The following is a 115343-nucleotide window of genomic DNA, read 5'->3' as shown; positions in this document are numbered from 1 at the left end:
CCTCCCCGCGGGTCGCGGTCCACACGAACCGGCCGTCGGGCGAGACGACGACGCCGGACGGGTAGGCGTCGCCCGCAGGTGCGCCGGGCAGCACGGGGACCTCGGCCAGCGGCTTGAGGGAGCCGCCCTCGGCGTCCCAGCGGCACACGGTCACCGTGGGGGTGAGTTCGTTGACGACGTAGGCGTGCGCGCCGTCGGGGTGGAAGGCCAGGTGGCGGGGGCCGGAGCCGGGTCGCAGGGCGAACTCGCGGTGCAGGGCCAAAGTGCCGTCCGCGAGGGTGCACACCCGTACCGAGTCCGTGCCGAGGTCGACGCTGACGGCCCACCGGCCGCTCGGGTCGGCCTGCACCTGGTGGGCGTGCGGGCCGCGCTGACGCCGGTCGTGCGGGCCGGAGCCGGTGTGCTGGAGCCGTCCGGAGGGCTTGCCCGCGAGCGTGCCGTCCGGGCGCAGGGGTACGGCGGTGACGCTGCCGCAGCCGTAGTTGGCGGTCAGCACATGCCTGGAGTAGAGGCCGAGGTGGGTCGGTCCGCTGCCGTCGACCGGCACGGGTGACCCGGCGAGTACCGGCCGTTCGCCGGCGACGCGGTAGGCGGCGACGGCTCCCTCGGCCGTCTCGCTGACCGCGTAGAGGGTGTCCCCGTCCGGGGCCAGGACCAGGTAGGACGGGTCGGGTACGTCGTTCACGGCGGGGCCGAGGGTGAGGGCGCCGCCGTCCGGCGCGACCTGTGCGGTCACGAGGCCGGGGCCGCCCGCCGCCGTGAACGAGCCGATGAAGGCCCGGCGCCTGCCGGGCCTGACGTCCTCTGCCACCGCTGTCCCCTCTCGGTCCCTCGGTCCAGCCCGTCCTGGGCCGACGGTAGCAGCAGATCACGGCGGTCTAGACCAAGAGGACGGGGCGGTTCTTCGCCACACGGCCCTCGGGCCGGCTCGCGCGCCGCCATGCATGCGGCCCTCGGGCCGGCCGGCGAACCCCCATGACCGGGGCCGGGCCGCCGCGCGCCGCGCCCCCTGTGGGACCAGCTCAGGGCACACCGCGCCGCCTGGGCGACCGGTTCACGCTTCCTCCCGCCGCGGCGCACACGCCGACCAGCCGGCCCCACCTACGGTGCGTCGGTCACCTCTGCCTCACGCCCCCACCAACCGGGACCCCGACGGCGCGCCCAGCGGCTCGGCCAGGTCGGCGAGGGCGCGTTCCAGGCCGTGCAGGTGGGCGAGGGCCGGTTCGGCGGGCGGCTCGGCGGGGCTGCTGACGGGCTCCGGGCGACCGGCGGTGAGCGCCTCGACGGCGGATTCGACACGCCAGCAGGCCGCGGCCAGCCGGGCGTCGTGGGAGGCCTCGGGGTCGGCGGCGACCGCCACCAGGCCACGGACCTCACGGGCGCAGTCGTCGAGGAGCGCGAGGACCCTGCGGGCGCGCCGCTTGCGGGCCGGCCTCGGGTTCAGCGGGTGCACCAGCGGCGCCACGGACAGCCGGACGCGACCGAGGAGCTGCTCCAGTTCGGCGACGCGGGGCGCCGGATCAGCGGTCGTGGAGCCGGCGAGGCGAGCCGCGGCCTCGGCCGTGCAGGCGTGGACGCAGCGCAGGGCGCGCTGGATCCAGGCGTCCGTGATGGCGTGGGTGGTGACCGGCAGGACGAACAGCACGGCGAGCGCGGCGCCGAGCGCGCCCACGCCGGTCTCGGCCAGGCGCAGCGCGAGCAGGCCGGGGCTGAGGACGCCGAGGAGGCCGTAGAGCAGTTCGGCGAGCAGGGTCACCCAGAGCATCATCCAGGTGTAGGAGACGGCGGCCGTGTAGAAGATGCCGAAGACGGCGACCGCGACGAGGACGGCCGTCGGGACCGGCGCGCCGTTCACGGGGACGGCGACGAGGAAGCCCAGGCAGATTCCGATCACCGTGCCGAGGACCCGGCGGAAACCGCGCACCAGCGTCTCGCCGCGTGAGGCGGTGTTGACGAAGATCCACCAGGTGGCGCCGACGGCCCAGTACCAGCGCTGTCCGGACACCAGCTGGCCCAGCACCAGCGCGAAGCCCGCGCCCGCGGTCGCCTGGACGGCCTGCCGCGTGGTCACCCGGGCCAGGCCGCGTGCGGCGGACGGGGCGGGTACGGCGGCCGGGGGCAGCCGGCGCTCGTAGCACCACAGTCCGAAACGCACCACGGCCGCGCTGAGCACGGACAGCAGGACGGCGGCGTACAGCTCGGGCAGCTGCGCCGGGGTGGCGTGCAGGAACTGGGCCACGAAGAACGTCATGAAGGCGAACACGCCGAGGCTGTGCCCGCGCGGTCCCCACCGGCGGACGTACACCCCGGCTCCGACGACGGCCAGGAAGGCCAGGTCCCGTGCGACGGGGATGTCGTGCAGCTCGGCTGCCGCGGCGAGCACCGGCACGCCCACGGCGGGCAGCAGCGCGGTGGTGACCGCCTGTCCGCGCACGGTCGGGTCGGCGACGGTGAACAGGGCGAGCAGCGCGGCGAGGCCACCGGTGACCGCGCCCACGACGGAGTGCCCGGCGACGAAGCAGACGACGACCGCGAGGCCGATGCCGAGGACGGCCCGGGCGGCGAAGCGCAGCCGCGCCCGCCCCGGGTCCGGAGCCACGAACATCCTCTTCAGCACTGCTGCCCTCCCCTGGGGAACACCGGCACAGAAAAGGCGCCGCGGAGACCCGCAGCGCCATCGACGGCTCCATGAGAGCATCACCGAGGTCGCTGGCTCAAGTGTCGCTCGAATCTCTGAGCCATCGGTACAGCCACGGGCGCTCGATCAGTCCCACCGGAATGCCAACGGACCAGGTCGGGCGGCACACGCGGGGGCGCACTCGGTGAGCCATTGGTACAGTCGTCCCTCATGACAGTGGACGAACTCGACACCCGCATCCTGCGGCTGCTCCTGGAGCAGCCGCGTACCAGCGTGCGCGAGTACGCCCGCGTCCTCGGCGTCGCCCGCGGCACGCTCCAGGCCCGGCTGGACCGCATGGAGCGGGAGGGTGTGATCACCGGCACCGGCCCCTCCTTGTCCCCCGCCGCTCTGGACCATCCGGTGCTGGCGTTCGTGCACATCGAGGTCACCCAGGGCCACCTGGACGACGTGGGTGACGCGCTGGCCGCCGTGCCGGAGATCGTGGAGGCCTTCTCGATCACGGGCGGCGGGGATCTGCTCGCCCGGGTGGTGGGCCGGGACAACGCCCACCTCGAGGACGTCATCCAGAAGCTGATCAGCCTGCCGGGCGTGGTGCGCACCCGCACGGAGGTGGCGCTGCGCGAGCGTGTCCCGTACCGGCTGCTGCCACTGGTGGAGTCGCTCGGCCGGGCGGTCCGCACCTGACGTCGGCGCGCTGGACCGCATGCGGTCCACCCGCCCGTCGCACCTTCGCCCCCGCGGCGCTGCCACTGGGGAGCGGTCAGCGGGAGTTCACCGCGCATCCGGCGCACGCCTGACTCCGGCCACGGCCCGGGGGCGCCGGGCAACGCCCACACCCTTCAGTGCCGTCGACTCCCCTCCGTCCCTTCCCTGTCGTCTGGGCGGCTTGCCGACGGCGTCCGGTTCGCCCCGTTCTTCGAAGGCACCGCGGACCCTGCCCGCGCCTGCGTCCGCCGCTTCGAACCCCGGGTGGTCTTCGGCGGCCTCGACTCGGGGGTCGCCGACCCCGCCCGGTCCGACGGCACCGCGTTCCTCGACGCGGTGTGGGCCGGGGCAGGGCCGGGGCACCCTTCCGGAGCAAGGGTGCGCTGCTCGTCCATGCCGGGGACGTCGTGGGCGCGCGGGCGGCGGAGGGACTGCTGGAACGGGCGGACGGCGCGGCGGTGCTGCGGACGGCGCGGAAGGCGTCGCACGCGACCTGAGGCGCGGCCCGAGGGCTGCGGACCGGCCGGTGGGGGCGGTGCACCGGATCTCCCGCCGTGCGGGGGACGCGGTGGATGCATAGCGTGATCTCATGACTACAGACCAGGCCGTCCCCCTCCAGGGCGACCGACGGTGGAAAGCGCTTGCCGTCTGTCTGACCGCGTCCTTCATGTCCTTGCTGGACACGTCGATCGTGAACGTGGCACTCCCCTCGGTGGAGCGCGGGCTCGCCGCCAGCCCGGCCGACCTGTCCTGGGTGGTCTCCGGCTACGCCCTCACCTTCGGTCTGGTCCTGGTCCCGGCGGGTCGGCTCGGCGACATGCGCGGACAACGCCAGACGTTCCTGACCGGCATCGCCCTGTTCACGCTCGCCTCGGCGGCCTGCGGGCTGTCCTCCGGCCCGGCCTGGCTGGTGCTGTTCCGTCTGGTCCAGGGAGCGGCGGCCGGCATGCTCGCGCCGCAGACCACGGCGCTGATCCAGCAGATGTTCCAGGGCGCGGAAAGGGCCCGCGCCTTCGGCATGATGGGCGCCACGATCGGCCTCTCCACGGCGCTCGGCCCGCTGACGGGCGGCCTGCTGATCCACGCGACCGGCGGCGACGGCGCCTGGCGCTCGGTGTTCTACGTCAACCTGCCCATCGGAGTGGCCGTCTTCTGCGCGGCGCTGCGACTGCTGCCCCGCTCCCCCGGCTCACCGGCCAGGCGGGAGTGCTTCGACGTCCCCGGCGTCCTGCTGCTCGGCTCGGGTGTGTCCGCCCTGATGCTGCCCCTGGTGCAGGAACAGCAGTGGCACGGGCGGCTGAAGTGGGCCCTGCTTCCGGCCGGCGCCGCGCTGCTGGCCGCGTTCTGGGCGTGGGAGCGGCGCCAGACGCGACACGACCGGGCTCCCCTGGTCGACCTGCGGCTCTTCGCACTGCGCTCCTTCTCGCTCGGGGCACTGCTGAGCCTCGTGTACTTCGGCGGCTTCACGACGCTGTTCTTCGTCTACACGATCTTCCTGCAGAACGGCCTGGGCTACAGCGCGCTGGCCGCGGGCCTGTCGTCCATGCCGTTCGCGACGGGCACGGCGGTGGGTGCCGCGGTCGGCGGCCGCCTGGTCGTGCGCCTCGGGCGCAAGCTGGTCATCGCCGGGCTGTGCACCGTGACGGTGGGGATTCTCGGCGTCGTCGCGGCCCTGCACGGGGTGCCGGGCCGGGGCGTGGCCTGGGCGGCGGCGCTCCCCCTGCTGCTCGCCGGGATCGGCTCGGGCCTGACCACCTCCCCGAACACCACGCTCACCCTGTCCCTCGTGCCCGTGCGGCGGGCCGGGGCCGCGGGCGGAGTGCTGCAGACCGGGCAGCGCATCGGCTCGGCGGCCGGTGTCGCGGTGGTGGGCTCGGTGTTCTTCGCCCACCTGGCCAATCACGGTGACCCGGTCGCCGCGCTGCAGTACGGCCTGCTCACCTGCGTCGGCATCATCCTGCTGGCCCTCTGCCTGGCCGTCGCCGACCTGCGGGAACGCCAGGCCCGCCCGCAGCCGGAGCAGCCGAGGCAGACGGCGCGGCAGAAGGCCTAGCCGGGGCCGCGACCCTGCGCCTGCGGCACCCGTGGCCTCGTGACCGCGGCTTCATGGGCGGTGGTCCTGGCCATGACCGTGGCGAGGGCGGTAGCCGGGGCCGGGCCGGTGACTGTGGCCGGGAGGTGGCGGTGAGCGGGGCGGTAGCCGTGGCCGGGGCTTGGGGCTAGCCGTACGCGAGGTTCTGGGGGCGTGGGAGCCCGTTGCGAGGCCCGGCCCGGCCACGGCGGGGCCATGGCCGGCTCCGTTCGCCGGCCCGCACACGGCCGCTCTCGGGGCGCTCCCGCCCTCACGACCTGCGGCGCGGCTTGCCCTGCCTGGGTGTCTGCTTGGCTCCCGCCGCCCTGGCGCGTGGGGTGCGGCCCGTGGACTTGGCCGCGGGCTTCTGCCGGGCGGAGCCCGGTTCGGCGCGCTTGCGCTTCTGCTCGGGTGCGGGGGCCGCGGGCTTGCTGCGGCCCCGGGTGCTGTTGACGGTGCGGCCCCGGACGATCCCGATGAAGTCCTCCACCAGGTCGGTGGTGGCCTCCTCCGGCCAGGACAGGGCGATACTCGACTGGGGGGCGTCGGTGACCGGGCGGTAGGTGAGGTCCTTGCGGTGGTGGAGGCGGGCCAGGGACTGCGGTACGACCAGGAGGCCCACGTTCGCGGCCACCAGCTCGATCGCGTCCTCGGTCGTCGCGGGGCGCTCGAAGGCGGGCTCGCCGGGCGGCCGGTCCCAGTCGAAGACGTCGTCCAGGGGGTGGAAGAGCACTTCCTCGGCGAGATCGGCCACGGTCACCTCGTCCGCGGCCGTGATCAGGTGGTCCTTGGGGACGACGACCACCGTGGTCTCGGTGTAGAGGGGGATCGCGCTGAAGAACGTACGGTCCACCGGGAGCCGTACGAGGCCCACGTCGGCCTCGCCCGCGCGCAGCACCCCGGGTGCCTCGGCGGCCGGTACCTGCACGAGGGTGAGCGGGACGTCCGGCAGACGCTCGTTCCAGATCCTCACCCATTTGGCGGGCGTCACTCCGGGAACGTATGCGAGCCGGAACGACGGTGATTCCTCCGAGCCTGTCACCAGGCCAGGTTACCGGCCCTGGCCGCGGCCCACGGCCACCGGCCGTGGTCGGGCCCGGGGCACGCGGCCGATACCCTTGACGTCATGAGTTCGCAGCAGAGCACCCAGACGATGAAGCCCGCGACGGCGGCGAAGAAGCTGGGTGTGTACCTCCCCGCCACCCCCGCCTCGTTCCAGGAGGGCGTCATCTCGCGCGCCGAGCTGAACGAGCTGCAGGCGAACCCGCCGGAGTGGCTGAGCGAGCTGCGGCGCACCGGTCCCCACCCGCGTCCGGTGGTCGCCGCGAAGCTCGGCGTGTCCATCGCCGGCCTCGCCCGCGGCGGGGTCACCGAGCCGCTGACCACCGAGCAGATCGAGGCGCTCAAGCAGGAGCGGCCCGAGTGGCTGGAGAAGGAGCGCGCCACGCAGGCCGAGGTCCGCAAGGAAGGCGCGCGGGTCAAGCAGCTGAAGAAGGAGAAGCAGGAGCGCACCGACGGGCGCGACTGACCTTCCCCGGTTCTTTCCCGGACCCGTTGCCTCAACCTCATACAGAACATACAGAACGGTTTTTCCACAACGCCCTCCGGCCTGCGGAGGGCGTTGTCAGTGGCCTGCCCTACAGTTCCCGTCACTTGATCGAATGCGGTGCGGGGAGGCACGTATGGGGTGGGTGTCGGCAGGCGACTACGAGGTCGCCCTGGACGGCGGGAAGGTGGTGTGCCGCAACGCGTCCGGGCGACGGCTGAAGTCGGTGCCACCGAAGATCGCCGATGATCCCGCCGTCGTGGGCCTCAGGCAGCTCGTCGAGTGGCTGGAGCGGCACGAGCGGCAGTGCCTGGCCGATGCCGAGCGGTGGATGGTCCGCTCCCTGCCCGTGCCGCTCGCCGTCGTCACGCGCGTGTGGCCCGACCCGGCCTGGCAGGCGGCGCTGCGCGACCTCGTCGTGACCGGAGCCGACGGTCAGGTCGCCGGATTCCTGCGGGACGCCGATCCCGAGCGCGGCCTGGGCCTGGTCGACCTCGACGGCGACACCGTCCGCATCGCCCCCGCCCTCGTGCACATCCCGCACCCGGTCCTCCTGGAAGACCTGGAGGAGCTGCGGGAGTTCGCCGTCGAACTGGGCGTCGAGCAGCGCGCGCAGCAGCTCTTCCGCGAGGTCTGGCACCGCCCGGCCGCGCTCGACGCCGAGGCGACCGAGGTGGAGGAGTACGCGGGCGGCTCGTTCAAGGAGCTGCGCTTCCTGCACGGCCGGGCCACCCAGCTCGGCTACCGCGTGCGCGGCGGGTATGCCGTGTGTCCCGTCCTGGAGGACGGCCGGGGCGTCGAGGCCCGCGTGTGGGTCGGCGACTACGACGGCTACATGGAGACCGAGACCGGCCCGCTGGTCTGGTCCGACCCGGCGGGGCGGGTGCTGAGGCTCGGTCAGGTCGGGCCGGTGGCCTGGTCGGAGGGCATGCGCATGGCGGCCGCACTGTACGCGGGGCGGGACATCGAGGACGAGGAGCGCGCGGCATGACGTACGACGAGACCACGGCGGCCGCGCTGCTGGACGCCGGCGCCGTCCTGCCCGCGGGCAGCACCGCGCGGGAGGACGCCGACAGCCTCACCGTCCGCAGCTACACGCACCCCGCACTCGACGACCGGAGGGTGGTCCGGCTGGTGCCGGGCACGCTGGGTGAGGCGGAGGACCTGGCCCTGGAGTTCCTGGGCCTCGCCCGCGAGCCGGAGGCCCCGGTGATCGGGCAGGTGCGCCGGGAGACGCTGGGCTTCCCGGCCTGGGCTCTGGTCAACGACCCGGCGAACGGCCATCACGCGCTCGCCCTGGTGAAGGACGTCGAGCGGCTCGCCCGGCAGGCCAAGTCCCGCCCGGGCACCGCCAAGGAGGGCTTCGAGGCGCTCGGCGAGCGGCTGGGCCGGGCCGTGCCGCACTTCCTGCCGACGTTCTACGAACAGGCCGCGCGGGTCTTCCTGGAGCACGAGAACACCACGTACGCCGCCGCGTTCTTCGGCAAGGCCCGTGAGGCCGAGCGGGTGCACGCGCTCGCGGTGGACGAGGAGCGCCAGCGCGCCGTGTTCCTGGAGTTCGCCTTCGCCGGGGCACTGACCGTGAAGGCGCTCAAGGAGCATGTGCGGGACCTCGCCGGGCGGCTCGAACCGGCCACGGCCTGGGCGCAGTTCCGGCAGCTGACGGTGGAGCGCTGTGCGGCCGGGATGCCGCCGTACGCCTCACTGCCGCAGGACGCGCGCGGGCTGCTCAAGGCGGCGGGCCTGCCCCGGGTCACGGAGGAGTGCGCACTGGTCGCCGACCTCCTCGCCTCCCCCGCCGCGGTCCGCGCGCCCCGGTCCTTCTGGACCGCCTACCGCTCGGTGCTGGTCGTCCTCGCCGAGGAGCGGCCGGAGATCCGGCTCCGGCTGCTGGAGATCATGCCCGCCGGTCTCGGGCGGGACGCGGAGGACGAGGAGTTCTGGCTGGCGCTGCTCGCGGAGACCGGGGCCGACCGGCTGCTCACGGACGCCTCCGCGGCAGCCGAGCACGGCGCCGATCCGGCGGACTGGCTGTCCCGCTGGGCCTCCTTCCGCAAGCACGGCGGCTCCTACTCCCGCCGCTGCCCGGCCACGCTGGCGCTGGCCGCCCGCATGGCTCCGGTACTGCGGGACGCCGGCCGTCCGGTGGACCTGTGCACCGGCCGCTGGCACGCCGGCGCGGATCTGGACCTGCTGGACCTGTGCGCGGCCGAGCGCGTCCCGCTGTCGCTGCCGGACGCCGACGTGCCCGTGTATCTGCCGCTGCCCGAGTGGCTGCTGGACACCCGCGCCGGCCGGCGTGACCTGGCGGCCGTCACGGCCGACCCGCGCCTGCGGCGGTTGCTGCACCAGGCGGTGGACAAGGCCGGCGCACATCGGCGCGCCGGTGAACTGCTGACGTCGTTGGCCGCGCATCCGGTCCTCTCCGGGGTGCTGCGCGAGTGGCTGGACGAGGCCGCCGGCGACTTCACGCGCGCGGCGGGCCTGCCCGGCGCCCGCGCGGCGCTCGACCGGCTGCGTCCCTTCCGGGTGATCGCCTCCGAGGTCGCGCCGGACACGGTGGCCCGGGTGGCCGGCCGCGAGGTCGCGCCGCTGCTCGGGCGTACGGTGCGGGCCGGGATCCTCGACGAGCTGGGCTGGCCCGCCCTCGACGAGGCGCTGGCGCTGCTCGACGGTCGGACCAGGAAGGGCGAGGACGACGCGCTGGCCGTCCACGAGGCCTGGCCGGCGCTGGTCCTGTGCCGCCGGCAGAAGGCGGTGGTGGTCGGCCCGGATCGGATCCTGCTCGACCACGACCTGCGCCTGCCCCATGACCTGGACCGCTGGCAGCGCCCCCGCTTCCGGTACGTGGACGGCGAACTGCTCGTGATGTGGCGGCACGGCAGCAAGCAGTACGGCTACTGGTCGGCCCGGCCCGCCGAGGTGTTCGAGCTGGGCGGCGAGCAGCTGCCCTCCTGGTGGTCCGGCCAGGAGACGATCGTCCCGTCGATCCCGCTGGCGGGCGGCGGCCGGGCCACCGGAGGCCGCACCCTGCACGCCGGTGACACGGACCTGCCACCGTGCCGCGCGATCATCGGTGACGGCACCGCCCTGTGGCGTGAGGGCAGGCAGGGCCGGCAGACGGTGTGGCTGGAGTACGACCCGGTCACCGGGACGCACGGCCGCGCGTCCCTGCCCGCGCTGCTGCGCTCGGCGGTCCGTGAGGACGCCGCGCTGCTGCCCGGCGCGTGCGAGGTCCTGCCGCTGCAACCCGGCCTGGAGGGCAGCCCGTTCGGCACCGACGGCACGGTGCTGGGACGCTGGGTGCGCACGGAGGGCGAGGGTGCGGACGAGCGTCGTACGGCCGGGACACCGGACGGGCGGACGGTGTCGGTGGCAAGGGGCGACGGCGACCGGGCGGTCGTACCCTTCGGTGCCCTGCGACTGCCCGGCGGGGCCGAGCCGGTCGTCGTCCGACTGGGCGGCCACAGCGCCCGGTCGGGCGGGCACATCGGCCTCTTCGCCGGTGACGACACCTCTCCCGCCGGTCTGCTGGGCCGGCTGGCGCCGAACGACCGCGGTGGCGAGTACGCGGCCGGCACCCGGCTGGTGCCCCCGCTGCCCTTCTGGCACGCACTGCGCCCACGCGACGAGCAGGGTTCCGCGGTGCTGCGCGCCCTCGCCGACGAGCAGGCCGCGGAGCTGCTGCGGCTCACCGCACAGGCCCTGGCGATCCGTCAGGAGGCGCTGGCGGATGCGGGGTCGGACGAGACGGCGAAGGCCGCGGTACCGACCGCGGACACCGTCGCCTTGAAGGCGGTCGAGCACGTCCTGCCCGAGCTGACCGACGAGCGGCTGCGCAGGGGCGTCGCCGCCCTGGCCCGGTCGGCGCTGCGCATCACCGAGTCGGCCACCGCCTTCGCGACTCCCCCCGAGGAGGGGCCGCGACAGCCGCGCAACCGGACCGAGGGCATGTTCGCCGACTACAGCCCCGTGCACGGCGACGACCGCACCCTGCACGACGCGCTGTCCGGTGTCGTCGGACTGCACGGCTGGTGGTACGGCGAGCGGTGGAGCGTGCTCCGCCAGATCCGCGCGGTGAACCACGTGCTGTCCGGCAGGCCCGCCGACGGCACGCCGCTGCCCGGCCTGGAGCGACTCGGTGCCCTCACGGACGGCTGGACCAGCGAGGAGCACACCGTCCCGGCGATCGGCATGGTGTGGCCACCCGTCCTGGGCGTCCTGCGGGCGCTGGCGTACCGGGCCGCTTCGCCCGCCCTGAGCGACACCCAGCGGGAACCGCTGCTGTTGCTGGCCGAGGCCCTCGCGGAGGGGCCGCTCGTCGCGGCCGACGGCACGCTGCGGGAGCTGGTGCTGAGCGAACCGCAGGAGGGCAAGCAGGCGCAGCGGGCCGGGCAGGTACTGCGCCGGGCCGGGCGCACGGTGGTGATCGTCGGCCAGCAGGGCGTCGACGTCCAGCGGGAGCGCGTCAAGTGGCTGGCGCTGGACCACGATCCGTCCGGCGGGTTCGGGGCCGTCGCGCACTTCACGCTGGAGCAGGAGACGCGGTACGCCCCGACGATCTCCACCGAGGACCTGGCCGCCGTCATCCGTCTCGTCCGTGACAAGGGCGCCGCGCCCTGGCAGCCCTCGGCGCCCGAGGCGCTGGTGGCGGCGACCGGTGGCGCGCTGGGCCCGCTGCAGTCCACCGTGCTGCTCGCCGGACAGCCGCAGGAACCGGAGGCGGAGGCCCTCGCCGTCATCGGACTGAAGCCCCGGCAGCGGGAGTTCGGTGCCGCGTTGCTGCAGGGGCTGGGCGTGGAACGGCGGGCGGCGCTCATGGGCGCGCTGCTGCCGGACGACCCGGCCGCCCTGTGGACGGCGGGACCGGACCTCCAGGCCGCGGGGCGGGTGTGGGCCGAGCGGTTCGGCTCGCTCGTCCGGCTGCCGGAGGACCTCAGCGCCGAACTCGCCGGGATGCGCGCCGGAGGAACCCAGGACGTGCTCAACCCGTCCCGCACCCCCTGGCTGAGCCGCACCACGGTTCTGCGTCCGGACAAGGACGGCAACCTCGTCGCGGAGGACCCCCAGGCGATGCCCAGCGGCCACACCCTGACGGGGGCCGTCGGCGCGCTCTCCGCACTGGCGTACGTCCTGCCGTACGGCCACCCGCTGCGGGCCGCCCTGCCCGAGGGCCTGGCCGCGGTGCGCCGCCGGATGGCAGATCCGGAGCTGCTGCTCGGCCTGGACGTGGAGTTCACGGAGCAGGGCGGCTGCACGGCGGTGGAGCTGCGGAAGGTGTACGGGCTGCCCGCGACGGGCGGTGCCGACGCCTACGGCACGACCCGGGTCGGCGACGCGCTCGCTCTGCGCCCGGGCTACCGCGACACCGAGACGGTCCTGGTCCGACCGGCCGGCCTCACCGGGCCCGACGACGCGGTGTTCGGGCTGCTGGACGGCCTGGTGGGTCCGCAGCGCGGCCACGGACTGCGTGCGCTGCGCACGCTTCTCGGGGAGGAGCTGGGCCGCGCGGTCACGGCCGGCGCCGAGGGCCGCACGGGGTACGCCCAGGATCCGGCCGTCAGCGTGCCCGCGCTCGTCACCGAGGTGGCCGCCGCACACGGGCTGGGCGAGGACGCCGCCGCCCTCTACCTCCAGCTGCTGGCCCTGCCGGATCCGACGGACCGCAACTGCGCCCGCTGGACCGGCTGGAAACCAGCACGCCTGAAGAAGGCCCGCGCCGAGCTGGCCGCCACGGACCTCGTGGTGGAGGCCAAACGGCCGCGCGCCGGGCGGACGCTGTTCCTGCCGTGCGGCTGGCGCGACCTGAAGTCGCCCGCGCTGCCGGCGGAGACCTGGAAGGAGGGGCTGTACCCGATCGCGGACCACCGGCGCGCGATACCGCTGATCCCGGTGCCGGAGCTGTTCACGCGCGCCTGGGACCGCGTCCGCGCGGGCGACGCCCCGGCGTACGAACAGCTGACCACCCGCGCGAACCGCCGGGGACGGCGCCGATGACGTCCACGGTGCCGGTGTCCGCCCACCCCTCCCCTTCGGCCTCCGGCCGCACGCTCGTCCCGCCCTCCCTCCGTACCACGTCGAAGGATCCCCGCCGATGACCACCGCCCTCGCGCCCGACGCGACCCGTCAGATCGTCCCGCCCGAGGACCGGTACGCCATCGAGCTGGCCTTCCTCGCCGCCCACGACTCCGGTCCACGCCCGCCCGCCTGGCGGCTGACGCCCCGGGCCGTCGTCACGTTCGTCATGGGCAGCGGCGGCCGGGCGCTGCGGCTGCCCGACGACGCGGAGGCGCCGCAGGGGGTGCCGCGCCGGCTGGAGATCACCGGCAAGTTCGTCGGGGACCGCGCGCTGGTCGAGCGGTGTGTGGTGACGCTCGCCGGGGAACGGGGCCTGCTGCTCGTCGGCGAGCCCGGTACCGCCAAGTCCATGCTGTCGGAGCTGCTGTCGGCCGCCGTGTGCGGGACCAGCGGCCTGGTCGTGCAGGGGACGGCGGGGACGACCGAGGACCAGCTCAAGTACGGCTGGAACTACGCCCTGTTGCTCGCGCAGGGGCCCAGCCGGCAGGCGCTCGTTCCGTCGCCTGTGCTCACCGCGATGGCCCGGGGGGCGATCGCCCGGGTCGAGGAGGTCACCCGCTGTCTGCCCGAGGTGCAGGACTCCCTGGTGTCGTTGCTCTCCGAGCGGCGGATCGCCGTGCCCGAACTGGCGGGGAGCGAGGACGCGTTGGCGCACGCGGCGCCGGGGTTCAACCTGATCGCCACCGCCAACCTGCGGGACAAGGGCGTCTCCGAGATGTCGGCGGCGCTCAAGCGTCGTTTCAACTTCGAGACGGTCGGTCCCATTGCGGACCTCGACGCCGAGACGGCACTGGTGCGCGGCCAGGCCCGGGCGTCGGTGGAACGGGCGGGCGCGCCCTTCCAGGTGGACGACGCCGTCCTGGAGGCCCTGGTCACCGTCTTCCGCGATCTGCGGGAAGGCCGGTCGGCGGAGGGCTGGGAGGTGGAGCGGCCGTCCACGGTGATGAGCACGGCCGAGGCGGTGTCCGTGGCGGGCGCGCTGGGGCTGGCCGCGGCGTACTTCCCGGGGGACCGGGACGTCCTCGGGCTGCTGCCCGGCCATGTCCTCGGCGTCGTACGCAAGGACGACCCGGCGGACGCGGCGCGGCTGCGCGGCTACTGGGACGGCCCGGTCCGGCGCCGCGCCGAACAGGGTTCGGCCACCTGGCGCACGCTGTGGGAACAGCGCACGGTCCTGGAGGGCTGACGCTCGTGTCCTCCGTCTCCCCCGCCTCCTCAGTCCCCCCGCTCGACGCGTCGGCCGTGGCCCCCTCCGGTCCCGGCGCGGATCCCGGGATGCCGGCCGGTCCCGAGGCCGCCGTGGCGGCCCTGACCGCGCCGGGAATGCCGTACCTGATCGGGGTACGGCACCACGCGCCCTCCCTCGCCGCGGCCGTGCCCGCGCTGCTGGAAGCGGCCCGGCCTGATGTGCTGCTGGTCGAGCTCCCCGCCGACCTGCAGGACTGGCTGCCCTGGCTCGCCCACGAGGAGACCGAGGCTCCCGTCGCTCTCGCCGCCGCGCCGGGGGACGGCGCCGGGGGACCGGCGTTCTATCCCTTCGCCGACTTCTCACCGGAACTGACGGCCGTGCGGTGGGCCGCGCGCCACGGGGTACCGGTGATCGCGTGCGACCTGCCGCTGGCGTACCGGCAGGCAGGGACGGCAGAGCCGGGTGAGCCCGAGATCCAGGTGCAGGCCCGGGTTCCGGCACGGTCCCGGACCCTGGAGCCGGAGGCGGGCGGGGAGGGCGGGGCGGACGATGTCCCGGCGCCACGAACGGCCGAGCGGCGCGGGGCGGACGGTCCCCCGGAAGTGAGGGCCGGCGGGCACGGCGGTGCTTCTGTCGCGACCGGGCTCACCTCGGTGCTGCGCAACCGCCTCACCGGCCGCCCCGGAGACGATCTGTGGGACCGGCTGGTCGAGGCCGCCGCTCCCGGTTCCCCGCCGGAGGCACTGCGCCGCGCCGCCCTGCTGACGGGATGGGCGCTACGCGAGGAGGCGGTGGCCTCGGGCGGGGTGCCGGAGCTGGACCTGCGGCGGGAGCGGTGGATGCGGGCGTGCCTCGCCGCGGCGACGGCGCACGGCGAGCGTGCCGCCGTGCTCGTCGGCGCCTTCCACGGCCCGGCGTTCCTGGCACCGGCCGACGGCGACGCCCCTCCGCCGGCACGGTCCCCCGCCGACCGGAAGGCGCAGCCCGCCGACTCGACGTGGACGACCTCTCTGATCCCCTACGGCTACGCCCTGCTCGACGAACGCTCCGGCTACCCGGCCGGCATCCGTGACCCGGAGTGGCAGCATCTGGTGCTGGAGGCGGCCGGGGACCCCGCCGCACTGGAGGACGCGTTGACGCGGGCCGCGGTGCGTGTGTGCGCGGAGTTGCGGGCGCTCGGGCATCCGTCCGGGCCCGCCGACGCCCGGGAGATCGTCCGACTGGCCGGTGATCTCGCTCGGCTGCGAGGGCTGCCCGCGGCGGGCCGGGGCGAACTGGTCGAGGCCGTGCAGACGGTACTCGCCCAGGGGGAGCCGTACGGGCGCGGACGGGCCGTGGCCCGGGCGATGGAGAGGGTGCTCGTGGGCACGCGCACCGGCCGCCCGGCCCCGGACGCACCGCGCAGCGGCCTGGCTCCGGCGGTGGAGGCGGAGCTCGCCGAGCTGGGGCTGCCCGGCCCGGCGGACTCGGGCCGGGCAGCCGCCCGTGACCTGCGCCTTGACCCGCTCCGCTCGGAACGGGACCGCCGCCGTGAACTGCTGCTGCGGCGCCTCGCCGTGTGCGGCGTGCCGTACGGCGAACCCCAGGCCGTTCTCGGCACGGGCGGTGCCGACGCGCTCACCTCGCGCTGGGAGGTGCGCTGGACTCCGGCCACCGCGGCCATGCTGACCGCGGCCGGTGTGCGTGGAGTCACGTCGGCACAGGCCGCCGAGGGAGTGCTGCGCGAGGGCCGGCGCAGGGAGCGCGAGGAGGGCGGACCGACAGCGGCGCAGACCCTGCGCGGGCTGGAACAGGCGGCGGAGTGCGGCCTGCCCGGGCTCGCGGACGAGCGGCTGGCCGACGCCGCCGAGGTGCTGCCGGGTTCCGGCACACTGCCCGAACTCCTCGCGGGGCTCGCCCTGTCGGACCGGCTGCGGGCGGGACACATCGCCGGGCTCGGCGGTGACGACGACCGTACGGCGCGGGCGTCGGCCGTCGCGGACCTGCTGACCGCCGCCGCGGTGCGTCAGGTCGACGGGCTCACCGGCTCCGAGGACCCGGCCGACGCGCACGCCCTGCTCGAACTCGCCCACCGGGCCGACGCGCTGGGCGGGATACGGCTCACCGACGCGCTCGCCCGGCTGGCGGCCGGCGGATCTCCGCTGATGCGGGGCGCGGCCGGAGCCGTACGTGTGCTGCTGGGGCAGGAGGAGGCCGGGGCGTTCGGCGACCGGGTCGCCTCCTGGGTGGACGGCGCGTGCGATGCCGGGTCCCGGTCGGCGCTCACGGCGCGGCTGACCGGGCTGCTGAGCACGGCCGGGCCGCTGCTGGAGTCGGCGGCACCCGCGCTGGAACCCCTGCTGAACCGGATCGCGGAACTGCCCGACCGGGACTTCCTGGAGCGGCTTCCGGCGCTGCGCGGCGGTTTCGACACGCTCAGCCCGGCCGCCCGCGACCGGCTGCTGGCCACCGTCGAGCAGCGCCTGGGCGGGGAGCGTCCGGACGACACCGGCAGCGTCGATCCCGCGGCCCTGGCCCTGTGGACCCGTGCCGATCTCACGGCCCGCGAGACGCTGGCCGGACTGGGTCTGCTTCCGCCGCCCCGGCCGGCCGGCGCGATCCCCACGCCGCATGCCGGGGATCTCACAGCCTCCGAAGTCCCCACGCCGGCCTGCCCGGGCGGCCACACGGGCGACGGCCAGCAGCTCGTCCCGGCCGACCGCTGGCGCCTGCTGCTCGGCCGCAGAAGCGATGAACTGTCCCCCGCCGCCCGGCCGTTGGCGACCGCACTGGACGAGTTGTACGGCAGCGGACGCGGTGAGGGCAGCCGAGGGGACCTCCCGGGGCAGGGCGGCTCGGGGCCCGGTGGCGGACGTACGGCGCCGTATCCCGGTGTGCGGGAGTGGTCCGAGGAACTGGCCGCGCTGTTCGGGCCGGGCATCCGCGAGGAGGTGCTGGCCGCGGCTGCCGCGGCCGGCCGCCAGGATGTCCTCGCCGAGCTGGACCCGGCCGCCGTACGGCCCTCCGTCGACCTGTTGCGCTCGGTGCTGCGGCACGCCGGCGGTCTGCCGGAGGCCCGGCTGGCCGCACTGCGTCCGCTGGTCCGGCGCCTGGTGGACGCCCTGACCCGGCAGTTGGCGACCCGGCTGCGCCCCGCGCTGCACGGCACCACCCTGCCGCGCCCCGGCCGGCGCCCCGGCGGTGGCCTCGACCTGGCCCGCACGCTCCGGGCGAACCTGGCCACGGCCCGCCGGATGCCGGACGGCACGGTCCGGGTCGTACCCGAACGGCCGGTGTTCCGCAGCCGGGCCCGGCCGTCGGCCGACTGGCGCCTGATCCTGGTCACCGATGTGTCGGGATCCATGGAGGCGTCCACGATCTGGGCGGCGCTCACGGCCTCGGTGCTGGCCGGGGTGCCCACCCTGTCCACGCACTTCCTGGCCTTCTCCACCGAGGTGATCGACCTGACCGGCCATGTCGAGGACCCGCTGTCCCTCCTGCTGGAGGTCAGGATCGGCGGCGGCACCCATGTCGCCGCGGGACTGCGGCACGCACGCACCCTGGTCACCGTGCCCTCGCGCACGCTCGTCGTGGTCGTCAGCGACTTCGAGGAGGGCTATCCGGTGGGCGGACTGCTCGCCGAGGTCCGCGCCCTGGTGGATGCCGGCTGTCAGGTGCTGGGCTGCGCGAGCCTCGACGACACGGGCCGGCCCCGGTATTCGACCGGTGTGGCGGGACAGTTGGTGTCCGCGGGCATGCCGGTGGCCGCTCTCAGCCCGCTCGAACTCGCCCGCTGGGTAGGGGAGAAGATCGCATGAGCCCGCTCCTTCCCCCGGTCGCCCCGGGTGTGACCGCCGAACTCGTCGCGGCCCTGACGCCCCGGCTGCGCAAGCGGCTCGACGGAGGCATCGCCAAGCTCGCGGACCGGCCGGTCGTCCGCGACGGCGACACCGTGCGCATCGCCGTCGACGACGACACCGATCTGGAGCTGCACGCCCCGGACGGCACGGTGAGCAGCGCGGACGCCATCCGCTGCGGCTGTCTGCTGGCCCCGGACTGCCTGCACCGCGCCGCGGCCGCCTCGGCTGCCCCGGTCGCCGAGGACGCCCCTGCCGAGAAGCAGTCGATCAGTTCGGAGGCACCGGCGGGCGCCGCGCCGGAGGAGGCGGAGCCGGAGGCGGCCGGCGCCGAGCAGCGCACCGCCGCGCTCGCGCTGCGCACCGCCGCGGCCGCCGTGCTGGAAGCGGGTGCGGACGGTGCGGGAGCGGTGCTCCAGGCGGAGCTGTTGCGGGCCGCCCACACGGCGCGGCTCGCGGGCCTGCACCGGGCCGCCGCCTCCGCCGTCTCCGTGGTCACGGCCCTGCGCGCGGCCCGCGCCGCCGACCCGGCCTACCGCCTGGCGGACCTGGTCGCCGGCCTGCGTGACGTCCTGTCCGTGGCCCACCGCGTCCCGCACGCCACCGGCGCCGAACTGGCCGCACTGCGCGGCACCGCACGGCAGCCCTACCACCCGGACGGCTCGCTGCGGCTGTACGGCGTGTTCTGCGAACCCGTGCTCACCGCGAGCGGCTACGCGGGTGCCGTCACCTGGACCGCCGACGCCGAGGGCCGGCTGTACCAGGTGTCCGATGTCGCTCCGGGCGGTGCCGGGCGCGCGGTGGGCGCGGCCGACCGGGCGGTCCGGCTCGGCGACACGGCCCTGACCCACCGGGAGCTGTCCCGTGCGGGCCTCGCGGTGTCGGGGGCCACCGTCTCCCCCACCGGGCGGCTCGGAGCGGGCGCCGGAGTGCGGGCGGTCGGGGCGTCCGGTGCCGGCTGGCGCGAGGAACCGCTGGACCGGCTCTGGAGAGTCCCCGTGGCCGAGCAGCTCACGCGTGCGCTGAACGGCGACCACGGTCTGCTGTTCCTGGAGGTCACTCTGCTCGGCACGGTGGCGGAGGCGGCGGGCGACTGTCTGCTCGCCGGATGCGACGGCGCCGTCCTGCGGCTGACGGCCGCACATGACGATCCCGCGCTTCCGCACCGGGACAACCTGCGTCTGCTGTCCGCCGCCCGGGGAACCGGGCTCCGGGTCGTCGCCCGGCTCACCCCCGCCCCGCATCCCCGCGCCCAGCTCCTCGCGACCGAGCATCCGGCGCGGTCCGGCACCCGGGTCGACGTGGGCCTGGACCGGCTCCAGCGCGCGGACCTGCCCACGGCACCCGCCTCCCCGGTGCGTGCGGCGCCGAGTCCCAAGGAGGCGCCGGTCCATCTGCTGCGCCGCCGCGTCCAGCAGGCGGTCTCGGGCGGCCGGCGCGTGCTGTCCTTCCCCGGCGAGACGACCGCCGACGCCCGGCGGCTGAGCCGGTCCGGGCTGGCGACGGCGGGCGGTCTGCTGGAGGAGCTGCACGCGGCGGCGGCGGAGCGCTCCCGCGACGTGTTCGGCCGCCTGCTGCCGGCGGACCCCGTTCGCTTCACCCACGCCTGGCTGGCGGCGGCCCGTTACACGGAGGAGCTGGACCGCGCGCTCTGCCTCGCGGCCTGGTCGGGGTGACGCCCGGGCCGGCTGCGGGCGCGCTAGGGCTGCGACTTGCCGCCGTGCAGCGCCACGGCCTGTGTCCGGGAACCCAAAAGAATATGAACGGAATACAAAGGCAATAAGCAGAGGCCCCGCCGAAAGGCGGGACCTCTGCCATCTCATACGCTTCGGCGTCAGGCGGGAGTGATGTTCTCCGCCTGCGGGCCCTTCTGGCCCTGCGTGACGTCGAAGTTCACCCTCTGACCTTCCTGGAGCTCACGGAAGCCCTGGCCGGCGATGTTCGAGTAGTGGGCGAAGACGTCCGGGCCTCCGCCGTCCTGCTCGATGAAGCCGAAGCCCTTTTCCGCGTTGAACCACTTGACGGTGCCAGTAGCCATGTCACATCTCCTTGGGGGCGGGGACCCACGCCGTGTGAACCCCTGCGTCGCCACAATGAGCCCCGTCCGGACAAGCACCGGAGATACAGAAATGCCCGGCGAAACACGACCGCCCAGACACTTGAAGTTTTCGGGAACTACAACTGCAACTACCTCAATTTTAGCATGGAACACGCAACCGCCCTGCGCGGAAGGTGAAATTTCGAACTCGTACAAGAGCGCATCACCTGGAGGCCTCAGCGGCAGTCGAGCAGCCCCGCGCTGCGCTTGGCGTCGAGTATCCGGCGCACGCTGCCGTTGACCTTGGCCCGGAACGAAGCGTCCTGCCGCATCCGGGTCTGGATGGCCTGTGCCATCGCGGGTACGGTGCTCGGCCGCACCGTGAGGATCATGTCCCCGCCCGCCGCGATGAAGTTCACGGCCCGCTGGGCAGGACTGAAGGACCGTACCGCGACCGCGTTCCCGAGATCGTCCGAGATGACCACGCCCTTGAAGCCGAGTTGGCCGCGCAGCAAGTGATCGATGACCGTCGGTGAGAAGGCCGCCAGGTGCTTGGGGTCGATCTTGGCGTAGGTGGCCGACGAGATCATCACGAAGGGTGACCCGGCCCTGATTCCGGCCCGGAACGGCGTGAGGCTGGAACTGCCCGCGGTCGTCACCGAGTCGACGACGTCGGCGGTGGTGTCGGTGTTGCCGATCACCTGGCCCAGCCCGGGAAAGTGCTTGAGCGTGGTCATCACGCCCGCCTGTGCGAAGCCGGCGGCGAAGGCGCTGGTGTGGGAGGTCACGGTGTCCGCGGTATGGCCGTACTCCCGCTGGAAGGAACCGATGGGGATGTTGCGGGCACCAAGAGCGGCCGGGACCACGTCGGCGACCGGTGCCAGGTTCAGATTGACCCCGGCCGCCTTGAGCTGCTGGGCCCATCCGGCGGCCTGGGTACGCAGCGTCGCGGTAGGCCAGCTGCCCTGGGTCAGCCCGCTGGGGATGGCCGAGAAGCCGGGTCCGTTGAGCACCTGCACCCGGCCGCCCTCCTGGTCGGTCGCGACCAGGAGACCGACCTGCCGGCCGGCGACCCGGTCCGCTTGGCCTCGGAAACCGTCGACGATTCCTCTGGTCGCCGACGTACCGGCGGTGCTGCGGCCGGTCAGCATGACGGATCCGACATGGTTGGCGCGCAGAGTGCCCAGCTGGGCCGGGTCGGGGTGAGCGGCGGCGATTCCGCCCATGAGGAGCTGTCCGGCCAGTTGAGCAGTGGTCATGCCGGACATGTAGCGGTCGGTGCAGGTGGCGGCGGGCGCCGACGGGGCGGTACTCGCGGCGGCCGGGGCGGCTTCGGTGCTGCCACGGCTCGGCGATGCGCTGGCGGCACCCGGATCTCGTGCGCCATGGCTGGCGGCGAGGGATCTGGAGGAGTCGGCTGTTGCCCCGACCGATGCGCCGCAGCCTGTGACGGCGAGTGCCAGAGTGACCAGCGGGACCCCGGTACGCAGGGCTCTGCAGCGGCGCCTCATGGGCTGCTGCCGGACGCGTATGGACATGCTTCTTCTCCCGGCCTGGACGACCCGGGACTGCCGCGTGCTGCGCAGGCGCCTCCGTCACGGCGAGCCCGGCTTGCTGCGTCCATCACACGGTACGTTATTGAGCATTTGTTCGCCCCTTGGCACATGTGGGGGATCTGTGGCGGACCGGTGCGGCGATACGGCGGCGCGTGGCGGACTGACGGACGTGGCTTCTGGACGGCTTCCCCTGGCGGGGCGTGGGCTGGGTGCGGTGCGAGCTGACTGGCCGTCGTCTTGCGGGAGTTCAGATGCCGCCGACGGCCACGGCGTAGTGGTCCGCGGTGGAGCCGGCGAGCCGCTCCACCCGGTGGTTGGGGATGCCGGCGGACGCCACCACTCAGTTCAGCTGACGGCCGTTGTCCTGGGTGGGCAGTCCGGTGTTGTGGACGTGGGCGCCGGGCGGAAGGGCGAGGCGTCCCGGCTCGTTGTTGAAGTCGGCCCCCACGGTCAAGTCGGCCCCCACGGTCCACGACCGGCCGGACGGCGACGCCGTCCTGGCAGGCGCCAGGCGGTGTCGGGCCTGCTTCCTGCACGGCCACTACCTCGGCGGCCTGGATGTAATTACCGACGGTAATCACCTCATGCCTCTTCCGTACGTCGGGTGGCGCGCTGTCGCGCACCGAGCCCCCGGTGATCCAACTCGACTCGAAATGAAGGGAGTTGGAGGCTCTGGAAGTTGGTCTACCGGATCCTGGAGCGGTGCTTCCAGGCGGCCTGCCGGAGAAGGAACGTGGCCTCGTTCACGCTCTCCCGGCCCTCGTGGGCCGGGTGGCTGCGCGCCCCGCGTCCTGCACCGCCCGCACTCGTAGAGTCCATCGCCCCCCAGGGCGCGCATCATCGAAGGAGGGGACACCGTCGACGAGGAGTGGCGATGAGGCTGTCGTTCCTTGAACCCCTCTACGCGGAGCCGGGCCCGTTCGCCTCCGTGTACCTGGACACCTCCCGAAACGTGGAGCATCCCGATCGGGCGATCGCGCTGCGCTGGCACCGGCTGCGCGAGAGTCTGTCCCGTCAGGGCTCGGACCGGGCGCTTCTGAACGTACTGGAGGAGGTGGTCGGCGCCGACACAGACGTGCCGGGGCCGCACGGTCAGGCCATCTTCGCCGCCCACGGCACGCTCGTCATGGACGGGGAGCTGCCCAGGCCCCCCAAGCAGGACTCCGCGCGCTACAGCACCCTGCCGGACGCGATGCCCCTGGTCACCCAGCACGTTCCGGAGATCCCCTACATGGCCGTGGTCGTCCACTACGGCGGCCTTCCGACCGCCGAGACCCACGGCTGGGTGACTGTGGAGGCGGAGACCGGCACCTGGCCCGCGTCCACCGTCACCCCGGGTGAGCGGCTGCACCGCAGGGTCGCGGTGGCGACCTGGCACCGCGCCTCCCTCCGGCTCGGTCACCAGCTGGACGAACGGGCGCGGCGCGCCCATGCCGACGCCGTCGTCGTGGGCGGGGACGAGTGGGCGTGCAACGTACTGATCCGCCGCCTGCCGCACACCCTGCGGGACAAGGCCGTACGCGTGGGCGGCCGGACCCCCACCGACACCGGACGCGCCCTGCTGGAGCCGCAGCTCGACGGCGTCTTCCGCGACCACATGGCCGCGCACGACCGGGAACTCGTGGACATCTTCATCGGCCGGCGTGCCCTGGACGGACCCGTCACGGACGGGCTGGCCGCCACCGTCGCCGCCCTCCAGCGCGGCCAGGTCGCGGCGCTGCTGCTGAACCGACCGCCAGGGTCTTCGCTGCGGCTCTGGGTGGGCTCCCAGCCCACCCAGCTCGCCGTGACCGAGGCGGAGCTGGTGTCCTTCGGCGTGCGGGCCCCGCGCGAGGAACGCGCCGCCGAGGCCCTCGTCCGGGCCCTCGTAGGCACCGGTGCCGAGCTGGTCGTCGTACCGGAGAGCGAGCTGAGACTGGACGAAGGCGTGGGCGCCCTGCTGAGGTACACCGACCCGGGGACCCCGTCCTGACGCCGACGCACTGTGCCTCCCGGATCACAGGTCGCCCGTGGCGTCCGACCGCCCGGGATCGCGCCGCGCGCGGAACATGCCGACACTGGGCTGGAGCGGCAGCGCGGCGTACGAGGGGCGGACGGGGCACATGGACAGGAGCGGGAGCGGCGCGGAGGAGACGGACGTTTCGATCACGCCGCCCGAGAGCTGGGCGGTGGGCCTGCCGGCGGTGGCCGACCCGCTGTGGTGCTCCCTGGAACAGACGACGGTCCGTCGTACGACGCTGACGCCGCTCGGCCTCGACCAGACCAAGGGCTTCGACGGCCTCGGCTGCGCCTGGCCGGAACCAGCCCCCGCTCACCGGCGGTCCGATGGCCCGTGAAGGAACCCCTGAAGACCTGGTTCGCGCGGCCCAGACCGTGGGCGTGACCGACGCCCGTCTCCTGGAGGCCGTACGCAGCGTCCCCCGAGCGGAATTCGTCCCCGCGGACGAGGCGGCATCCGCGTACCGGGACACGCCCGTTCCGCTCCCCCACGGGCAGGTGACCACCCAGCCCTCGCTGATCGCCATGATGGTCTCCGCTCTCGGCCTCACCGGAGACGAACAGGTCCTTGAGGTCGGGACCGGATACGGCTGGCAGACCGCGCTGCTGGCCCGCCTGGCCGCGTACGTCGTCAGCGTCGAGCGCTGGCCCGACCTGGTCGACGAGGCCCGCCTGCGGCTGGCCGGGCAGGGCGTCGGCAATGCCGAGGTCGTACTCGGCGACGGGACCCTGGGGATGCCGGCCCGTGCCCCGTACGACGCCGTCATCGTCTGCGCGGCCTTCCCGCGAGTGCCCGAGCCGCTCGTGGATCAGCTCCGCGCCGGTGGCCGGCTCGTCCAGCCGATCGGGCAGGGCGGCCGGGAGCGCGTCGAGCTGTACGAGCGGCGGGCCCGCGGCCTGGTGCACCGCAGGACGGTCACCGCGGCCCGGTTCGTCCGGCTGTACGGCGCCCATGGCTACGACCAGCGGTGACGCGCTCAGCGCTGGTAGGTCCCGACCAGGGTGCCGGAGGCCAGCTCCCTGCCCCTCAGGGCACGGTGCACGTCCTCGGCGCTCGGGTGGCCGTGCAGCGGCAGCGGCTCGGACAGGGCGTACACGCGGAAGAAGTAGCGGTGCGGCCCGTGCCCCGGCGGAGGCATCGGCCCTCCCCAGCCCACGCGGCCGAAGCCGTTCGGCCAGGGCAGACCTCCCTGGGGTTTCTGGCCCTCCGCCGCCCCGGTGGTCCCCGGATCGATGCCGGTCACCAGCCAGTGCAGGAAGGTCGCCCCCGGCGCGTCCGGGTCCTCACACAGGAGTACCAACTCGGTGGCCTCGTCGGGGACCCCCGACCAGGTCAAGGGCGGTGAGATGTTCTCGCCCTCCCCGCTGTACCGACGGGGGATCACCGTCTGGTCGTCGAACGCGGTGCTGCTGAGTTCAATTCCGCTCATGCGCGCCGCTCTACCCGCAACGGCGGCTCCGGCACCGGTCCGCACCCCAAAACGCCCGCTCGGCCGAGCCCACCCGGGCCGCCTCCGAAAGCGAGGGGGAAGATGGCGGTGTGCCGACGAGGATCCTGATCGAGGGCCGTCCTGGCGCGGGCAAGACGACCGCCCTGCGTCGGCTCGCGGCGCTGCTGCCCACCCACACGGCCGGCGGCTTCACCACGGAGGAGATCCGGCGATGCGGCGCCCGCGTCGGATTCGCCCTGGAGACCCTGGCGGGCCGACGAGAAGTACTCGCCCATGTCGACCTGCCCGGTCCGCCACGGGTGGGGAAGTACGGCGTCGATGCGGACGTGATGGAACGACTGGCGCTGCCGTCGCTTCGGCCGACAGCGACCGACGAGGCAACAGGGAGGCTGGTGCTCATCGACGAGCTGGGGCGGATGGAACTGGCGTGCACGGCGTTCCGGCACGCGGTCGACGCGCTGTTCGTCGCAGAGGTCGACGTCGTCGCCACGGTCCACACGCACCGCGATCCGTTCACCGACGCCCTCAAGCGGCGCACCGACATCGAGGTCATCCAGCTCACCCCGGCAAACCGGGACGTCCTGCCGGGTGAGCTCGCGGCCCGGCTGCGGCAGCCCCGGACCCATGGAAGGCCGCCCTCTCACGGATGAGAGACCGGCCTCCGGCCTGCTGAAAGCAGAGATCGGATGGGGTGCGGCCGAAGCGGGACGTGCGGGCTGGATTGTTGGCCTCAACCCTGATACATCACCTCGTCATGGCCATGAAGGCAATGGAACTGCACTGCATCAACCGTTGGGAGGCGTCCTTCCTGCGCGAGGAGGTGGGCGGCTATTTCGCCCACGGCATCGAGTGCAGGCCGGGCGCGACGGTACTCGACGTGGGCGCCAACATCGGTGTGTTCTCGGCGGCCGTCTATGAGCGGCTGGACGGGAACGTGCGGATCTACGCGTTCGAGCCGGTGCCGCCACTCCACGCGACGCTCGACCGCAATGCCCGCGAGTTCTTCGACGGACGTCTGACCGCGCTCCCCTACGGCCTGGCGTCCCGTGAGGACGAGCTCGATTTCAGCTATGTTCCGGCCGCCACGATCTTCTCCTCCTCCTCGCGGGATCAGGGGAACATCGAGGCTGAGCGGCGGCGGGTCACCGCGAGCGTCGTCGAGATGATCCGCCAGGGCGGCCTGGGACCGGTCCTGCGCCGCGTACCCGCTCCCCTCCTCACTCTTCTCGTCAGCCGCAAGCTGCGGGTGATGCGGCGGCTCGAGACGCACCGGGTGAAGGTCAGGCCCCTGTCATCAGCGCTCGACGAGCAGGGCATCGACCACATCGACCTGCTCAAGATCGATGTGGAAGGCGCCGAACTCGATGTGCTCAAAGGCATCGAGGAACGGCATTGGCCGCTGGTCCGCCAGGCCGTCGTCGAGGTGGAGCGCTGGCAGCAGAACCACGGCACGGTCTGCGAGATCCTCCGCACGCACGGCTTCACGGTGAGCACGGAGCAGGATTCGGTGCAGCAGGCCGGCGACATCGGCATGGTGTTCGCGCTGCGCTCGGGCTCTTCGCAGGGCCACGGAACCGGCGCCCCGCCCTTCACGCCGGCGATCTGAGTGCCGTAGACCTGCCTACGGCCCTCGTCGACCAGCGTGCGGTCGCGCAGGAAGGCCGGCTCACGCGGGCCGGCCGAGCCTGCCGACACCGCCTGCTGCATCATCCGGCGAGGTCATCGCTGTTCGCGCGGGGGAAGTGCGCGCTTGTCGAACCTCGTGGCCGCATCTGGGTGGACGCGGCCCAGCCGGCCCCTTTCCTCGTTCGTGGAGAAGTCACCCGACCCGCCGGACAGCCCCTAGCCTGCTGCCCAGGGGGTGTTCATGAGCGACCGGGACCTGTCCGAGTACGAACAGATGTGGACCACTGAACGCGATCAGTGGCTGCTTCTCCGGACCGACGCAGGCTACTTGCCGATCCTGAAGGGTGATCCGCCGATGGCCGAGGTCATCTGTGACGACGACCTGGCGGGCCTCGTGGTCGCGAGAATGCTTGCCGAAGGAATCGCAGTTGTAGACGCTCCCGGTAGGGGAGATCCTCACCCGCGAGCAGGGGGCCAAGCGGCGCATCGCGCACATCGTCCACGCCCTCCCCGCGGCACAACGAACCCGCGATGAATTCCACGGCCTTCGCGTACGCGCGGACGAGGACGGGAAGCGCGTGCGCGGGAACCGGCAGACCAGGAGACGGCGGTCATCGACACGGGCAGCGCTCTTCGCGGTGCTCTCGGCCGTCCGAGAGCGAAGTGTCGGACAGCACCCTGCCGCACCGGACAGCGCATCCGTGGACCTGCCTGGCCGAGCACGCGGTACGCCCAGGGCGCGCCCCGTTGTGCGTGCGGTCGACCGACGTACTGTGTGCCGTGACCAACGCAGTCAAAGGGGTGGGGATGCCTGAGTTCCAGGGCGAGTTGGTGCGTGCGCTGCCCGGAACGTTGCGGGGACACTCGGCCCGGCTGGGAGGCAAGACCGCCTACCGCGATGCCCGTCGATCCGTCACCTACCGGGAGCTGGAAGAACGCACGGGCCGGCTGGCCGGGCATCTCGCACGGCTCGGGGTACGGCGCGGGGAACGCGTCGCCCTCGCCCTCGGCAATCGCGTGGAACTGGTGGAGGCATGTCTCGGCGTCCTGCGGGCCGCGGCGGTAGGCGTGATACTCAACACCGGCGCTTCCGATGAGGAGTTGGCGTACTTCCTTGACGACAGCGGCGCGACCGTCGTCCTCACCGAGGAGGAACTGCTGCCGCGGGTCAACCCGCTGGCATCCGCCCGGCCCGGGACGCGCGTGGTCGTCGTCGGCCAGGGGGACGTGCCGCACGATGCGCTCGGGTTCGAGGACCTGGTCGGCACCGATCCGGGCCGTCCGCCCCGCGACGACCTCGGCCTCGACGACCCCGCCTGGATCCTGTACACCTCGGGCACCACCGGGGAGAGCAAGGGCGTCGTCTCCACACAGCGCTCCGCGCTCTGGTCGGTGGCGGCGGCCTACGTGCCGGCATACGGGCTGGCGGAACATGACCGGCTGCTGTGGCCCCTGCCGATGTTCCACTGCTACGCCCACTCGCTGTGCCTGCTCGGGGTGGTGTCGGTCGGTGCCAGCGCCTATCTGCTGGAGCGGGGCGGGAACGTCGCCGAGGCGCTCACCACCGAGCCGTTCACCATGGTGGCCGGGGTCCCCGCCACCTACCGTCTGCTGCTGGACTCGCTGCGGCGGACACCGGCTGCCGTGCCCTCCTCGCTGCGGTTGTGCGTCACGGCGGGCGCACCCTGCCCTCCGGAGCTGAAGGCCGAGGTCGGGGGCGTACTCGCGGCCCCGCTGCTCGACGGCTACGGCTCGACCGAGACCTGCGGCAAGATCGCCGTCAACCGCCTCGACGGGCCCCGCGACGACGACTCCAGCGGTCCTCCGCTGGAGGGGCTCACCGTCCGGCTGGCCGACCCGCGCACCGGTGCCGAGCTCGCCGACGGGGACGAGGGGGAGATCTGGGTCCGCGGTCCCAGCCTGATGACCGGCTACCACAACCGTCCCGACGCCACGGCCGAGGTGTTCACCGACGGCTGGTACCGCACCGGAGACCTCGGCCGTCGCCTGCCGCACGGCTCTCTCCGCGTCACCGGCCGGGTCAAGGAGCTGATCATCCGGGGCGGTCAGAACGTCAACCCGTCCGAGGTGGAGCAGGCGTTGCTCCTCTGCCCGGACATCACCGACGCTGCCGTGGTCGGCAGACCGCACGACGTCCTGGGCGAGGTACCGGTCGCCTTCGTCGTCCCGGGACCCGATGGCATAGACCTGGCGCGGGCGCTCGAGGTCTGCCGGGCGCGGCTGTCCGGTTTCAAGGTGCCGGACGAGGTCTACGAGACCGAGTCCGTACCCCGCACCCCCTCCGGCAAGGTCGTCCGGGCGGCGCTCGCCGAGCAACTGGCGCAGCGGCTCGCGGCGGAGCGGCAGACCGCCTCGGCCGAACTCCGCGCGCGGCTGTCGGCGGTGCCCGACGCCGTCCTCGACCTGGTGCTGGAGCACACGGCGCGGACGGCCGACGTGCCCGCGCAGCAGCTGGACCCCGACCGGCCGTTCACCGCGCTCGGGCTCGCCTCGCTCGGCGGTGTGCTGCTGCGCGACCGGCTGGGCACCGCGGCCGGTCTCGATCTGCCCGCGACGCTCGTGTTCGACCACCCCACACCCGTCGCCGTGGCACGACTCGTGCACGACGCGCTGCGCGGCGAACACCGCGCCGGGGCGACCGGCGCGTCCGACGGCGAAACGGGCACGGAGCCCGGGGAGCCGATCGCCGTCGTGTCCATGGCCTGCAGATATCCGGGCGGTGTGGAGTCCCCGGAGGACCTGTGGTGGTTGCTCGCGGACGGCATCGACGCGACGTCCGACTTCCCCGCGGACCGCGGCTGGGACGTGGCCGGGCTGTACGACCCCGATCCCGATCGCCTCGGCACCTCCGTCACTCGACGGGGCGGCTTCCTGCACCGGGCCGCCGAATTCGACGCCGCGTTCTTCGGCATGTCGCCCCGTGAGGCACTGGCCACCGATCCTCAACAGCGGTTGCTGCTGGAGACCGGCTGGGAGCTCCTGGAGCGGGCGGGCCTCGACCCGTCGGGGCTGCGCGACAGCGACACCGGTGTGTTCGTCGGTGTCATGCACAGCGACTACGCGGGGCGTCTGCTGCACCAGGCGGGGCACGAGCTGGAGGCCCATCTCGCCCTCGGATCGGCGGGCAGCGTGGCCTCCGGCCGGATCGCGTACACCCTCGGCCTGCGCGGGCCGGCCGTGACCGTGGACACGGCGTGCTCGTCCTCCCTGGTGGCGATCCACTCGGCCGCGCGGGCCCTGCGCGACGGCGAGTGTTCGCTGGCCGTCGCCGGCGGGGTGACCGTGATGGCCACGCCCGCGCCCTTCCTGGCGTTCAGCAGGTTGCGCGGACTGGCCCCGGACGGCCGGTGCAAGCCGTTCTCCGCGGCAGCGGACGGCACCGCCTGGGGCGAGGGGGTCGGCCTGGTACTGCTGGAGCGGCTGTCCGACGCACGGCGCAACGGGCATCCCGTGCTGGCCGTGCTGCGCGGTTCGGCTGTAAACTCCGACGGCGCCTCCAACGGTCTGACCGCGCCCAACGGGCCCGCACAGCAACGGGTGATCCGGGCGGCACTCGCCGACGCGGGCCTGTCCCCGGCGGATGTCGACGCCGTCGAGGCGCACGGCACCGGCACCGCGCTCGGGGACCCGATCGAGGCACAGGCGCTGCTGACCGCATACGGTCCGGGCCGGCCCGCCCAACGCCCCCTGTGGCTGGGCTCGTTGAAATCCAACCTCGGTCACACGCAGGCCGCGGCCGGAGTCGGCGGCGTCATCAAGACGGTCCTCGCGATGCGGCACGGCATCCTCCCGCGCACCCTGCACGCGGACGAGCCGTCGCGCCGGGTGGACTGGTCGTCGGGCAGCGTACGGCTGCTGACCCGACAGGAGGAGTGGCGGCCGGAGGCCGGGCGTCCCCGCCGGGCCGCCGTGTCGGCGTTCGGGATCGGCGGAACCAACGCGCACGTGATCCTGGAGGAGCCCGAGCCGACGCGCGCCACCGTCCAGAAGCCCCATGACCGGGCGGCCACACCTCCGCTGCTGCTTTCCGGCGCGAGCCCGGCCGCCTTGCGGGCTCAGGCCGAACGGACCGCCGCCGCCCTGCGCGAACGACCCGGACTCGACCCGCTCGACGTGGCGTTCACCCACGCCACCGCCCGGGCCGCGCTCCCCCACCGGTCCGCGCTCGCCGCCGACGACCGCGCGAGCCTGCTGAGCGCCCTGGACGCCCTGGCCGAGTCAGCCGAGCCGCACGCGGGCGCCGTCGGCCGACTCGCCCTGCTGTTCACCGGCCAGGGCGCCCAGCACACGGGTATGGGCCGCGAGTTGTACGTCGCCTTTCCGGTCTTCGCCGGCGCCTTCGACGCCCTGTGCGAGCGCTTCGACGCCCATCTGGACCGCCCGCTGCGCCCGGTGCTCTGGGAAGCCGACGAGGGCCGCTTGCTGGATCGTACGGACTTCGCCCAGGCCGCGCTGTTCGTCTTCGAAGTGGCCGTGTTCCGGCTGCTGGAGTCCTGGGGCGTGCGGCCGGACTTCCTGGCCGGGCACTCCGTCGGCGAACTGGCCGCGGCTCACGCCGCGGGCATCCTGTCCGAGCAGGACGCCGTGCACCTGGTCGCCGCCCGTGGACGGTTGATGCGGGAGCTGCCCGGGGGCGGCGCAATGGTGGCGCTGGACGCCACCGAGGCAGAGGTGGCACGCAGGCTCACCGACGGGGTGGAGATCGCGGCCGTGAACGGCCCGCGCGCGGTCGTCGTCTCCGGCGCGGAAGAGCCCGTCCTCGCGCTCGCGCAGGAGTTCGCCGCGTGCGGGCGCCGCACCACCCGACTTCGGGTCAGCCACGCCTTCCATTCCGCGCTGATGGAGCCCATGCTCGCCGAATTCGGCCGTGTCGCGGGCGAGTTGACCTACCACACGCCTCGCATACCGGTGCTCTCGGGCCTGACCGGCCGACCGGCGACCACCGATGAGCTGCTCTGCGCCCGGTACTGGGTACGGCACGCCCGGGAATCCGTGCGCTTCGGGGACACCGTGCGGTGGCTGGCGGACGAGGGCCGGGTGACGGCCTTCGCCGAGATCGGTCCGGATACCCGGCTCACGGCCCAGACCATGACGAACCTCGCCGACTCCGGCGACGGCCTCCTGTGCACGGCCATCGTCCGCCGCGCCGCCACCACCGAGCCCGAGCCGCGAACGCTGTTCGCCGCGCTGGGCCGGCTCCATGTGCACGGCCTGCCGGTGGACTGGCGGCGGGTGTACGCGGACAGCGGCGCCCGCCACGTCGCCCTGCCGACCTACCCCTTCCAGCGGCAGCGCTACTGGCTGCCCGGCACCACCACGAACGCCGGCGCCGCTCACGGCCACCCGGTGCTCACCCAGTCGACCACCGTGCCGGGCACGGACCGCCTGCTGTGCGGTGGGCTGCTGTCCGGTGCGGCCCAGCCGTGGCTGCGTGACCATGTCGTCGCCGGGCACACTCTCGTGCCCGGCGCCGCGTTCGCGGACATGGTGCTGCAAGCAGGCGACGCGTGCGGTCTCGACGTACTGGAGGACCTCGCCCTCCTGGCCCCGCTGCCGCTGCCCGCCGCCGACCGGGACCGGATCCAGGTCCAGGTGGTCGTGGGAGAACCGGACGGCACCGGCCGCCGTACCGCTGACGTGTACAGCCGGCCCGAGGACTCCGGCGCACTCGGCGCCTGGACCCACCACGCGACCGGGCGGCTCGGCCCCGCCGCCGAGACCCGGGACCAAGCGGCGGCCGCGCCGGCCGCATGGCCGCCACCGGAATCGTGGCCGCCGCCGGACGCCACGGCCGTCGATCTCACCGGCGCCTACGAGCGGCTGGCCGCCGTCGGCCATGCGTACGGGCCGGCGTTCCGGGCCGTCAAGGCCCTCTGGCGGCGCGGCGAGGAACTGTTCGCCGAGGTCGGCCCGGTGCCGGGGGCGCAGGCCCGGCGCCACGCCATCCATCCGGCGCTGCTCGACGCCGCCCTGCACGCCGCGCTGCTCATCGACCCGCCCGCCGGCCAGGTCCGGATGCCGTTCGCCTGGCGGGGGATGGCGCTGTACGCCGGCGGGGCCACGGAGTTGCGCGTACGGATCAGGACGGCCGGTCCCGACACGGTCGGCGTGGACCTCGCCACACCCTCCGGTGCGCCGGTCGCCCATCTGGAATCGCTGACCACTCGCCCGGTCCCGCACCAGGGTGTCGCACCGGTCGGAGATCTGTACCGGCTGCGCTGGACGGGTCTGCCGGTCCCGGCGCAAGCAACCCGCCTGTCGGTGACGGACCCCGACGACCTGGGCCTGGCCGGGGTGCTCTCAGGGGTGCTCTCAGCGGAGAGTGTGGCGGACACGGGGGCGGCGTCCCGCGCCGAGGACGTACCGGAAGCCGGCGTGGCGGCCCGGGCGGCAGACGTACCGGAAGTCGTCGTGGCCTCCCTGGCCACCGCCGCCCCCGACGGCGACGACCCCGCCGCCGCTGCGCAGGCGCTCGCGCTGCGGGCCCTGGAACTGGCACGGACGCGACTCGCCGGCTCCGGACGGCTGGTGGTGGTGACGCGGGGTGCCGCCGACGAGGCACCGGACCTGCCCGCGGCCACGGTCTGGGGACTGCTGCGGACCGCGCAGGCGGAGTATCCCGGGCGCCTCACCCTCGTGGACGTGGACGGCAGGCCCGAGTCACTGCGGCTCGTGCCCGCTGCCGTGGCCACGGGCGAACCGCAACTGTCCGTCCGGAAGGGCCGTTTCGGCGTCCCGCGGCTGACGGCCGCCGACCCGCCCGCAGCCGGGGCGTCGTTCGGCCGGGGCGCCGTCCTGATCACCGGCGGCACCGGGTCCCTGGGCGCACTGCTGGCCCGGCACCTGGTCGGCCGGCACGGGGTGCGGCGTCTGCTGCTCGCCAGCAGGCGTGGACCGGGGGCGCCCGGTGCGCCGGCGCTGCGGGCCGAACTGGAGCGGACGGGCGCACAGGTGGACCTGGTGGCCTGCGACACCGCCGATCGCACCCGACTGAAGGAGCTGATCGCGGAGTTCGGGTCCGCCCTCACCGCCGTGGTGCACACGGCCGGAGTCCTGGACGACGGCGTGCTGGAGGCGCTGACGCCCGAACGACTGGCCGCCGTCCTGAGGCCGAAGGCCGACGCGGCCTGGCACCTCCACGAGCTGACGAAGGACCTGCCCCTCACGCACTTCGTCCTGTTCTCCTCGGCAGCCGGTCTGCTGGGCAACCCGGGCCAGGCCAACTACGCCGCGGCGAACTCCTTCCTGGACGCGCTCGCCGCGCACCGCGCCGCGCTCGGCCTGCCCGCCCTGTCGCTGCTCTGGGGACCGTGGGCCGACGCGGACGGCATGGCGGCCCGCACCGGCCGGGTCCACGGCGGCGCGATACGCCCGGTCTCCCCCGAACAGGCCCTGGCGTTCTTCGACGCCGCGCTGGCCGGCGCCGAGCCGGTTCTGGCGCCGCTGCCGCTGGACCGTACGCCCGGAGCGCTCGCCGCCGGAACTCCCGTACCACCGCCGCTGCGCGGACTGCTGCGTCCGGGCCGGCCCACGGCGTCGTCCGATCCGGCGGGCGACGACGCCCGGGGCGGAACCGAGGGCGTCTGGCGTGACCGGCTGGCTGGTCTGCCCGTCTCCGAGCGGGTGACGACACTTCAGGAGCTGATCCGCGCCGAGACCGCCGTGGTGCTCGGTCACACGGACGCGAGCGCCGTCGACCGCGGCTTTCTCGAACTGGGCCTCGACTCGCTGATGAGTGTGCTGCTGCGCAACCGGGTGAGCCTGCTGGCCGGGCTGCCGCTGGCGGCCACCGTCGTGTACGACAGGCCGAGCGTGGAGGAGCTCGCCGCCCATGTGTACGGGGAGTTGAGCGATGCCCTCCCCGAAGGGGCGCCGGACGGGCTGGACAGGGACGTGCCCGCAGCGGCACAGCCCATCGGGGGCCCCGCCTCCTCGCCGCTCGTTGCGCCTCCGGCACCGGCTGTGGCGATGCCGGCCACCTCACAGGCTCCGCGCCCGTTCCTCCCGTCCGCCCGGCGCGCGGCGCGGGGGCCCCGCGCCGGTCAGTCCCTGCCGACCCTCTACCGGAAGGTCTGCGAGACGGGCGATGTGGTCTCGGCCATGCACCTGCTGGTGACCGCCTCCCTCGGTGCGCCCTCCTTCGGCGCCGACGACGCCGGCCGGCACGAGCTGCTGCCGCTGCGCCCGGCGACCGGCGCGGGCGGTCCGGCGCTCGTCTGCGTCCCGGGCTTCGCCCCGAACCTGGGGCGGCCCTGGCACGCGGGGCTCGCCGCCTGCTTCGACGGTGAGCGGGACGTGTTCGAGCTGCGGCACCCCGGTGTCGACGACGGGGACGCCGTGGCCAGGGATCTGGAGACACTGGCCGGGCTGCACGCGGCCACGGTGCGGCGTCACCTCGGCGGCCGCCCGTACGTCGTCGTGGGCCACTCCATGGGCGGTACGGTGGCGCACGCGGTCACCGAACGGCTGGCAGCCGACGGCGCTCCGCCGGCCGGGCTCGTTCTGGTGGACACCTACCACATCACGCCGGACCGGGAAGCCGAACCCTGGCTGCTGGCCCTGCCCGCGCGGATGCCTCTGGCCATGGGCGAGCGGTTCGACGGCGTGGTGGACGACCTGGCGCTGCTGTCGCTGGGCGCGTACACCCGGATGTTCCGGGGCTGGCGGCCCCGGCCGACGGGCGTGCCCATCCTGTTCGTGCGGGCCACGCGGCCGTTGCCGGACATGCCGGAGCGGTGGCGATCTGTCTGGCCGGGCGCCCATGACACGGCGGACGTCCCCGGCAGCCATCTGAGCATGCTCGAGGAAGACGCGCGCACGACGGCCGCGGCGGTACGCGACTGGATCGGAGCAGTCGGCTCAACCGCCGGCTGACGCCTGCCGCAACCGTCTCCCACCGCTCGAAGAGCCCGTCGCCCCGCGATCGTCATCCTTGGCGCGGCCGGAGATCGTCCCTGCGGTCGTGGCCGTCTCGGACCTATCCGAGGAACGACAGACGCACCTGCCTGTTGGGATTGTCCCTGTTCGTGTCCACCAACCTCCGTTAAGACAACCCCAGCCTATCCGGATGGCAACGCACGCCGGTCCAGCCGTGGCCGTGACCTCGCGGGGTGACCACCATGGCTGAAGCATCCGCTCGGCATGCGGTGGCGGGCCGTTCCCAGCTCATCACGCCGGCGCTACGGCTTCCTTGCCGACCCGGATCACGAGTCGTAGCGTTCGGTCACCACCATCGCCGTCCCTGCGAGGACCGCTCCCGCGGGCGCCTCAGCCCACTCGGCGAGCAGCAGCGGCTTCTCGTCCACGGACTTCAGCAAGTGAGCGATCTCATCGGCAGTCGGCGCGACCGGAAGGGCGCAGCAGACCCTGGCATGGCCTGTCGCGCTGCTGTGGTTCCCCGGCTCCTCCTCGGGGTCGTCCGGCACCCAACGGCCGACCTCGATCTCCCACGAAGCCTCGTCGTCGCCTGGGCCCGGCGCTTCGATCGTCAGGTAGAAGCCGTCGGAGTCGTACGGCTCCACGAAGAGGCGACAGCTGGGGTCATCGAGTGAAGCCCACACGTCACCTCCCTGGGAGTGCGCAGTGACCAGCACCCGGAGGGCGGCGACCGCCTTCTCCCGTTCCTCCGAGGTGAATCCCGACTCACGTCGGTCGAGCTGCTCGCGCGTCTCGTCGCTCAGCGTGTCCAGCCCGTCGTCGTACTTCACGAAGGGGTGCCCGAACTCCCAGCAGCGCTCGGTCTGCGGATCCGACTCCGAGGAAGTTCCCGAGAAGTCCGCAAGTCCTGCCTGCAACCCGTGCTTCTCTGCCTCCAGTTCGGATCGGATCGCCCTGCTGACTGTGTCGGGGAGAGCTGCCACGGCACTTTCCAGGTCGGCGAGCGCCTGGTGAAGCCGCAGGCAGACGTACTCGTACCACAGGCTGTGGGCACCGCCGAGAAGAGCGGTGCGGGCGGAAGGGTCGGTCAGCGCGGCGAGGTGCGTGCGCGGGTAGTAGCCCACACGCCGTTCCCGGCGGTCGTGGATGCTGACAGGGACGGTGGCGAAGGCGGAAATCCGATTGAGGGCGTCGACGACCGGAACCGCGAGGCGAGGTTCAGCAAGACTCGTCACGGTCTTGGACACGACGCCGTCCGGACCCTCGTAGGTCGCCAGGATCTGAGTCTTTCCACGGGTGGCGTGCTGAGAGTAGATGGTCAAGGAAACGCCTTTCGGCTGTCCGGCACACGACGGCCGGACAGAACAGGTACACAGGAAGCGGGAAGGAGGTGGTGGCGAGGGCGCTTTCCGACGCTCCGTACCTCAAGATGATCGGGGGTGGCCCAGGTGCTGTCCCAGGCTCCATTCCTGCCCGCAGGGTAGACGCATCCCCTGCGCGCCGCAAACAGATACTCTTCCCTTCTCGGCGGCAGGAGGGGTAACTGCTCGCCGTGCCGGCGCCGCGCAACGACTCCTCATCGTCTTCGACGAAGGTGACGACTCCGGGCAGCATCAGCATGACCGGCTGCGAGAGATCGAGGGTCTTGGCCGCGGCGGCCAGGATCGTGTCGACGTCCCGCAGATCGGCGTCCAGGTAGTCGGTGGGGCCCTCGGGCGTGCCGACCAGCAGGGCGCGGGCGTGGACGAGCACGAGCGGGTCGTTGTCCACAAAGACCACCTGGGCGTCAGAGGCGACGCCCGGGCGACTTCGTACGTGTTGTCGGCGCTCGGCAGCCCCGTACCGACGTCCAGGAACTGTCAGATGCCCTCCTGCTCCGCCAGGTAGCGCACCGCCCGCGCGAGAAAGATCCGGCCCACCTTCACGTAATCCCTGAGCCCGGGATGCAGTACCCGGATCTGGTCGTCGGCCTCCCGGTCAACCGGGTAGTTGTCCTTGCCGTCGGTTCCCGTAGCTCCATGACGGGCACCGCACGGGCTGACTGTCCAATAGCGCTACACGTCATGCTGTGTTTCCTCGGCCTCGGTCGTGACGCTGGGCTCGACACTGGGACCGCGGTATTCGGGGTGGGCGCGGTCCATGGCGCCGGCGACATGCAGCGGGAACGGGTGGCGGGTACGCGCATCCCAGGCCAAGGACTGGTGACACAACTGGGCTGCGAGGGCAGCGAGTTGTTCCGGGTCCCGGCCTCCGGCGTGGGGGACGGCGATCTGAGTAGCTGTGAAACTGTGCCAGTCCTTGCGCTGGAGGGCCCAGTCGTCCTTGGGAAGGGTGAAGCGGGTGTAGACGCCGCCGATGCTGCCGGCTTGTCCGAAGCCATCGTAGGTACGGGACGCCTGAGCGATGTACCAGCTGGTGAGGCCGGTGCTGGTCCTGCGCCTGTAGAGGCGATCTTGGGGCTTGGGCGGGCGTTTGGGGCTCTTGCGGGGGCTGGCGGTGTTCTCGACCGGGGCGGGCACTTCGCCGTAGGAGGTGTTGATGGCGATCACGGCGACGGAACGTGTGGGGGTGCGCAGGTCATCCCCCGGCAACACCCTCCTGCCGAAGTGGACGTTCTGGAGGCCAGGCCAGATGGTGCGGCAGGCTTCCGTGTCCACGAAGATGATCAACGGGCGATCGGAGGGAAGGATCTTCAAGGCGGAATCGATGTGCTGACGTGCCAGCAAGGCGCCCTCTTCGTGACGTGCGTGCCCTTCGCGGCCGATCGCGCCCCGGCCGAAGGCCGCTTCTGCTGCGGCTTGGGGCCGCCAGTCGTGGCTGTTGTGGTCGTAAGACTCCATGTGCCACGGACGGTCTGGATCCCTGCTGGTGTGGAGCGCTGTGAGGACTTCGACCATTTGCGTGCGGTCGGCGGCGCCGGGCCGGCGGTTGCTGATGCGCTGCTGGCGTAGGTGGATACCGACCAGGATGGGTTCGTCGGCCAGGTCGGTGACGTGGCGGAGACGATCGTCCACGCAGCCGAGCCGGAACATGAGGTCCCGCAGGGCGTTGATCGCCTTGTAGTCCTTGGGAGGTTCGGCCTCGTCGTCCGTTTCTGCTTCCGCCACCTCGTCGGGTTCGGGCGTCGTCTGGCGGGCCAAGAACTGGGAGACGATGTCGCGCTCGTACAGGGCACGGCGCAGGTCGCGTTTGTGGTCGTGGCGGTGCTGACCCGCTTCGCGTTCGCGTTTGGTTGGCTTGGGGTTCCAGATGGTTTCGACCCAGGCGCCGTTCAGGGTGCCGTCCTCAAGTTGGTCCAGGAAGGCGAGTTCGTCGTGCCAGTCGACGCGGTCGGGGCGGTCGAGGGCCGGCAGGCGGTGAAAGCGGACGAAGAGCCGTTCGCTGAGGCGGTGGTCGGTGTAGTCGCTGCAGTCAAGCGGCTGGTCAGGGGTGTCCGTGTAGGGGGCTAGGGCCTCGGTCATCCTCCGGCGCGTCGTGCCGTCGCTGTAGAGAGCGATGATACGAACGGCTTCGCTGCCGGTGGCGGCGAGGGCGTGGTCGAGATCGGCGCGGGCGATCGAGCCCTTGGTCGGGCGGGTCAGCTCGACGGGGGTCGGTTCGAAGCCGACTTGGATGATCTTGGGGCGCTTGAAAGTCTCGTTGATGTGATCGGCGAGGATCTTGTTGAAGCGGGTTCCGACACCTTTGCCGAGGACGTGCGGCACGGGACCCGGAACGAGGGCGCGCATCTGGCCGCGGAGCTCGGCGAGATCGTCGTTGGTGGGCCAGGCGGTGAAGTCCATGCCGCAGGCGTCGAGGACTTCGGCGGCGTAGTTGCGGGCGTAGGGCACCCACTCGCCGTCGTTGTTCTTGGTGTGGCCGATCGGCATCCGCAGCAGCGTGTTCTTGTTTGTGCCGTGCTCGATGAAGGCGGTGCGGGTACTGGCCCAGTGGGTGGCCAGGCGGCTGAACGTGGGCAGTACGTGGAGGGCAAACATGGGCTCGCCGGGCTGGGTGACGACACGGAAGTCCAGTTTGTGCAGCGCGTATCCGGTGCGCTTGGGCTTCAGGGTCGTCCTCTTCGTGACGTCGTCCCAGCTGATGAGGCTGCCCTGGGTGTCCATGCGCCAACGGATTCGGCGCATCCGGGGGCCGTCGGGGGCGGGCAGGGGCGTGCGGGCCAGGCGCTGCGCGAAGTTCCAGGCCGCGACGCGGTAGAACCAGCCCGGGGCGTGCGGGATGCCGTCCTCGGCGCCACGGACGTAAGAGGCTAGATCGGGGTGTTCGACTTCGGCGGCGGCCAGCAAGGGGGCGAGCGTGTTGGCGTCCTCGCCCTTGCGTACGCAGCGCTCCCACTCTCTGACCGCAGTGAACAAGATCCATGGGTCGAAGGGCCGAGTGGTGACGGCGACGGCGGGCTGGGCGAATTCGTCGTCGACAGGCTCGTAGCTGTGTGGCATCAGAACGACAGGCTGGCCCGACACCGCGCTGAGCGCGGAGGCCAGCCCGGCATACGGAGGGCGGCGCGGCTTTCCGTTCTTGGCGTCGCCGTAGCTGGGCAGGGAGCTCCACGCCTCCCCGAACTCGCGATTCAGGGGGTAGAGCGTGATCTTCCCGAGCCCGCTGTACGGGAAGAGGAAGGCCAGGGTGCTGATCATCGGGTGGTCTCCCGGATGTGGCGGTCGGCGAAGCGGAAGAAGGCGTTCAGGGTGGTGCCGTAGTAGCGGCGCATGAGGGGCAACTCGTCGCTCCGGGCCCATTGGGAGCGCAGCTCGCGGATGAGGTAGGGCAGGTCGGAGTTGCCGCTTGTGTCCAGGAAGGCGGCGTCGACGAGTTTGATGCGGCCCGGCGTGCCTCCGCGCCGGGCGCGGCCGACCAGCTGGATGAGGCTGATGATCAGCTCGGCGGCGATGGCTCTCTTGGCGCGGGGCGGCAGGGAGCGGAAATAGCGCTCGCTGGTGATCAGCTTTTCGAAGTAGTGGCCCGCCACCGCGCGGCGCCGCTCAAGCTCGGTCCAGGGCTCACTGCTGGTCTCCTTCTCGTCCAGGGCCCGGGCACCGACGTGGGCGAGGAGTTCGTCGGGTTCGTCGACCAGCGGAACGGGGCGGATGGCGAGCCAGATGGAGCCGATCGCGGACTTGTTGGACTGCGGCGCCAGAATGTTCAGTCCTCGTTCGGCCCGGCCCAGCGGAGCGATCAGGATCCGGGCCTTGGGCAGCCGGGTGAACGATTCCAGCTGGTCGCCGGGGATCTCGTGCCAGAGAGGTTCGCCCCTCTCGTCGTGACGGGCCACGGGTTCGTCGTCCGGACGAGGCCTGACAGCGACCGCGATGAGTCCGGGTTCTGCTCCGGCAGCTAGCAGGCCGTCGCGCAGGTGCTGGCAGCTGTCGTACGAGGTGGTGACGAGCAGGATGGAGTCCTGAACACGGCGCTTGCTCAGACCTCCGAGATCCTTCAGCTCGCCACGCAACCTGGGCCACATGCGTCGGCCCAGAAGACGCGTGGCCTCGATCCGGTCCTTGCCCGTGATGCCAGAGATTCTCAGCATCTCTTCACCCAGGCCGGGGAAAAGCTCGGCCTCGATGCTCACCCCGTGATCGACGTCGTCGGGTACCCACCAGGTGGGAACGGCGTGCACGTGGTGGCGGTGCGCACCGGGCGCGTACGCGGTGGCGGACAGGCCCAGCACGACACGCTTGTGGCCGCTGTGTGCCAGGGCGGTGATCTGGCCCAGGGTGGTGACGTAGGTGTGCGGGTCCCCGCCGAAGGCCGCCACGCTCAGCCGGGTGTCTTCCGGCACCCCAGTCCTGACGTCCTCAGTGAAGGCGAACATGAGCCGTCCCTGCGGACCATGCGGGATGGCCCGCCACGCACTGAAGGGCCCGAGCACGTCGGCGATGTCCCGTGCCGCCTCGACGCCAGCCAGCTTGAGCTGCTGCGCGTTGTGGACGAAGCGGTACAGCAGCAGCCGCAGCGGTTCGAGGAAGGCTCGGCGCAGCATCCGGTCCAGCACGTCGGCGCGCACCTGCTGATTGGGCACCCAGGGGGCAAGCCTCTGCTCCAGCTGCTTGCGCACGTGGGACAGGGATCCGGCATCCGCGTCGGGGGCGATGACATCCCGCAGGAGCTCGGCGAACGGATGCAGATGCTCGGGCAGCGCCGTCACTTTGATCTTGCGCTCGTACAGGGCGGCGAATAGACCACGCTCCGCCGTATCTGGCGAGAAGCCGCGCTCTTGCGTGGTCACCTGCTGGTCGTCGTTGGCGAGCAGGGCACGCAGCTGGGTACTGATCCACCCGTCCCAGCGCTGCGGAATGATCCAGCGTCGCTCCTGAGCCGGACGCCCCGACTTCTTCGGACTGCGGCTCCTCTTCTTCGCTTCTTTCCGGTCGCTCGGGCCGAGAGCGCCATGGGCGAGGTGGCTGGTGTAGGTCTCGGCGAGCCAGCGAGTACGCATCAGCGTGTTGCGCATGCTCTCGTCCAGGGCCGGCCGCACCCGCCCGAAGGCCTGGATGAACTCACCGTCGAGCCTCAGCAGCGGGCGCTGGTCCTGGCGGTTGCCCCAGGCCAGAGTGAGTCCCCTGCCGGCCCGGCCCAGGACGAAGGACTGGAAAGCGTCCACTTCGTCCAGAGCGGTGAACTGGCAGCGCCGCATGATCAGTTCCTCCACCGTCATCCGCTCGACGATGGCACCGGAGTCGACCTGGACCGGGATATGCAGATGCCCCTGGTAAAAGTTCGCGTGCGTGGTGACGATGATCTGCGCGGTGCAGGCCTGCCGGGCCAAACGGAACTTCCCACACACAGTACGGAACGGGCAGGCGCAGGTCCCCTGCCGCCGCACCTTCGAGCCCCGGCCTGATTCCGGCGCGCCGACGGGCCGATACGGGACCAGGGACATGCAGGACTCATGACCGGGTACCCAAGCATCGACCTCGTCGTCGACGGTGGCCAGTGACGGCAGGGCGCAGCCGTATCCGAGCCGGTCCTCCGCCCACTTGATGAAGGACCGGTCCCTCGACTCCGCTGCCACCTGATCCAGGGCGACCATCATGCTGTTCGGCGACATCAGCGGCACAACCAGTCGCTCGGGATGCTCAACTCCGCGCGAGCGCAGGTCGTTCTCGATGCCGTAGGCCATCTTCAGCGCCGCCATGGTGGTGGGAACGGCCAGCCCCAGCGTGACGCCCTCCGCCTGGGCCCAGGAGCCCAGGCTGCGCATCAGCACGCTCTTGCCGAACCCGGTCGGGGCCTGGAGCACCTGCAGATTTCCTGCCTCGACTCGCAGCAGTTCGCCGAGCTCGACGTCGTCGCCGGTGCGCAGCTGAGCAAGCAGCGGCTCGAGGGACTCGGTACGGAAAGTCTCACCGGCTTGCTGGTCCAGCTCCCTGTTGAGGGCGAGGAACTCCTTCACCTTGAGGGTCGACTGGCCGGCCGCCGGCGCGGTGCGCACCGTGACCGGCTCGGCCTCCGGTGCCGCATGCCGCTCCTCCAGCGTGTAGTGGGCCTGGACGGCCCACGTGGAGTCGTGACCGGCGATCGGCACCCGCAGGGTGGTCACGTAGTCGCCGGGCTCGGCGTCGGGCAGCGCGCCCGAGTTCTCGGCACGCAGCCGGTCGATCTCCTCCAGTAGCACGTCGGCCAGCTCTGGGGGCAGCATGCCGTGGCGGGCGGCGAGCACCCCCTCACCCTGCAGGACATACTCGGAGATCGCCCCCGTGGCCAGGAACCGCTCCGCGTCCGTACGCAGCGACTCCTCGTTACTCAGCCGGTTGGGGCGCTGGCGCAGCATGCGGCTGATTCGCCGCTGCTCGTCGCCCGAGAGCTGCGGATACTCGGTCCACGCGTCGTACTGCCCCGTGAGCAGATAGGACACGCGCTGCAGGTCAGTGCCGACGCTGCCGTCCGCCGTCTGCAGCGGAAAGTGCTGTTGCGCGAGTGCGCACGCGCACGCGATGACCTTCGGCAGAATCCGCCGGTCTAGCTCGCTGTCCTTTTCCACCAGTTGTGCTGTCATCGCCGACCGGCCTTTCGCACCTCAGCCTTGGCTGCCTTGAGGACCTCGCTCACCAGCAGGACCGTCAGATTCGGCAGCTGTTCGGCCAGCTCGTCACGCTGCGCTTCACCCCGGTAGTCGGGAATGACGATGGTGCGTGCCGCTGGCGGCTTCCTGCGCAAGTGGTCAGCCAGTGACACCGCGCACCCGTAGTCCTTTACGTCGATCCGCAGCTCCCAGCCTGTCGCAGGGACGCGGACCAGCAGGTCGTAGCGGTCCTTGCCCGGCCAGAGTTGAACCTCGACGCCCCGCTCCCTGAGCGCGTCCAGCCTCTCGAACAGGTAGACCTCGGACACTCCGGAGACGACGATGTGGCGCCATACCGCAGTCTCCACACACATGCTTCGCTTCGGCCCCTCACGGTGGTAGGACCGGGCCGCCGGTTGCCGGGGCACGCCGCCGTCGCGTCGCTGCAACATCGGGCGTCCTTTGGCGGAGTCTGCGCGCACGAAGTACGCCGCATTGTGCAGAGGGAAGCGGCAGCGCACCTCCGAGCCGTCGACATGCATCGGCCACTGGCAGACCGGACACGGCCACCAGAACCTTCCCCGGAACACCTGATCGGCCGGGATCGGCACGTAGCGCACAGACTTGCGCATGCCGACCGCCTGACTGAAGAGCTCCGCCAGCTGCCGCTCTTCACCGGCGGGTTGCTTCACCACGAAATACCGGTGCGCGGTGTACTCCTTCTCGCTCGCCCCCTCGTTGATCTGCTGAAATGCCTCGCGCTCCACCAACTCGCCATACATCCACGCCCACGTGGGAAGCCAGCGGCGCGCCGGATCCACACCCCCGCTCAACAACTCGACGATGTCCTCGCAGCCCTCGGCGTACACGTCGTCGCTGAGCTCGCCGCCTTCGAGAACCGTCAGCGAGCCCATCGTGCTGTCGGCGAAAAGCTCGGGAGCGATCTGCGCAAGGGGATGATGCAACGCCTCGATAAGCGTGGTCGGCGTGTTCGGGCCCCGGCCCGGACCGCACACGGACATGACGACCCCGGTCATGCGAGCGATCTCCCGGCGGGCGGCCGGCTCCTCGTAACGGCAAGTGTGCGCGTACCCTGCACGGACGGCCGCGCTGGTGAGCACCCGGCGGTGATACTGCAAAACGTCAGACGACAGCGTCATCCGGCTCTCCATCTCACATCATTAAGTGACCACGACAGAGCTCTCTGTGATGACGGGATGATGCCAGGAGCTGCCGCTGCCCCGATGGAGTCACGACACGCCAAATCAGGCGCTGACCTGCCACAACTGCGGCGTGACGGCGCATCCGGCGCAACTGGAATTAATCAGAGTCAGTGAACGATGCCGTGTCGAATTGACGACCGGTGTGGCGAGCAAAGCCTGGAAGGAAGAGCACAACGCCTCCCACCGCCGGGTCCGTGCCCGCGTTCGAGCACGCCTTCTGCCCGGATGAAGGCTCGGAAGATCCTTCGCGACTGCCGATTGAAGGGCGACGGTGTCCACCACGCGATGAGCGGCATCGCTCGCCTGCACAACCTCACCCGCAGGGGATGGACAGGCGGACGGAACACCGGCCAGCCCGGCCCGCACCCGCTCGAAGATCCTTTACGGGACAAGCCTCAGCCCAGGCCCTGGCGAAGGCGGCGGAGATAGCTGTCGATCTGTGCCAGTCCAGGCCAGTCGCTTCCCCGTAGGCGGGGGGTTTCCGATCGGAGCCGTACTCCAATGTCCAGCGCCTGGTGGAGGCCTTCCGTCGCGGCGTACAGACTCATCAGCCGTGCGAGAGCATCGAGGTGACGACTAACGGCGTCCTCATCGCCTTCGTCGGGCGTGATCGCGCTGATTCGGTCGAAAGCTTCGATGGCAGCGGTCGCTTCGCCGAGTTCCATCCGGCACTGCCCGGCGTAGTACCAGCACAGCTGGGCTTGCTCGTCGTGATCGCCGTAGCGGTCGATGTAGTGGTGGGCTAGTGACTCGAAGAGCGCGAGGGCCTCTCGGTGGCTTCCGGCCAGGAACTTCACCTGGGCGAGGCTGAACTGCATGCCTTCTTTGAGCTCCAGATCAGCGGCTCTCGCGATGGCCTCGGCGAGTGCATCGGCCGCCTGGGTGAACTGGCCATCCTGAGCCAGCCGCGCTGCCCTGTCGGAGACCGCGTCCGCCTCTTGCTCGGTCAGTGCGGCGGGGCCTGGCTCCGGCCCCTGCGGTGCGGCGGCCGGCCGCGGCGCGAGCGGCGAGGGAACGACGAGCGTGGGGGTGTACGAGGAGGCGACACTGGGGCTGGGCGCCCGGCCGCCGAAGGGACGCAGGAACGGCAGACGGGGGTCGAGGATGCCCTCGTCGGTCGTGGCGGCGGTGCCGGTGGAGACATGAACGAAGGGCAGGAGGGTGTCGTAGACCGCCATCGCATCCATACGCTGCTCGGCTTCCTTGGTGCGCATCGCCAAAAGGAGCTTCTCGATCTCGGCCGGCACGTCTGGGCGCAGGGTGCGAATGGGTGGGGGCGGGGTGTGGACGTGGTGCCACATGTGGGAGCGACTGTCGTCGGGGGTGAACGGCGGCTTGCCGGTGAACAGTTCATGGAGCACGCAGGCGAGGGCGTAGACGTCTGCGGCGGGTCCGACGGCGTTGGCCAGGCTCTGTTCGGGGGACATGTAGGGCGGGGTGCCTACGGTCATGCCGACCTGGGTGAGGCGGGACAGGGTGCCGACTCCGCGCAGGGCGGCGACGCCGAAGTCAAGGACCTTGACGACGCAGACGTTCATCGACGAGACCGACTACGAAAGCGAGACGGTCCCCGTTTCCTGGGCCGCGGCTGTCGGCGCCCAGATCGCCTCCGTCCTTGACACCGTTCACCGTCACGACGTCGTTCACCGCGACATCAAGCCGTCCAACCTGATGCTCACCCCTGGAAGCAGACCTCCTCTATCGCGCGCAGGTCGTTGAGGAATTCCTCCGGGGTGGTGGCCAGCGGCAGCTTGATGGTCGACTCGGAACACTCGACTCGAACGTGCTTGGAGCTACCAGAGGGCAGTGAGGTCAACGGGATGCCGCTGACCGTTCCACAGATGCGGCGGACGACTGCACCGAACCGGTCAAGCCCGAAGCCGTCGATACGCTCCCCCGGGCGACGGAGTACTCGTCGACACGCCCTCGTCCGTCCATGATCTGGTTGCGCACCTTGATGATGCCGTCCTCGTCGAGCTCGGTATCCGGTTCGTGGCGTCGGAGTATGCGACCGGTCCGTGGCATCGGGGGCGGATCGACACGCTGGGGCTGGATGAGAACGGCAGCCCGGTGGTGATCGAGTTCAAGAAGGGCTCCGACAGCGGGGTGCTGTCGCAGGCCGTCTCGTATCTGTCCTGGCTGCGTTCGGCGCAGCACGAATTCGAGGCGCTGGTCCGGAAGGTGCTGGGCGCGGCGGCCGCCGAGTCGATCGACTGGCGGCGTCCGCGGATGGTCTGCATCGCGGCCGGCTTCTCCCGCGCTACCGGGTCTTCGAGGGCGGCCTGCTGAGCCTGCTGCTCGTCGACTCCTCGCCCGGCTCAGCGAGCGCCGCTTCGTCTCGGCGGAGCCGGGAGCGGGACGCGGTGGGCGGCAGCGCGCCGGCGGCACCGGCGACTCCTGCGCTGACGGGTGCTGGCCTCGTGCCGGAGTCCTTGCGGGACCTGTACGCGGAGCTGGACGAGGCGCTCACGGCGTGGGGCGAGGTCGAGGTGGCGCCGCTGCGGCACTACATCGCCTACCGGCGGCTGGTGAATATCGCGTCGGTGATCTTCCGCCCGAAGCACGAGGCGATCCTGGTCTATCTCAGACTCGACCCCGACACGGTCGCGCTGGAGGAGAGCTTCACCCGGGACATGCGCGGCATCGGACACCTGGGGACCGGGGACCTGGAGGTACGTCTCGCCTCGGCGGCGGACCTGGAGAAGGCGGCGCCGCTGATCCGGCGGGCGTTCGAGGCAGCTTGACGCAACGAGAAGGGCGGCTGGCGCATCGGTCATTCGATGCGCCACCCGCCCTTTGGCGTCTGCGGCCCGCCAGCCCCGGGCTCTCCCCGCTCTCGTGATCACGCCTCCGGTCCGGCCAGGTCGAAGTCGTCCTTGGTCAGCTCGGCGCAGAGCCGCTGCTCGGCCACATCGGCGTAGTGCAAGGACAGCTCGACGCCCACGAAGCGACGTCCCTCGCGAAGGGCCGCGACGCCCGTGGAGCCGCTGCCGGTGAACGGGTCGAGGACGGTGCCGCTCTCGGGGCAGACCTGCACGAGCTGCTGCATGATCTCGACGGGCTTCTGGGTGATGTGGACCCGGTCCTTGCGGGGCTGGGAGGCGATGTAGTGGCCGGGCAGGTAGAGGTCGCGGGTGTTGTCGAGGGATCCCTTGACGCCCCAGACGATGAACTCGGAGTCCTGCTTCGGCCCGCCCTTGCGGGGCCGGCTGGCGGGCTTGATCCACGGGATGGTGCCGCTCCAGGTCCACCCGGCCATCTGCAGGGCGTCGGACGTTGTCGGTTCCTGGCGCCAGTCAGAGAAGACCATGGCCACCGCGTGCTCGGTCGAGGCCCGGTACGCCTCGGTGAGCAGTTCGGTCAGCCAGGAGCGGTAGGAGCGCTGGTCGCGGTTCTCGCCGGGGAAGTTGGCGAGGTCGTGGGCGCTGTTGCTGGTGACGTACTTGGCGCGCGCGGTCCGTCCGGTGCGCTCCGAACTCGTACGGCCGCCGGAGTTGTACGGCGGGTCGGTGATCACGGCGTTGACGCTCCCATCCGGAAGGGACTTCAGCACGGTCAGGGCGTCGCCTCGGTGCAGCGTGTAGCTCATGGGAATGGGCCTCTCTCATGGGCAGGGCAGGGCTGGGCCCGCTCCAGACAGCGCTCAACCGCGTTCTTCCGGGGCGGGGTTGTGCTGGAGGTTAGCGGCGATCTGCGGCCGTACCCAACGAGGCGGGCCGTGCTGCGGGCCGGGGTCCTGGAGTCGTTTGGTGCGGCCGGAATCCCGGTCTACTGTCTCGCCGTGTCACCGGGCAGGAGTCTCGCTCCACCCCCGCTGACCTGTGCTTTTCCGCGCTGTCTCGTCCAGCCGAGCGGTATCGAAGGCACGTTGCCCTCTTCCTTCCCGCACACCGTCAGGAGCCTCGGTGTACTGCCTGAGATTACGAGCGCGGCTGGCTGCCGCGCGTGACCTGAGACCGGCGTCCGGGAGCTACCAACTCCTCTGACCCGGGCCCGCCCGAGCGGGGATGCACATCGGCGCGGTGCCGACGGCTTTGCACGAGAAGTCGGCATCGCGCCTCCCACGGACACCGAGGAGCCGCTGCGATGCAGCATGCCCTGATACCTCCGCGCCCCGACCCGACGCCGTCACCCGGCCGGCAACGCCGCCTCGGTGAACGGCGGCGGCGATGAAGACGACCACCGGCGCCGTCGTCGGTCTCTGCGCAACCGCTCCGCTGCTGATGGCCGTTCCGATTCTCGCCATTGGGGCAGGGACCGCCTCGGCCTCCTGCTCGACCGGCGGGACACAGGATGTGGATACCGCCGCCGTCGCCACCCAGGTGAAGGCCATCCTGGACGGCGGCGACAAGGGCTCGGTCTCCGTGCCGGGCCTGGATGACCCGGCCGAGCAGGTGCCCCACGCCAGGACGATCCAGGCCACCAGCGTCGCGATGAACATCCCGGCCCGCGGGCAGGTCGTGGCTCTGGCGACCGCCCTGCAGGAGAGCGGCCTGCGGAACCTGACCTACGGTGACCGCGACAGCTTGGGTCTCTTCCAGCAGCGGCCGTCGCAGGGCTGGGGCACGGCGAACCAGATCCTCGACCCGGTGTACGCCTCGACCAAGTTCTACGAGGGGTTGCGGAAGGTCTCGGGCTGGGAGTCCCTGTCGATCACCCAGGCTGCCCAGGCGGTGCAGCGGTCGGGCTTCCCGGAGGCATACGCCAAGTGGGAGCCCCCGGCCACCGCTCTGCAGAAGGCCATCGAGCCCCTGCTGCCGAAGGCCGGTGGCGCGTCACCAGGCCCTTCGCCGTCCGGCTCGGCCGGCACCGGCAGCCCTGCGCCCGGTATGGCGGGCGGTTGCAGCGCCGAGGGGGATGGGAGCGACTTCGGCACCATCCCGCCCGGGGCGCTGCCGGCCGAGTACAAGATCCCCGCCAGCGCTCCGCAAGAGGTCCAGACGGCGATCCGGTGGGCGCTCGGCCAGCTCGGCACGCCGTACCAGTGGGGCGGGACCTGCACGAACTCCCACGGCAACGACGCCATGGGCCGGTGCGACTGCTCCTCCCTGATGCAGCAGGCATACAAGGCCGCCGGGGTCACCCTGACGCGCACGACGTACACGCAGGTCAAGGAAGGCAAGGCGGTGTCGGTCGACACCCTCCGGCCGGGTGATCTGATCTTCACCGAGGGGACGGCCGCCGTACCCGAGCACGTCGGGATGGCCATCGGGCAGGGCCTGATCGTGCACGCCCCGCGCACCGGCGACGTGGTCCGCATCACGACCCTCGCCTCCTGGAAACCGCGGATTCTCGCGGCCCGCCGAGTCGCCTGACCGGCGCTTTTCTCCCTTCCCCCTTTCTCGCACCGCCGCTTCGCCCCAGCGGGATTCGGCGCGCGCGTAATCGAACTGGAGTTCTCCATGTATCTCGCCGACCAGGTCATGCAGCTCGCCTACGACCCCGGGATCAAGCCGAACGAGGGCGGCCCGCCGGGCCTGTCCGTCCTCAAGCAGGTGATGGGCTCGATCAACCTCTTCGGGCTCATCGCCGTGGTCGGCGCCCTCGCCGTCAGCGCGGGCGTGTGGGCCTGGGGCCACCACTCTGGCGGCCACCAGGCGGAGGCCGAGCAGGGACGCGGCGATCGCGCTCTCCTGCTTGAGGAAGTCCTCGGTGGCCTTGAGCATGGCACCCGCTCCGTTCGCCATCACCTGGTGAGCGAGGCCGGCCGCCTCGAAGACGGTCTTCACGGCTGGCTTGTAGACGGCGGCGAAGGCACGGCCGGCGTTGTCGTCACCCGCCATCCCCCCGTGAGCGCTGAGCTCCGTGAACAGCAGACCCAGCATGTCGTAGATCAGGTCCCGCAGCCGCACCATGGACCACGAAGCGTTGACGTAGTTCCCCGCCTTGTGCTGAAGATTCAAGACTCCCCCGTACCCTCGGCCACCAGGCTGTTCGATAGACCGTGCACGTGGGCGAGGGGAGGAGCTCCGCCGCACCGGGCACGTGGAGCATCTGTGGTCGATTCCTGCCGGAGGCGGGCTTGACCGCTGCCGTCGCGGGATTCTGATGTGTTGTCAAGCTGTCGGAGCGACTTGTTTGTGCATCACCACGTTCTGCCGTACTGGCCCCTCCACTCGGTGAGCGAGGTGAGGGCTTTCTGGGCGCGGGGGAGCTGTCCACCGAAGGCGCCGGCGCGCAGGAGCGGCCAGGTGTCGGTGAGCTCCGTCTCGATGACGGCGGCGAGGCCGTTCCCCTCGTACCCCCAGATGGAGTCGAGGAGAAACTCGCCTGCCCAGGGGTTGGCAAAGGCAGGCTTGTCGGTGTCCATGGCGATCATTGAGGCCAGGAACTCGAACCGGGCACATGCCTCGCGGTAGGCGACGTCGCTGGGCTCGACGAGCCGGAAGGGCTCGCGCAGTGTGTCCTTCATCCAGTTGCTCTGGGGGTAGTGGAACTTGCCGCCCTCGGCCGGGTGCATGTCGTGCATGCCGTCGGTGTTGAGGATCCGGACTGGATTGAGGTACCAGGCCGGTCCGCGGCGGGGGTGTCCGGAGTGGGGGACAGTCCACTCCGGGCGGTAGAGGGCGGTGGCCAGCAGCTCCTCGCGGCGGCTGAGGACGGAGGCGATGCCAATCGTCCAGGTGGCCAGGAGCGCCGGGAGATGGCGCAACTCCTCCAGATACGAGTTGTACGTGCCCGGCATGGTGTCGCGCAGACGGACCAGACGTTCAACGGCGCGCTGCCATACGTGGTCGTGCGTGCCGTCGTCATGGAAGACACCGTTGGCCAGCAGGTGCAGAAGGGTGTCGCTGTCCGCCCGGTGGCCGCGAACGTTGGAGCCGAAGGTGTCGGCCCAGGTGGTGGAGGAGGCGTTCATGGGCTTTTGATCGGGTGTGCTGCGATCGAGGACCCGGGTGGCGGCCTGGTCGACGAGGTCGAACAGCTCGATCCGACGGAGGGGGTCGGGCAAGGGCTCGCTTGAGCTGGGCCACGGCCGCGTCCCGGGTGATGGGCGCGGTGGTCATATTGTCGAGGGCTTCGATGCGGCGCACGAGGTCGGTGAACAGCTCGTCCGCGCTCTTGCCGTCGATCACCACCGCATCATGCCGTGCGGTGAGGCGCCGGGCGGCATCGCTGAACCGGCCGTACTGCGACCAGAACAGCGGGTACCGGCGCGATCGGGTGCCCTCGACAGCGCGGACGAGCGCTTTGTCCCAGTCCGCGGACCAGCCGCACACGATCAGCCCGTACTCGTCCAGGACACGCTCCAGCAGCTGCTGGAGTTCGTCGGGGTAGGTCTCCAGCTCGTCGACGGTGTTGCGTTGTTCCAGGTCGGCGTAGTCGCCGTGCAGCTTGATCACGGTGACCTGGCTGTGCACGAGCGGCTTGATGCCCTTGATCTGATCCGGGCGGCTCACCACCTGGGGAGAGATCCCGACCTCCTGCAGCGCCCGCTCGGTGAGCCGGTCGAAGTTGGTGGTGAGGATGACGCGGATGCTGCCGCGCTTGACCAACTGGGCGATGGCCCGGTGCGCCGCGCTCGGGCCCTTGCTGTCGCCCTGGCCTTCCTCGGGTTCGAAGTACTCCGCGAGCATGGCCTGCCGGGAAGCGGGCTTCGGTGCTGCGGCGGCCAGCAGGGCGGAGTAGCCCAGGGGCTCGTTGGTGTTGGCCTCCCACCACTTCTCGGGGTCGGCAATGGCCTCGGCCTGGGCGTCGGGGTTGTCAGGGTCGCGGACGGCGGCGACCTTCCCGACGATGTCCTGCACGACCCCCCAGCCGGTCTTCACTCCCGAGGCGATCGAGATGCCGGCCCCCAGCAGCAGCGCGTACACGCCCGGGCTCGAGTGCACATTCAGCGCCATGGCCATCGGGGGCTCGATAAGACCCCCGGCCGGGATAGCGGCCGGGCCGGCCGCGTCGTCGCTAACCATGTATGCCTCCTTCTGTCGATGACTCACCCGGCGGGCGAAAGCTCATCAGCTTCGGCAGCAGGATACCGGATTAATCGTCACTATGACGAGAAAGGGGGATCCTCCTGCGTCGCCATGGTGAACCCGCGTTTCGTCGACGTGCTGGAACGGGATGCCCGAGTGCCGTCAGCGTCACTCCCGTCGGACGGGTCCGGCAACGCCGGGGCCAGCACGATCCAGGCGGCCTTGGCGCCATGTTCCGTGACGTGGAACCCCCACTGCCCCTGGGCCAGTTCGTTCACGATGCGCAGGCCCCGTCCACGCTCGGCGAGCAACCCGCTCGCCCCCTCGGCCGGTTCGGCGTCCGACGACGACGTGGCACCGAGGTAGAGGCCCGCGGGGAGCAGAGGGTCCCCGTCATGGATCTCGCAGATGTACCTCCCGGCGGCCGAGCGGACGTGCACCTCGTACGGGCCGCACGCGTGCTCATGCGCGTTCGCCACGAGCTCCGAGACGGCCAGGACGCCGTCACTGACGACGTCCCCGGACAGCCCCAGGTCCTTGAGGACACGTCGCAGTACCGCGCGGGCTTCGCCCGTCGGGTTGGGAGTGCGGTTGGTCCAGCGGTACACGAGGCCGAGAGCGGCGGATGGCGCGCTGATCATCGGGCGACGGACCTCCTGTGGGTGACAGCGATGACCTTCTCCCGGGGCTGCGACGTGGTCGCGGAAGTGCGCCAGTACGCCGCTGAGAGGCATATGGCCGCAGGAAGCACCTGGCTTCGGGCACGCGGCCCCGGAAGGATCGTGGCGCAAGCACCAGCCACGGGGCCGGCCGCGAGTCACGCACACAACGATGGATGCCTGTGTCCCTGATGCTCATGGGCGTTTATGAGCGCAGGGGGTACGAGCGGGCGACAGGGCCCTACACCGAGACCGCCGACCCGCCGCCGGCCTTCGCCTCCACCCCTCTGATCACTGGGAGTATGGGCGGGTGAGTGCTGACGTGTTGGGACGCTGGGTGCCGGATCGTCCCGAGGATGTGGCCGCGGTCTTCGCCAAGGCGGACTTCCCATGGTGGATCGCCGGAGGCTACGCGATCGAACTCGCGGTCGGCCGCGAGCTGCGCGCACACGGTGATCTCGACGTCCTCGTCCTCCGGCGCGACCAGGCCCTCGTACGTGAACTGCTGGCCAACTGGGACCTGTACGTGGCGGACCCGCCCGGCCAGGGACAGCTTCGGCCTTGGCGTCCTGGAGAGGTCCTTCGGCCGCCGCTCCACGACATCTGGTGCCGCCGCACGCCCAAGGCGCCCTGGTCGGTGCAGCTCATGCTGGACGAGGCCGAGGGCACCCAATGGGTCTCGCGGCGCACCCCAGAGATCCGGCTCCCGATCGACCGGCTCGGGCGCAGGAGTAAGACGGGCATCCCGTATCTCGCGCCCGAGGTGCAGCTCTTCTACAAGGCCAAGGCGACTCGCGACAAGGACGAGACCGACTTCGCAGCGGTACTGCCGCTGCTCGACGCTCCGGCACGCGCCTGGCTGGCGGGCGCAATCAAGGTGATCGCGCCCGGTCACACCTGGATTCGCCGGCTCCTGCCGGTCAGCCGAACGTGAGCAGCGGGACGTCGTAAAGGTCGGGGTTCTGGGGCCGGGTCATCGTGGGCGACGCGACCTCCACGATCAGCAGTTCGCTGAGGAACTGGACCTTGGCGCTGAGGAGGTGGCTCGTCCTGCCGTCGGCCGACTGGGCCTTCAGGCCGGCGGAGACGTGGATGTGCGGGAGTATTCCGCCGGTGGCGAGGTCATGGGCGAGGGTGCCGGCGCCGAACGCCTCGACATTGGTGACGTACGTCTTCGCCCAGACCGGTGCGTCCGGGTCCGCGAGCTTCTCGCAAGCACCCACGATCTCAGCCTCCGCGAAGGCTCCGATGAACGAGGGGATGTAGCCCTGCCGTACGCCGTTGTCCCGGCAGAAGGTGGACAGCGCTTCGAAGAAGTCTTCCCCGTGGTCGAAGGTGACGCCGAAGGTACGGCCGACGGTCAGCTCGTGAGCACGCATGTGCGGGTGTCTCCTGATGAGGTGGGATCAGCGGGCGGAGGCGGTGGTGAAGGTCTCGCGGACCGTCGCTCCGTCGGCGCCCTGGGCGAGCAGAGCGTGCAGGAGGAGCCGCGCCTGGTACGGGCCGAGGTCTCCGGAGCCGATGAGCCCACGGCCGAGGAGGTCCTTCTCGGAGCCGGGGAAGCCGTACGTGTCGGACAGGACGGGGCCGTTGCCGATGCGGGAGGCGAGGACCACGGGGATACGGGACGCGAGCTTGGTGAGCCCTTCGACCAGGCGCTCCGGGACGTGGCCGACGCCGAAGGCAGCGACCACGAGTCCGTCGCAGTTGCCGTCCCACAGGTCGAGCAGGGTGCCGTCGTCACCGAGGGTGACGGTGTAGAGCCCGACGCGCGCCTCACGGTCGGGGGCGCCGACCAGCGGTCCGCGGGACGGCAGGCCGCCGACCATCCGCACCCGGTTCTCCGCGACCCGCGCGATCGGGCCGCACGCCGGTGAGGTGAAGGCGGCGGGGCTGGTGGTGTGGGACTTGCGGACGGTCCGGGCCGAGTGGATCTCGTCGCCGAGTACGACGAGGCAGCCAGCGCCGCTGAGCCCGGGGTCGGCGGCGGCAAGGACGGCGGCGTGGAGGTTGGCCGGGCCGTCGGCGCCGGGCAGGGTGGGGTTGCGCATCGCGCCGGTGACGACGACCGGCTGCTCGTGGTGGTGGTAGAGGTCGAGGAGGAAGGCGGTCTCCTCGATGGTGTCGGTGCCCTGGGTGATGACGACGCCGTTGACGTCTCCGGTCCCCAGCTCTGCCGCGATCGCGGCCGACAGTGCGGTGAGGTCCTCGAAGGTCAGGGAGGCGCCGGGCAGACGTCGGAAGTCCCGCACCTTGAGGCCGATGCCGCTCGTGGCCAGCGCGGGTACCGCGGCGAGGAGTTCGTGGGCCGAAAGCGCCGGTACGACGCCTCCGGTGGTGGGATCGGTGGTCATGGCGATCGTGCCGCCGAGGGAGAAGACCGCCACGTTCCTGACCGACTCCGTCATTCCCCTGCTCCCCTGTCCGGACGCCGCCGGGCGCGGCCTCACGAGTGGTTCACGCAGGCTATCGGGTCGGCGCCGTCGGGGTACGCGGAATGATCACCATCTGCTCGGCCACGAACCGGCAGGCGGCCTCCAGCCCTTCGAGGCCGAGCAACCGGCTGCGCGGTCGGGCAAGCCGCTCCGTACCGGCCGCCGACAACTGTGCGCACCGGCGGCCGAGCCAGGAGGCGTCGAGGCCGAGGTACTCCGCCGTTGCCGCCAGACGCTGCCCTGCCTGCCCGGCCGCCGTGGCCGAGTGCTGGCTGACGTGGCCCGTCACATCGGCGAACGTCCGCAGGGCTCCCGGCCGCGCGGTGACCGCGAGGCGAGACGCCCCCTCGGTCCGTACCCATGAGGCGATAACGGCCCGGCGCCCGTGGGAGAGCACGAAGCCGTCGGTGTGAGCGAAGCCTCCGTCGTCGGTCACCCAGGTGCAGATGCCGAAGGACTCCATGAGCGCGATGGCGAGGAAGAGCAGAACGCGCTCGTACGCGGGCGAAGAGGCGACAGCAGTCGCGGGGACGCAGAACCCCCGGCCGCTGGTACCGCCCGGACTCCGGGGTGCCATTCGTTCGAGGTAGCGGTATTTGTGCCGGAAGAACAGCCACGTGGCAGCCTCTTCACCGCGCTGTTCCCTGGTCCAAAAGAGGGGCGCGTCGCCCAGGTGGTCACGGTGGCCCAGGATGTACCGGGCGGCGGTCTCCGAGCCGATCAGCATCCGGGAGACTTCGGTCAGGTCATGGTCGGAGGCGGCTGGTGAGCCTGGGGAAACGGTGAGCGACGCCAGCGATGTGTGCAGGGCTTGGTCGTCGCCGAGAAGTGCCGCCTCGAAGCCAGACACGGCCCAGAGGATGCCGTAGGTCAGATCGTCCAGTTCGTACGCGGCGGGGATGTCAACCGGGGTGGAGGCGGTAGCGCGTACGCCGCTCGACCGGGCGTCGGTGACGAACTGCCGGACCGCCCCGTCCACCGTGCGGTTCGCGACGACGGGCGCGCGCATCGGCATGGCGCGCCAGGCATCCAGCTCCGGGCGGGAGTCGAGCCTCAGGCTGTCCCCGAGGAAGGAGGCCGCGGGAAGGGACAACACAGGAAGCGCCGTCGTCGGGACGGACCGGCCGGCGGGTAACAGAAGCTGGCCCGGCCCTTCGGGCAGCGTCGCGTACCCACGGGCTCCGGTACCCGCCGCTCCCGGTCGGCCCGTGGAGTCCGGGGTGTGCGGATCGGCCGTGGGCAGGAGCCCGAGCAGCTCCTCCGGGACTCCGAGCGCATCGGTCCACTGGACGAACTGCCGTCGGTCGCGGATCTGTTTGAGCCCTCGTTCCAGTCTGCTGACCTCGGCCTGGTCGATGCTGACCATCCGCGCCACGCCGGCCTGGGAGAGGCCCGTGTGCTTCCTGAACAGCTTGACGACGGTGCCGAGTTCCCATGCAGCCACGGCTCGCCGGACCGTCGGATCACGCCAGAAGGCCGGGTCGGCCCGTCGGGCGGCCGGCCCGCCCTGGCACGAGGCGCATCGTGTACCGGCATTGAAGCGGCTGAGAAGGGCACCGCAGCGCGTACACCGCCGCTGTCCGCTGTCGACCATGGTCGGCATTCTCCCTCGCTCTGTGATCACCCGGGCACGTTCCGCTGATGGGGCTCATAAACACTCATGGGCGTGGGCCTTCGTGGCGGCCATCGTGGTGGAGCACCGCCGACCGGAGCCGCGTGCCGCGACTCCCCGGACGTGAGGATCCGACCTGTGACCTCCTTGACCCTGCCACCCCGGCCCCCTGGTTCGCCGCCGCTCGCCCATGCCTGGCAGACGCTGGCGGACGGGCTGCTGACCCAGCGGCTCCATCTCCATCTCGACGAATGGCGGGCTGCTGTCGCCGAGGAGAAGGCGCTGCCGGACGTGCCGGGCGCCGATGTCTCCGTGCTGGCCCGACGCCCGTCGCCGCTGCCGGCAAGCGACGAGTCCGCGATGGCGCTGCTGGGGGACGCCGGGCTCGGCTTCTGGTGGGAGCTGCCCCAGCGGCACGGAGCGGAGCCGCGGAACCAGCGCTGGACACTTCACCGCGCCGCCGACACCGTTGCCCAGAATCTCCTCGCCGAGCAGTCCGGGGCGTCCTGGTCCGACGCTGTGATCGCCGTCAGCGGCGCCGCCGCGTGGTGGGTGGGCTTCTTCGCAGTCATCCGTCACCGCGGGGTGCACCACATCACGCTGGAGCCGCACCCGAACCCGGTCCATGAGCAGGCCCTGGGCACCGCCGTGAGCGTTGTGGCCCACGGCATGGCCACGCGGGTGCTGGAGACGGCGCTGCGCGGCTCCGCCGACGACCCGGCCCTCCGCACCACGTACTGCCGGGCCATCGAGGCTGGCATCTGCGCCGAGCCCGAGCTGCCCCGCCTCATCGACGAGTTGGCGGAGCTGCGGCTGGTGGACCTGGTGTCCACCACGGCCCGCTGGCGGGGCCGTTTCACCAAGTACGCCGGCGGCACAGGGGCGGGGCAGGTCGAATGAACCACCGCTATCCGTTCATCGTCATTGAGGGGCTTGACGGCACCGGCAAGACGACGCTGCGCAAGGGCCTGTTCCGGCTCTGGGAGGGGCTCTACGGCGTCACCCCGCTGTGCGTGCTCACCACCAACTTCCTCGCCGCCGACCAGGCCGCCGCCATCGTCACCGGCAAGTACCAGCCGAACGCCGGGAACCGCGACGCCTACCTGTCCGCGATCGCGTCGGACAAGCGGGCCACGCTGGATCGCCTTGTGCTCCCTCAGCGACCGGTCCGGCCCGTGATCGCGGATCGCTGGCTGCTCAGCGAGCTGGCCTTCTTCGCCGTCAAGCACGGCATGAGGGCGTCGGAGACGTACAAGACCCTGGCCGCGCATCTCGCCGTGGCCCCCGATCTCACGCTCGTCCTGGATCTGGAGACCGACGCCTCGATGAGCCGGGCGCAGGCCCGACAGGGAGACGCCGTCCGAGGCGACTGGGACGTGCACGACGTCCAGAGCCGGGTTCGGGAGACCTATGAGGCCGTGGTCACGAAGCCCGACCAGTTCCCGCTCCTCGGCGACGTGGTCCGCCTGGACGCCCGCCGCCCCCGGTCCGAGGTGCTGCTCGCCGCCTGGGACGTACTGCGCGATCGACAGCTGGTACCGCCCATCGCCGCCCACACGGAAGGAGGAGAGACCCGTGACTGACGGCACGAAGGCGAGGCGTCTGCGCGAGGCCCTCGACGACAGCGAGCCGAAGCACCCTTTCCTGGCGATCGGTGCGGTGAACGCGCTCGCCGCGCACGTCGCGGCGGAGGCGGGCTTCGACGCCCTGTGGGTGAGCGGTCTGGAAGTGTCCGCGGCCTCCGGGCTACCGGACGCCAACGTCCTGGGCCCCCGGGACCTGTCCGACGTGGTCGCCTCGCTCGGCCGCGTCACCGAACTGCCTGTCATCGTGGACATCGACAACGCGGGCGGCTCGGGGCGCACGGCGGAGCGGTTCGCGTACGACCTGATGCGCGCCGGAGCCGCGGCAGTGTGTGTCGAGGACAGCGCATACCCCAAGTGCAACAGCTTCGCGGCCCACCGTGCCCAGAGCCTCGCCGACCGGGACCTGCTGTGCGAGCAGGTGGGGCGCATACGGAAGACCGCCGGTGACGGCCTCGTGGTCGTGGCCCGCACCGAGGCCCTGATCGCCGGCGAGGACATGACCACGGCGATCGCCCGCGCCGAGGCGTACGCCGAGGCCGGAGCGGACGCGGTACTCATCCACTCCAAGGACGCGACCGGTGATCAGGCGCGGGCCATCGGACGTGCGTGGAACCACGGCGTGCCGCTGGTCAGCGTGCCCACGGCGTTCCCCGACCTGAGCGCCGCCGAACTCGGCGAGGCCGGCTTCCGCCTCTGCATCTACGCGAACCAACTCAGCCGTGCCGCCCTCGCAGGTATGCGCACCGCCGCCCGTCAGTTCCAGCGCGGCGGGAGCTTCCGCTCCACAGTCGCGGGGTCCCTCGCAGAGGTCGGCGACCTGATGCGCGTCGGCGAACCGGAGGCGCTGTCGTGCCTCTGACGCCCGAACTGCCTCGGATCAGTGTCTCCGTGAAGGCGGCGATCGTGCGCGACGGCGCCATCCTGCTGCTCTCGTACGACGACGAGGCCGGGTTCCACTACAACCTCCCGGGCGGCAAGGCCCAGGTCGGCGAGAACCTGCGCCAGGCCGTGAACCGCAAGGTCGCGCAGGAGACCGGCCTGCAGGTCGTGGCCCGGCGTCTGCTGTGCGTCGTCGAGTACGTCCCCGAGTCGTGGCAGGGCGAGTTCGGGGACGTACAGAAGGTTCAGTTCAACTTCCTTGCCGAGCAGGTGGACGACGCCGAGCCGCGAATGCCGGAACCGCCGGACCCCATCCAGGTGGGCTTCGAGTGGGTTCCGCTGGAACGTCTGGGCGACGTGTACCTGCTGCCCCGGATCAACCGCCCGCTGTCGGCGGCGTTGAGCGGGGAACTCGCCGACCACTTCGTGGACAGGTGGTGACCTTCATGGATCCGACGTTGAAGGATCTGCGGGAGTGGCTGCTGCGGGAGCACTCCGGGACGGTCTGTGCCGACCGACTCAGCGTGATCGCCAGCGAGCTCGCCGACCTGACCGCCCGCGGTCTGCCGGGAGCCGTGGTGGAACTCGGCTGCTACAGAGGTGCGATGGCCCTCTGGATCCGTAGCGTGCTCGACTCGTTGGGCGATCACGACCGCGAGATCCACGTCTACGACGCCTTCCAGGGCATGCCCGCGCCCGGCACCGAGGACTCGGACCATCTGGCGGCGGGCGAGCTCCGGTCGTCCCCGGACCACGTGCGAGCCACGCACGCGGCCTGGGGCAGGCCGGCGCCGGCCATCCATCCGGGGTGGTTCGACGAGACCCTTCCCAAGGAGCTGCCCGACGAGATCGCGTTCGCCTACCTGGACGGCGACTTCTACGACTCGACCCTCAGGGGACTCACGCACTGCGTCACCCGCCTGGTGCCGACGGGTGTGTTGCTCGTCGACGACTACGCGGACACGGCGGTCAATCCACGGGCCTGGGACGGGCTCCCGGGGGTGAAGCGCGCCTGCGACGCGTACTTCGGCGAGCCGTCGCCGGTGACCGTCGTCGTCGGCGAGGGTGATCTGGCCTTCGGCCGGTACGAGAAGCCGGGGTCCCTCGGATGAGCGCAGTCCTCGTGGTGCGTGGAGCGGCGGATGCGGGTGCGATCCGCCGCGCGCTGCCCGGCGTCCCCGTGCACGATTTGCTGGACCTGAGCCTGCCTCTGCCAGCCGACACGGCCGTGGTCGTCCTGCGTTCCGGTGTCCGACTCGGCGAGCGAGAGCTCGGCGCACTGCCTTGTCTGCGGCAAGTCATACGGACCGGCTCCGGCATCGACCACATCGACGTGAGCGCCCTCCCACGCCGTGGGATCACGCTGCACCGCAACGCCGAGGCCGGGGCGGCCGCCGTGGGCGAGTGGGTCCTCGCCGCTGCTCTCGCCCTGGCCCGACGGATCCCCCTGGGGCAGCACGCGCTCATGCTCGGCCGCCACGAGAAAGAGGCGTGCATGGGTGTCTCACTCGGCACCCTGGCCGCGGGCGTCTGGGGCGCGGGTCCGGTGGGGCTGGCCGCCGGCCGGGCCCTCGCCCCACATGTAGCACGCACGGCCTACGCCGCATGGCCGTCGAATCCCCCCGGCCTGCGGGAGGTGTCGCAGGCGGCGCTCATGGAGCAGTCGCAGGTGCACGTGGTCGCCCTGCCACTGCGTGCCACGACCCGGCAGTTCATCGGCGAGGAATTCCTGGCACGCGTCGCTCCGCAGCAGCCCCTACTGATCTGCGCCGGGCGGCTGGAGACTCTCGATATCGCCGCCTGTCTGCGGGCCTTGGCGGACGGCGGACTCTCGGGCCTCGCACTCGACCCGGTCGAGCGGGAGCACCTGCCGCTCCTCACCGGCTCCACGGTGCCGCTCAACCTCTTGGCCTCGCCCCACATCGGCGCCCAGCGGTCCGACGTGCGCGGCGCGCTCGACATATGGGCCACAGATCTCCTCAGGGAGATCACCGCTGACGACAAGATCCTGATCGAGGGAGGCCACCGGTGACCCCATCGGCACGACTGCGCCGGGAGATCGCCGACAGAGTCGCCCAGGCGCTGCTGGCGTCGGGCGAGGCTCGTGAGGTCTGGCTGGAGGGTGCCCTCGCCTGCGGCTTCGCCCACGCGGCGAGCGACATCGACCTGCGTGGCATCGTGGACGGCGCCCTTCCGGCGTGGGAGTCACGCATCGTGGACGGCGTCCGTGTCGACCTCCAGGCGGAGGCGCCGCAGCGGGCGGAGGAACTCCGTCACCTGCTCCGCTCCTTCGACGTCCGCCGCGACGACCTCGGATCGTTCCGCCGGGTACGTGCCTCGATGCACGACCTCATGTGTCTGCGCACCGCTCTCTCGTACGGCTCCGGACGCTGGGATCCGGTGCTCGATCCCGGGGAGCGCCAGGGCTACCGCCGCTGGGCGGTCGCCGACCAGGCCGAGGTCGCGGCGAGCCTCGCCGAGGACCTGACCGGCCTCGTCGCGGACGGCCTGGCCGAACCCGTCGGCGTCGTCTGCCGGAAGCTGGAGACCTGCCTCACCGCGCTCGAGTGCGCGGCGGCCGGGCATCCGGTCCTGGGCGACAAGTGGCTGCCGCTTCTTGCCAGCGCTCCGTCCCGTCCGCCGATCGACCCGGCCCACGCGGAGACGTGGGAGTGGTTCCGTCCGGTTCAACGCCGCGTGACCAGAGCGCTCCTGGACTGCTGGCCCGTCAACGACCCGCTGCGGACGCCTCCCACCCTGGGTGCCCCTGACGCTGGCTGGCTGCCCCAGCGATACGCCGACGGATGGTTCCTTCGCCGCGGCGACGTCCACGTCCCCGTCACCGGCGGACAGCTCCTCGGGTGGCTGTCCACGGTCTCCACCGATGGCGCGTAGACCACGCCTATCCTCCTCGGGAGTCCTCTGATGCCCGTCACCCGCACCGCCAACATCGACCTGGAGAGTCTCTACGCCCCGCTTTCGAGCACCGGGCCGGACACGGCCGTCTCCGTCATCCTCAAGCTCCGGGGGGAGACCTGCGACATCGACTGCCTGTACTGCTTCGAGAAGCGCAAGGAGTCACCGGGCGGCGCCCGCATCAGCGCGGCACAGGTCCACCGCCTCGGTGCGATCTTCTCCGAGCGTCCGCTCAGCGTCGAACTCCACGGCGGGGAGCCCCTGACCGCCAGCCGGGAACGGATCGCGGAGATCCTTGACGTGCTCGCCGCACAGCCGAACGTCATCCGCGTGAGCCTCCAGACCAACGGCCTCCAGCTCGACGACGCCTGGCTGGACCTGTTCGAGCGGCACTACCCGGACCTGGAGATCGGCCTCTCCCTCGACGGGGACGCACTCGGGAACTCGTGGCGCGTCGGCTACGACGGCCGCCCCACGTACCCCCGAGTGGTCGAAGCCCTGGAACTCCTCGGCCGGCGGGAACGCCGCGTCGGCGTCATCTGCGCCGTCACCCCGTATGTCCTCGGCCGGGCCTCCGAGGTCACGGAGCACCTCGCCTCCTTTCCCGCCGTGACGACGGTCAGCCTGGTGCCGTGCTTCGACGCGGCGGTCACCCGGTCGACCACGGTGGCCGGATCCCGTACGCCGACCAGCCGGGCACTCCAGCGACGGGCCATAGGCCCCACCGGCCCGGCCTGGGCCGTCACGCCGCGTCAGTACGCCGACTTCGTACTGGAGGCCGCCCACCACTGGGTCGCCAGCGGCCTGTTCCGCCGCGTCAAGCTGGAGCCCGTCGTCTCCGTCATCCGCCGTCTGAGGGGTCTACAAACCCGTTCCTGTCACTTCTCCGACTTGAAGTGCGACCACGTCCTCACCCTCTATCCCGATGACCGTCTGGGAAGTTGCGACGAACTGCCCTGGCCTCAGGCCGGCCTGGCCGCGCTCGGCGGCGTACACGCTGAGGCGGACGTGGTCGGCGCCCAGGGCGGCTCTCTCCTGCTTCAGCAGGCACGCTCCCTGGTCACGAGGTGCACGACCTGCGACTACCGCGACACCTGCGGCGCAGGCTGCCCGGCGGTCCGCCTCCGCTTCGCCGCCGCAGGCGACGAAGACGCCTACTGCGACCACCGCATGCGCCTGATCGACGGCGTCGCCGCCCTGCTCGCCCAGCCGGACCTCCCGCCCGCTGCTTTCTGTTCCCGGCTGCGCTGGCGTCCCGTCCGCCCCAACGACATGCACCACGTCGCGGCGTTCCTGGCCCGCTGGGATGCCCCCGCCGCACCGCGCCCACCCGCACGCCTCCAGGTCAGCGCCCAAGGCAACATCAACACGGTCGGCCTCCCCGGCGTGCACGAGGCAGACGATCTCGACCCCCACCATCCCCAGTGGTACGAGGGCATCGAGCCCGGCGTCCGTCCGGTCGTCGACGCGCTCACCGCGGGATGGAACGCCGTCACCTACGACAGCTGCCAGGGCCACGCGTACGATGACCTCCCTGGAGCCGAGCCCCGCTTCCTCTCGGTCGGCATCCTACCGCGCGACCGCGCCGAGTACGCGCGTACAGCGGCACGCCTGTGCCATGCCGCCAGCCGAGCCGATTCCTCCCTGCCCGGGGCGTGTTCGTTGGTTCTCGGTCGCAGCGAGCTCACGTGCCGCATCACGGGCCGGGTGTATCCGACGCTCGACCTCCATCTCGTACCCGCTGCTGGCACCACGCCTGCCGAGTACTTCGAGCACCTCGCCCAGGCCGCGCGCGTACTCACGGAGGCCCTGGCCGAGGCCGCCTCTGCCCCGCCGTCCACCCTCTGCGCCTGCGCGACCGAAGCCAACCCCAGCGATGGAGGCAGACAGTGATCCACATCGCCGAGACGTTGTCCATCCGTACCGTGGAGAGCTTCCTCAATCCGAACGAGATCGAGCGCCTCAACGACGTCATGGACGACGCACTCGGCCCCCTTGGACGCGACCGGTACGGCACCAGCCGCCGCACCACCATCCACGAGATCCCCGGTTACTCCCCCGCCGAGGCGCAGGACGTCTACGAGCCGGCCGGCCGGATCGAGATGACCGACATCCCGTACGAGGCGACCACCGTCCTCGACCAGGCCCTCAAGCTCCACATGGCCGCCATCACGCGCACCCTGCCTTCGGTCACCGGCCACCGGCCGTGGATCTACCTCGAGTACGGCGCCGGCCAGTACATCACCCCGCATGCGGACGGCATCGCCCCCGATCCCCTCACCCGTCCTCGGCAGATCGCCGCCGCGACGGTCACGCTCACGGACTTCCAGGACACAGGCGGGGCGTTCTACGTGGAGACCACGGGTAGCGACGCCGCCTGGACCACCGACGAGGCGCCGACCGGGTCGGGTTACGCCCCGGGGATGCGCTTCGCACACGACGGGACGGACATGTCTTCTCCCTGGTTTGGCAGCATGCCGCGCACGCGGTGGAGCGTCACACCCGCTCCCGGCACTCTCGTGGTCTTCGGCAGCCAGCTCGTCCACGGCACCGAACCGGTCCGCGCCGGTCGCGTTCGCAAGTTCCTGACGCTCTTCGTCTCCGAGTAAGGAGCCATGCATCCGTGACCGGCCCCCGCGGCCCGCCCGCACCAGCCCTTCGCCCCGACCCACCGCCCCGACCCGAGGAGAGAGAGCGAGCAGTGGCAGACGACAAGACGTTCGACGAGTTCCTGGAGGCAGTCGCGTCCCTGCGTGACAGCGACCCCGTGCGCACCACCGCGCACACCTCCAACGCGGCCACCGAGACCTGGCTGGCCACCAGGGTGCAGCCTGACGCCGCTGAGCCCACCACCGAGTCCTGACCCACCACGGGGCCGGGCCGTCCCGGTCCGGCCCCGTTCCACTCCCGGAGCCCCAGATGAGCGCTCTCTCCCCGGAAGCCCTGGTCGCCCTCTGTGGCATCGCCGGCCACCAGCGCCAACGGACCAGCCATATCGCCTCCGTACTCGGCAACCGCCTCGGCTCGTCCGCTCTCGACTACGCCGTCGCCCACCACCTGCTCGAAGGCGCCGAACACGCCGCACGTGCCCGGGACGCGGACCGCCTCAACTGGTTCCGCAATGCGACTGTGCAAGACCTGACTCAGCTGTCGGCCGGACCGCACATCGTGCTCAACCCGCGCCCGGCGGACCTGCTCCACTCGGAGATCTCCGAAACCGCGTACTACCTCGTCGGCCCCGACACCGCCCCTGCCTCACCCGAGACCCATGGCCTCGTTCGTGCCGCCCTCGCCTCCGCGGCCGAGCACGGCTTCGGCACCCTGCTCACCCAGCACGCCCCCGTCGTCTGCCTGCTCAACCGCCGCCGACTCGACGAGACCCTCCACAGCTGGGCCCTCACCCGCCTCCCGGGCACGGTCTTCACCGACTACACCGCGCACCCCGAGGTCCTGGCCCGCGACCTCATCCACGAGGCCGCCCACAACTGGCTCAACGATGCCCTGACCGCGCACGACGTCAGCCTCCCCGCCGACGTCACCTTCTTCTCCCCCTGGCGAGGGACCCCGCGCCCCATCTACGGATTCCTCCACGCTTGCTGGGCCTTCTCCCTCACCGTGCTGTACGCGCGGCGGGCCCGCTGCGGCGCCACGGGTGCTGTGGCTTCCTTCCTTGACGCCCACCTGCGCCAGCAGGAGGGCCGGTTCGCCTCCGTACTCGATTCGCTCGCGGAGGCACTCTCGTTCGTTCCCACTGAAGCAATCCGTGATCGCATCAACCGGGCCGTGGGCGGGGTCGTGCCACCGGCGTAACCGCCATGGGTTGTTCCGGCAACGCCTCCGGCGCGACAGGCCGCGGGCCCCATTCCCAGGGGAACGGGCCCGGACCGCGTCACGCCGCCAGGGACCAATGAACGTTCTCCGAGAATGACTCGAGAGCGACAAGCTGAGGCTGGACGAACGCCACCGCCATTCCAGACCGAGTCGTCATGCGACTCGTATAAATACGCACCACGACGCGCACCCGACCAACGGGAGGAACTACCTCAGCCGACAGCGCTCGCACTGCCTCGGAAAAGTCCCAGGATTCTAAGGTCAGTCGGAATACACCAAGGTCTTCCGCTCCTGCGATGCTGAGCAGCAGCGACACTTCAGGGCGCGGGCCGGTGCCGGCCCGTGCCTTGACCATCTGGTCGCAAGTCCTTGTGCGCCCATTGGCCTTGCCAGCCTCCGACCGAGTCAAAGCCGCGGAACGCGCCTGATCCATTTGGACGGTAGCGGGCGCCTGCCGTCGGACCGAGTTGCAAACAAGTGCAGTCGGACCGGCGAGTGTCGCTTCGACGGCGCTCCGGCCCAGGATCACCTCGGTGGCTCCGGCCTGCCCCTGCGCTTCCCTCATCCTTCCTCCGAGCCGGGCGGCCAGGTCCGCAGCCTTCGCCTCGTCGTTGGCCAGAATCGCCCATGTGGGCTCGTCGGTCGACCGGCCGTGTTGGTAGGCAACGTGCAACTCGCCCGCGATCAGTTCGGTTTCCGGGTTCGGCATCTGGACTCCTGGCGTTCGCTCGATGGAGGAACGCCAGGATGCGCCCGATACCCGGACTTGACAGTGCCGCGCGATCCGTCTGAGGCCCTCAGGCGCCTGCAGTCCGGAAACTGTCGCTCAGGCTCAGGGGGTCCTGCTCAGGACCGTGCAGGAGTCCCGGTACCCGGCGCACGGGGGCCGATGCCGAGAACACCGTCACCCTGACCCCGAAGTCCAGCAGAATCTCCTTGCGGGCCTGGACGTCCGGGGCCTTCATCCATCGGTCCTCCACCGTTTCGCCAGTAGGGCGCTGCACCATGCCGGGCGGTCGCTGGGGCTCGCTCTCCAGTTCCTTCAGCTCCCGGGAGAGCTCGATGTAGCGCTCGCGGTACCACTCGGCGTCGTCGGGCTGGTCGTAGAGGCCGGCCTCGCGGTCGGCGCGCAGACGCTGCTGGCTGGCTTTGACCTCGGCGATGCGGTCGGCGACGCCGTTTCCGGAGTCGTAGACCGTCTCGACGATCGCACCATGCCCGAGCTTCTCCAGGAACCACCCCTCGACCAGTGCGTCGAGATTTGCGACGCGCATGTTGGGAGCCGGGCGGCAATGCTGCGCGCCTTTCCAGCCCTTGTTCCGGGCGGTGCAGGCGTAGCGAGGTGGGGCATCGGCGGAGGTCTGAGTGAAGAGCCGGTTCTGGCACTGGCCGCACAGGGCCACTTCCGTCAGGAGGTACGACCGGTTGGTCTTGCGGCCCCGATACGGGGTGTCCCTGGCACGGAGCACCTCCTTCAAGGCGGTGTGCGTGGTGTGGTTCCACAACCCCTCGCTCAGGCGCACCGGGTTTCCCGTCCGATCGATGACGGGCTTGCCCTGGTGGACGAGGTAGCCCATGGCCGCCTCGGACAGCAGCATGTTGCGCAGGCTCGTGGGGTACCAGGGGCGCCCACCGGCCGGCTTGCCGTACATGACGGCGAGGTGGTCGGTCGGCGACAGCTCGCCAAGACGGTTGAGGCGAGCGGCCTCACTGCTCACCGACACGTTCTCGGGGTCGGCGAGAATACGGCGCGCGACGGTCCGCAGGACCTCGGCCGCATGCGGGTGGAGCTCGACGCGGTCGACCCGGCCGTTCGGCACGGTGCGGACGTACTGGAAGCCGTACGACGGCTTGCCTTTCGGGCGGCCCGCCGCGCGTATCTTCTTCGTGGCGTCGCGGTTGCGCCGCTGGATGGCGCGCAGCTCCATCTGCGCGCCCCAGGCCTCCATAGTGAAGCGGTTCTCGTCGTTCGGGTCGTCGAGGTTCCAGACGCCCTCGTGTCCGTAGGAGACGAGGAGCTTGCCCTCGTCGCGCATCTTGTAGCCGGTGTTGAGGCAGTCGACCACGTTGCGGCCGAGCCGGTCGACGGCCGCGGCAACGAGCCCGTCGTACTTGCCCCGCTCGTCGCGGAGCCACGGACCGAGCTTGGGACGGGTCATCGGGTCGGTGGCGCCGGACACCTCCCAGTCGTCCGCCCAGTCGATGATGTGCCCGCCGATGGCAGCGGCAGCCGTCAGCACGTCCTCCCGCTGACGCTCGGGCGAGGTCGTGGCGGCCTTGACCCGCGACAGCCGACGTACTCCGAGCAGGCACTTTCCGCAGCCGTCGTACGGCCGCTCGATCTCGTCCATGGTGGTACCGCGCATCTTTCTCCCGTTTCGCCGGAGCGTAAGGAGATTTGGCGGCCACACCCAGGACGATCTTGATCGGCTCGATCAGCCCAGGAAGCTCAACCGCACTTGACGGTTGGCATTGTCTTTATTGGTGTCGACCAGGCACACCGACTGCCACGTGCCCAGTTCCAGGCGGCCGGCGATGACCGGGAGCGTCGCGTGGGGCGGGACGAAGGCCGGGAGGACGTGGTCGCGGCCGTGGCCGGGGCTGCCGTGCCGGTGCTGCCAGCGGTCGTCGGCGGGGAGCAGGGTGTGCAGGGCGGCGAGCAGGTCGTCGTCGCTGCCGGCGCCGGTCTCGATGATGGCGATACCGGCGGTGGCGTGCGGGACGAAGAGATTGAGCAGTCCGTCGCGGCCGGATGCCGCCTCCCGCAGGAAGTCCTCGCAGTCGCCGGTGAGGTCGACGACGCGTTCCCGGGAGCCGGTGGAGACGTTCAGCATTCGGGTGGTGAAGGCATCTGACATGCCCCCATCCTGACCCATACGCCGGGTTTCACACTCCGTGGCGCGGGCGTCCGCCGAGACGGGCGTTCCGCAGCGAGGCGAGACGCCGTCGACCATGGAGCGGTCATCTGGATACGTCCGGCCAGCGGCACCGGCGTGCTGACGGCCGGTGGGCTCACGCCGCCGGGCCGGATCGCCCAGGCCGGCCGGGACCGCTGTTCATCATCCGACGTCTTCGCGGCGTACGGGGCTTCCTCCCCGGCCCCGGGAAGATCCGCGCCCGCCCTCCGGTTGGTAGAAGCGTGAACGAATCGCGTGAGGTCGAGGTCGTCGTCATCGGCGCTGGTCAGGCCGGGCTGTCCGGCGCCTACCACCTGCGGCGCAACGGCTTCGAGCCGGACCGCGACTTCGTCGTCCTCGACCACTCGCCCGCGCCGGGGGGCGCCTGGCAGTTCCGGTGGCCCTCGCTGACCTACGGCAAGGTGCACGGGATGCACGCCCTGCCCGGCATGGAGCTGACGGACGCCGATCCCGCGCGGCCCTCCGCGGAGGTGATCGGTGCGTACTTCGACCGGTACGAGCGCACCTTCGGCCTGCGCGTGCGTCGGCCCGTCGACGTGCGGGCCGTGCGCGAGGGGGACGGCGGACGGCTTCTGGTGGAGACCTCGGACGGCACCTGGTCGACTCGCGCGCTGATCAATGCGACCGGCACCTGGGACCGGCCGTTCTGGCCGCACTATCCGGGTCAGGAGACCTTCGGCGGACGGCAGTTGCACACCGCGCAGTACGCCGGCCCCGAGGAGTTCACCGGGCAGCGGGTCGTGGTCGTCGGCGGAGGCGCCTCGGGCACCCAGCATCTGCTGGAGCTGGCCCCCTACGCGGCCGCGACCACATGGGTCACCCGGCGGCCTCCGGTTTTCCGGGAGGGCCCTTTCGACCAGGAGGCGGGCCGGACCGCGGTCGCGCTGGTGGAGGAACGGGTGCGGCAGGGTCTGCCGCCGCGCAGTGTGGTCGCGGTCACCGGGCTGCCCCTCGACGAGGCCGTTCGACAGGGGCTCGCGGACGGGGTGCTGGACCGGCGGCCGATGTTCGACCGGATCACCCCGGACGGCGTGGCGTGGGCCGACGGACGGCACGTCGACGCCGATGTGATCCTCTGGGCGACCGGGTTCCGGGCCGCGCTGGACCATCTGCGTCCGCTGCGGCTGCGTGAGCCGGGCGGCGGGATCCGGGTCGAGGGCACCCGGGCGGTGGCCGATCCGCGCGTCCACCTCGTCGGCTACGGACCCTCGGCCAGCACCATCGGCGCGAACCGGGCGGGCCGCGCGGCCGTCCGGGACATCAGGCGACTACTGGCCGAGGAACAGCCGGTCGCCGCATGACCCTTCGCCGGCTCAGCGGACGGACTGCGGCGGGGAGGAAGCGGACCCGCCCGGGCCCTGGCTCGCGTTCTGGTGCACGGCGTTGAATTCCGCCACGTTGCGGGTGTGCGTCGCGTAGTCGGAGGTGAAACGGGTGTCCCCCGGCCTGACCGTGACGAAGTACAGCCAGTCGCCCGGCGTCGGGTTGAGCGCGGCGCGCATCGCCTCCTCACCGGGATTGTCGATCGGCGTGGGCGGCAGTCCCATGTGCTGGTAGGAGTTGTACGGGCTCTCGACCCGGATGTCGTCCTGGCTGGTGTGGACGGTGCTGCGGTTCATCGCGTAGTTGATCGTCGAGTCCATCTGCAGCGGCATGCCGCGCTCCAGACGGTTGAGGACGACCCGGGCGACCTTGCCCATGTCCGCAGGCGTCGCGGCCTCCGCCTGGACGATGCTGGCGATGGTGACGGCCTGGTAGACGTTCATGGCGTTGCGCTGAGCCCCCGCCGCGACCGGCGCCGCGTTGAACTCGCCGTTGGCGGTGTCGGCCATGGAGCGCAGCAACGACTCGGGCGTGGCTCCCTTCTCGATGTGGTACGTCGCCGGAAAGAGGTAACCCTCCGGGTTGCCCTGGGCTTCGCTCGGCAGTGTCAGGCCGGCTCGTCCGACGGATTTGCGCGCGCTGCCCGCGGGGAGCCTGAGGGCCTTGTCGATCGCGTCGTACACCTGGCTCGCGCGCCAGCCCTCCGGGACGACCAGCGCGGTGGGCGGTGGGGGCTCCGCCGGAGAGCTGTCCAGCGTCAGCAGCGGCACCGCCACGGCGGTGCCGACCACGACGGCGCCGGCCGCAAGGAGTGCGAGTCTGCCCCGGCGTGTCAGTCGCGTCGTGCCTCGTGACGGAATGTTCGTCTGCATGCGGGCACGGTAATACGCATATCGCCATAAACCCGGCACATATTACGTTGTCGCTCCGTTGTCGGCCGGAGGGTCAGCTTTCGGTTCCGTTCGCGCCCAGCCCGAGCGTTCCGGCCGTGCTCGGACCACGGGCTCCGGCCCGCGTTCAGCGTGTGGGTTCTGGCTGGGCTCAGTGCGTGGGTTCGAGTTGAGCGTCCCGGCGCACCAGCGCGGCGTACCTGCCGTCACGTTCCAGCAGTTCCTCGTGGCTGCCGCGTTCGGCGACCCGCCCGGAGTCCAGGACCACGATCTGGTCGGCGCCGCGGATCGTGGACAGCCGGTGGGCGATGGTGATCGTCGTCCGGTCGGCCGACAGGGCGTCGATCGCCTCCTGGACGGCGGCCTCGGTGCGGGTGTCGAGCGCGCTGGTCGCCTCGTCGAGGATGAGGACCGGCGGATCGCGCAGGATGGTGCGGGCTATCGCGAGACGCTGCTTCTCCCCGCCGGAGAAGCGGTGGCCGCGCTCGCCGACGACCGTGTCGTAGCCGTCGGGCAGCGCGGCTATGTGGTCGTGGATCTGCGCCGCCCTGGCCGCCGTCCGCAGTTCCTCGTCGGTGGCGTCCGGCTTGGCGAAGCGGAGGTTGTCGGCGACGGAGGCGTGGAAGAGGTACGTCTCCTGCGAGACGACGCCGACCGCGCGGGCGAGGGTGTCGAAGTCGAGGTCCCGGACGTCGACGCCGTCCAGGGTGACGCGGCCGCCGGTGACGTCGTACAGGCGGGGCACCAGATAGCCGAGCGTGGACTTGCCTGCGCCGGTCGGGCCGACGACGGCGAGGCTGCCGCCCGCGGGCACGGTGACGTCGATGCCGTCGAGGACGGGGCGCGCCCTGTCGTCGTGGTCGTAGCGGAACCCGACGCCCTCGAAGCGGACTTCGCCCTTGACCTGGTCGAGGTGGACGGGCCGCTCACGCTCGGTGATGTCGACGGGCAGGTCCAGGTACTCGAATATGCGCTGGAAGAGGGCGAGGGAGGTCTGGATCTGGACGCCGGTCGCGAGCAGGCTCACGGCGGGCCGGAACAGTCCCTGCTGGAGCGAGACGAAGGCGACGATGGTGCCCAGCGAGACCTTCGGACCGCCGAACTGGAGGGCGAGACCGGCGGTCCAGTAGATGACGGCGGGCATCGCGGCCATGACGATCGTGATCACGGCCATGCGCCAGCGGCCGGCCATGTTCGACCGCACTTCCAGGTCGACCAGGCGCTCGGACTCCTCGGCGAAGGACGCGGTCAGCGAGTCGGAGCGGCCCATGGTCCGGCCGAGCAGGATGCCGCTGACCGAGAGCGACTCGGTGACGGTGGCCGCCATCGCGGCCATCTGCTTCTGCCGCTGGGTGGTGATCTTCTTGCGTTCGTTGCCGACGCGGCGGCTTATCCACACGAACACCGGCAGCAGGAGCAGCGAGACGACCGTGAGCCGCCAGTCGAGGGCGACCATCGCGACGATCGTGGCCACGACGCTGGTGGCGTTGGAGACCAGGGAGGTGGCGGTGGAGGTGACGGTGGCCTGCATGCCACCGATGTCGTTGGCGATCCGGGACTGCACCTCGCCGGTGCGCGTGCGCGTGAAGAAGGCGAGCGACATGCGCTGCAGGCGGCCGTAGACGGCGGTGCGCAGGTCGTGCATGACGCGCTGGCCGACGGTGGTCGAGATCAGCGTCTGCAGCACGCCGAAGACACTGGAGAGGACCGCGCTGAGGATCATGCCGAGCGCGAGCAGGCTCAGCAGACCGGTGCGGCCCTGCGGGATCGCGACGTCCAGGATCTCCTTGAGCAGGAACGGTGTGGCCACCGAGACCAGCGAGGAGGCGCCGACCAGCAGGCCGACGACCGCCAGCCGGCCGCGGTAGGGACGGAAGAGCTTCAGGATGCGGCGCACCTGCCGTGGCTGTTCCTTGGCGTCGGCAGGTGGGGTCCAGGACGTTTCACGGTCGGGATGCATGGGCTCCTACGGAGGTGAACGGGCGCCGGCCGGAGGTCGGCCGACGATGACGAAACGGATCGTAGCTCATTGTTACCTATACTCACAATGAACGGCATCCTGATATTGTTCCCGCATGACCAGCCCCGATCCCGACGGCCTGCTCGCCGAGCAGTTGCTGCGGCTGACCCGCCGGGTGCACCGCATCCAGAAGCGCCACCTTGAGCGGAACGACCTGGGTGTCACCCCGGCCCAGTCCCGGCTGCTGCGCACGCTCGCGCACTACGCCTCGCCGCCTCGCATGGCCGACCTCGCCGAGCGTCTGGAGGTGGTGCCGCGTGCGGTGACGACGCTGGTCGACGGCCTGGAGGCCGGCGGGAAGGTACGGCGGGTGCCGGATCCGGCGAACCGGCGCGTGACACGGATCGAGCTGACGGCCGAGGGGCACACGACCCTGCGCGAGCTGCGCGGCGCACGCCGCTCGGCGGCCGAGGAGATACTCGCTCCGCTGACCGAGAAGGAACGCCAGGTGCTCGGCGTCCTGCTGGACACGTTGATCGACGGAGACTGCGGCACGCGCTGCTGAGCCCGCGGTGCGGGAGGCCGTGGCCGGTGCCGGCCACGGCCTCCCAGCCGCTCGACGGCGGCTCCCCCGCCCGATCAGGGCGTCCGTTCGGCCGCGCGCGCTCCGCGCTCAACAGCCGGAGCGGTCCTCCGTCAGCACCCCTTGAACCGTGCTCAGCGAACGGTCGTAGCAGCCGTCGGAGCCGAACAGCCGATAGCGCTCGGTCGACGTGCCGACCGCGTGCCGCTGGTCGCGCGGGACGTTGAGGGTGTACGCGGCGTCGCCGCTGTAGGTGTCGTCGAGCCGCGACCACGTGGTGCGCCGGCCGTCCCGCAGTTCCACGACCGAGGCACGGTCGCCTAGCGTGAGCACGGTGCGCAGCCGGTTGTCCGTGCCGATGGTCGTCGCGCCGTTCATGGTGTACGTCCGGTGCGTGTGCGTCGCCCGCGCGGGCCCGTGTCCGACGACGGTGACCGTCTGGTCGTCGGCCCAGGTCGCGTCGATCCCGTCCGTGTTCTCGCCGTCGGTCCAGCGGTGGACGGAGGTGTTGGCGAGCGTCCGGGTGACGCTGGTGGTCACGCGGCCGTGCGAGGTGTCGAGGTAGCCGGAGACGGTGAGCCGGTGTCCGGCGTCGGTGGCCACGCGGTTCTCCGAACCGGGCGTGTAGACGGAGGAGTCGGCGATGCCGGTCGCCCTGTCCGCGGTGAGCGCGCCGGTGACGTGGGCTCGGTGCGCGTCCTGCCAGACCAGGACGTTCACCGGCGCGCTCCAGCCCGACTGGCCCGCGGGGACGCCGACCACGGAGACCTCGACCCGGTGCGGACGGCCGTCGTTGAGCAGTCCGGCGAAGGGCGTGAGGTCGTAGGCGATCGGCCGGACGTCGAAGGCCCCCGGTGCCGGCAGGACGTACCAGAGGAAGGGGTTGGACCAGCCGCCGGTCCAGACGTTCGGGAACGGCGCGGCGATTCCGGCGAGCCGGCCGTCGACCTTGATCTGCACCTCGCGGTACGGCCCGTGGTCGGCCTTGCAGGAGTAGGACGCCGGGTCGGCCACCGTCAGATACCAGAACTCCTCACAGCCGCCCCCCGAACCCGTGGCGTACACCTCGGCGACGATCCGCTCGCTGTTGCGCGGCGTCGTGAGGGTCGTGCCGTCGGGCGTGTCCGCGAGGGTGAGCACGCGGTCGGGGGTCCGCTCCGCGGGCCGGCCGGCGTAGAAGGTCAGCGTGACGTGCACGTCGATGACGCCGGTGTACGTGTCGTCCACGACGTTGCCGATCAGCATCTCGACGTCCTGCGCGCTGCGGAAGGTGTCGCTGTAACGGGTGACGTCCTTCTCGACATGCCACTCGATGCCGTCGGGCGAGGGTTCCGGAGTGGAGGTGCGCAGGATCTCGACCCCGCCGACGTGCAGATAGCCCAGGCGGTCGTACTGACGGCCCTTCACCTTGCCGTCGAGCTTCAGGACGACCTTGCTCCAGCGGTCGCCGCAGCCCTGGGGCGGGGTGTACGCGCCACGGTAGGGCGTGAAGTCGCGGAACTGGACATCGGCGAGGGTGACCTGACAGGACGTGGTGTGCGGCCGGTCGACGGGCGGTGCCGCGGTGACCGGGTCGTGCCAGTCGGTGCCGAACTCGGCCGGAACGTCGGCCGCCTGCGCGGCGGCGGCTCCGGTGCCGAAGAACGCGCTCGCCAGGAGGGTCGCCCCCGCGAGCATGGACATGACTATCCGTCTTCTCATGGCCCGTGTTCTACGGGGAGTTGGCCGTCGGCCGCAATGACGAGATCGGACGACACTCGCCGCACGGTCCCGCCCGCCCGGAGCCCTCGCCGACCGACCGCACAGCGGAACATTTCGTGCTATAAGCACACCTCGCTGCCATAGTGCGGTCATGGAGACCATGCCCGCCGGCCGCCCCCCAGGCTCCCCTCGCCAGGAGTCCCGGCACCGGCGCCCCCGCCCTGCCCTCCGCACGCCGCGCGCGGCCCTGACCCTGGCCCTCGCCGGTGCCGTCACCGGTGCCGCCGTGGTCACCGCCCTGCTCCCGCGCGCAGCCCGCGACTCGCCCGCACCCGGCCCGACCGCCTCCCCGGGCCCTGCGCCCGCTCCCGGCGCACCGGGCATCGGCGACCCCCTCATGCCGCTCGCCGGCAACGGCGGCTACACGGTCGACCGCTACACGCTCGACTTCGACTGGCGGGCGCCCCGGACACCGTTCGCCGCCGCCGCGACCGTCAACGCCACCGCCACCCAGTCCCTGTCCCGCTTCGACCTCGACTTCGCGGGCAACGCGCTGCACCGGGTGACGGTCGACGGCACACCGGCCACCGTCGTACGGAACGGCGACGAACTCGTCGTCACCCCCGCGCGCCCCATCCCCCACGGCAGCACGTTCACCGTCCGCGTCACCTACACCGCCGATCCGACTCGGAGCAGGCACCGCGACGACGCGATCCGGGACTACGGCTGGGTGCCCACCGCCGACGGCACGTTGGTCTGCGCCCAGCCCGACGGCGCCAAACTGATCTTCCCGGCGGACGACCACCCCAGCCTGCGGGCGCCCATCACCTTCCACATCACCACCCCGCCCGGCATCAGCGCCGCGGCCAACGGCCGACTGGTCGGCACCGTCCGGCGACCAGACGGACGTGTCAGATGGACCTACGACTCCGAGCAGCCGATCGCGGCGCAGCTGGTCCAGATGGCGATCGGGAAGTTCACGTTCGTCGACGGCACCGGCCCGCGCGGCCTGCCGGTCCGGGACGTGGTCCCGGACGACCTGGTCGGCGACACGGCGGATTTCCGCTCGCTCACCCCGGAGCATCTCGCGTGGCTGGAACGACGCCTCGGCCCGTACCCGTTCCGCCGCTACGGCGTGCTGGTCGGGGACACCGACCTGCCGGTGGCCCTGGAGACGCAGTCACTGTCGGTCGTACCGAAGGACGACCTGCTGGGCGACCGGATCGACGCCGAACGCAACCTCGTGCACGAGCTGACCCACCACTGGACGGGTGACAGCGTCGCCATCCGGCGCTGGTCCGACCTGTGGCTGAGTGAGGGTCACGCCCGCTTCTACGAACGTCTGTACTCCGACGAGCACGGCGGGGCCGGCCTGGAGGCCGCGATGCGGGCGGCCTACGAACAGCACGACCAGTGGCGGCACGACGAAGGGGCGCCCGCCGAACCCACGGAGCCGACGCTGTTCAAGGTGATGCGCTACGACGGCTCGGCGCTGGTGCTGTACGCCCTGCGGGAGAAGGTCGGCGCCGAGACCTTCGACCGGATCGAGCACTCCTGGGTGACGGCGTATCAGGGCCGGGCGGCCGGCACCCGGGACTTCATCACCCTCGCGTCGCGGGTCGCCGGCGAGGACCTGAGCCCGTTCCTGACCCCCTGGCTGTACGGGCCGCACACCCCGCCCATGCCGGGCCACCCCGACTGGCGGGTGGAACCGGTCGAGGACTGAGCCGGCACGCCGCCGACCGAGTGGCCCCTGCCCGGCCGCTCGGCCACCCCGGTGACCCTTGGCGCGACACGGCGCGAAAGGCACGGAAACGTACCAGGGGTGGCGTCCAGGACAACTGCCTTTGTTCTGGTGGAGACGAACATGTCTGGAGAACCGTGCAATGAGAAGACCGGCCACCCCGCGTGTTCCCAACTCCCTGCGCGAGTGCCGCCGGACGGCCTGCGTGATCGCGTCGGCTGCGGTGCTGGTGCCGCTGCTGCTCATCCCGCTGGCCGACGACGAGGCACCGGACCAGCAATTGCAGAACACCTTCACGGAGGCCGCCCGCGAGTTCCACGTGCCGCGCAGTGTGCTCATGAGCGTGTCCTACATGCAGACGCGCTGGGACACCCATTCGGGCGCGCCCAGCATCGCGGGCGGCTACGGGCCGATGCACCTGGTGGACACCGGCCGCATCGAGGCCCCGGCGGTGGCGGCGGGCCCGTCTGCGCAGCACGGCGCCGGCACCCGGCCCGAGGCGGGCGAGGCGGCCGCCCCTGAGACCTCCCCTTCGCCAGGCCACACCGTACAGCCGGCGGACCTGGACCGCGCCGCACGCCTGCTCGCGGTCCCGGCCGAACGCCTGCGGACGGATCCCACCGCCAACATCCGCGGCGGCGCGGCGATCCTGGCGGCCACCCAACGCCAGCTCGGCAAGCCCCTCAGCGCCAACGCGGCCGACTGGTGGGAGGCGGTCCAGCACTACCCGGGCACCCGCGACATCACGGCGGCGACCGCCTACGCCAACGATGTCTTCGACGTGATCCGCAAGGGAGCGCACCGCACCACCGCCGAAGGACAGGACGTCACCCTCGCCGCCGATCCCCGCGTACGCCCCCACGTCACCCGCGCCCAGACCCCACCGCGGCCCAAGGAGGTCGAGTGCCCGGCGGAGCTGGCCTGCGACTGGCTCAGCGCCCCGTACGAGGAGATCGACGAGGACGGCGACTACGGCAACCACGACCTCGGCAACCGGCCCATCGACCAGAAGATCAACTACATCGTCATCCACGACACCGAGGCGTATCTGCCGAACATGTTCAAGACGGTGCAGGACCCCACGGAGGCGTCGTGGCACTACTCGATCCGCTCCAGCGACGGCCACATCACCCAGCACGTGCGGACCAAGGACGAGGCCTGGCACTCCGGCAACCAGTTCGTGAACGCCCGCTCGATCGGCATCGAGCACGAGGGCTTCCTCAACCAGCCGGGCAAGTGGTTCACGGAACCGATGTACCGGGCCTCGGCGCGTCTGGTGCGCTACCTGGCGAAGAAGTACCAGGTCCCGCTCGACCGGCAGCACATCATCGGTCATGACAACGTGCCGTCGCCGACCGCCGACAGCATCCCCGACATGCACGACGATCCCGGTCCCTTCTGGGACTGGCGGCACTACTTCGACCTGCTCGGCGCGCCGCTGCGGGCCTCGGCCGGACCGGACAGCGACATGGTGATGATCCTGCCGGACTACGCCACCCACAAGCCCCCGTTCACCGGGTGCAAGGGCGACGGTCACCCGTGTCCGCCGCACGGCTCCAACGCCGTACGCCTCCACACGCGACCGGACGACAACGCCCCGCTGATCCAGGACCCCGGCCGCAAGCCGGACGGCGACCCGTCCACGGAAGACGTCAACGACCTGGGCTCACGCGTCTCCGCGGGCCAGACCTTCGCCGTCGCCGACCGGAGCGGCGAGTGGACGGCGATCTGGTTCCAGGGCAACAAGGCATGGTTCAGGAACCCTCAGAAACAACCGACGGCCGTCGGCGCGAGCGGCAGCATGGTGACGCCCAAGGAAGGCCTGGACGAGATCCCGGTGTACGGGCGTGCCCTCCCGGAGGAGGACGCCTACCCCGAGAACGTGGAGGAGGAGCCCGAATCGCCGCTGCCCTACCGGCTCCAGGCGGGCCAGCGCTATGTGACACAGGCTCGGGTCCGCAGCTCGTACGTCCCCCGGTCGTCCATCGTCGACTCACCCGAGCCGGTGGTGAAGGGCCGCGAGGGGTATTACGAGATCCAGTTCGGCCACCGCCTCGCGTACGTCCGGGCGAGCGACGTGGACGTCGTCGAGAGCGCTTCCGCCACGGCGGGACCACCGTCGGCGCAGGACGACCGCCCGGCCGGGCACTAGGCCGCCAGTTCCGCCCGGTCCCCCATCACCACGACCGGATCGCGCGCCGGATCGAGCGTGCGCAGCAGGAATGCCATGGCCTGCCGGGAGACGCTGACGCAGGCCGAGGTGCCGCTGCCGTGGTCCAGGTGCAACCAGATACCGCCGCCCTTGTCCTGACCCCAGGGGCGACCGGCGTCGCGCGGTGGGGTGCCTCGCAGGCGGTTGTAGTCGATGGCGATGACGTAGTCGAAGTCGTGCTGGTGCGCCTCGTCCCATTCGGCCGGTGGCGTATAGGCGCTGACGTCGTGATCGTACGGCAGTCGGGCTCCCGGGTCGCGGAGCACACCGCCCGCGTCGGAGAGGGTGAAGACACCCACCGGGCTGCGCTGGTCCCCCTCGTGGTGGTCGGTGGTCCAGCCGTGCCGCCCGTTGTGGGCGGGCCAACTGCCCGCCGGGTGCCACTGGGCGCCACGCCGGGTGTACAGCACCAGCCTGGACTCGGCGGAGTCGACGCCCTCGCCGTAGACGGCCACGATCTGGCGGGAGCCGGCGGGGATCCGCCGGTAGAGGCGGGCGCCGACGCCCGGGACACGGGTCGGGTCGGTCGTGGGAGCCGAAGAGACGGTCGGGCCCTGCCCGGTCGGTCCCTGCGCGGTCGGGACTTGCGCGGTCCGGTCGCGGGGCGCCGGGGCACCGTCGGTCCGGGCGGGGCCTGATGGAGGGCCACCGCACGCGGTGAGGGCCGCGAAGAGCGTTCCCAGGGCCGCCACCCCGACCGTCACACGCCGCCGCACGCTGTCGATCTCGATGTGCACCGGGCCATGGTGACAGCGCACACCGGCTGATCGTGCGATCTCCCCGGCATTCACCGAGCCGGGTGAGCGGCCACCTGGCCGCCCTGTGTGGGCGTCAGGGAAAACCGTTTGAAATTCAGCACGCCTCGGAGTCAACTTGTCACGGTCTGTCAGCGCTCATCGCCGCTTCCCCCTCCCCTGACACGAGCCACTGGGACGTCATGCAGATTCAAGACCTTCCGTATCCCGATCCCGGCGTCCCCGACGTGCGTTCGGGCCCCCGATTCCTGTGGTGGCTCTGGCTGAACCAGCTGGGCGGGCAGCTGAAGTCGCTCGCCTGGGGCCTGCTGCACTTCGTGTCCGTCTCGGCGCTGCCCTTCTGCATCGGCCTCGCCATCGAGGCGGTCGTCGACCGCTCCGGCACCCGGCTCGCCCTGACGGGTGCTCTGCTGCTGCTGTGCGGCACGGGCATCGCCCTCGGCGAGACCTTCCTGCACCGGGCCGCCGTCACCAACTGGATCACGGCCGCCACGCGCGTCCAGCAACTGCTGGCCCGCAAGGCCGCCCAGCTGGGCTCCGCCCTGACCATGCGAGTGGCCGCCGGAGAGGTGGTGGCCGTCTCCACCGGCGACGTCGAGAGGATCGGCTGGTTCGTCGAGGCCGTCTCCCGGTTCACCGCGGCCGCGTTGACGGTCGTCGTGGTCGGTGCCGGGCTCCTCGTCTACCAGCCCGCCCTGGGCGTGGTCGTCGCCATCGGACTGCCCGTGGTGGCCCTCGCGGTGCTGCCGCTGCTGCCCCGTGCCACGCGCCGCGCGGACGTGCAGCGCGAGAAGGCGGGCCGGGCCACCGAGCTGGCCTCGGACACGGTCGCCGGACTGCGTGTACTGCGCGGCATCGGCGGCGAAGAGCTGTTCCTCGACCGCTACCGCCGCGCCTCGCAGGAGGTACGCCACGCCGCGGTGCGCAGCGCCCGGATGTGGTCACTGATCTCCGCCATCCAGGTGCTGCTCCCCGGGCTGCTGCTCATCGCCGTCGTCTGGCACGGCATCCAGCTCGCCCGCCAGGGCCGTGTCACGGTCGGCGAACTCGTCACCGTCTACAGCGCGGTGATGATCCTCAACTATCCGCTGCGGCACTTCGAGGAGATCGCCATGGCGTACTCCTTCTCACGCCCGTCGGCCAGACGGACGGCCGGCGTCCTGTCGCTGGAGCGGTCCACCGCCACCGAGGGCACCCGCGCGCCGGAGGTACCGGGCGGCGACCTGTACGACCCCGGCACCGGTCTGCTGGCTCCCGCGGGCCGTCTCACCGCCGTGGTCTGCGGCGATCCGGACGCGGCGGGCAGGCTCGCGGAGCGGCTGGGAGGCCATCCCGCCGAGCCGGGCCGCTCGGTGCTGCTCGGCGGGGTGCCGCTGGACGAACTCCCCCTGGACAGCGCCCGTGCCGCCGTCCTCGTCCAGGACAAAGACCCGGTGCTGTTGTCCGGCACCCTGCGCGAACTGCTCGACGTCCCCGCCTCCGGAGCCGTACGCGCCACGGACGCGCTGGACGCGGCGCAGTGCGGCGACGTCCTGGACGCGCTCGTCCAGGGGTCGCTGGACGCCGCGGACCCGATGGACGCCCGCATCACCGAACGCGGGCGCTCCCTGTCCGGTGGCCAGCGCCAGCGGCTCGCGCTGGCCCGGTCGCTGATCACCGACCCCGAGGTGCTGGTGCTGGACGAGCCGACCTCCGCGGTCGACTCGCACACCGAGGCACGGATCGCGGACGGGCTGCGCCGGCTGCGCTCGGGGCGCACGACGGTGGTGTTCACCTCCTCTCCGCTGCTCCTCGACCGCGCGGACCGGGTCGCCCTGGTCGACGAGGGCGAGGTCGTGGCGGTCGGCGTGCACCGCGAACTGATCGCCAACGAGCCGCGATACCGGGCCGTGGTGACGCGGGAGACGGACGACGAACTGGCCGCGGCCGACGAGGCTGCCCTGGTGGGAGCGCGGCAGGAGCTCGAAGAAATCGAGGAGAGCGCATGATCGGCGTTGCGCCACCGGTGTACGACCCGGCGGCCCCGACGACCGCCACCACCCTGCCCGTCGGCGCGGCCACGACCGTGCGTGCCTACATCGCCGAGCTGTTCCGCCGGCACCGCCGGGCCTTCCTCCTGCTGGTCGCGGTGAACACGGTGGCCGTGGTCGCGTCCATGGTGGGGCCGTACCTGCTCGGCGGCTTGGTCGAGCGGGTGTCGGACGGGGCCCGGGAGCTTCATCTGGGCCTGGCCGCCGGGCTGTTCGTGCTCGCGCTCGCCGTACAGGCCGTGTTCGTACGGCAGGTACGGCTGCGGGGTGCGATGCTCGGCGAGCGGATGCTGGCCGACCTGCGGGAGGACTTCCTGGTCCGGTCGGTCGGGCTGCCGCCGGGCGTGCTGGAACGGGCGGGCACCGGCGATCTGCTGTCCCGCATCACCACCGACATCGACCGCCTGGCCAACGCGATGCGCGAGGCCGTGCCCCAGCTGGCCATCGGTGGCGTGTGGGCTCTTCTGCTGCTCGGCGGGCTCGTGGTGACGGCTCCGCCGCTGGCGGCCGCAGTGCTGCTCGCCGTACCGGCGCTGGCGGCCGGGTGCCGGTGGTACTTCAAACGGGCGCCCGCCGGATACCGCTCCGAGGCCGCCGGGTACGCGGCGGTCTCCTCCGCTCTCGCCGAGACGGTCGACGCGAGTCGCACCATCGAGGCGCACCGGCTCGGCGCCCGCCGCGTCGCCCTGTCGGAACGGCGGATCAAGGAGTGGACGGCCTGGGAGCGGTACACGCTCTGGCTGCGGTCCGTGCTCTTCCCGGTCATCAACGCCGTGCACGTCATCGTGCTGAGCTCGGTCCTCCTGGCCGGCGGGGCGTTCGTCCTGCGCGGGTGGATCGGGGTGGGCCAGCTGACCACGGGCGCCCTCATCGCCCAGATGCTCGTCGACCCGGTGAACCTGATCCTGCGCTGGTACGACGAGGTGCAGGTCGCCCAGGTGTCGCTGGCCCGCCTGGTGGGTGTGCGGGACATCGAGCCCGACGCCGGGGACGCCTCGCTGGCACCGGACGGGCGGGACGTGCACGCCGACCGGGTGCACTTCGGCTACCGCGAGGGCGTCGACGTGCTGCGCAACGTGTCCCTGGAGGTCGCCCCGGGCACCCGGCTGGCCCTGGTCGGCCCGTCGGGCGCGGGCAAGTCCACCCTCGGCAGGCTGCTCGCCGGGATCTACGCGCCGCGGGACGGCCGGATCACCCTGGGCGGCGCGGAGCTGTCCCGGATGCCGGCGGAACGCGTCCGCTCGCACGTCGCCCTCGTCAACCAGGAGCACCACGTCTTCGTCGGCTCCCTGCGCGACAACCTCCTGCTGGCCCGCAGCGGTGCCACGGACGCCGAGCTGTGGGCGGCCCTGGGCGCAGTCGACGCGGATGCCTGGGCGCGGGCGCTGGACGACGACCTGGACACCGAGGTCGGCTCCGGCGGCTTCGCGCTGACACCGGCGCAGGCCCAGCAGATCGCGCTGGCCAGGCTCGTGCTCGCCGATCCGCACACGCTGGTCCTGGACGAGGCGACCTCGCTGCTCGACCCGCGCGCGGCCCGGCATCTGGAGCGGTCCCTGGCCCGCGTCCTGGACGGCCGCACCGTGGTCGCCATCGCCCACCGTCTGCACACCGCCCATGACGCCGACGTGATCGCCGTCGTGGACAACGGACGCATCAGCGAGCTGGGCAGCCACGACGAGCTGGTCACGGCCGACGGCGCGTACGCCGCGCTCTGGCGGTCCTGGCACGGATGAGGCGGCGCCGACCACGCGGCCGACCGGTACGCCGGCCCCGTGACCGCCCGCGGGGCCGGTCTGCCGATGCTTGGGACAGCGGCGGACCCTTTCGGCCAGGCCTGCAGTCGGGGAGGGACCGGCGGAAGGGGCGGCCGGCATCGGGGGCAGCCCGGTCGTGCCCGGCGCGGGACCAGCGAAGCCGGTCGGTGTTGGGGGCAGCGGTGAGGTGGCGTGCGGCGGGGGCCGCCGGCCTCGGCGGGGCGGCGCGGCGGAATCCGCCGGGGCTCGGGGTGGCCAGGTGGAGGGCCGGTCGGTGCGCGGTGGCGCCTGCCGTAGGCCGGTGCAGGGTGCGAGCCCTGGCCGGCGCCGGCGTCCGTGCCGTTGCGCGGAGTCGAGCAGGGGTGGAAGGCTGGAGAACGGCACAGGCTCGGGGAACGCTACGGAACCACCCGGTCCGCAGCGTGTGACACCTGCGCCGCGCGTGCCGACGGCCCGGCGCCCCTCGCGGTGGCCTATGGCCGTCCTCACCACCAGGAGGTACTCGTGGACAGCGCCGACGGCTGGGGGGACGACGTCTACCAGCCCGATTCCTCGGAGATCCGGGAGGATTCGGGGGTGCTCGACGTCGAGGACACACTGGACTTCGACGGCGTCAACGACCCGCTCGACCGTGGCTGGTCCCCTCCCGAGCGCCCCTGGGCGGTGGAGCGCCTCGGGGTGACGGCGGCCGAACGCCAGGCGGGCGAGACGCTCGACCAGCGGCTCGCCGAGGAGCTGCCCGACCTCGACACGGCCGACGGCGACGGCCTCGGTGACTGCACCGGCACCGACGGGGAACTCCTGGACAACGAGGTCGGCAACCTCCGCTCGGGCCGGCTGGTGGCCCCGGACGAGGGAGCGCACGAGGACGATGAGGCCGCTCTCGTCGCCACCGACGTCGGTATCGACGGCGCCGCCGCTTCCGCCGAGGAGGCCGCGATGCACATCGTCGACGAGGACTCCCTGTCCGGCTGAGCCCCACGAGGAGCCGCCATGCAGCAGGACGAGCAGCCCGAATACCGCCCCGTGGTCTTCCGCGACCGCGCCGCCGGCTACGCCTTTCTGACCCGGTCGACCGCGCGGAGCGAGCAGAGCATCGAGTGGGACGACGGCCGGACCTACCCGGTGATCGACGTGGAGATCTCCTCCGAGACTCACCCCTTCTACACGGGCAAGGCCCGCACCGTCGACACCGAAGGCCGCATCGCCCGCTTCGAACGCCGGTACGGCGGAGCCGACGCAGGCGACACGACCTGATCGCAAGCGGTGGCCCGGGCCAGGTGGCGGGAGCCTCAGATCACGTTGAGGGCGGCCGCGCAGCCCACGCCACCGAGCAGCATGAACACGGGCATCAGCACCTTCAGCTCCACCCAGCTTCCGGCACGGAACCGCATCACCTTCGGCGGCCCCAGGGGGTACCAGCGCTTGCGGCCCACGGGGATCGGCCACAGGATCGGGCAGCCCGACACCGTCAGCGCGTCCCCGATGTCGTGCACCAGGGCACCGAGGACGATCGGCAGCCCGAGCCAGAGGTACTCCTGCCCCGGCGCGGTGAACAGCCAGTCGGAGCCGTTGCCCGGCTTGTCCAGGATGCCCGCGAGAATCCATGCGCTCGTCGCCGCCAGCAGCCAGACCAGGACATCGCTGCTGGAGCCGCGCGCCGCCCGCCACAGCAGCCCCTCGATCGCCAGCACCATGTGCACGAACAGGATCGCCAGCACCGCCCAGCGGCCCCCCGTGATCGCCGCCGCAGAGCACCCGGCGCCGATCATGACCGCCCACACCCAGGTGTGCGTCAGCGTGCGGTGGCCGCCCGAGCGGCGCGGGTCGCCCTGCTTCCTGGTCGATTTGTAGACGGCGTACGACAGCTTGTCCACGATCTCGCAGAGCCAGCGCGAGAACGGCCCGAAGGCCCGGGAGATGGTGGCGGCCTTGTGATCGAGGTCCGGGGCGAGCGCGGCGCCAGCGCAGATCAGGGCGCCGACGAGCAGCACCGGCCAGGGCATCGGGCGCCCGGCCGCGGCGGCGGCCGCTCCGACGCCGAGCCAGGCCGCGGCCCCCGACAGTGAGTGTGCTGGTCCCATCATGGCCGCTTCCCGCCCCATTCCTCGTGTGCCGCTGTCCAGTTGACCTGGTGCGCCGACCCTGCGTCGGCGTCACAGCGTAGCGGCCATGATCTTCGTGCTCGCAGCCGATTCCCTTCTCGGGGACGAGGCCAGGCAAGATGGGTGCGTGACCCTCATCGATCAGCTGCCGCCGACCGCCGACCCCGACGCCCTGTACGAAGCCTTCGAGTCGTGGTCGCAGGAGCGCGGCCTCACCCTCTACCCGCATCAGGAGGAGGCGCTGATCGAGGTGGTCTCCGGGGCGAACGTGATCGTCTCGACGCCCACCGGCTCCGGCAAGAGCATGATCGCCGCCGGCGCGCACTTCGCCGCCCTCGCACGGGACGAGGTCACCTTCTACACCGCCCCGATCAAGGCGCTGGTGTCGGAGAAGTTCTTCGAGCTGTGCAAGCTCTTCGGCACCGAGAACGTCGGCATGCTCACCGGCGACGCTTCCGTGAACGCCGACGCGCCCGTGATCTGCTGCACCGCCGAGGTCCTGGCCTCGATCGCGCTGCGCGACGGCAAGAACGCGGACGTCGGCCAGGTCGTCATGGACGAGTTCCACTTCTACGCCGAGGGCGACCGCGGCTGGGCCTGGCAGATCCCGATTCTCGAACTCCCTCAGGCACAGTTCATCCTGATGTCGGCCACTTTGGGTGATGTGTCCTTCTTCGAGAAGGACCTCACCCGCCGCACCGGCCGCCCCACCTCGGTGGTCCGCTCGGCGACCCGCCCGGTGCCGCTCTCCTACGAGTACAAGTTCACGCCGCTCACCGAGACGCTCACCGACCTGCTGGAGAGCAAGCAGGCGCCGGTGTACATCGTGCACTTCACCCAGGCGCAGGCCGTGGAGCGGGCGCAGGCGCTGATGAGCATCAACATGTGCTCGCGCGAGGAGAAGGAGCAGATCGCCGAGCTGATCGGCAGCTTCCGATTCACCACCAAGTTCGGCCGCAACCTCTCCCGTTATGTCCGGCACGGCATCGGCGTCCACCACGCCGGCATGCTGCCCAAGTACCGGCGTCTGGTGGAGAAGCTCGCCCAGGCCGGCTTGCTGAAGGTCATCTGCGGCACGGACACGCTCGGCGTGGGCGTCAACGTGCCGATCCGTACGGTGCTGTTCACGGCGCTGACCAAGTACGACGGCAGCCGTGTGCGCACCCTGCGGGCCCGTGAGTTCCACCAGATCGCGGGGCGGGCCGGCCGGGCCGGTTTCGACACGGCCGGGCTCGTCGTCGCGCAGGCGCCCGAGCACGTCATCGAGAACGAGAAGGCGCTGGCGAAGGCGGGTGACGATCCGAAGAAGCGGCGCAAGGTGGTGCGCAAGAAGGCGCCGGAGGGCTTCGTCGGCTGGACGGAGAACACCTTCCAGAAGCTGATCGATTCGGAGCCGGAGCCGCTGACCTCGCGTTTCCGGGTCACGCACACGATGCTGCTGTCGGTGATCGCCCGCCCGGGCAACGCGTTCGAGGCGATGCGTCACCTGCTGGAGGACAACCACGAGCCGCGCAGGCAGCAGCTGAGGCACATCCGCCGGGCGATCGCGATCTACCGTTCGCTGCTCGACGGCGGCATCGTGGAGAAGCTCGACCGGCCCGACGCCGAGGGCCGCATCGTCCGGCTCACGGTCGACCTGCAGCAGGACTTCGCGCTCAACCAGCCGCTGTCCACGTTCGCGCTCGCCTCGTTCGAACTCCTCGACCCCGAGTCGCCGTCCTACGCCCTCGACATGGTGTCCGTCGTCGAGTCCACCCTGGACGACCCGCGGCAGATCCTCGTCGCCCAGCAGAACAAGGCGCGTGGCGAGGCCGTGGCCGCGATGAAGGCGGACGGCGTCGAGTACGAGGAGCGCATGGAGCGCCTCCAGGACGTCACCTACCCGAAGCCCCTGGAAGAGCTGCTCTTCCACGCCTACAACACCTACCGCAAGAGCCACCCCTGGGTCGGCGACCACCCGCTGTCGCCGAAGTCCGTGATCCGCGACATGTACGAACGGGCGCTGTCCTTCACGGAGTTGGTGTCCTTCTACGAGCTGGCCCGCATCGAGGGCATCGTCCTGCGCTACCTGGCCAGCGCCTACAAGACCCTCGACCACACCATCCCGGACGACCTGAAGTCCGAGGACCTGCAGGACCTCATCGAGTGGCTCGGCGAGATGGTGCGCCAGGTGGACTCCAGCCTGCTGGACGAGTGGGAGCAGCTCGCGAACCCGGAGGAGATGACCGCCGAGGAGGCCCAGGAGAAGGCCGACGAGGTCAAGCCGGTCACGGCCAACGCGCGCGCCTTCCGGGTCCTGGTCCGCAACGCGATGTTCCGCCGCGTGGAGCTGGCCGCCCTCGACCAGGTCGAGGAGCTGGGCGAGATGGACGCCGAGTCCGGCTGGGACGCCGACACCTGGGGCGAGGCGATGGACACGTACTGGGACGAGTACGAGGACCTCGGTACCGGTCCCGACGCCCGCGGCCCCAAGCTTCTGGTCATCAAGGAGGAGCCGGAGAACGGCCTCTGGCGCGTCCGTCAGATCTTCGACGACCCGAACGGCGATCACGACTGGGGCATCAGCGCGGAGATCGACCTCACGGCCTCCGACGCCGAGGGCCGCGCCGTCGTCCGCGTCACCGATGTCGGCCAGCTGTGAGCCGCTGCCGACCAGTTGTGAGCCAAGGAGAATCCCACCGATGACGAACCCGGCCGAGAGACTGGTCGACCTGCTCGACCTGGAGCAGATCGAGGTCAACATCTTCCGTGGCCGAAGCCCGCAGGAGTCGCTGCAGCGGGTCTTCGGCGGCCAGGTGGCGGGCCAGGCCCTGGTCGCCGCCGGCCGCACCACGGAGGGCGACCGCCCGGTGCACTCGCTGCACGCGTACTTCCTGCGTCCGGGCCACCCCGGGGTACCGATCGTGTACCAGGTGGAGCGGGTCCGCGACGGCCGGTCGTTCACCACGCGCCGGGTCACGGCCGTGCAGCAGGGCCGCACGATCTTCAATCTGACCGCCTCCTTTCACAAGCCTGAGGAAGGACCGTTCGAACACCAGCTGCCGCCGGCCCGCGAGGTGCCGGAGCCGGAGTCGCTGCCCACGGTCACCGAGGAGATCCGCAAGCATCTGGGCGCGCTGCCGGAGCGGTTGGAGCGGATGGCGCGCCGCCAGCCCTTCGACATCCGGTACGTCGACCGGCTGCGCTGGAACGCCGAGGAGATCGACGGGGCCGAGCCGCGCAGTGCCGTGTGGATGCGCGCGGTCGGACCGCTCGGTGACGACCCGCTGGTCCACACGTGCGCGCTGACCTACGCCAGTGACATGACCCTCCTGGACGCGGTCCGTATCCCGGTCGAACCCCTGTGGGGTCCGCGGAACTTCGACATGGCCTCGCTGGACCACGCCATGTGGTTCCACCGGCCGTTCCGCGCGGACGAGTGGTTCCTGTACGACCAGGAGTCGCCGATCATCACCGGCGGGCGGGGTCTGGCCCGCGGCCGTATCTACGACCTGCAGGGGCGCCTGCTTGTCTCGGTCGTCCAGGAGGGCCTGTTCAGGTCGCTGTAGCGAGCCGTCAGCCGGGGCCCCGCAGCGGGTGCTTCAGACCCGGGCCGGCCGGGAGTTTCTCCGACGCAGCCAGGAGCGCAGACCACGACGGGGTTGCGCCGGGGCCCGCTCGGGCCGACGGTGACCCGGGCGGGACGAGGACACCTCGGCCGGCCGCACCACCGGCACGCCGTGCCCCTCGGACGCTCGGCTCACCGGTGCGTCCGTCGGATCGGCCGGTCCTGGCCGCGGCCCGCCGTTCGGCCTGAAGGCTCCGGCCTCCGCCCCACCGCTCTGCACCTCTGACGCCTGTGCCGCGGTCGGCTGCTCGCCGGGCGCCGATGCCTGGGCGGTCGGTTCCGCAAGCCGCGTGACCGTTCGGGCCATCGGCGGGATGGGCTGTGCCACCGCCCGCGCGCTCGGTGCGGCGCGGCGGGCGGTCGGGCGCGGGGCACTGCGGAAGGCGCGGGCCTCCTCCAGGGCGTGGGCCAGCTCGCTGCGCAGCCACTCGGTCTCGTCCGCGTCCTGTGCCGTCGCGATCCGCTCGGCCAGGTGCGCGGCAGGCGATCCCGGCGTGCCGTGACCTGGTGGCGTCGGGCGGAACCGGTTCAGGTAGGAGCGCTCGTACGGATCCCTGACGACGTCGGCGACCTCGACGGGCGAGAGGAAGGCCGCGACGGCTCCGGCCCGGGCCCACGGCTGCTCGGCCTGGCGCAGCAGGAAGCCGAGATGTCGCCCCCGCCAGTTACGGGCACGCAGGTCCGCCCCGGCGGCCAGCCGGCCGCGCAGGCTCTGGGGCGTACGCCCCTTCAGCAGACGCGCGTTCTCAGCCTGCGACGCGAAGTGCCGCAGTTCGTCCGCGAGATACAGCCAGACGACGGCACGGTAGCGGTTCAGGTACCAGGTCACCGGCACCAGCAGGCCCAGCCGGGCGAGGCGGGTGAACCGCCCGACCGGGATCTCCATGAGCGCGGCACCCTCGGTGGTACCCACCACCCGCACGCGGTCACGCAGGGCTTCCGCGCACCCTTCCTGCGCACGGAGGCGGTCGATCTCCGCACGCTCCACCCTCCGGCCCCCTCCGCCGCCTTCGTCGGGCACGGTCCGGATGTGGCCGAAATGCACGGCGAGCTCGAACTCGCCCCGTTTGAGACCCAGTTGCCGCGCGGCATGGCTGGGTGTGCAGGTGACGGGCCGGGGCGGGCTGACAGTGCTTGCCGACATGGTCGTACTCCCCCGTGGAGTCGTTGGCTCACGCCCGGTGCGTTCGCCGTGCACACACCGTAGCCAATCCGGCGCAGGTCGTGGCGAGCCTGTGGATAACTCCACCGACGAAGGAGAAAACGCAGGTCAGAGGTCTGCGATGGGGGTGCGCTCCGGTTGCCGGGCATCGACGCCGAGGTGTTCGCCGACGCGATTGACGAGCAGGGTCATCTCGTAGGCGATCTGCCCGATGTCGGCCTCCGCGCCGCTGAGCACGCACAGGCAGCTGCCGGTGCCGGCCGCGGTCACGAACAGTACGGCGTCGTCGTACTCGATCATGGTCTGGCGTACCCTGCCCGCGCCGAAGTGGCGTCCCGATCCTTTGGCCAGGCTGTGCAGTCCGGACGCCACGGCGGCCAGATGCTCGGCGTCCTCACGGCGTAGGCCCGTACTCGCGCCGGTGACCAGCCCGTCATTGGACAGGACCAGAGCGTGCCGCACGTGGTCCACCCGCTCGGTCAGATCGTCCAGGAGCCAGCCGAGTCCCTGGTTCTGCGCCATCTCCGTCTCCCCGTGTGGTGTCTCCCCCTGGCTGGAGGAACTCCCCGCCAGCCTTCCCCACCACCGGCGTCCGGGCAAGCAAGATGGGCGTATGGCACAGAAGATGACCGACGAGGAATGGCGGGCGTTCGTCTCGAACGGCACCCGGACCGGCAAGCTGTCCACCGTTCGCGCCGACGGGAGCCCTCATGTGGCCCCGATCTGGTTCCTGCTGGACGGCGACGAGCTCGTCTTCAACACCGGTAAGGAAACGGTGAAAGGGCGCAATCTGGCCCGCGACGGGCGGGTGGCCCTGTGCGTGGACGACGATCGGCCGCCGTTCCACTTCGTGGTGCTGAACGGCCGCGCCCGTGTGTCGGAGGAGCTGGACGAGGTGCGTCACTGGGCCACCCGGATCGCCGCCCGGTACATGGGCGAGGACCGCGCCGAGGAGTACGGCGCCCGCAACGGCGTTCCGGGGGAGCTTCTGGTCCGGGTCGGCATCGACCAGGTGGTGGCGGTGAAGGATCTGGCGGCCTGAGCGGCGGGGTCAGCCGACCGAGTCCAGGAGCCGGGCGGTGTGCATCCGCCCGGCGTACTCGACGAGCCTGATCAGGACCTCTTTGCCCGAGTCCCGCTCCCGCGCGTCGCACAGCACCACGGGTGTGCCCTGGTCGAGGTCCAGAGCCCGGCAGACGTCGTGCGTGCCGTAGGTACGGGCTCCGGCGAAGCAGTTGACGGCCACCACGAACGGTATCCGCCGGTGCTCGAAGTAGTCGACCGCGGGAAAACAGTCCTCCAGGCGCCGGGTGTCCGCGAGGACGACGGCACCGAGGGCGCCCTGGGACAGCTCGTCCCAGAGGAACCAGAACCGGTCCTGTCCGGGTGTGCCGAAGAGGTAGAGCGACAGACCGGAGCGGATGGTGATGCGCCCGAAGTCCATGGCGACGGTGGTGGTGACCTTCTGGCCCACGCCGTCGGTGTCGTCCACCGACTGCCCCGCCTCACTGAGCAGTTCCTCGGTGCGCAGCGGCCGGATCTCGCTGACGGCCCCGACCAGGGTCGTCTTACCGACGCCGAACCCTCCGGCGACGAGTATTTTCAGCGCCAGGGCGGAGGTGTCGCCGACGGCGTCGGAGTGCTCGGTGACCATGATCACTTCTCTCGGGAGGGCCGGCTGTGGTCGGTGTCCGCCTGCTGTGGCGGTGAAGTCGGCATCGGGTTCGGCATGTTCGTCTACAGCGCTCGCAGTCCCTCGATGACCTCGCGCAGAATCCGCTCGTCGGGCAGGTGGGCAGGGGGCACGGGACGGCTGATGATCACACAGCCGATCTCCAGCAGGTCACCGAGGAGCACCCGGATCACGCCGACGGGGAGGTCCGCGTCCGCCGCGAGTTCGGCGACGGACTGCGTCTCCGTACGGCACAGCGCGACCAGGGTCCGGTGTTCGGGGCCCAGCGCGACGTCGTCGAATGCCGGTGCCGAGGGGTCGAGGGTGACGAGGGCGATCAGGTCGAAGCGCACGCCGGTGGGCCCCGGCTGGGTGCGCCCGCCCGTCATCGCGTACGGGCGGACCAGCGGTCCGGCCTCGCCGTCGTACCACTGGCTGCCGGGCTCCCACGGGCCGTCGGTGCGGTTCTCCGTCATCGGTGCCGCCTTGCGGCTCATCCGGCTGCGGGAGGCTGCGCGGCGACGCGCGGCGGTGTGTACAGATGCTCGCCGACCCTCTTGACCAGCCGCGCCATCTCGTAGGCGACCAGTCCGATGTCGGCGGTGACGGCCGTGAGCACGGCGAGGCAGGAACCGTCGCCGGCGGCGGCCACGAAGAGGAACGCGTCGTCCATCTCCACCATGGTCTGTCGCACGCCGCCCGCGCCGAAGTGCCGTCCCACGCCCTTGGCGAGGCTGTTGAAGCCGGAGGCGACGGCGGCGAGGTGCTCGGCGTCCTCCCGGGCGAGGCCGCTGGAGGCGCCGACGGCCAGACCGTCGTTGGAGAGCACGACGGCGTGCCGTACCTCGCTCACGCGCATCACCAGGTCGTCGAGCAACCAGTCCAGTTCGCCGGAGCGCTGGCCGGCCCTCGTGTTGGGGTCCTGGATCATGCCGGGTCTCCTTCGCTGCTGTCTCTGCCCGTTGGGCGTTCCGGGGCGGCGTCGCGGCCGGGCCGTCTGCCGCCGCCACGAGCCCAGCCGTCGCGGTAGGCCGCCATGCGGTCGCGTACCAGCTCGGGGGTGCGCCGTTCGTCGGCGTGCCGTGCGGTTTCCGGTGCCTGTGCTTCGGGGCGTTGCCGGAGCTGGGGGGCGAGGCTCGCCTGGCGCACACGGCGTGGGAGGTCATCGTTGGTCTCGGAGGCTTCGGGCGGTCGGTGCAGCCTCAAGGCGGTGACTCCGGGGGGCGGGGGTTCGTCGATGGTTGCGCGCGGACCCGCCGCGTCGGGAACGCCGCGGAGGTGCTCGGGTGCGGTGCCCGCGAGGGCGGGCAGGTCCGGCCGCGCGACGACGGCCTCTTGGTGCGCGGTGACGTCGGGTACGCGCGCGTACTCGCGTTCCTGCTGGTGACGGCCCTGCTCACCGTGGTGGGCGGCGCGTTCCGACGTGCTGCTGTGGAGCAGGGCGGTGGGCAGCAGGACGACGGCTGTGGTGCCTCCGTAGGGAGAGACCCGCAGATGCACCTTGACGTCGTGCCGGGAGGCGAGCCGGCTGACCACGAAGAGTCCGAGCCGGTCGCTGTCGAACAGGTCGAGGGCCTCGGACTGCTCGATGCGCCGATTGGCCTCCGCGAGGGTGTCGGCGCCCATACCGAGTCCCCGGTCCTCGATCTCCAGCGCGTAGCCGTTGCCGACGGGTTCGCCGGTGACGCGCACGCGCGTGTGGGGCGGTGAGAACTGGGCGGCGTTCTCAACGAGTTCGGCGAGCAGGTGGGTGAGGTCGGCCACGGCGCCGCCGACGACGTGGGCCTCCGGGAGCTGGCGTACCTCCACGCGCGCGTAGTCCTCGACTTCCGACACGGCGGCCCGTACGACGTTGGTCAGGGACACCGGCATGCGCCAGGCGCGACCCGGTGCGGCGCCGGACAGGATGATCAGGCTCTCGGCGTGCCGCCGCATGCGCGTGGTGAGGTGGTCCAGGCGGAACAGGTCGCTCAGTTCGTCGGGGTCGTCCGAGCGGCGTTCCATGCTGTCCAGGAGGCTGAGCTGGCGGTGGACCAGTACCTGGCTGCGGCGGGCCAGGTTGACGAAGACGCCGGAGATGCCGCTGGCGAGTTCGGCGCGTTCCACCGCGGCGTGCAGGGCGGCGCGGTGGACGGTGGTCAGGGCTTCCGAGACCTGGCCCGCCTCGTCCTCGGCGGGTGGTCCGGCGGGCGCCTCGGCCTGGATGTCGATCTCCTCGCCCGCACGCAGTCTGCCCATCGCTTCGGGGAGTTTGCGACGGGCGATCTCGAGGGCGTCGTTGCGCAGGCTCACGAGTTCGACCACGAGGGCGCGTCCGATGCGGACGGAGATGACGAGCGAGGCGGCCACGGCGGCCAGGCCCAACAGCACGGCGGCGCCCGCGGGGCTGAGCAGGCCGCGCGTCACCGGGTCGGCACGGCCCGCGACGGCCCGGCCCGTGTCCGTCGCGATGTCCCGCATGCCGTCCCGCACGCGTGCGTGGGCGGGGCTCCAGGCTGCCTGCGCTGCCGCGGCGACCAGTTTGACGCCCGGGCCGGCGGTGAGGATCTTGTCCTCGGCGGCACGCAGAGCGGTGTAGGAGTCGCTGTCGGCCAGTTCCTGCCAGGCTGCGCGCTGGGCGGCCGGCAGATCGGCGACGGCCGTCTCGGTGAGGGCACGACGCGCGTCGACGGCGGCGCCGAACAGCCGCAGCCGTTCGCCCTGCAGCTGCGCGGCGGTCCGCGCGCTGTCGAGGACGGCGTCCTCCTGGGCCAGCGCCTCGGCGGCGCGGCTGAATTCGAGCAGCACGCGCGCGTCGGAGCCGACGTCGGCCTGCTGGATGCCGGTGAGGGCGCCGTCCACGGTGAAGGCGACGCCGATGGTCTTCGTGTACTGCGCGTACACCGTGTCCCAGCCGGCCCTGTGGGCGAGTACGGCCGTGCGCAGTGCGCGCAGGTGCTCGGCGCCGGTGACGAAGGCCCCGAGGCGCCCGGAGACACCGGCGGGCAACTCCTCGCTGTCGGCGACGGTGTTGTCGTGTCCGAGCCGCAGCTCGGCGACGGCCCGGTCGGTGCGGGCGGCCAGGCTTCGCAGGTCGCTGCCGTCGGCCGCGCCCGGTGCGCCGGCGTAGCGTACGGCGGCGGTGCGCTCGGCCTGGAGAGCGGCGACGGCCGTGGCCACCGGGGTGCGCAGTTCGACGTCGACCCACTGGGACTGCCGCAGCCGGGCGACGTCCTGGGCGGTGGTGACGGTGGCGTACGCCCACAGGGCGAGCAGGGACACCACGGGCACCATCAGCAGGCTGACCACCTTGGCGCGCACGGTGCGGGGGCGAAGGTGCCGGCGGCTGCCACGCGCGCGTGCCGTGACCGGTGGTGTGCCGAGCGGGCGGTCGTGGCCCTCGTCGGCGGGCGGTCCGGCGTGGGCGCGGCGGCCTCGTGGCGGGCGCGCCGGGGCTCCGGCTTTCGGGGCGGTACGGGGTGGGCGCATGGCCTCCTCGCTCGGGACGTGGGTCGGGGCGCTCGGGCCGGGCGCCCGCTAGCGGGCGATGCTCTCGACGGGCCGTTGGGCGGAGGCGGACGCCTCCCGCTCGTCGGCCGTGGGCGAGAGGGCGACGAAAGCCGAGGTGATGAACAGGTAGGACCCGAGGCCGACGGCGAGGGGGAAGATGAACTGCATCGCCGTGGCCCCGGGCAGAGGTGCGCCGGAGGGCTCCACACGCACGCTCACCGCGAACATCCCGGTGTAGTGCATGCTGCTGACGGCCACTCCCATGACGAGGGAGGCGACGGTGACCGCGAGGGGGGACTTGATGTTGAGGCCGGCCCACAGGGCGGCGGTCGCCGCCACGACGGCGATCAGCACCGACACTCCGACGAGGAGGGGGTCGTACGTGATGCCGCCGTGCAGCCGGACGGCTGCCATGCCCAGGTAGTGCATGCTGGCGACGCCCAGCCCGGTGGTGAGGCCGCCGAGGAGGAGCGCCCGGTTGCGGTCACGGCTGTAGCCGACGGCGAAGACGCCGGCGCAGACGACGACCACGGCGACGAGGAGGCTGAGGATGGTCAGCGGCACGTCGTAGCGGATGTCGGTGCCGCTGACGCGGAAGCCGAGCATGGCCACGAAGTGCATGGTCCAGATGCCGGTCCCGATGGCGGAGGCCGCGGTGACGAGCCAGTTGCGGCGCGAGCGGCCGGTGGTGGCGAGCGCGCGGACGGTGCAGCGCAGTCCGAGCGCGGCGCCGGTGCAGGCCATGACGTACGACAGTACGGGGGTCAGCCAGCCGAAGGCGGCGTGGTCCAGGTGTCCCATGGCCACGGGACGCTAAGGGTGCACGGGCGCACAAAGGGGGCGCATTTCGAAAGGTGTTGGAATATGACACACAGATGCGACGGAACGATCGGGTCCGGCCCGAACATGTGCGCCTGTATATCCCCCGAGGCGGTGAGGGATCATGCGGAACATGAGCGATGACCACACGCATGTCCAGGAGTTCTTCAGCGCCCGCGCCGCCGACTGGGACAGCAGGTTCCCCGACGACGGTCCCGCCTACGCGGCCGCCGTCGGCGAGCTCGGGCTGCGGCCGGGCGACCGCGTGCTGGACGCGGGGTGCGGCACAGGGCGGGCCCTGCCGCCGTTGCGGGCCGCCGTGGGCCCCTCCGGAGTGGTGCTGGGCGCCGACCTGACCCCGGCGATGCTCCACGCCGCCGCGCGGGCGGGCCGCAACCGGGACGGGCGGCTGCTGCTCGCGGACGTCGCCGCGCTGCCGCTGCGGTCCGCAGCCCTGGACACCGTGTTCGCGGCCGGTCTCATCGCGCATCTGCCGCGACCGGAGCAGAACCTGCGGGAGCTGGCCCGCGTGGTGCGGACCGGCGGAAAGCTCGCACTGTTCCACCCCATCGGGCGCACGGCCCTGGCGGCACGACAGGGGCGGCGGATCACACCGGACGACCTGCGCGCCGAGGCCAACCTCGGCCCGCTGCTGTCCCGTTCGGGGTGGAACATGACGTCGTACGTCGACGAGGACGCCCGTTTCCTCGCGCTCGCGGTGCGCGAGCGGTGAACGTCCCACGACGGAAGCGGCGGAAGTCCGGGGCGGGTCAGCCCTTTCCGGCGACGGCCGCGGCGAAGGCGTCGGGGTTGTCGAACATGACGTTGTGCCCGGCTCCCGGCACGGTCACGACGCGTACACCCGCGGCTTCCAGGCCCTCCCGGCCCGGCAGTTCGCCGCTGTACTCGCCCTGCAGGTAGACCCGCTCGACGGGCAACGCCTCCAGCATCGCGCGCATCACAGGTTGCGATCCACGGCGCAGGCCGACGGCGCTGCGGTGCAGGGCGCGCGGGTCGGCCAGCCGCATGGTGGCCGCCCACAGCGGCCCGACCGCCTCCAGCACGCGCGCGTGCTGCCGTTCGACGAAATCGTCCTCTTCATAGGCGGCGATCCCGCTGCTTCCGGCCGTGGCCGGCGGGAAGGCGTCCAGGTTGGCCTCGGTGAGGACGAGCCGTGCCGCGAGATCGGGCCGCCGATGGGCCAGCACGATCGCCACGGCGCCGCCCATGCTGTGCGCGATCAACTCGGCGCCGCGGACTTTGGCTTCGTCCAGCGCGACCGCCACCGCGTCGGCGTGCTCCTCCAGCGTGTATCCGAACGAGTGCGGCCGGTCGCTGAGGCCGTGTCCCGGCAGGTCCAGGAACAGGCTGCGGCGGCCCGCGAGTTCGGGCCGGGCCGCGATGTGCGCATGGTAGACGGCGGACATCGAGCCAAGTCCGTGCAGGTACACGCGCGCGGGCTCCGCCCCGGGTACCTCGGTCCAGCTGATCCGGCTTCCCTCGTGGTCGAACACGACCTGCTTCACGTGACCCCTCCCCGATCGTCCGACCCTCGGACTGTACATCGGAACCGATGTATTCCTGCAACGGAGTATCAAAGTGACGAGGTACATCCCCCTGCGCAAGAATGCGGCGGTGCTCGAACTCGCCATCCTCGGTTTCCTCTACGACGCCCCGCTGCACGGATACGTCCTGCGCCGGCACATCGCGGCCCTCACCGGCCATGTGCGGCCCGTCGCCGAAAGCACGCTGTACCCGGCGATCAAGCGGCTGGAGAAGGCGGACCTGCTGGTCCGGGCCACCGAGCCCGGCGCGGTGGCGGCGCCGCGCCACGTGCTGCGGCTCACCGAGGAGGGGCGGCGCGAGCTGAAGCGGAGACTGGCCGAACCCGCCCAGCGCGAGATCACCGACGAGAACCACTGGTTCACGCTGCTCGCGTTTCTGCGGCACCTGGCGGATCCCGCCGCCCAGGCGGCTGTGCTGCGCCGTCGGCTGGCCTTCCTGGAGGAGCCGTCGAGCTTCTTCTACGACGGCGACCGGCCGCTGGCCGCCGAGGAGGTGGACGACCCGTTCCGGCGCGGTGTCCTCACCATCGCGCGGGCCACGAGCCGGGCGGAACTGGCCTGGCTGCGCGACACCCTGGCGTCACTCGACGGAGTCGGCCACTGAGGTGTCCCGGTGCCCCACCGGGCAGCCGCGCAGCCCGGGAACCGGACGGGTGCCCAGACCGGAGACCCGGTAGCCGTCCGGGTAGCTCTTGATCTCCCGGTTCTGGCGTGCGAAATGCGGCGAGCGACGCGGCGGGAGCAGCCGGACGAACCGGCCACGCGCGCGTACGGCACGACGCACCCAGGCGGAGGTGGCCGCGCCGGGCGGGGCGTAACGGAACGCACGCAGCAGTGGCTCGTCGAGCAGGGCGAGGGTCGCCGTGCGCAGCAGCGGCGCCAGGGGGCGCGGATACCAGGACGCCATCAGGTCGAGCGTGGCGTCGGAGACCCGCCGGGCCTGCTCGTCCCAGCCGAAGTGTTCCTGCTCGTAGGTGTCGAGGAGGGTCTCGAACTCCTCGTAGGTCTCGGGGATGCCGGGAATGCCCATGCGCCGGCCGAGGGTGCGGTAGTACTCGGTGGCGGCGACGACCTCGTGCCGGGACAACCGCCGCCAGCCGTAGGCGTCGATCCAGCGCCTGGGCATCACGACGAAGGTGCTCAGCACGTACCTCATGTCGTCGTCGCTGATGTCGTAGCTGCGGTGCATCTGGTTGATGCGGCGGATCGCGCTACGGCCCTCCTCCGCGGCGAAGCCGTGCTCCACGATGGCGTCGAGGAGCAGCACGGTGTCGTCGTACCGCTTCTGCGTGTGCTGGGTCAGCTCTGCGGTCCGCGCGAGCAGCCGCCCGATGCTCGGCACCGCGTAGGTGCGGTACAGGGCGAGTTCGAGGGCGCGGGTGTAGTCCCACGGAAACTCGAACGTCGCACTGAGCCGGTAGATCTCCAGCGCGTCCGCCACCGGGTCCAGCCGGCGGATCTGCCGCAGCCGCTCGAAGCGCTTCACCGCGTCGTCCCCCTTCTGCCGCCGAAGGTCCAACTCTACTTTGAATGACAGCAGATGAGCGATCGGCGACGGCTCCGTTCGAGGGTAGGGTGGTCCGCGTGTTCGGCCAGATACGCAAGTACGCCTCCAGGCTCCGCGACTCCACGCACGCGCAGCCGGCGAGCGCTCGGGAACGGCGTACACACAACTTGTTCGAAGCGGCCGCCACCTATGTCGTCGCCCGCGCGGAGGACGATCAGGACCGGATCGAGGATGCGACCACCTGGGTGTCACCGGAGGCGCTGTCGTTCGGGGTGAGCGAACTGGCCTGCCGGGCGGTCGTCGCGTTGGCCCAGGAGCGCGGCGAGTCTCCGGCGGCGGTGGCCCGGGATCTTCTGGGGCTGCCCACGGGCTGACGAGGACCCCCTCCAGCATGGTCGTTTCGCCCCCGTCCAGGCGGAAACCTGCAGCTCCGCGTGGTGTGAGGAGTCGTGACAAGCGGCTTGCGCTCGCACTAGGGTGCGCGCCGATGGACGAACCACTGGGAGGCAGGGATGGCCGGGACCGACGATGAGGCCGTCGCCGCCGCGGACGATGCGCTGTACGTACTGACGGCGGTGCTGCTGACACCGGCGCAGTTTCCGAGCGTTCTGGGCGACGACTATCCGGAGGCGTGCGCGGCGCTGGGACTCGCGCCCCTCGCCGACGGCTACGGCCTGGTGCTGGGCCAGGACGGCGAGGGCGCACGCTGGACGGTCGTCATCGACGACGTCTCGCTGGTCGCCGTGGCGATCGCGTCCTGGGACTGCGGCATGGAGTACGAGCTGTCTCCGGACGAGCGAGCGGTCGTGGCCGCGCTGCCGGGCTGGCCTCTGGCGGTCGCCGTCGCGGCGCCTGGCGTCGCCGCCCCGCACGATCCCGCTCCGGAGGCGGCGGACCGCCCTGCGCTGAGGCCGCCGGACACCAGCTCCTGGGGGCCGGCCCAGCGCCGCATGGGCGCCGACGAGATAGCGCTGCAGTGGGCGACGTGGCGGGAACAGATCAACGACGCCGAGTTCTCGGTGCGGGGCGAGCAGGACAAGCCTGACGGGCAGGAGAGGCCCGAGGGGCGGGAGAACGCGGAGGAGTCACGGCCGGCGGACGAGAAAGGCGTGCCGCACAGCGGCCACCAGGGGGTCAGGCGGGTGCTGGCGGAGGCCCGCGCCTACGTCGACTCGCAGCCGCCGCTCGGCCGGGTGCGCTCGTCGTTCGCCCCGGGTGACGCGCGTACGCTGCGCGCCGACGGCCCCGGCTGGTCGATCGTGGCCCGCACCGACGACATCGCCTTCGTCCTGCTCGACGAGGAGCCCGGCGAGGTCCTGCCGGTGGGCCGGGGCCCCGAACTGCCGGGTCTGCTGGAAGCCCTGGACAAGATGGCCGTGCGCCCCCTCTGAGGGAGGCCCCCTGGGGTCCGCGGTGCTCAGGTTCCCAAGCGGGGGCCGCCCGCCGGGGCCGGTGCGGCCCCCGCGGGCCGCACCGGCACCACCGGCGCTCAGCCTCCTCGCCGCGCCCGCCGTGACGTCAGCGGCCGAGCTCCTTGCGGGTGACCCTGCGCAGCCTGCGCCGCTGTGCGGGATCCAGCGCCAGATACCCGGCCACCGGCACCCCGACCACGACCAGGAACGCCACCCACCAGGGCAGCCAGATCAACAGGATCAACCCGCCCGCCACACCCCCGACGGCGATCTTCGCGTTGTTGGACATGAGCGTCGCCTCCTTCGCGGCCACTGCCGCTCTCTGCTCTGGAAACGGCCCCCCGCTCGCCGCAGTTCCGGAACCCGGCCCTGAGACGACCCTGAGTCCCGCCCCCTAGTGGGCGAGGCCCCCGGCTCTCCCGGGCCGACACGCGCGCTCACTCGCGCCGGGCAGGGCCCTTGCGCTCCCGGTTCTCCGGCACGCCCGGTCCCGGCACATGCCCCAGACCTCCCGGTGCGGTGAGGGCCCGCCGAACGGGAGCCGGGCCGGCACCGGCCACCGTCCGCTCGCCGCACGAACCGGGCGCCAGACATCGAACAGATGGTGAAGCGTCTTGGAGCACGCCGTCTGTCTGCCCGGGGTCACCTGCCCGCAGCGACCCCACGTCCCGGAGTCGCCCTCGGGCCGTGGCCGGGAGCGTGGACGCGGCGGAGGCGTGGGCGGCCGGTGACATCCTGCCTCCGCTGCCCGGGCTGCCGCAGGCGCCGGGGACGCCGCCGTCCCTCACCGCCGCGGCGGCACCGGCGCCCGGTGTCGATCCTGCGGCACTGGCCCGGCGTGCCGGGGGCGTGGCACCGGCACGGCGTGTGCGGCGCTCGAAGCGGCCTGGGAGGCGGAGGAGCGGCCGCCGTTCCACAGCAGCGGCCACCGGTGGACCGTCCCGGGGGGCTCCAGCTGCGCCTCGGCCGGGACGGCCGCTGGTGGCCGTATCGCGAGGGAGGGCGAGCACTGGATCCCCGCAGGCGGACCGGAACCTGATCCGGCGACGGCACTCGCCGCACGGCTCGGTGCGGAACCCGAGGCCGAGGAGGACCGCTGACGAGCCATGGAGCCGACGGGCCGGCGCTATGCAGCCGGCCCGTCGGCACCCTGCAAGCAGCGCGATCCGATGGCCGTCGGACGCCGGCTGTTCACCCGCCGGTCTCACGACGTACCTCCTGGAGCCCAAGTCTGGCCGCTGTCAACGAACTTGCCCCCAGGAGGCCCGATGTCCCCGCACACCGCCGGCCGGCGCCGCGTCCACCGTTCCGCCGTCACGAGCCTGCCCCTGGCCCTGGCCGCCGTGCTCGTGGCCGCGGGAACGGCCACGGCGGCGCCGTCCCGGGACGCCCGCGTCATCCGCACCGCGACGCTCGGCGAGATACCGCTCGGCGCGTTCAGCAACACACTGCTGCCCGGCAGCGTCGCCGACGACCACGGGGTGAAGCTCGGCGGTCTCGGCAGCGACATCTACCCGGCGGGCCGCGAGGGCGAGTACTGGACGGTGACCGACCGCGGACCCAACGGGCAGATCAAGGTGGACGGCGCGAAGCGGCGCACGTTCCCGGTGCCGGGTTTCGACCCCGCGATCGTGAAGGTCCGGGTCTGCGGCGACACGGTCCGGGTCATCGACGCCATCCCGCTCACCACCTCCTCCGGCAAGGCCGTCACCGGGCTCCCCGACCAGGCGGGCCGGGATGAGGCGCCGTACACCTACGACGCGCGGACGCCGCTCTCGTACAATCCGAACGGCCTCGACACGGAAGGCCTCGTGCGGGCCGGCGACGGGAGCTTCTGGCTCGCCGACGAGTACGGCCCGTCGCTCGTCCACGTCTCCCCGCGCGGGCAGGTGCTCACCCGGTACGTGCCCGAGGGGCTCGGCCTGACGGGCACGGACTACCCGGTGGTGGAGGCGCTGCCGTCGATCCTGCTGCACCGCAAGGTCAACCGGGGGTTCGAGGGGCTCGCGCAGCTGCCCGGCGGGGATCTGGTGCTGGCCCTGCAGAGCCCGCTGTCGCTTCCGGACGCGGACGCCGGGAACGCCTCGCGCACCACACGGCTGCTGCGCTTCTCCCCGCGCGAGAGGGCCGTCACCGCGGAGTACGCCTACCGGTTCGACCCGGTGAACGTGGTCGACCCGAGTGAGGACGACACCTCCGAGCTGAAGATCTCCTCGGTCGTGGCCGTGGGCGGCGACCGGCTGCTCGTCGAGGAGCGCACGGACAAGGCGGCCCGGCTGCAGCTGGTCGAGCTGAAGAGGCGGTCGAGCATTCTGGGTGGCCCCTGGGACGACGACACGACGTCTCCGTCCCTGGAACAGCTGGACGACCCGGCGGCCCTCGGCGTGCCGGTCCTGGCCAAGCGGCTCGTGGTCGACCTGAACAAGGTCGAGGGGGTGCAGCAGAAGATCGAGGGCATCGCGCGCGTGGACCACGACACGCTCGCCCTCATCAACGACAACGACTTCGGGATGACCGACGGCGCGGGCGCCTTCGACGCCCAGGGCCGACTTGTCGACAGCGGGATCAGGACGACCGTGACGTACGTGCGGCTGCCGCGGGGACTGTGACACCCCCGAACCGGTGGGTCCGGGAAGCGGACTGACGGAGGGCCGGGATCGCGGCGGCTGCCGCTCCCCGGCCCTCCCCGGGTTCAGCCCCGCGCCCCCAGCAGGTGGTCCATGGCGAGCTGGTCGAGACGTTCGAAGGCCATGCCTCGCCCGGCGGCCGCCTCGATGTCGAAGTCCTCGAAGGCCGTACGGTCGGCGAGCAGGGTCTGCAGTCCGTCGGCCGCGGTCGGCCGGGCCAGCTGGTCCAGCCGCGAGGCGTGCAGCGCCTCCCGCACCTCCGGATCGGCGCGGAAGGCGGCGGCCCGCTCCTTGAGGATGAGGTAGTTGCGCATGCAGCCCGCGGCCGACGCCCACACGCCGTCGAGGTCCTCGGTCCGCGGCGGCTTGAAGTCGAAGTGCCGCGGGCCTTCGTAGCCGGCGCTCTCCAGCAGGTCGACCAGCCAGAACGCAGCCCGCAGGTCCCCGGCGCCGAACCGGAGGTCCTGGTCGTACTTGATGCCGGACTGGCCGTTGAGGTCGATGTGGAAGAGCTTGCCCGCCCACAGGGCCTGGGCGATGCCGTGCGGGAAGTTCAGTCCGGCCATCTGCTCGTGCCCGACCTCGGGGTTGACGCCGTACAGCTCGGGACGCTCCAGGCGCTCGATGAAGGCCAGCGCGTGGCCGACGGTGGGCAGCAGGATGTCGCCGCGCGGCTCGTTGGGCTTGGGCTCGATCGCGAACCTCAGGTCGTACCCCTGCGAGGTGACGTACTCGCCGAGGAGGTCGAAGGCCTCCTTCATGCGGTCCAGCGCCGCGCGTACGTCCTTGGCGGCACCGGACTCGGCGCCCTCACGGCCGCCCCAGGCGACGTAGGTCTTCGCGCCCAGCTCGACCGCGAGGTCGATGTTGCGGATCGTCTTGCGCAGCGCGTAACGGCGCACGTCGCGGTCGTTGGCGGTGAAGGCGCCGTCCTTGAAGACCGGGTGCGTGAAGAGGTTGGTGGTGGCCATCGGGACGGTCATACCGGTGGCGTCCAGGGCCTGGCGGAACCGCTTGACGTGGGACTCGCGCTCGGTGTCGGAGGATCCGAACGGGATCAGGTCGTCGTCGTGGAAGGTCACCCCGTAGGCGCCGAGCTCGGCCAGGCGCCGCACCGTCTCGACCGGGTCGAGGGCGCGGCGGGTGGCGTCGCCGAACGGGTCCCTTCCCTGCCAGCCGACGGTCCACAGACCGAAGGTGAACCGGTCCTCGGGGGTGGGCTGGAACTTCATGGCGCGGCTCCCTCGCTGCGTTGCGACTATTTCGTCATGGCCGTTTACAAATTAGTATGCGCGCACACCGCTGGGAAGAGACAAGATGTCTTTGTCCCGCAGAGTCGCCGAAGGTCACGGAAGCCATGGAGCCATGGATGCCATGGAAGCCGTGGACGGCGCGGCCGTCGCGGAACGCGGAACGTCGCAAAAGGGGAGAGCCCGATGTCAGCAGCCGAGGGTCCGCTCGTCGTCGGCGTGGACACATCAACGCAGTCCACGAAGGCGCTGGTCGTCGACGCGACCACCGGCGAGGTGGTGGCGAGCGGCCAGGCGCCGCACACCGTGTCCTCCGGCGCCGGCCGCGAGAGCGATCCGCGTCAGTGGTGGGACGCCCTGTGCGAGGCATTGCGCCAGTGCGGTGACGCGGCGCACGAGGCGGCCGCCGTGTCGATCGGCGGCCAGCAGCACGGCCTGGTCACCCTGGACGAGCGGGGCGAACCGGTACGGCCGGCGCTGCTGTGGAACGACGTCCGCTCGGCGCCGCAGGCCCGCCGGCTGGTGGAGGAGCTGGGCGGCCCGAAGGCCTGGGCGGAGCGCACCGGCAGCGTGCCCGGCGCGTCGTTCACGGTCACGAAGTGGGCCTGGCTGGCCGAGCACGAACCGGAGGCGGTCCGCGCGACCCGGGCGGTACGTCTCCCCCACGACTACCTCACCGAGCGGCTGACCGGGCAGGGCACCACCGATCGCGGCGACGTGTCCGGCACCGGATGGTGGGCGTCCGGTACGGAGGCGTACGACGCGGAGACCCTCGCGCACGTCGGGCTCGACCCGGCGCTGCTGCCCCGTGTGGTGCGGCCGGGCGAGGTGGCCGGCACCGTGCGCGACAGTCATGACCTGCCCTTCTCCAGGGGCACGCTGGTCGCCCCCGGGACCGGCGACAACGCGGCGGCGGCACTGGGCCTCGGCCTGCGGCCCGGGACCCCGGTGCTCAGCCTCGGCACGTCCGGCACGGTGTACGCCGTCTCCAAGCATCGCCCCGCCGACCCGACCGGCACGGTGGCGGGCTTCGCCGACGCCCACGGGGACTGGCTGCCCCTGGCCTGCACGCTGAACTGCACACTCGCCGTGGACCGCGTCGCGGCGCTGGTCGGCCTGGACCGCGAGGCCGTGGAGCCCGGCGGCACCGTGACCCTGCTGCCGTACCTGGACGGCGAGCGCACCCCGAACCTGCCGAACGCCTCCGGCCTGCTGCACGGACTGCGCCACGACACGACCGCGGGGCAGCTGCTGCAGGCCGCGTACGACGGCGCCGTGCACGCGCTGCTCGGCGCGCTCGATCTGGTCCTGGACGAGGACGCGGACCGCGGCAGCCCGCTTCTGCTGATCGGCGGCGGCGCCAGGGGGACGGCGTGGCAGCAGACGGTCCGGCGGCTCTCGGGGCGGCCCGTGCAGATCCCGCAGGCCAGGGAGCTGGTCGCCCTCGGGGCCGCGGCGCAGGCCGCCGGCCTGCTCACCGGCGAGGATCCGGCCGCGGTGGCCCGGCGCTGGAACACGGCCGCGGGACCGGTGCTGGACGCCGTGGAGCGGGACCAGCAGACACTGGAGCGGATCACCGGGGTACTCTCCGACGCGGCCCCCCTCCTGGAGCGGGGGACGGACACCACACCGCACGCATGAGCCGGGCGGCAGACACCGGGGATCGACGTCAGGCATGAGCGAACCGCTGCACGAGGCCCGCCCGCCGGGCGCCGGCCGCCCCCTGCCGGACACCCAGCGGGGCATGCGCCGGCGCAATCTGGCCCGTGTGATGCACGCCGTCAGCGCGGAGGGCTCACTGTCACGGGCCGCGGTCGCCTCGCGCATCGGACTGACGCGGGCGGCCGTGTCGACGCTCGTGGACGAGCTGATCCGCTGGGGGCTGGTGGAGGAGCTGGGTCCGGAGCGGCCTGGCCGGGTGGGCCGGCCCGGATCGGCACTGGCGGTGAGCGGTCGCGGTCCGGCCGGGATCGGGGCCGAGATCGGCGTCGACCACCTCGCGGTGTGCGCGGTCGACCTGCGTGGCACGGTCCGCGCGCGGGCCGTGCGGCACGCGGCGAACCGGGGCCGCACACCCGCACCGGTGGTCGAGGAGCTGTCCGAGCTGGTGCGCGGGGTCGTGGCCGAAGCGGAGCGTGAGGCGTTGTGGCCCGCGGGGCTCGCGGTCGCCGTGCCCGGACTGGTGGCACGGGACGGCCGTACGGTCGTGCGCGCCCCGAACCTCGACTGGCACGACGCGGACCTCGGCGCCCTGCTGTCCGGCGAGTGGCCGCTGACCGTGGACAACGAGGCCAACTTCGGCGCGCTCGCGGAGCTCTGGCTCGGTGACGGCACCCCGCGTGACTTCCTGCATGTGTCGGCCGAGATCGGCATCGGCGCCGCGGTCGTCGTGGACGGCGCACTGCTGCGCGGCACCCGCGGCTTCGCGGGCGAGCTGGGTCACGTACCCGTACGGCCGGACGGGCCGCCCTGCCCGTGCGGCGGCCGCGGCTGCCTGGAGCAGTACGCGGGCGAGGAGGCCGTGCTGCGCGCGGCGGGGCTGGAGCCGGGCGGGGACCTGGTGGGCCTGCTCGCCGAGCGCGCCGAGCGGGGCGACACGAGCGTACGGGCCGCCCTGCGGGACGCCGGTACGGCGCTCGGTATCGCCCTGACCGGAGCGGTGAATCTCCTCGACCCCGAGACGGTGGTCCTCGGTGGTGCCCTCGCCGGCCTGTCCCCCTGGCTGCTGCCGTCCCTGGAGACGGAGCTGACGGGCCGCACCGCAGGCCCGCCCTGCCCGGTGACGGTGTCCCGACTGGGGCCGGAGGGCCCGCTGCTGGGCGCGGCACACTCGGTCGTGCGAAGCGTGCTGGACGATCCGGCGGTGGTCGCGGAGCGGTCCTGAGCCCCCTCGCCGCGTCCCGCGTGACCCCCGCGGCCGGGGAACGGGCCGGGGGACGGGCTGGGGACAAACGGCCCGGCGACGGCTGGCCGATCACCCGATCGGGTGGCCGGGTTTTCCACAAGTGGGGGCTTCTCCACGGAACCGGCGCGCACTCTTCTGCCCAACCGACCTGCGCCGTACCGTGATTCACGTGAGGCGCGGGCCGACGGACCGTCAAGGTCGGCCTGTCTCACACGGTTGACGGACTTTCACACACGTCGGGTGGCAGTGGGCTGACAGGTATCGGGGGACACACATGCACGAGGAGACGACCGGGGCGCTGCGGCGCGACGCCGTCGGACTGCGCGAGGTGCTGTTCCAGAGCGTGACGGCGATGGCGCCCGCCGCCGCGGTGGCCGCGTCGATTCCGGCCGGCGCCGTCTTCGCGGGCGGCAGCCTGCCGCTGGCGGTGCTGGTCGCCCTGGTGGCCTGTCTGTTCACCGCGTCCTGTGTGGCCGAGCTGGCCCGGGAGCTGCCCGCGGCGGGCTCGGTGGCCACGTATACGGCGCGGGGGCTGCACCCGGCCGCCGGCTTTCTCGTCGGCTGGGGTTACGTCTTCGTGGAGATGCTGGTCCCCCCACTGCTCCTCCTGCAGCTGGGCTTCACGGCGGCGGGCACACTGCACGAGGAGTGGTCGTCCTATCCGGCGGACCTGTGGTGGCCGTGGTCCCTGGCGGGGGCCGGTGTGATCGCCGCCGCCGGCTACCTGGGCGTCCGCGCCTCGGCCCGCTTCGGCACCGTCCTCGGCGTCTTCGAGATCCTCGTCTTCCTGGTGTTCGCGGTCCTGCTCATCGGCAGGGCGGGCAGCGGCAACACCCTGTCGGTGTTCGGCACCGCGCACACCGCCGACGGTTACTCCGGGATCAGCGGCGTGTTCGCCGGGTCCGTGTACACGGTGCTGGCGTTCGCGGGGTTCGAGGCGGCGGCGCCGCTCGCCGAGGAGACCCGCGACCCGCGGCGGACGATGCGCCGCGCGGTCCTCGGAGCGGCCCTGGGCATCGGCCTGTTCTACGTGATCACGACCTATGCGATGACCGTGTACTTCGGCCCGGACCGCTTCGCGAAGTTCGGTGCCTCCGGCGAGTCGTCGTGGGACGGCGTCGCCCGGGCCTCCTTCGGCCTCTTCTGGGTGCTGGTGTTCCTGGCGGTGATCAACTCCACGATCGCCAACGCCAACGCGTGTGCCAACGTCTCGACCCGTACGGCCTTCGCCCTGGCCAGGATCCGGGTCCTGCCCCGCATGCTCGCCACACTGCACCCCCGGCACCGCTCGCCCGTGGCCGGTATCGCACTGCAGACCGTCGTGGCGGTCGGGGCGGTGCTGGGACTCGGTCTCGGATATGACCCCGTGACCGCGTTCCTGCTGCTCGCCACGGTGATCGTCACGGTCGTCGCCGGTGTCTACGTCGTCGTGAACCTCGCCTGCGCCGGTTACTTCCTGCGCGCCGGCCGGACAGCCCTGAAGCCGGTACGGCACCTGCTGTTCCCGGCGCTCGGCAGCGCCGCCTTCATACCCGCCCTCCTGACGGCCGCCGGCCTCCCGGTCTTCGACTTCGTCACCCGACTGACCGCCCCGGTGTCCTACGCGGGCCCGGTCGTCGGGGTCTGGATGACGGCCGGCGTGGTGGTGCTGCTCCTGCTGATACGGCGGCACCCCGAGCGCATAGCGGAGACCGCGCGGGTGCACCTCGACGCGTCCGACCCGGCCGGCCACCGCCAGGACGGCACCGTACCCGGCTGACCGGGCCCGTCACGCCCGCACAGCCGCACCCGCGCGGGCCCCGTCCCACGACCGCCCGTCAGAAGGGACCACTCCACCATGACCGACCCCAGGATCCTCACCGTGCGCCCACGACCGGGCGAGTACGCCTGGACCTTCGGCGGCGCGCCGCCCGTGGCGCGGATCGCGCCCGGCACGGTTCTCGACCTGTACACGGAGGACTGCTTCGCCGGGCGGGTGCGCTCCGAGAAGGACCTCGTCTCCGAGGTCTGCGAGTTCCCGTTCCTCAATCCGCAGACCGGCCCCTTCCACATCGAAGGCGCCGAGCCCGGTGACACCGTGGCCGTGCACTTCGTGTCGATCGAACCGGCCCGGGACTGGGCGGCGTCGACGACGGTCCCGCTCTTCGGCGCGCTCACCTCGACCCACACCACGGCCACGCTGCAGCCCCCGCTGCCGGAGCGCGTCTGGATCTGGCAGCTGGACCGCACGCGGCGCACCGCCCTGTTCCAGGCGCAGGACAGCGACATCGAGGTCGAGCTGCCCCTGGACCCCATGCACGGCACGGTGGGCGTGGCGCCGGCCGGTCTGGAGGTGCGCTCCGCCCTCGTCCCGGACGCCCACGGCGGGAACATGGACACCCCCGAAATGCGGGCCGGCGTCACCTGCTACCTGGGGGTCAACGTCGAGGGTGCCCTGCTCAGCCTGGGCGACGGGCACGCCCGCCAGGGCGAGGGCGAGACCTGCGGCGTGGCCGTGGAATGCGCGATGAACACCGTGGCCGTCGTGGACCTCCTCAAGGACGTCGCCACCCCGTGGCCCCGGCTGGAGTCCGACACCCACATCATCTCGACCGGCTCGGCGCGCCCGCTGGAGGACGCGTTCCGGATATCGCAGCTGGACCTGGTGCAGTGGCTGGGGCGCGACTACGGGTTCAGTGAGCCGGACGCGTACCAGTTCGCAACCCAGGCGGTCGAATCACCGTTGGCCAACGTGTGCGACACGAACTACACGTGCGTGGCCAAGCTCCGCAAGGAGTGGCTGCCGGCCCGCGAGACGTACCGCGGCGTGCACGCGCGACTGCGGGAGACCGCACGGGCACTGCGCAGCTGACGCCGACGACGCCCCCGTAGGCCGCTCCGCTCCCCCACCCCCCTCGGCATCCCGACGCCCCTACGACTCCTGACGTCCCCCCACACCCCCTGAAAGGCCCCGCCGATGGACATGGACCCGGCCGGCCCCACCCGGTCAGAAGACCCGGCACCAGCAGCGAGACAGGCACAGCCGCGCCTGAGCAGACGGCGGCTGCTGAAGGGCGCCGCGCTCGCCGCCGTCCCCTACGCGCTGCTGCCCGACCCACGCGCCGGTGCGCAGCCCGCGGCCGTCGACTACCCGCCCGCCGAATGGCGCCCGGCGAGCACCTCCAACTACAGCGCGTCCGACCGCCCTGGCGACTATGCCATCGACCGCGTGATCATCCATGTCACGCAGGAGACGTACGCCAACACGCTGACGATCTTCGGCAACCCGCAGAAGAAGGTGTCCGCGCACTATCTGGTCCGCTCGGCGGACGGGCACGTCGCGCAGTGCGTGCACGAGACGGACATCGCCTGGCACGCGGGCGACTGGGACTACAACACCCGCAGCATCGGCATCGAACACGAAGGGTGGGTGGACCAGCCGGCCTACTTCACCAACGCCCTCTACGAGCAGTCGGCGAAGCTCACGGCGGCGATCTGCACCAAGTACGGCATCCCGAAGGACAGGGAGCACATCATCGGCCACTACCAGGTGCCGGGCACCGACCACACCGACCCTGGCCCCTACTGGGACTGGGTCCGCTACGTGAGACTGGTCAACTTCGCCTAGGCGGAAGACGATGGGCGCAGCACCGACAACGGGACCGACATCACCGTTTCACCGTCCGGGGAGGCCGAGTTGACCGATCCGTGGGTGGCCCTGGAGCCGGGGGCCGACCCCGCCGAGCGGGTCCGTGTCCTGCGCCGGGCGCACGAGACGTTCACGACGGTGGGCACGGTGCCACGCCCGGTGCGCTCGGTCGTGGCGGAGTCGTGGCGGCGCAGCGCACGGGCCGGTGTCGCGCCGGACGGCACCGCCGGCGTGGAGCTGACCGACGCCGACCTCGGCGCCTATCGGGCGGAGCACCCGCTGGCCCGGGTGATGCCGCTGTTCCGGGAGCTGATGGGCACGTTCGCCGCCGACGGGGAGCATCTGCTGGCGGTGTGCGACGCGCAGAGCAGACTCCTGTGGGTCGAGGGGCACCGGGCGACCCGGCGCCGGGCGGACGGGATGAACTTCGTACCCGGGGCGCGCTGGTCGGAGAGCGCCGTCGGCACCAACGCACCGGGAACGGCGGTCGCCGTGGACCGGCCGGTGCAGGTGTTCGCCGCGGAGCACTTCATACGGCGGGTCCAGCCGTGGACGTGTGCGGCGGCTCCGGTGCACGATCCGCGCACCGGCCGGGTCCTGGGCGCCGTGGACATCACCGGCGGGGACGGGCTGGCCCATCCGCACAGCCTGGGTTTCGTGCAGGCGGTGGCCCGGGCCGCGGAGGCGCAGCTCGCCCTGCTCGCACCGCCGCCCAGCGCCGTGGACAGACCGCTGCTCGGGGCGCTGGGCCGGGACGAGGCCGAGCTCGTCCTGGACGGCCGGCGGACCCGGCTCAGCCGCCGGCACAGCGAGATCCTCGTCCTGCTCGCCCGGCATCCCGAAGGGCTGTCCGGTGATGAGCTGCTGTGCGCGCTGTACGCGCACGAGTCGGTGACCCCGGTGACCTTGCGTGCCGAACTCGCCCGGCTGCGGCGGCTGTTGGGGCCAGGCCTGCTCGCCTCGCGGCCGTACCGGCTCACGGCCGCGGTCGAGTCGGACGTCACCGCGGTGGAGCGGCGGCTGGAGTCGGGGGCGGTCACGGCGGCGGCCGAGGCGTACGCCGGTCCGCTGCTGCCCGGTTCGCAGGCCCCGGCGATCGTACGGCTGCGGGACCGTCTCGCCGACGGGCTGCGGACGGCACTGATCGCGCACCGCGACCCGGACCTGCTGGCGGACTGGGCACACGCGCCCTGGGGTGAGGACGACGTCGAGGTGTGGCGGGCGCTCGCCGCGGTGCGGCCCACGGCCCCGGTACGGTCCCGGCTCGCCGCGCTGGAGGCCGAGCTGACGGCACCGGCCGGCCGGACACCGGGACGGACCCGCGGCGCAACCTACTTGCAACGTCCGCCCGCCTAGCCTCGCGCCGAGAGCTGCCCAACGGCGGGCAGTGCTGCACCGGGAGGCAGACCAGCATGACTCGTTACGCGGCGCCGGGCACGGAGGGCGCGATCGTCTCCTACCAGGCGCGCTACGACCACTTCATCGGCGGGCAGTACGTGCCGCCGGTGCGCGGGCAGTACTTCGAGAATCCGTCGCCGGTCAACGGGCAGCCGTTCACCGAGATCGCGCGCGGTACCGCGGAGGATGTCGAGCGGGCGCTGGACGCGGCGCACGAGGCCGCGCCGGCGTGGGGCCGTACGTCGGTGACGGAGCGCAGCGACATCCTGCTGAAGATCGCCGACCGCATGGCGGCCCACCTGGAGCCTCTGGCGGTGGCCGAGAGCTGGGAGAACGGCAAGCCGGTCCGCGAGACCCTGGCGGCCGACATCCCGCTGGCGATCGACCACTTCCGCTACTTCGCGGGCGCGATCCGGGCGCAGGAGGGGTCGCTCGGGGAGATAGACGACGACACGGTGGCGTACCACTTCCACGAGCCGCTCGGGGTCGTCGCGCAGATCATCCCGTGGAACTTCCCGATCCTGATGGCCACGTGGAAGCTCGCACCGGCCCTCGCGGCGGGCAACGCGGTCGTGCTCAAGCCGGCCGAACAGACCCCGGCCTCCATCCACTACTGGGTCAGCCTGATCGCGGACCTGCTGCCGCCCGGTGTGCTGAACATCGTCAACGGCTTCGGCGCGGAGGCGGGCAAGCCGCTGGCGTCCAGCCCGCGCGTGGCGAAGGTGGCGTTCACCGGGGAGACCACGACCGGGCGGCTGATCATGCAGTACGCCTCCGAGAACATCAAGCCCGTCACGCTGGAGCTCGGCGGCAAGTCGCCCAACATCTTCTTCGACGACGTGTGGGCGCATGACGACGACTTCCGCGACAAGGCGCTCGAGGGCTTCACGATGTTCGCGCTCAACCAGGGCGAGGTCTGCACCTGCCCGTCCCGTGCCCTGATCCAGCGCGGTCACTACGCGGAGTTCCTCCAGGCGGCGGTGGAGCGGACGAAGCAGATCAAGCCGGGGCACCCCCTCGACACCGACACGATGATCGGGGCCCAGGCCTCCAACGACCAGTTGGAGAAGATCCTTTCCTACCTGGACATCGGCCGGCAGGAGGGCGCGAGGGTCCTCACCGGTGGTGAGCGCATCGAGTACGACGGCGAGCTGAAGGGTGGGTACTACGTCCAGCCGACGATCTTCGAGGGTGACAACCGGATGCGGGTCTTCCAGGAGGAGATCTTCGGCCCGGTCGTCTCGGTGGCGTCCTTCGACGACTTCGACGACGCCATCAAGATCGCCAATGACACGCTGTACGGCCTCGGTGCGGGCGTGTGGACCCGGGACGCCACCACCGCCTACCGCGCGGGCCGCGCGATCCAGGCGGGCCGGGTGTGGACCAACTGCTACCACGCCTACCCGGCGCACGCGGCGTTCGGCGGCTACAAGCAGTCCGGGATCGGCCGCGAGACGCACAAGATGATGCTGGAGCACTACCAGCAGACGAAGAACCTCCTGGTGTCGTACTCGCCGAAGAAGCTGGGCTTCTTCTAGAGACAGCAAGTCGGTTGCCTGGAGGGAGCTTTACCCCTCCAGGCAACCCAAGCCCGAAGTCGGCATCCGTGTAGAACCGCCGCTGTCCGCCGGC

The 115343-nt window shown here is 71.9% G+C and carries 88 protein-coding genes and 6 pseudogenes (1 of these 94 cut by a window edge); 55 read left to right on the top strand and 39 right to left on the bottom strand.

Annotation, left to right across the window (positions count from 1 at the left end; translation table 11 throughout):
• Both IO33_RS0104440 and IO33_RS0104435 read right to left on the bottom strand, forming a co-directional pair.
• A protein-coding gene (locus tag IO33_RS0104440; RefSeq protein ID WP_031160426.1) for a lactonase family protein crosses the window boundary here: on the bottom strand, positions 1–811 show its 5' portion. 227 nt of this gene lie to the left of the window's left edge; 811 of the gene's 1038 nt are visible here — the first part of the coding sequence; it begins with the start codon at positions 809–811; its stop codon lies beyond the left edge, outside the window.
• Between the two features lie 315 nt (positions 812–1126).
• A complete protein-coding gene (locus IO33_RS0104435; RefSeq protein ID WP_031160424.1) occupies positions 1127–2617 on the bottom strand; it encodes an FUSC family protein in 1491 nt (496 codons plus the stop codon).
• Between the two features lie 231 nt (positions 2618–2848).
• Between IO33_RS0104435 and IO33_RS0104430 the strand changes: the two genes are divergently transcribed.
• The gene (locus tag IO33_RS0104430; protein WP_031160422.1) at positions 2849–3325 is read left to right on the top strand and encodes an Lrp/AsnC family transcriptional regulator; all 477 of its coding nucleotides are present in this window, start codon (positions 2849–2851) and stop codon (positions 3323–3325) included.
• Positions 3326–3935: 610 nt separating this feature from the next.
• The gene (locus IO33_RS0104420; RefSeq protein WP_051926390.1) at positions 3936–5399 is read left to right on the top strand and encodes an MFS transporter; all 1464 of its coding nucleotides are present in this window, start codon (positions 3936–3938) and stop codon (positions 5397–5399) included.
• Between the two features lie 289 nt (positions 5400–5688).
• Here IO33_RS0104420 and IO33_RS0104415 read toward each other — a convergent pair whose 3' ends face one another.
• Complete coding sequence (locus IO33_RS0104415; RefSeq protein WP_209438804.1) at positions 5689–6459, bottom strand: LysR family substrate-binding domain-containing protein; 771 nt, start codon at positions 6457–6459, stop codon at positions 5689–5691.
• A gap of 84 nt (positions 6460–6543) precedes the next feature.
• Between IO33_RS0104415 and IO33_RS0104410 the strand changes: the two genes are divergently transcribed.
• The 6 genes from IO33_RS0104410 to IO33_RS0104385 all read left to right on the top strand — a co-directional run bounded on the left by IO33_RS0104410 (position 6544) and on the right by IO33_RS0104385 (position 19742).
• Positions 6544–6945 (top strand): DUF5997 family protein, encoded by a 402-nt coding sequence (locus tag IO33_RS0104410; protein ID WP_031160416.1) that lies wholly within the window; start codon positions 6544–6546, stop codon positions 6943–6945.
• 154 nt (positions 6946–7099) lie between these two features.
• Positions 7100–7954: a DUF4132 domain-containing protein gene (locus IO33_RS0104405; RefSeq protein WP_031160414.1), complete on the top strand. Its 855-nt coding sequence runs from the start codon at positions 7100–7102 to the stop codon at positions 7952–7954.
• On the top strand, positions 7951–12960 hold the full coding sequence (locus tag IO33_RS0104400; RefSeq protein WP_031160411.1) for a hypothetical protein: 5010 nt from the start codon (positions 7951–7953) through the stop codon (positions 12958–12960). The genes IO33_RS0104405 and IO33_RS0104400 overlap by 4 nt, the downstream gene beginning before the upstream one ends.
• 97 nt (positions 12961–13057) lie before the next feature.
• Positions 13058–14227, top strand: a complete 1170-nt coding sequence (locus IO33_RS0104395; RefSeq protein ID WP_031160409.1) for an ATP-binding protein — start codon at positions 13058–13060, stop codon at positions 14225–14227.
• An 89-nt stretch (positions 14228–14316) separates the two neighbouring features.
• Positions 14317–18027, top strand: a complete 3711-nt coding sequence (locus tag IO33_RS0104390) for a DUF5682 family protein (protein WP_031160407.1) — start codon at positions 14317–14319, stop codon at positions 18025–18027.
• Entirely contained in the window at positions 18024–19742 is a 1719-nt protein-coding gene (locus tag IO33_RS0104385; RefSeq protein WP_031160405.1) for an SWIM zinc finger family protein, read from the top strand. The genes IO33_RS0104390 and IO33_RS0104385 overlap by 4 nt, the downstream gene beginning before the upstream one ends.
• A 158-nt stretch (positions 19743–19900) precedes the next feature.
• Here IO33_RS0104385 and IO33_RS0104380 read toward each other — a convergent pair whose 3' ends face one another.
• Complete coding sequence (locus IO33_RS0104380; protein WP_031160403.1) at positions 19901–20104, bottom strand: cold-shock protein; 204 nt, start codon at positions 20102–20104, stop codon at positions 19901–19903.
• A gap of 236 nt (positions 20105–20340) precedes the next feature.
• Entirely contained in the window at positions 20341–21363 is a 1023-nt protein-coding gene (locus tag IO33_RS0104375; RefSeq protein WP_245235683.1) for a glycoside hydrolase family 3 N-terminal domain-containing protein, read from the bottom strand.
• Positions 21364–22534: 1171 nt separating this feature from the next.
• Between IO33_RS0104375 and IO33_RS0104360 the strand changes: the two genes are divergently transcribed.
• From IO33_RS0104360 to IO33_RS0104350, 3 genes are all read left to right on the top strand, one after another.
• Positions 22535–23632, top strand: a complete 1098-nt coding sequence (locus tag IO33_RS0104360) for a baeRF2 domain-containing protein (protein ID WP_031160398.1) — start codon at positions 22535–22537, stop codon at positions 23630–23632.
• A gap of 76 nt (positions 23633–23708) precedes the next feature.
• Positions 23709–23996 (top strand): hypothetical protein, encoded by a 288-nt coding sequence (locus tag IO33_RS0104355; protein WP_031160395.1) that lies wholly within the window; start codon positions 23709–23711, stop codon positions 23994–23996.
• Positions 23986–24630, top strand: a complete 645-nt coding sequence (locus tag IO33_RS0104350; RefSeq protein WP_031160392.1) for a protein-L-isoaspartate(D-aspartate) O-methyltransferase — start codon at positions 23986–23988, stop codon at positions 24628–24630. The genes IO33_RS0104355 and IO33_RS0104350 overlap by 11 nt, the downstream gene beginning before the upstream one ends.
• Positions 24631–24635: 5 nt before the next feature.
• On the opposite strand, the gene IO33_RS0104345 is transcribed toward IO33_RS0104350, so the two are convergent.
• A complete protein-coding gene (locus IO33_RS0104345) occupies positions 24636–25088 on the bottom strand; it encodes a YbhB/YbcL family Raf kinase inhibitor-like protein (RefSeq protein ID WP_031160390.1) in 453 nt (150 codons plus the stop codon).
• Between the two features lie 110 nt (positions 25089–25198).
• Here IO33_RS0104345 and IO33_RS0104340 point away from each other — a divergent pair, with 110 nt between their 5' ends.
• Positions 25199–25759: a nucleoside-triphosphatase gene (locus IO33_RS0104340; protein WP_031160388.1), complete on the top strand. Its 561-nt coding sequence runs from the start codon at positions 25199–25201 to the stop codon at positions 25757–25759.
• Between the two features lie 104 nt (positions 25760–25863).
• Positions 25864–26715 carry an FkbM family methyltransferase gene (locus IO33_RS0104335; RefSeq protein ID WP_051926389.1) on the top strand — a complete coding sequence of 284 codons (852 nt, stop codon included), beginning with the start codon at positions 25864–25866 and terminating at the stop codon, positions 26713–26715.
• On the opposite strand, the pseudogene IO33_RS54010 reads toward IO33_RS0104335, so the two are convergent.
• A pseudogene (locus IO33_RS54010) lies at positions 26655–26822 on the bottom strand (DUF6624 domain-containing protein); the annotation flags it as partial. The gene IO33_RS0104335 and the pseudogene IO33_RS54010 overlap by 61 nt on opposite strands.
• A gap of 720 nt (positions 26823–27542) precedes the next feature.
• Between IO33_RS54010 and IO33_RS0104330 the strand changes: the two are divergent.
• The gene (locus IO33_RS0104330; protein WP_031160384.1) at positions 27543–35630 is read left to right on the top strand and encodes a type I polyketide synthase; all 8088 of its coding nucleotides are present in this window, start codon (positions 27543–27545) and stop codon (positions 35628–35630) included.
• A 329-nt stretch (positions 35631–35959) separates the two neighbouring features.
• Here IO33_RS0104330 and IO33_RS0104325 read toward each other — a convergent pair whose 3' ends face one another.
• From IO33_RS0104325 to IO33_RS0104310, 5 genes and pseudogenes are all read right to left on the bottom strand, one after another.
• Entirely contained in the window at positions 35960–36955 is a 996-nt protein-coding gene (locus IO33_RS0104325; protein ID WP_031160382.1) for a hypothetical protein, read from the bottom strand.
• Between the two features lie 247 nt (positions 36956–37202).
• A pseudogene (locus IO33_RS52135) lies at positions 37203–37678 on the bottom strand (SAM-dependent methyltransferase); the annotation flags it as partial.
• 9 nt (positions 37679–37687) lie between these two features.
• Positions 37688–40270, bottom strand: coding sequence for an RNaseH domain-containing protein (locus IO33_RS50265; protein ID WP_157857792.1), 2583 nt, complete (start codon positions 40268–40270; stop codon positions 37688–37690).
• Positions 40267–43629 carry a hypothetical protein gene (locus tag IO33_RS0104315; protein ID WP_157857791.1) on the bottom strand — a complete coding sequence of 1121 codons (3363 nt, stop codon included), beginning with the start codon at positions 43627–43629 and terminating at the stop codon, positions 40267–40269. The genes IO33_RS50265 and IO33_RS0104315 overlap by 4 nt, the downstream gene beginning before the upstream one ends.
• The gene (locus IO33_RS0104310) at positions 43626–44795 is read right to left on the bottom strand and encodes a restriction endonuclease-related protein (protein WP_167349430.1); all 1170 of its coding nucleotides are present in this window, start codon (positions 44793–44795) and stop codon (positions 43626–43628) included. The genes IO33_RS0104315 and IO33_RS0104310 overlap by 4 nt, the downstream gene beginning before the upstream one ends.
• Before the next feature lie 220 nt (positions 44796–45015).
• Here IO33_RS0104310 and IO33_RS52130 point away from each other — a divergent pair.
• A pseudogene (locus IO33_RS52130) lies at positions 45016–45287 on the top strand (hypothetical protein); the annotation flags it as partial.
• On the opposite strand, the gene IO33_RS0104305 reads toward IO33_RS52130, so the two are convergent.
• On the bottom strand, positions 45254–46396 hold the full coding sequence (locus IO33_RS0104305; protein WP_245235681.1) for a serine/threonine-protein kinase: 1143 nt from the start codon (positions 46394–46396) through the stop codon (positions 45254–45256). The pseudogene IO33_RS52130 and the gene IO33_RS0104305 sit on opposite strands and share 34 nt — an antisense overlap.
• Before the next feature lie 454 nt (positions 46397–46850).
• Here IO33_RS0104305 and IO33_RS52125 point away from each other — a divergent pair, with 454 nt between their 5' ends.
• Positions 46851–47147, top strand: a complete 297-nt coding sequence (locus IO33_RS52125) for a PDDEXK family nuclease (RefSeq protein ID WP_245235680.1) — start codon at positions 46851–46853, stop codon at positions 47145–47147.
• Positions 47148–47278: 131 nt separating this feature from the next.
• Positions 47279–47602, top strand: coding sequence for a DUF5655 domain-containing protein (locus tag IO33_RS52120; RefSeq protein WP_245235679.1), 324 nt, complete (start codon positions 47279–47281; stop codon positions 47600–47602).
• Positions 47603–47700: 98 nt separating this feature from the next.
• Here IO33_RS52120 and IO33_RS0104295 read toward each other — a convergent pair whose 3' ends face one another.
• The gene (locus IO33_RS0104295) at positions 47701–48447 is read right to left on the bottom strand and encodes a DNA-methyltransferase (protein ID WP_031160372.1); all 747 of its coding nucleotides are present in this window, start codon (positions 48445–48447) and stop codon (positions 47701–47703) included.
• Between the two features lie 580 nt (positions 48448–49027).
• Here IO33_RS0104295 and IO33_RS0104290 point away from each other — a divergent pair.
• Both IO33_RS0104290 and IO33_RS0104285 read left to right on the top strand, forming a co-directional pair.
• On the top strand, positions 49028–50173 hold the full coding sequence (locus tag IO33_RS0104290) for a C40 family peptidase (RefSeq protein WP_031160370.1): 1146 nt from the start codon (positions 49028–49030) through the stop codon (positions 50171–50173).
• A gap of 87 nt (positions 50174–50260) precedes the next feature.
• Positions 50261–50479, top strand: a pseudogene (locus IO33_RS0104285) (DUF6112 family protein); the annotation flags it as partial.
• A 464-nt stretch (positions 50480–50943) separates the two neighbouring features.
• Here IO33_RS0104285 and IO33_RS0104280 read toward each other — a convergent pair.
• From IO33_RS0104280 to IO33_RS45745, 3 genes are all read right to left on the bottom strand, one after another.
• Positions 50944–51717 (bottom strand): hypothetical protein, encoded by a 774-nt coding sequence (locus IO33_RS0104280; protein WP_031160366.1) that lies wholly within the window; start codon positions 51715–51717, stop codon positions 50944–50946.
• Positions 51608–52771 (bottom strand): SIR2 family protein, encoded by a 1164-nt coding sequence (locus IO33_RS0104275; RefSeq protein ID WP_107069222.1) that lies wholly within the window; start codon positions 52769–52771, stop codon positions 51608–51610. Before IO33_RS0104275 ends, IO33_RS0104280 begins: the two co-directional genes overlap by 110 nt.
• Positions 52772–52851: 80 nt before the next feature.
• Positions 52852–53415 carry an ATP-binding protein gene (locus IO33_RS45745; protein ID WP_051926386.1) on the bottom strand — a complete coding sequence of 188 codons (564 nt, stop codon included), beginning with the start codon at positions 53413–53415 and terminating at the stop codon, positions 52852–52854.
• Positions 53416–53743: 328 nt separating this feature from the next.
• On the opposite strand from IO33_RS45745, the gene IO33_RS0104260 reads away from it, so the two are divergent.
• Positions 53744–54367, top strand: a complete 624-nt coding sequence (locus IO33_RS0104260; RefSeq protein WP_031160358.1) for a nucleotidyltransferase domain-containing protein — start codon at positions 53744–53746, stop codon at positions 54365–54367.
• Here the strand turns inward: IO33_RS0104260 and IO33_RS0104255 are convergent.
• Genes IO33_RS0104255 through IO33_RS45740 form a run of 3 tightly spaced genes read right to left on the bottom strand, consistent with a single transcriptional unit; the run spans position 54354 to position 57312 of the window.
• A complete protein-coding gene (locus IO33_RS0104255) occupies positions 54354–54812 on the bottom strand; it encodes a PPC domain-containing DNA-binding protein (RefSeq protein ID WP_031160355.1) in 459 nt (152 codons plus the stop codon). The genes IO33_RS0104260 and IO33_RS0104255 overlap by 14 nt on opposite strands.
• A gap of 27 nt (positions 54813–54839) precedes the next feature.
• On the bottom strand, positions 54840–55841 hold the full coding sequence (locus IO33_RS0104250; protein ID WP_031160352.1) for an asparaginase: 1002 nt from the start codon (positions 55839–55841) through the stop codon (positions 54840–54842).
• A gap of 58 nt (positions 55842–55899) precedes the next feature.
• Positions 55900–57312 carry a helix-turn-helix domain-containing protein gene (locus IO33_RS45740; protein ID WP_051926385.1) on the bottom strand — a complete coding sequence of 471 codons (1413 nt, stop codon included), beginning with the start codon at positions 57310–57312 and terminating at the stop codon, positions 55900–55902.
• Between the two features lie 306 nt (positions 57313–57618).
• Here IO33_RS45740 and IO33_RS51650 point away from each other — a divergent pair, with 306 nt between their 5' ends.
• The 11 genes from IO33_RS51650 to IO33_RS0104190 all read left to right on the top strand — a co-directional run bounded on the left by IO33_RS51650 (position 57619) and on the right by IO33_RS0104190 (position 66671).
• The gene (locus IO33_RS51650; RefSeq protein ID WP_209438802.1) at positions 57619–58380 is read left to right on the top strand and encodes a hypothetical protein; all 762 of its coding nucleotides are present in this window, start codon (positions 57619–57621) and stop codon (positions 58378–58380) included.
• The gene (locus IO33_RS0104235) at positions 58377–59063 is read left to right on the top strand and encodes a dTMP kinase (RefSeq protein WP_031160345.1); all 687 of its coding nucleotides are present in this window, start codon (positions 58377–58379) and stop codon (positions 59061–59063) included. Before IO33_RS51650 ends, IO33_RS0104235 begins: the two co-directional genes overlap by 4 nt.
• Complete coding sequence (locus IO33_RS0104230) at positions 59056–59925, top strand: isocitrate lyase/phosphoenolpyruvate mutase family protein (RefSeq protein WP_031160343.1); 870 nt, start codon at positions 59056–59058, stop codon at positions 59923–59925. Before IO33_RS0104235 ends, IO33_RS0104230 begins: the two co-directional genes overlap by 8 nt.
• Positions 59916–60386: an NUDIX domain-containing protein gene (locus tag IO33_RS0104225; RefSeq protein ID WP_031160341.1), complete on the top strand. Its 471-nt coding sequence runs from the start codon at positions 59916–59918 to the stop codon at positions 60384–60386. Before IO33_RS0104230 ends, IO33_RS0104225 begins: the two co-directional genes overlap by 10 nt.
• A gap of 5 nt (positions 60387–60391) precedes the next feature.
• Complete coding sequence (locus IO33_RS0104220) at positions 60392–61057, top strand: TylF/MycF/NovP-related O-methyltransferase (protein WP_031160339.1); 666 nt, start codon at positions 60392–60394, stop codon at positions 61055–61057.
• Positions 61054–61977: an NAD(P)-dependent oxidoreductase gene (locus tag IO33_RS0104215; RefSeq protein WP_051926384.1), complete on the top strand. Its 924-nt coding sequence runs from the start codon at positions 61054–61056 to the stop codon at positions 61975–61977. Before IO33_RS0104220 ends, IO33_RS0104215 begins: the two co-directional genes overlap by 4 nt.
• A complete protein-coding gene (locus IO33_RS0104210; protein ID WP_051926383.1) occupies positions 61974–62840 on the top strand; it encodes a hypothetical protein in 867 nt (288 codons plus the stop codon). The genes IO33_RS0104215 and IO33_RS0104210 overlap by 4 nt, the downstream gene beginning before the upstream one ends.
• 30 nt (positions 62841–62870) lie before the next feature.
• Entirely contained in the window at positions 62871–64754 is a 1884-nt protein-coding gene (locus IO33_RS0104205) for a radical SAM protein (RefSeq protein ID WP_051926382.1), read from the top strand.
• A complete protein-coding gene (locus IO33_RS0104200; RefSeq protein ID WP_031160330.1) occupies positions 64751–65470 on the top strand; it encodes a 2OG-Fe(II) oxygenase in 720 nt (239 codons plus the stop codon). The genes IO33_RS0104205 and IO33_RS0104200 overlap by 4 nt, the downstream gene beginning before the upstream one ends.
• Positions 65471–65562: 92 nt before the next feature.
• Positions 65563–65724, top strand: coding sequence for a hypothetical protein (locus IO33_RS50260; RefSeq protein WP_157857789.1), 162 nt, complete (start codon positions 65563–65565; stop codon positions 65722–65724).
• Between the two features lie 56 nt (positions 65725–65780).
• Positions 65781–66671, top strand: a complete 891-nt coding sequence (locus tag IO33_RS0104190) for an aKG-HExxH-type peptide beta-hydroxylase (protein ID WP_051926381.1) — start codon at positions 65781–65783, stop codon at positions 66669–66671.
• 79 nt (positions 66672–66750) lie between these two features.
• On the opposite strand, the gene IO33_RS0104185 is transcribed toward IO33_RS0104190, so the two are convergent.
• From IO33_RS0104185 to IO33_RS0104175, 3 genes are all read right to left on the bottom strand, one after another.
• A complete protein-coding gene (locus tag IO33_RS0104185; protein WP_031160325.1) occupies positions 66751–67401 on the bottom strand; it encodes a hypothetical protein in 651 nt (216 codons plus the stop codon).
• A gap of 88 nt (positions 67402–67489) precedes the next feature.
• Complete coding sequence (locus IO33_RS0104180) at positions 67490–69058, bottom strand: recombinase family protein (protein WP_031160323.1); 1569 nt, start codon at positions 69056–69058, stop codon at positions 67490–67492.
• A 69-nt stretch (positions 69059–69127) separates the two neighbouring features.
• Positions 69128–69550, bottom strand: a complete 423-nt coding sequence (locus IO33_RS0104175; RefSeq protein WP_031160320.1) for a secondary thiamine-phosphate synthase enzyme YjbQ — start codon at positions 69548–69550, stop codon at positions 69128–69130.
• Between the two features lie 281 nt (positions 69551–69831).
• Here IO33_RS0104175 and IO33_RS0104170 point away from each other — a divergent pair, with 281 nt between their 5' ends.
• Positions 69832–70911 carry an NAD(P)-binding domain-containing protein gene (locus IO33_RS0104170; RefSeq protein ID WP_031160318.1) on the top strand — a complete coding sequence of 360 codons (1080 nt, stop codon included), beginning with the start codon at positions 69832–69834 and terminating at the stop codon, positions 70909–70911.
• 12 nt (positions 70912–70923) lie between these two features.
• On the opposite strand, the gene mltG is transcribed toward IO33_RS0104170, so the two are convergent.
• Together mltG and IO33_RS0104160 are read right to left on the bottom strand one after the other, a co-directional pair.
• Positions 70924–71805: an endolytic transglycosylase MltG gene (gene mltG, locus IO33_RS0104165; protein WP_031160316.1), complete on the bottom strand. Its 882-nt coding sequence runs from the start codon at positions 71803–71805 to the stop codon at positions 70924–70926.
• Between the two features lie 169 nt (positions 71806–71974).
• Complete coding sequence (locus IO33_RS0104160) at positions 71975–73783, bottom strand: ABC transporter ATP-binding protein (RefSeq protein ID WP_031160314.1); 1809 nt, start codon at positions 73781–73783, stop codon at positions 71975–71977.
• A gap of 115 nt (positions 73784–73898) precedes the next feature.
• On the opposite strand from IO33_RS0104160, the gene IO33_RS0104155 reads away from it, so the two are divergent.
• Positions 73899–74348: a MarR family winged helix-turn-helix transcriptional regulator gene (locus IO33_RS0104155; protein WP_031160311.1), complete on the top strand. Its 450-nt coding sequence runs from the start codon at positions 73899–73901 to the stop codon at positions 74346–74348.
• 108 nt (positions 74349–74456) lie between these two features.
• On the opposite strand, the gene IO33_RS0104150 is transcribed toward IO33_RS0104155, so the two are convergent.
• Positions 74457–76067: a peptide-N4-asparagine amidase gene (locus tag IO33_RS0104150; protein WP_245235678.1), complete on the bottom strand. Its 1611-nt coding sequence runs from the start codon at positions 76065–76067 to the stop codon at positions 74457–74459.
• Between the two features lie 151 nt (positions 76068–76218).
• Between IO33_RS0104150 and IO33_RS0104145 the strand changes: the two genes are divergently transcribed.
• Together IO33_RS0104145 and IO33_RS0104140 are read left to right on the top strand one after the other, a co-directional pair.
• Positions 76219–77793, top strand: a complete 1575-nt coding sequence (locus IO33_RS0104145) for a M1 family metallopeptidase (RefSeq protein ID WP_245235677.1) — start codon at positions 76219–76221, stop codon at positions 77791–77793.
• A 160-nt stretch (positions 77794–77953) separates the two neighbouring features.
• The gene (locus IO33_RS0104140; RefSeq protein WP_031160304.1) at positions 77954–79963 is read left to right on the top strand and encodes a peptidoglycan recognition protein family protein; all 2010 of its coding nucleotides are present in this window, start codon (positions 77954–77956) and stop codon (positions 79961–79963) included.
• On the opposite strand, the gene IO33_RS0104135 is transcribed toward IO33_RS0104140, so the two are convergent.
• The gene (locus tag IO33_RS0104135) at positions 79960–80760 is read right to left on the bottom strand and encodes a L,D-transpeptidase family protein (RefSeq protein ID WP_245235676.1); all 801 of its coding nucleotides are present in this window, start codon (positions 80758–80760) and stop codon (positions 79960–79962) included. The two genes, IO33_RS0104140 and IO33_RS0104135, sit on opposite strands and share 4 nt — an antisense overlap.
• Positions 80761–80960: 200 nt before the next feature.
• On the opposite strand from IO33_RS0104135, the gene IO33_RS0104130 reads away from it, so the two are divergent.
• From IO33_RS0104130 to IO33_RS0104115, 4 genes are all read left to right on the top strand, one after another.
• Positions 80961–82766, top strand: coding sequence for an ABC transporter ATP-binding protein (locus tag IO33_RS0104130; RefSeq protein ID WP_031160300.1), 1806 nt, complete (start codon positions 80961–80963; stop codon positions 82764–82766).
• Positions 82763–84544 (top strand): ABC transporter ATP-binding protein, encoded by a 1782-nt coding sequence (locus tag IO33_RS0104125; RefSeq protein WP_031160298.1) that lies wholly within the window; start codon positions 82763–82765, stop codon positions 84542–84544. Before IO33_RS0104130 ends, IO33_RS0104125 begins: the two co-directional genes overlap by 4 nt.
• A gap of 525 nt (positions 84545–85069) precedes the next feature.
• Positions 85070–85540, top strand: coding sequence for a DUF5709 domain-containing protein (locus IO33_RS0104120; RefSeq protein ID WP_031160296.1), 471 nt, complete (start codon positions 85070–85072; stop codon positions 85538–85540).
• Positions 85541–85558: 18 nt separating this feature from the next.
• Positions 85559–85822, top strand: coding sequence for a type B 50S ribosomal protein L31 (locus tag IO33_RS0104115; protein ID WP_031160294.1), 264 nt, complete (start codon positions 85559–85561; stop codon positions 85820–85822).
• Between the two features lie 35 nt (positions 85823–85857).
• Here the strand turns inward: IO33_RS0104115 and IO33_RS0104110 are convergent, their stop codons facing one another.
• Positions 85858–86652 (bottom strand): metal-dependent hydrolase, encoded by a 795-nt coding sequence (locus IO33_RS0104110; RefSeq protein ID WP_031160291.1) that lies wholly within the window; start codon positions 86650–86652, stop codon positions 85858–85860.
• 145 nt (positions 86653–86797) lie between these two features.
• Between IO33_RS0104110 and IO33_RS0104105 the strand changes: the two genes are divergently transcribed.
• Together IO33_RS0104105 and IO33_RS0104100 are read left to right on the top strand one after the other, a co-directional pair.
• A complete protein-coding gene (locus IO33_RS0104105; RefSeq protein WP_031160288.1) occupies positions 86798–89311 on the top strand; it encodes a DEAD/DEAH box helicase in 2514 nt (837 codons plus the stop codon).
• A 40-nt stretch (positions 89312–89351) separates the two neighbouring features.
• On the top strand, positions 89352–90218 hold the full coding sequence (locus IO33_RS0104100) for an acyl-CoA thioesterase (protein ID WP_031160286.1): 867 nt from the start codon (positions 89352–89354) through the stop codon (positions 90216–90218).
• A 366-nt stretch (positions 90219–90584) separates the two neighbouring features.
• On the opposite strand, the pseudogene IO33_RS52115 reads toward IO33_RS0104100, so the two are convergent.
• Together IO33_RS52115 and IO33_RS0104090 are read right to left on the bottom strand one after the other, a co-directional pair.
• Positions 90585–91421: pseudogene (locus IO33_RS52115) on the bottom strand (DUF6397 family protein); the annotation flags it as partial.
• Between the two features lie 126 nt (positions 91422–91547).
• Positions 91548–91961 (bottom strand): roadblock/LC7 domain-containing protein, encoded by a 414-nt coding sequence (locus IO33_RS0104090; protein WP_031160282.1) that lies wholly within the window; start codon positions 91959–91961, stop codon positions 91548–91550.
• Positions 91962–92052: 91 nt separating this feature from the next.
• Between IO33_RS0104090 and IO33_RS0104085 the strand changes: the two genes are divergently transcribed.
• Complete coding sequence (locus IO33_RS0104085; RefSeq protein WP_031160280.1) at positions 92053–92481, top strand: PPOX class F420-dependent oxidoreductase; 429 nt, start codon at positions 92053–92055, stop codon at positions 92479–92481.
• Between the two features lie 9 nt (positions 92482–92490).
• Here IO33_RS0104085 and IO33_RS0104080 read toward each other — a convergent pair whose 3' ends face one another.
• From IO33_RS0104080 to IO33_RS0104060, 5 genes are all read right to left on the bottom strand, one after another.
• The gene (locus tag IO33_RS0104080; RefSeq protein ID WP_031160278.1) at positions 92491–93093 is read right to left on the bottom strand and encodes a GTP-binding protein; all 603 of its coding nucleotides are present in this window, start codon (positions 93091–93093) and stop codon (positions 92491–92493) included.
• An 83-nt stretch (positions 93094–93176) separates the two neighbouring features.
• Positions 93177–93587 carry a DUF742 domain-containing protein gene (locus IO33_RS0104075; protein ID WP_031160276.1) on the bottom strand — a complete coding sequence of 137 codons (411 nt, stop codon included), beginning with the start codon at positions 93585–93587 and terminating at the stop codon, positions 93177–93179.
• Positions 93588–93604: 17 nt separating this feature from the next.
• Positions 93605–94042: a roadblock/LC7 domain-containing protein gene (locus IO33_RS0104070; protein ID WP_031160274.1), complete on the bottom strand. Its 438-nt coding sequence runs from the start codon at positions 94040–94042 to the stop codon at positions 93605–93607.
• Positions 94039–96579, bottom strand: a complete 2541-nt coding sequence (locus IO33_RS0104065; protein ID WP_031160272.1) for a sensor histidine kinase — start codon at positions 96577–96579, stop codon at positions 94039–94041. The genes IO33_RS0104070 and IO33_RS0104065 overlap by 4 nt, the downstream gene beginning before the upstream one ends.
• Before the next feature lie 48 nt (positions 96580–96627).
• Complete coding sequence (locus tag IO33_RS0104060; protein ID WP_031160268.1) at positions 96628–97401, bottom strand: MHYT domain-containing protein; 774 nt, start codon at positions 97399–97401, stop codon at positions 96628–96630.
• A gap of 151 nt (positions 97402–97552) precedes the next feature.
• On the opposite strand from IO33_RS0104060, the gene IO33_RS0104055 reads away from it, so the two are divergent.
• Positions 97553–98152 carry a class I SAM-dependent methyltransferase gene (locus tag IO33_RS0104055; protein WP_037684916.1) on the top strand — a complete coding sequence of 200 codons (600 nt, stop codon included), beginning with the start codon at positions 97553–97555 and terminating at the stop codon, positions 98150–98152.
• A 37-nt stretch (positions 98153–98189) separates the two neighbouring features.
• On the opposite strand, the gene IO33_RS0104050 is transcribed toward IO33_RS0104055, so the two are convergent.
• Positions 98190–98945: an alpha/beta fold hydrolase gene (locus IO33_RS0104050; RefSeq protein WP_031160264.1), complete on the bottom strand. Its 756-nt coding sequence runs from the start codon at positions 98943–98945 to the stop codon at positions 98190–98192.
• Positions 98946–99054: 109 nt separating this feature from the next.
• On the opposite strand from IO33_RS0104050, the gene IO33_RS0104045 reads away from it, so the two are divergent.
• The gene (locus IO33_RS0104045; RefSeq protein WP_031160261.1) at positions 99055–99588 is read left to right on the top strand and encodes a PadR family transcriptional regulator; all 534 of its coding nucleotides are present in this window, start codon (positions 99055–99057) and stop codon (positions 99586–99588) included.
• Here the strand turns inward: IO33_RS0104045 and IO33_RS0104040 are convergent.
• Positions 99565–100470: an oxygenase MpaB family protein gene (locus IO33_RS0104040; protein WP_031160259.1), complete on the bottom strand. Its 906-nt coding sequence runs from the start codon at positions 100468–100470 to the stop codon at positions 99565–99567. The genes IO33_RS0104045 and IO33_RS0104040 overlap by 24 nt on opposite strands.
• 98 nt (positions 100471–100568) lie before the next feature.
• On the opposite strand from IO33_RS0104040, the gene IO33_RS0104035 reads away from it, so the two are divergent.
• Together IO33_RS0104035 and IO33_RS0104030 are read left to right on the top strand one after the other, a co-directional pair.
• The gene (locus IO33_RS0104035) at positions 100569–100865 is read left to right on the top strand and encodes a hypothetical protein (protein WP_031160257.1); all 297 of its coding nucleotides are present in this window, start codon (positions 100569–100571) and stop codon (positions 100863–100865) included.
• A gap of 138 nt (positions 100866–101003) precedes the next feature.
• Positions 101004–101882: a hypothetical protein gene (locus IO33_RS0104030; RefSeq protein ID WP_031160255.1), complete on the top strand. Its 879-nt coding sequence runs from the start codon at positions 101004–101006 to the stop codon at positions 101880–101882.
• A gap of 127 nt (positions 101883–102009) precedes the next feature.
• Here the strand turns inward: IO33_RS0104030 and IO33_RS0104025 are convergent, their stop codons facing one another.
• Positions 102010–102192 (bottom strand): hypothetical protein, encoded by a 183-nt coding sequence (locus tag IO33_RS0104025; protein ID WP_031160253.1) that lies wholly within the window; start codon positions 102190–102192, stop codon positions 102010–102012.
• A 401-nt stretch (positions 102193–102593) separates the two neighbouring features.
• Between IO33_RS0104025 and IO33_RS52110 the strand changes: the two are divergent.
• Positions 102594–103003 (top strand): annotated as a pseudogene (locus IO33_RS52110) (SWF or SNF family helicase); the annotation flags it as partial.
• Positions 103004–103171: 168 nt separating this feature from the next.
• A complete protein-coding gene (locus IO33_RS0104020; RefSeq protein ID WP_031160251.1) occupies positions 103172–104512 on the top strand; it encodes an esterase-like activity of phytase family protein in 1341 nt (446 codons plus the stop codon).
• An 83-nt stretch (positions 104513–104595) separates the two neighbouring features.
• Here IO33_RS0104020 and xylA read toward each other — a convergent pair whose 3' ends face one another.
• Positions 104596–105762: a xylose isomerase gene (xylA, locus tag IO33_RS0104015; protein ID WP_031160248.1), complete on the bottom strand. Its 1167-nt coding sequence runs from the start codon at positions 105760–105762 to the stop codon at positions 104596–104598.
• A gap of 204 nt (positions 105763–105966) precedes the next feature.
• On the opposite strand from xylA, the gene xylB reads away from it, so the two are divergent.
• From xylB to exaC, 7 genes are all read left to right on the top strand, one after another.
• Positions 105967–107421 carry a xylulokinase gene (gene xylB, locus IO33_RS0104010; RefSeq protein WP_031160246.1) on the top strand — a complete coding sequence of 485 codons (1455 nt, stop codon included), beginning with the start codon at positions 105967–105969 and terminating at the stop codon, positions 107419–107421.
• 34 nt (positions 107422–107455) lie between these two features.
• Positions 107456–108664 carry an ROK family transcriptional regulator gene (locus IO33_RS0104005; RefSeq protein ID WP_031160243.1) on the top strand — a complete coding sequence of 403 codons (1209 nt, stop codon included), beginning with the start codon at positions 107456–107458 and terminating at the stop codon, positions 108662–108664.
• 295 nt (positions 108665–108959) lie between these two features.
• The gene (locus tag IO33_RS0104000) at positions 108960–110444 is read left to right on the top strand and encodes an APC family permease (protein WP_031160241.1); all 1485 of its coding nucleotides are present in this window, start codon (positions 108960–108962) and stop codon (positions 110442–110444) included.
• A gap of 78 nt (positions 110445–110522) precedes the next feature.
• Positions 110523–111536 carry an acetamidase/formamidase family protein gene (locus IO33_RS0103995; RefSeq protein ID WP_031160239.1) on the top strand — a complete coding sequence of 338 codons (1014 nt, stop codon included), beginning with the start codon at positions 110523–110525 and terminating at the stop codon, positions 111534–111536.
• 111 nt (positions 111537–111647) lie between these two features.
• Positions 111648–112292 carry an N-acetylmuramoyl-L-alanine amidase gene (locus tag IO33_RS0103990; RefSeq protein WP_051926436.1) on the top strand — a complete coding sequence of 215 codons (645 nt, stop codon included), beginning with the start codon at positions 111648–111650 and terminating at the stop codon, positions 112290–112292.
• A gap of 69 nt (positions 112293–112361) precedes the next feature.
• Positions 112362–113669, top strand: a complete 1308-nt coding sequence (locus IO33_RS0103985; RefSeq protein ID WP_031160234.1) for a GAF domain-containing protein — start codon at positions 112362–112364, stop codon at positions 113667–113669.
• A gap of 56 nt (positions 113670–113725) precedes the next feature.
• Positions 113726–115249: an acetaldehyde dehydrogenase ExaC gene (gene exaC / locus IO33_RS0103980; RefSeq protein WP_031160231.1), complete on the top strand. Its 1524-nt coding sequence runs from the start codon at positions 113726–113728 to the stop codon at positions 115247–115249.
• Positions 115250–115343 lie beyond the last annotated feature (94 nt).

It is taken from the genome of Streptomyces durhamensis (assembly GCF_000725475.1).
GTDB classification, from domain to species: domain Bacteria; phylum Actinomycetota; class Actinomycetes; order Streptomycetales; family Streptomycetaceae; genus Streptomyces; species Streptomyces filipinensis.
This window is presented reverse-complemented; position numbering and strand designations above follow the sequence as displayed.

Excerpts from the sequence above, each read along its gene's own strand:
- IO33_RS0104430 (WP_031160422.1), top strand. The coding sequence starts at position 2,849 with ATGACAGTGGACGAACTCGACACCCGCATCCTGCGGCTGCTCCTGGAG.
- IO33_RS0104420 (WP_051926390.1), top strand. The coding sequence starts at position 3,936 with ATGACTACAGACCAGGCCGTCCCCCTCCAGGGCGACCGACGGTGGAAA.
- IO33_RS0104410 (WP_031160416.1), top strand. The coding sequence starts at position 6,544 with ATGAGTTCGCAGCAGAGCACCCAGACGATGAAGCCCGCGACGGCGGCG.
- IO33_RS0104405 (WP_031160414.1), top strand. The coding sequence starts at position 7,100 with ATGGGGTGGGTGTCGGCAGGCGACTACGAGGTCGCCCTGGACGGCGGG.
- IO33_RS0104400 (WP_031160411.1), top strand. The coding sequence starts at position 7,951 with ATGACGTACGACGAGACCACGGCGGCCGCGCTGCTGGACGCCGGCGCC.
- IO33_RS0104395 (WP_031160409.1), top strand. The coding sequence starts at position 13,058 with ATGACCACCGCCCTCGCGCCCGACGCGACCCGTCAGATCGTCCCGCCC.
- IO33_RS0104390 (WP_031160407.1), top strand. The coding sequence starts at position 14,317 with ATGCCGGCCGGTCCCGAGGCCGCCGTGGCGGCCCTGACCGCGCCGGGA.
- IO33_RS0104385 (WP_031160405.1), top strand. The coding sequence starts at position 18,024 with ATGAGCCCGCTCCTTCCCCCGGTCGCCCCGGGTGTGACCGCCGAACTC.
- IO33_RS0104380 (WP_031160403.1), bottom strand. The coding sequence starts at position 20,104 with ATGGCTACTGGCACCGTCAAGTGGTTCAACGCGGAAAAGGGCTTCGGC.
- IO33_RS0104375 (WP_245235683.1), bottom strand. The coding sequence starts at position 21,363 with ATGACCACTGCTCAACTGGCCGGACAGCTCCTCATGGGCGGAATCGCC.
- IO33_RS0104360 (WP_031160398.1), top strand. The coding sequence starts at position 22,535 with ATGAGGCTGTCGTTCCTTGAACCCCTCTACGCGGAGCCGGGCCCGTTC.
- IO33_RS0104355 (WP_031160395.1), top strand. The coding sequence starts at position 23,709 with ATGCCGACACTGGGCTGGAGCGGCAGCGCGGCGTACGAGGGGCGGACG.
- IO33_RS0104350 (WP_031160392.1), top strand. The coding sequence starts at position 23,986 with ATGGCCCGTGAAGGAACCCCTGAAGACCTGGTTCGCGCGGCCCAGACC.
- IO33_RS0104345 (WP_031160390.1), bottom strand. The coding sequence starts at position 25,088 with ATGAGCGGAATTGAACTCAGCAGCACCGCGTTCGACGACCAGACGGTG.
- IO33_RS0104335 (WP_051926389.1), top strand. The coding sequence starts at position 25,864 with ATGGCCATGAAGGCAATGGAACTGCACTGCATCAACCGTTGGGAGGCG.
- IO33_RS0104330 (WP_031160384.1), top strand. The coding sequence starts at position 27,543 with ATGCCTGAGTTCCAGGGCGAGTTGGTGCGTGCGCTGCCCGGAACGTTG.
- IO33_RS50265 (WP_157857792.1), bottom strand. The coding sequence starts at position 40,270 with ATGATCAGCACCCTGGCCTTCCTCTTCCCGTACAGCGGGCTCGGGAAG.
- IO33_RS0104315 (WP_157857791.1), bottom strand. The coding sequence starts at position 43,629 with ATGACAGCACAACTGGTGGAAAAGGACAGCGAGCTAGACCGGCGGATT.
- IO33_RS0104310 (WP_167349430.1), bottom strand. The coding sequence starts at position 44,795 with ATGACGCTGTCGTCTGACGTTTTGCAGTATCACCGCCGGGTGCTCACC.
- IO33_RS0104305 (WP_245235681.1), bottom strand. The coding sequence starts at position 46,396 with ATGAACGTCTGCGTCGTCAAGGTCCTTGACTTCGGCGTCGCCGCCCTG.
- IO33_RS0104295 (WP_031160372.1), bottom strand. The coding sequence starts at position 48,447 with ATGAGCTACACGCTGCACCGAGGCGACGCCCTGACCGTGCTGAAGTCC.
- IO33_RS0104290 (WP_031160370.1), top strand. The coding sequence starts at position 49,028 with ATGAAGACGACCACCGGCGCCGTCGTCGGTCTCTGCGCAACCGCTCCG.
- IO33_RS0104280 (WP_031160366.1), bottom strand. The coding sequence starts at position 51,717 with ATGAACGCCTCCTCCACCACCTGGGCCGACACCTTCGGCTCCAACGTT.
- IO33_RS0104275 (WP_107069222.1), bottom strand. The coding sequence starts at position 52,771 with ATGGTTAGCGACGACGCGGCCGGCCCGGCCGCTATCCCGGCCGGGGGT.
- IO33_RS45745 (WP_051926386.1), bottom strand. The coding sequence starts at position 53,415 with ATGATCAGCGCGCCATCCGCCGCTCTCGGCCTCGTGTACCGCTGGACC.
- IO33_RS0104255 (WP_031160355.1), bottom strand. The coding sequence starts at position 54,812 with ATGCGTGCTCACGAGCTGACCGTCGGCCGTACCTTCGGCGTCACCTTC.
- IO33_RS0104250 (WP_031160352.1), bottom strand. The coding sequence starts at position 55,841 with ATGACGGAGTCGGTCAGGAACGTGGCGGTCTTCTCCCTCGGCGGCACG.
- IO33_RS0104235 (WP_031160345.1), top strand. The coding sequence starts at position 58,377 with ATGAACCACCGCTATCCGTTCATCGTCATTGAGGGGCTTGACGGCACC.
- IO33_RS0104220 (WP_031160339.1), top strand. The coding sequence starts at position 60,392 with ATGGATCCGACGTTGAAGGATCTGCGGGAGTGGCTGCTGCGGGAGCAC.
- IO33_RS0104215 (WP_051926384.1), top strand. The coding sequence starts at position 61,054 with ATGAGCGCAGTCCTCGTGGTGCGTGGAGCGGCGGATGCGGGTGCGATC.
- IO33_RS0104205 (WP_051926382.1), top strand. The coding sequence starts at position 62,871 with ATGCCCGTCACCCGCACCGCCAACATCGACCTGGAGAGTCTCTACGCC.
- IO33_RS0104190 (WP_051926381.1), top strand. The coding sequence starts at position 65,781 with ATGAGCGCTCTCTCCCCGGAAGCCCTGGTCGCCCTCTGTGGCATCGCC.
- IO33_RS0104185 (WP_031160325.1), bottom strand. The coding sequence starts at position 67,401 with ATGCCGAACCCGGAAACCGAACTGATCGCGGGCGAGTTGCACGTTGCC.
- IO33_RS0104180 (WP_031160323.1), bottom strand. The coding sequence starts at position 69,058 with ATGCGCGGTACCACCATGGACGAGATCGAGCGGCCGTACGACGGCTGC.
- IO33_RS0104175 (WP_031160320.1), bottom strand. The coding sequence starts at position 69,550 with ATGTCAGATGCCTTCACCACCCGAATGCTGAACGTCTCCACCGGCTCC.
- mltG (WP_031160316.1), bottom strand. The coding sequence starts at position 71,805 with ATGCAGACGAACATTCCGTCACGAGGCACGACGCGACTGACACGCCGG.
- IO33_RS0104160 (WP_031160314.1), bottom strand. The coding sequence starts at position 73,783 with ATGCATCCCGACCGTGAAACGTCCTGGACCCCACCTGCCGACGCCAAG.
- IO33_RS0104155 (WP_031160311.1), top strand. The coding sequence starts at position 73,899 with ATGACCAGCCCCGATCCCGACGGCCTGCTCGCCGAGCAGTTGCTGCGG.
- IO33_RS0104150 (WP_245235678.1), bottom strand. The coding sequence starts at position 76,067 with ATGAGAAGACGGATAGTCATGTCCATGCTCGCGGGGGCGACCCTCCTG.
- IO33_RS0104145 (WP_245235677.1), top strand. The coding sequence starts at position 76,219 with ATGGAGACCATGCCCGCCGGCCGCCCCCCAGGCTCCCCTCGCCAGGAG.
- IO33_RS0104140 (WP_031160304.1), top strand. The coding sequence starts at position 77,954 with ATGAGAAGACCGGCCACCCCGCGTGTTCCCAACTCCCTGCGCGAGTGC.
- IO33_RS0104130 (WP_031160300.1), top strand. The coding sequence starts at position 80,961 with ATGCAGATTCAAGACCTTCCGTATCCCGATCCCGGCGTCCCCGACGTG.
- IO33_RS0104125 (WP_031160298.1), top strand. The coding sequence starts at position 82,763 with ATGATCGGCGTTGCGCCACCGGTGTACGACCCGGCGGCCCCGACGACC.
- IO33_RS0104115 (WP_031160294.1), top strand. The coding sequence starts at position 85,559 with ATGCAGCAGGACGAGCAGCCCGAATACCGCCCCGTGGTCTTCCGCGAC.
- IO33_RS0104110 (WP_031160291.1), bottom strand. The coding sequence starts at position 86,652 with ATGATGGGACCAGCACACTCACTGTCGGGGGCCGCGGCCTGGCTCGGC.
- IO33_RS0104100 (WP_031160286.1), top strand. The coding sequence starts at position 89,352 with ATGACGAACCCGGCCGAGAGACTGGTCGACCTGCTCGACCTGGAGCAG.
- IO33_RS0104090 (WP_031160282.1), bottom strand. The coding sequence starts at position 91,961 with ATGGCGCAGAACCAGGGACTCGGCTGGCTCCTGGACGATCTGACCGAG.
- IO33_RS0104085 (WP_031160280.1), top strand. The coding sequence starts at position 92,053 with ATGGCACAGAAGATGACCGACGAGGAATGGCGGGCGTTCGTCTCGAAC.
- IO33_RS0104080 (WP_031160278.1), bottom strand. The coding sequence starts at position 93,093 with ATGGTCACCGAGCACTCCGACGCCGTCGGCGACACCTCCGCCCTGGCG.
- IO33_RS0104075 (WP_031160276.1), bottom strand. The coding sequence starts at position 93,587 with ATGACGGAGAACCGCACCGACGGCCCGTGGGAGCCCGGCAGCCAGTGG.
- IO33_RS0104070 (WP_031160274.1), bottom strand. The coding sequence starts at position 94,042 with ATGATCCAGGACCCCAACACGAGGGCCGGCCAGCGCTCCGGCGAACTG.
- IO33_RS0104065 (WP_031160272.1), bottom strand. The coding sequence starts at position 96,579 with ATGCGCCCACCCCGTACCGCCCCGAAAGCCGGAGCCCCGGCGCGCCCG.
- IO33_RS0104060 (WP_031160268.1), bottom strand. The coding sequence starts at position 97,401 with ATGGGACACCTGGACCACGCCGCCTTCGGCTGGCTGACCCCCGTACTG.
- IO33_RS0104055 (WP_037684916.1), top strand. The coding sequence starts at position 97,553 with ATGAGCGATGACCACACGCATGTCCAGGAGTTCTTCAGCGCCCGCGCC.
- IO33_RS0104030 (WP_031160255.1), top strand. The coding sequence starts at position 101,004 with ATGGCCGGGACCGACGATGAGGCCGTCGCCGCCGCGGACGATGCGCTG.
- IO33_RS0104025 (WP_031160253.1), bottom strand. The coding sequence starts at position 102,192 with ATGTCCAACAACGCGAAGATCGCCGTCGGGGGTGTGGCGGGCGGGTTG.
- IO33_RS0104020 (WP_031160251.1), top strand. The coding sequence starts at position 103,172 with ATGTCCCCGCACACCGCCGGCCGGCGCCGCGTCCACCGTTCCGCCGTC.
- xylA (WP_031160248.1), bottom strand. The coding sequence starts at position 105,762 with ATGAAGTTCCAGCCCACCCCCGAGGACCGGTTCACCTTCGGTCTGTGG.
- xylB (WP_031160246.1), top strand. The coding sequence starts at position 105,967 with ATGTCAGCAGCCGAGGGTCCGCTCGTCGTCGGCGTGGACACATCAACG.
- IO33_RS0104005 (WP_031160243.1), top strand. The coding sequence starts at position 107,456 with ATGAGCGAACCGCTGCACGAGGCCCGCCCGCCGGGCGCCGGCCGCCCC.
- IO33_RS0104000 (WP_031160241.1), top strand. The coding sequence starts at position 108,960 with ATGCACGAGGAGACGACCGGGGCGCTGCGGCGCGACGCCGTCGGACTG.
- IO33_RS0103995 (WP_031160239.1), top strand. The coding sequence starts at position 110,523 with ATGACCGACCCCAGGATCCTCACCGTGCGCCCACGACCGGGCGAGTAC.
- IO33_RS0103990 (WP_051926436.1), top strand. The coding sequence starts at position 111,648 with ATGGACCCGGCCGGCCCCACCCGGTCAGAAGACCCGGCACCAGCAGCG.
- exaC (WP_031160231.1), top strand. The coding sequence starts at position 113,726 with ATGACTCGTTACGCGGCGCCGGGCACGGAGGGCGCGATCGTCTCCTAC.